The organism is Gordonia sp. KTR9, from assembly GCF_000143885.2.
In the GTDB taxonomy this organism is placed as follows: Bacteria; Actinomycetota; Actinomycetes; order Mycobacteriales; family Mycobacteriaceae; genus Gordonia.
The window spans coordinates 4704455-4816741 of record NC_018581.1 but is presented as its reverse complement, the minus strand read 5'-3'; the positions used below and the strand labels follow the sequence as shown (position 1 = coordinate 4816741).

Sequence of the window (112287 nt, the reverse complement as noted above, 5' to 3'; positions counted from 1 at the left end):
CTTGTCGGGCGTGTAGCAATGCAGGCCGACCAGTTCGAGGTCGGGATGGGATCGGATGCGTCCGATCATCTCGGTGCCCAGATTTCCGGTGGCGACTTGGAAGACCCGGATGCGTTCGGCGGCGGTCATGGGAGATCCTTTCGGCGGAGCGACTTGTCAGGGCTGCGCGGCGGCGCGCAGCGCGTCGAGCTCGGATCGGCGGATGCGGACGAACTCCTCGCCCGTCGGGGGCACTGCACCGCTCGGTGACGAGGGATCGGCACCGTCGGGTCCGCCGTCGGGGTAGAACTGACGCGCCCAGTTCCGTAGGGCGGTGAAGCCTTCGTACTCTTTGCGGGACAGAGCGGGTGGATCGGAGTAGCGCTGGTGCGCCCAGATGTCGATGTCGGCGGCGAACTGCTCGATGACGAGATCGGCCATGATGGTGCCGTAGCGGGTGATATCGCCGGTTTCCTCGCCCGGCTTGCGGCCGATCCACACGGTGAACCGGACGTCGGAGGTGTGCTCGTCGACCGGGGTGACCGCCGGCATCGTGCGATTGTCGACCATGCCCCAGCTCTTGGTGACCGAACAGCCCAGCCCGGCATTGATGGATTCGACTCCGCTCGTGGCATTCTCGAGGGTCGCACCCTCGTCGAAGGCGATGGTGAAGTCGACGTAGGACACCGGTCCGCCGAAGTCGTGCCGCGTGAACTCCGGCATGAACGGTGTCTTGTGGACGAACTTGAAATGGGCGAAGTCGACGCCGTTCTCCATGATGTATTGCGGATGGATCTCGAGTCCCGGCCGGAAGAGGGTGGCCGCCGGGACCGGCGGGTAGTAGTCGGCCGCGGTGCGGTCGTCGCCGAAGTCGCCGAAGATGTCGGGCACGTCGAAATGCGGTGGGCGTCCGTCGATGTCGTGCCAGATCCAGACGGCCTCGTTGCGTTCGACGACGGGGTAGCTGCGGATGCGACGCCCCCGGTTGGGGTGTCGTTCGTACGGGATGCACACGTTGCGACCCTCGCGATTCCACTCCCAGCCGTGGAACGGGCAGACCAGGTTCTCGCCCTCGACGTGGCCGCCGTGTCCGAGGTGGGCGCCGAGGTGCTCGCAGAAGGCGTCGAAGACGGAGACCGTGCCGGACGCGGATCGCCACGCCACCATCTCGCGCCCGAAGTACTTCATGGTGTGGACCGACCTCACCGGGATCTCCGAGCACCAGGCGACCTGGAACCAGCCAGTGGGTGTCATCGAGAGGGGCGTTCTCGCCATGCGGCAACGGTAGGTCTCGTCGCCGCAGAATGCAAGAGGGTTCTATGAAAAGTATCGCGCCTGGTCAGCTGGCGGTTTCGGTGATCTCCGGACTCGGCGACGACGTATGCATGACGCGGTGTATCTCCGCGGTGAAGTCCTCGGCGGCCTCGATGTTCGACGCATGGCCGGTGTCGAGGACGACGAGGCGGTCGAGTTGGCCGCGAACCGACAGCGCATGGGCGATGCGCTGGGTCATCGCATGTGGGAGGAGCAGGTCGTGCCGACCACCGATCACCGTCGTGGGCACCGAGATCGCTTCGGCGCCGGTGGGGCCCATCGCCAACTGCAGAAGGGCGACCGCGGCCTTGGCGCGGGAGCTCGGCGTGCACGAGCGGGTCATCGCCAGGACGAACGCGGCATGATCGGCGGTCGCCGACCGGCTGTTCAGGATGCGATGCCGGATCACACTTCTCGTGAATCGGTCGCCGGGTAGGGGGAGCGGCACCGCCAGGGCCATCTGCAGCAACCACAGCGGTGCCTTGATGGGGCCGTTGACGAACGGCAGGACACGACTCTCGGTGGCGATCCCGCCCCAGGTCGTGTTGGCGAGAACCATTGCGGCGGCGCGGTCCTCGGCCTGTTGCCGGTGCCGGTGTGCCCACGCCTGGAGCGTGATGCCGCCCATGCTGTGCCCGACGAAGACCGCCTTCGAACCGTCCGGAACCGTCTGGGAGACAACCGCGTACAGGTCGTCGGCGAGTACATCGGAATCGAACTTCCGCCGGCCCCACGTGCTGTCGCCGTGTCCGCGCTGGTCGTATGCGATGACGTGATAGCGCTCGGCGAGGGCGTTGATCTGCGGATTCCAGTATTCGATGCAGCACGACCACCCGTGGATGAGCACCAGAACAGGAGCCCCTGAAGGGCCGTGATGGTGGACCCGGAGACGTGCGCCGTCATCGGTGACCGCCCACGACGTCCTGTCCGGCTCTCTCGAGTTGAAGAGGGCGTCGACGTACTGCCGCCGGCGGAGTCGTCGACGTGCTTCTGCCGGACTCAGTCGCGACCGGGCCCGACGGGCGACGGCTGCTCCGCTCACACTCATGGTGTCCTCCTCGACCCCGTGACACGCGTCACAGCAGACGCCCAACGATACAAACCGGGTAACCCCTCGTTCGCAAACGAAACATCTCGCCGGTCACGGCCTCGGCCATCCGGCTACGATCGGCGACCATGCCCACCTCGGACTCCGGCATGCCGGCCGCCGGCCCCGCGACAGCCGTCCGGCGAGTCAATCGGCGCGGGCAGGCGACGCGCGACGCGATGCTCGACGCCGCGATCACCTCGCTGGCGTCGGGTGACCCGGCATCGGTGTCGGGCAACCGCATCGCCAAGGACATCGGCGCCACGTGGGGTGCGATCAAGTACCAGTTCGACGACATCGACGGTCTGTGGGCCGCGGTGCTGCACCGCACCGCCGAGCATCGCGGCGACCTCCCGGTGAGTGTGAAACCCGAAGCGCCACTGGACCAGCGGGTCGCGGCCATCGTCGACCTCATGTACGACGGGCTGACCGCGCCCGAATCGCGGGCGATCGAGACACTTCGGGCGGCACTGCCGCGGGATCCGGACGAGCTGCGCCGGCAGTTCCCCAAGACCGCAGCCGAGTTCGCTTCTTGGGGGCCGTCGTGGATCGACTCGTGCCAGCGAGCGTTCGCCGACCTGGACGTCGATCCCGAACGTGTGCGCGAGGTGGCGGCATTCCTCCCCGGGGCCATGCGGGGACTGGTGTCGGAGAAGCAGCTCGGCACCTTCCAGGATCAGCAACTCGCCCGCCGCGGCCTGGCCAGGGCCATCGTCGCGCTTCTCGCGGCCTGAGCGCAGGCGGGGAGCAGCGTTCAGGACCCGGTGCCGCTGTCGGCGGCTCCCTCGTCTGGTTTCGTCGCAGGCCCGTTGGGTTATCCCGCGTCCGGGATGTCACGCCTTCACAGAAGGGGACGGTGATGCTTCTGCCGACCGGGCCGAGGGCCGAATCGTTCGCGATGCGCCGGGCGTTGACGTGCGTGCTGTGCCTCCTCCTGCTCGCCGGATGCGCCCGGCAGCCCGGTGGCGTGATGGCCGAACTCTCGCACTCGTCCGGTGACGTGGTCAGCGCGGTTGCTTCCGGAGAGGAAGGGCTGCGTTCGTGGGCCGAGGGTCGTGCACCGCGACAGTACGTTCGCGTCCTCTTCGACGACCTGATCGAGCAGTCGCTGTCCGCCTATGGAGCGGTCGTCAACCTGGACATCGACGACGTCGCCGACGAGCCGATGCGGGCCGGGGTCGAGGACGCGATGGCGGAGGCCACCCGTGTGCTCGTGGCGGCGCGGTCGGTGACGCTGCTCGAACGGGCGGACCCACGGGTGTCCGACTCGCGCGGCGCGCTCACCGAGATCGGCGAACGGCTGCAGCAGATCGTCGACGATCCGCGTTCCGCGGCCGGTGCGAGGGGATGAGCCGGTGAAGAACGTCATCGGCGTCGCGCTCGGCATCCTGACCGCCATCGGCGGGTTCCTCGACATCGGTGACATCGTGACCAACGCGGTCGTCGGGTCCCGGTTCGGGTTCGGCCTGGTGTGGGTCGTGGTGGTCGGCGTCATCGGGATCTGCCTGTTCGCCGAGATGTCGGGACGGGTCGCCGCGGTGAGCGGCCGGAGCACTTTCGAGATCATCCGGGAACGGCTCGGTCCCCGCATGGGCGCCGCCAACCTGGTCGCATCGCTGTTCGTCACCGGTCTCACCCTCACCGCCGAGATCGGCGGCATCGCTCTCGCGCTTCAGCTGGCCAGTGGGGTCGCACCGTTGCTGTGGGTGCCCGTCGCCGCGTTCGGCGTCTGGATCATCGTGTGGCGCGCCAACTTCAAGATCATGGAGAACGTGACGGGCCTGTTGGGGCTGTGCCTGGCGGTGTTCGGCGTGGTCTTCTTCCTGTTGCAACCGCCCTGGGGTCAGGTCTGGGATCAGATCAGCGCGCCCGCCATCCCCTCGCAGGAATCGGTACCGACGTACTGGTACTACGCCATCGCGCTGTTCGGTGCGGCGATGACGCCGTACGAGGTGTTCTTCTTCTCCTCCGGTGGCATCGAAGAAGGCTGGCGGCGCAAGGATCTCGCCCGTGAGCGATGGAATGTGCTGATCGGTTTTCCGCTCGGGGGTCTGGGGTCGATCGCGATTGCCGGTGTCGCAGCGTTGTACCTGATGCCGGCCGACATCTCGGTGGACTCGTTGTCGCAGGTCGTGTTGCCGGTCGTCCAGGCCGGCGGGCAACTGGCACTGGCGTTCGCCATCATCGGGCTGGTCGCGGCCACGACGGGTGCGGCCTTGGAGACGGCGTTGTCGACCGGTTACACCATCGCCCAGTACGCGGGGTGGCCGTGGGGCGCGGCCAAGAAGCCGCGTCAGGCAGCCCGCTTTCACCTGGTGATCATCGTGTTCCTTCTCGGGGGTGTCCTGATCCTCCTCACCGGGGTCGACCCGATCATGGTCACCGAGTACTCGGTCGTCTTCTCCGCGGTCGCCCTGCCACTGACCTACCTGCCGATCCTCGTCGTGGCGAACGATCGGGAATACATGGGAGACAACGTGAACGGACGGGTGCTGAACTTCTTCGGAACCATCTATCTGGGCATCATCGTGGTCGCCTCGGTGGCGGCGATACCGTTGCTGATCGTGACGGGGGCCGGGCGATGAGCTCCGACGACGACCGTCGGCTGTCGCGCCGCACCACGATCGATCTCCGCCTTCATCTGCTGGACAGGCAGATCCACGACCGGGACGGTGTGCCGCTCGGCGTCGTCGACGACGTCGAGATCGACATGCCCGACGACGGACCGCCGCGGGTGTCCGCGCTGCTCACCGGACGGGCGCTCTTCTATCGACTCATCGGCGGAGGTCCGCATGTGAGCGAGCTCGACCGGATCCCGTTCGACCGCGTCCGCGACATCGACGTCCGGGTCGCGATCGACGACAAGCAGGACGATCTCGAGCTCGCGTGGCCCGAACGATGGTGCCGGGACCACATCGTCGCGCGTATCCCGGGAAATGGGCAGCGATGATCGCCAGCGACCTGTTGAGCTGTGCCGTCCACGATTCCGGCGGCGATCACCTCGGTCACGTGATCGACCTCCGCTTCGAGGTGGAGGACGACGAACTGCGGCTCGTCGGGTTGCTCGTCAACCGCCGAAACCGCGTGTCCTTCCTCGGCTACGAGCGCCAGGGCGTCTCGCGGCCCTGGGCGCTCAACCGGTTCTTCGCTTGGCTGCATCGCGGCACGGTGCTCATCCCGTGGGCGGACGTGACTTCCGTCGAGGACGGGGCGGTGTGTGTCCGGGACGGTTTCCGTCGCCTCGACGCCTCGCTGGACACCGCGCATGCCGACGGTTTGGGGCGCCCGGTCGACGGGTAGATCTGGGACGGCCGACGCCGCGGTCCGCCCGGCGTGAATACTCTGCGATGGGAGTGTTGTCGCTGATGACGCAGGGACGCGATGATGGCGTGCAGGACAGCGGCGGTGCGGTGACAACGACACCGCGCCTGGCCCGCGCGGGGCTCGGGGACACCGGGCGAGTCCTGCTCGGCGTGCTCGCCCCGGTGATCGCCGAAGGTGTTGTGGCGCGCCGGAAGACGATGGTCCGCCTCGGTGGGCGAGTCGACACCCACGGCCGGGCCGCCCGGGTACTCAACGGCCTGCGGTCCCGCCACGACGCCGACGCGCTGGCTCTGACCTTTCCGCGCTCGATGGTGCTCGCGCTGCGCCCGCCGGCGGTGACGGCAACCCTCCACGGCACGCCGGAACCCTTCAACCCGGCGTCGAAGGAGAAGGTCGCAGCACTCTCCCGGTTTCAGCCGACGGGTGTGCTGATCTCGGACAACCGGCATCGGCAGGCGAGGCGGGAGCTGAACGAACTCGCCCTGCAGACCTCGGCGGACGTGCACTCTCTCCACCGGCGGTGTGGGGAGATCATCGAATCCGAAGTCGCGGAACTGCTCCCCACCCTCCCCGAGGGCCGTCTCACCTGGGACACCTACGTGGTCGCACACTGGCGCATGGTGCGCCGCTTCGTCTTCGGGGATGCAGCGCGTGACGACGAGACGGTGACGGACCTGCTGACGGTGCTCCGACGAGACGCCAACTGGGGGTACGCCTTCCCTCGTCGATCCGCCACCTACAACAACTTCCGACGACGTCTGGACCATCTGGTGGCCGCGGCTCCCGAGGACTCGCTGGCCGCAGTGGTCCGCAACGCGGTGGGCAAGCCCGGCTCGTTGGACCCGATCGGTCAGATCCCGCACTGGCTGTTCGCGTTCGACGCCGTCGCGGTGGCCATCCATCGGGCACTCGCACTGCTCGCGTCCCACCCCGTGACCGCGGCCGCCGCCCGAACGGAGGCCGCGGTTGTGGACTCCGCGGAGCCACGGGTCCTGCCGACACTTCGGGCGACCGTCCTCGAATCCCTGCGTCTGTGGCCGACGACCCTCGCCATCCTGCGGGAGGCGACCCGGGATGTCCCGTGGGACGGCGGCGTCGTCGCCGAGGGTGCGACCACGATCGTGATCGGGGAGTTCTTCCAGCGCGACGACGATGCGATGGACTTCGCACAGCGCTTCACCCCGGACGCCTGGACAGACGGACGAGCTCAGGAACTCGCCGGCGTCGTCCCGTTCAGCGACGGGCCGGGCGAATGCCCGGGACGCAATGTGGTGCTGATGTTCGCCACGGCAGTGCTGGCGGCGATCTGTCGCGACGTCGACCTCGACGACAACGTGCTCTCGCCACGGGCGCGAGCCGGTGTCGTGGACATGCCGCACTCGCTGGACCACTTCGACCTGAGGATCGAGCTCCGAGCCGTGCCGGGGTCGACGCGAGAAATCTCCCGTCCGCACGATTGACCAAAGCGCTTGTTGGGTAAGGACACCGAACCGACGAGCGGTTCGCGAGCGGGAACGACACCGGAGTCCGAGAAGTGGGCTGGTCGTGACCGGGAGAACCGGGGTGCCCAAGGCTGGGTTCGGTGCGGCACGATAGGAGACGACCGATGGGGTCTCACTGCAAGACGACGCGCGATCACGACGAGATCCGGGAGTGGGTGACCACCCATCAGGGTGTGCCGGCGCGCGTTCGCGACGTCAGAAGCGTCGGCGGAACCGGAGTGCTCCGCATCGACTTCACCGGCCGGACCGCCGACGAGTGCCTCGAGCACATCAGCTGGGACGAGTGGTTCCGCAACTTCGAGCGTGCCGAGCTCGCTCTCGTCTATCAAGCGGAGAAGTCCGACGCCGGCAGGACTTTCGCGAAAGTCGTGCCGGCGCCGGACTTCTGAGCCGTGTGAGCTTCTCCGGTCAGACGCGCCGGGCGACGTATCGGGCGCCCTCCAGCGTCATACCGTTCACCGAGTACAGCACGTGCAGGGCGTTGGGACCGCCGACCGGAGCTCCGTCGCAGATGGTGTCACCGGGGATGCAGTAGCGAACGGTGCGGCTGCGGTACGGCGCGGCGACCTTCACCGGGGGAGCGCCGATGTCGTCGATGAACCGATCCGACGGGGCGCCGTAGAGCACGATCGCGGCGACATTGCGGGCCATGTTCGCCGGCAGCGGCGGCGGGACGAACCGGTCGTAGGTGGCGTACCGCGCCGGCAGGTCGAGTCCCGCGTGCACGGAGTATCCCGCGACTACGGCGCCCTGGGAGTAACCGCCGAGGACGACCTTGGTACCCGGGCACTTCGCCGCCAGGTACTTGATGCGGTTCTGCGTGGTGCGGACGCCGTCGGCGACCGTCTGGGCGAACTTCAGCCGATTGTCGAACTTGTCGCTCGCGGGGTAGGGGACGCCGTAGGAGCTGACGGACTTGCCCGGCAGCTGCGAGCGAACGGCCTCGACGAAGGAGATGCCGGTGAGACCCAGCGGCGGAGACGTCTCGACGGTGCCGCGCGCGAACACCACCTCGACGTCGGAGCACGATGGTGCGGCCTGCGCGGTCGGTGTTCCGACGGCCACCGCCCCCGTGATCGCAGCGATGACACAGAGGACGGAAACACTCAGGCGTTTGATCACCCGCCCCATGGTAGAGATCACAGCACGGCGGGGTAAGGGCCTCATCGTCTCAAAGAACGAGGGAGTCCACACCCATCCGCGACCGGGTGCGCAACGAAGGACCCCGATGACCAGCCCATGGATTTTGTAGGATCACGTGACGTGCCGGACTCGACCGGCCGCTCGAAGCAGAGGTGAGTGCCCGGTGGACGCAGATGTGCATTTCAAGATCGCCGAACTGGCGCGGCAGATGCATGCGGTGCCGGAGAGCATCGAAGACAGCACCGGCCGGGTCCTGGACTCCATCACCGCCGGGGCCGTCGAGCATGTCCCCGGAGCTCGGTACGCGGGTGTCCTGCTCGTCGACCAGAAGAAGAACTTCGACACACTCGCGCCGACCGACCCGCTGATGAACGAGGCCGACCGGATCCAGCGGGAAACCGGGGAGGGTCCGTGCCTGCAGGCCGCCTGGGACCATCACACCGTGCTCGTCAACGACATCCGTCGCGACGAGCGGTTCCCGGCGTTCTCCGCCCGGGTCATCGACGAGACGCCGCTGCGCTCGAGCCTGTCGTTCAAGCTGTTCACCGACAAGGGAACCATCGGTGCGCTCAACGTCTTCTCCGACGAGACCGACGTGTTCGGGGAGGAATCCCTGGAGATCGGGCTCCTGTTCGCGACCCATGCCGCACTGGCGCTGCGAGCGGCGCGCCAGCAGCAGCATTTCCAGAGCGCTCTGGCGAGCCGGGACGTGATCGGCCAGGCCAAGGGCATGATCATGTACCGCTTCCGCATCGACGCGGTCCAAGCGTTCGCGCTGCTCCGGCGGCTGTCCCAGGACACCAACACGCCGCTGGCCAAGGTCGCCGAACAGCTCATCGAGCGGGAACTCGCCGAGCCCGTCGAGGCGGGAAACGGTTCGCCGTCCTGACCCCGGTCTTCCGTCGACTGGGCGCCGTTTTACGTCGACTGTGCACCGGCTAGGTTGGGCTCATGCGCAGCCGGCATGTGAGCGTGGTCATCAACGCCGAGCCCGCGAGGGTCTACGACTTCGCGGCCGAACCCGACAATCTGCCGCGGTGGGCCGCAGGACTGGCGACGTCGGAGGTGACCCGGCGTGGTGACGAACTCCTCGTCGAGTCGCCGATGGGCACCGCCACCGTACGGTTCGTCCCGCGGAACACACTCGGCGTCGTCGACCACGAGGTCGTGCTCCCCACCGGGGACACCGTGCTCAACCCGCTGCGCGTGCTGGCGCATCCGCAGGGCGCGGAGGTGGTCTTCACCATCAGGCAGCTGGCCATGTCCGACGACGAGTTCGACCGCGACACCCAGATGGTGGAGAAGGACCTCGCCCGGCTCAAGTCGCTGCTGGAGGCGGGCGGTCCGACTGCACGGTGAGGCGATGAGAACGGCCACGCGCCGAAGTCAACCTTGATGACCCAACGCGACTTCGAGGAGATCCCATGCCCCAGCGTCGACTGTTCTTCATCCACGGTGCGGGCGGTTACGTCGAGGACGGGCCGCTCGCGGACTCGTTGTCGGCTGCCTTTGGTGCGTCTCTCGACATTCCGAGGTTCTCCGACGACGACATGTCGATCGAGGCGTGGGCTCGACCGATCCGAGAACACCTCGCCGGGTTGGGCGCCGATGATGTCGTCGTCGCGCATTCCTTCGGTGCGACGGTACTGCTGCACGTCCTCACGGCGGACGGCGTACCAGAACCGAGAAATGTTGTGCTGCTCGCGATGCCGAACTGGGGGCCGGACGGCTGGGATGTTCCCCAGTACGTACCGGCCGACCACTCGCTCCCGAGCCACGAAGGGCTGACTCTCTCCCTCCACCACTGCATCGACGACGACGTGGTGCCCGTCGAACATCTGGATCTGAACACGGCGCTCCTCCCGGCGGCAACGGTGCAGCGGCACCCGGTGGGCGGCCACCAGTTCGACGGGCTCGCCGATGTGCTTGCGCGCGGGCGAGGTGGCCCCGACCCTGGGTAGGTACGCGACCCAGGTCCGGAGGGCACACATGGACGACAACCGATGAGTGAGCACGGCTCGGCCGAGACCGGGTCCCGAGGGGTGCCGGCCGCGTCGCCGGCGGGTCGATGGTTGATCGTCGCCGCGGTCCTTGGTTCGGGCGTCGCCTTCATCGACGGGACCGTCGTCAACGTCGCACTACCGGCCATCGCGCGTGACCTCGACACGGGCTTGCGTGGTCAGCAGTGGGTGCTCGACGGGTATCTGTTGACGCTGAGCTCGCTGTTGCTCATCGGTGGCGTCGCCGGTGACCGGTACGGGCGCCGGCTGGTGTTCGCAGGTGGTCTGGGTGTGTTCGCGGTGGCGACGGTCGCGTGCGGGCTGGCACCGACCGTCGAGCTGCTCGTCGTCGCGCGGATCGTGCAGGGGATCGCCGCGGCCGCCGTGGTCCCCGGAAGTCTGGCGCTGATCAACGCCGAGATCCAGCCGTCCGACCGGGGCGCTGCCGTGGGCTTGTGGGCCGGAATGTCCGGCGCGACCACCGCGCTCGGACCATTCCTCGGCGGCTGGCTCGTCGACGCGGCGTCGTGGCGATGGACGTTCCTGCTGAGCGTGCCGCTCGCCCTGGGCGCGCTGTGGATCGCGGTCCGGCACGTGCCCGAATCGCGGGGCGCGCCGTCCGACGCCCGGCTCGACATCGCGGGCGCGATCGCGATGACCGTCGGTCTCGCCGGCGTGATCTATGCGCTGATCGAGGGGCCGTCGACCGGGTGGAGCGGCGCAACCCTCGCCGCCGGGGTGACCGGTGTCGTGTCGCTCGTGGGTTTCGTGGTGATCGAGTCACGGGTCGCGGCGCCGCTCCTGCCGCTCGGACTGTTCCGCTCGTCGCAGTTCACCGGCGCCAACCTGACGACGCTCCTCGTCTATGCGGCGCTCGGTGGTGCGCTGTTCCTGCTGGCGCTGCAACTGCAGCAGAGTCTCGGCTACTCGGCGTTGGAGGCCGGCGCGGCGATGTTCCCGAGCACGTTCATCATGCTGTTCGGGTCGCCGCTGGTCGGCAGACTCGCGCAGCGCACCGGGCCTCGGCTGCCGATGACGGTCGGCCCGCTCATCGCGGCCGGCGGGTTCGCGCTGATGTCCCGGGTCGAGCCCGGCTCGGGATACGTGGATGCCGTCCTGCCGGGAGTGTTGCTGTTCGGGCTCGGGATGACGGTGACCGTCGCGCCCCTCACCTCGGCGGCACTCGCCGCCGTCGACGACGAACTCGCCGGAACCGCGTCGGGCGTGAACAATGCGGTGGCGCGACTCGCGGGTCTGCTGGCGGTGGCCGTACTGCCGGCCGTGGCCGGGATCGATGCGGGGCACGGGGATCCGCTCGGTGACGGTTTCCGCATGGCGATGTACATCTGCGCGGTGTTCTGTGCGGTCGGCGGGCTCGTCGCGGCGTGCACGATCCGGTCGAGCACCGACGTGCGGCCCCAGGTGCGGGCGGGCATGGACACCGCCTGCCAGGATGCGGCGACCCGGGCGGGTTAGTCGCGACGTTCGCCGGTACCGGCCGCGATGGCCCAGAGCACGAGGACGGGCTGGAAGAACAGTCGCGTCAGTCGCTTCTCGTCGGTGTCGAGGCCGAAGGCGTCGATGTGCTCGACGTACTGGTTGATGTTGCCGGGGAAGATGACGACGAAGAACGCGGCCACGATCCACGACACCACCTTGCGGTGACGGGGCAGCGCGATGAGCGCGGCGCCCAGAGCGATCTCGACCCCGCCGGAAGCCAGCACCACGAAGTCCTTGCTGAACGGCACCCAGTCGGGCACCTGCGCCTGGAATTCTTCGCGCTGGACGGTGAGATGGCCGACGCCGGCGATCGCCAGTACGGCTCCCAGGGCGATCCGCGCAATGGCCCGGCCCAGCGGCTGACGAGTGGTGGTCGGCGTGACGATCGACATGCAGGCTCCTCGATGGGGGTGGGTTCGGTTCTACCGCACTTCGTGGCGGAAGAGGTTTCGGACGGCCGGCATCGGTGACTTCGCGTCGTCGCGGGTCTTGGGGATTTTCTGGCACAGAAGTACCCACCTGTGATTGCATGTTGTGACCCCGGCCACTCCGACCGGGGTTGCTCGTTGCTCGCAGAGGACCGCCCATGACACTCGACACCGCACAGCCGCACCGACTTTCCGTCCCGTGGCTGCACTCGATGTCCGACGTAGTGCGAGGTGCGGCCGGCGTCGTGGTCACCACCGCGGCGTTCCTCGTCGCCGTCGCGGTGTTGGTGATCGCCCAGATCGTCGTGGTCGCCGCCCGGGCCGCGGTCGAACTCACCTGAGGTTCGCGACCGGTCAGGAATCGAGAAGCGTCCGGGCGGCTCGACGTCTTAGCGTCGAAGCATGACGAACATCAACGCACTCACACTCGAAGTCTCCGACATTGCGGCGGCACAGACGTTCTACGACAAGGCTTTCGGACTCGGTGACCGGTTGCGCCTTCGCGCGGGAGATTCACCGACGACGGGCTTCCGCGGCTTCGTGGTCTCGCTCGTCGTCGCCGATCCGACGGTCGCCGACTCCTTCCTCCAACCGGCGATCGACGCCGGCGCCACCGTCCTCAAACCGGCCAAGAAGTCCTTCTGGGGATATGGCGGCGTGGTCCAGGCGCCCGACGGCACGATCTGGAAGGTCGCCACATCGTCGAAGAAGCCGACCGGCGCGCCGGAACGTAAGGTCGACGATCTGGTCCTGCTGCTCGGCGTCGACGACGTCGCGGCCACCAAACAGTTTTACGTGAGCCACGGATTCGCCGTGGCCAAGAGCTTCGGCCGGAAGTACGTGGAGTTCGAGAGCGGACCCGGCTCGATCAAGCTCGCGCTGTACGGACGCAAGGCCGCGGCCAAGGATGCGGGTGTTCCCGCGGGCGGTTCGGGTTCCCATCGGCTGGTGATCGGCGGCGACGCCGTGGAACTGACCGATCCGGACGGGTTCGCGTGGGTGCCCGCGCCCCGTTCGCTCCTGGCATAAATCGCTCGGGAACAAGATTCCTGCCACCTGGGTTGAGTCGGTCAGACTTAACTCTGGAGGTTTCATGTCGAAGACATATTCACTACCGGTTCTCTTCGTCGCCGACGTCGTCCTGCTGCCCGGCATGGTCGTGCCCATCCCGCTCGACGATGCGGCCCAGGCCACGGTCGACGCCGCACGGGCGAGCGAGACCGGAAAACTGCTGGTCGCGCCGCGTCTGGACGACCGGTATCCCACCTATGGTGTGATCGCCTCGATCGTCCAGGTCGGACGCATCCCGGGCGGCGGCCTCGCCGCTGTCGTCAAGGGTGAACAGCGGGCACAGATCGGCACCGGAACACCCGGCCACGGTGCCGCGCTGTGGGTCGAGGTGACCGAGGTCGACGCCGTAGACGCCACCGACGAAGACCGTGAACTCGCCGGCGAGTACAAGAAGCTCGTGCTGGCGATGCTGCAGCGCCGCGAGGCATGGCAGCTCATCGACGCCGTCAACAAGATGTCCGAGCCGTCGGATCTCGCCGACACATCGGGCTATGCGGCGTGGCTGTCCGACGAACAGAAGCGCGAGCTGCTCGAGACGCCGGTGACCGCCGAGCGGTTGCGCCGGCTCATCGAATGGACCGGCGATCACCTGGCCGAGTCCGAGGTGACCGAGAAGATCGCCGAGGACGTCCGGGCGGGCATGGACAAGCAGCAGAAGGAATTCCTGTTGCGTCAGCAGCTCGCCGCGATCCGGAAGGAACTCGGCGAGGACGAGCCCGAAGGAGCCGACGACTACCGCGGCCGCGTCGAAGAGGCCGACCTGCCGGAGAAGGTGCGCGAAGCCGCGCTCCGTGAGGTGGGCAAGCTCGAACGCGCCAGCGACCAGTCGCCGGAGACCGGATGGATCCGCACCTGGCTCGACACCGTGCTCGACCTGCCGTGGAACACCCGCACCGAGGATTCCACCGACGTCAAGGGCGCTCGCGAGATCCTCGACGCCGACCACCACGGCCTCGATGACGTGAAGGACCGCATCGTCGAGTACCTGGCGGTGCGTGCCCGTCGCGCCGAACGCGGCCTGCAGGTCGTCGGCGGACGCGGGTCCGGCGCTGTCATGGTGCTCGCCGGCCCACCCGGCGTCGGCAAGACGTCGCTCGGTGAGAGCGTCGCCCGGGCGCTCGGCCGCAAGTTCGTGCGTGTCGCCCTGGGCGGTGTGCGCGACGAGTCGGAGATCCGTGGTCACCGCCGCACCTACGTCGGCGCGCTGCCCGGCCGGATCGTGCGGGCCATCGGCGAGGCGGGATCGATGAATCCCGTTGTGCTGCTGGACGAGATCGACAAGGTGGGGTCGGACTACCGGGGCGACCCGGCCGCCGCGCTGCTCGAGGTCCTCGACCCCGCGCAGAACCACACCTTCCGGGATCACTACCTCGATCTCGATCTCGACCTGTCCGACGTCCTGTTCCTGGCGACCGCCAATGTCATCGAGAACATCCCGTCGGCCCTGCTCGACCGCATGGAACTCGTCACGCTCGACGGTTACACCGAGGACGACAAGGTCGCCATCGCCCGCGACTACCTGCTGCCCCGGCAGGCCGAGCGTGCGGCCCTGACGCCCGACGAGGTGACCGTCACGGATGCGGCGTTGCGCGAGATCGCGGCCAACTACACCCGTGAACCCGGTGTGCGACAGTTCGAACGGTTGCTGGCCAAGGCGCTCCGCAAAGCGGCGACCAACCTCGCACAGGGGACCGCGACGGCGCCCGTCACCATCGACGAGCCCGAGCTGCGTGACTACCTCGGCCGTCCGCGCTTCACGCCGGAATCGGCGGAGCGCACGGCGGTCCCCGGTGTCGCAACGGGTCTCGCGGTCACGGGAATGGGTGGCGACGTCCTGTTCATCGAGGTGAACGCCACCGAGGGTGAGCCGGGTCTGAAGCTGACCGGCCAGCTCGGAGACGTGATGAAGGAGTCCGCACAGATCGCCCTGTCGTACGTGCGGGCACACGCCGAACAACTCGGCGTCGACCCGAAGGCGCTCGACAAGACCATCCACGTGCACGTTCCGGCCGGAGCGGTGCCGAAGGACGGTCCGAGTGCCGGCGTCACCATGGTCACCGCGCTGGTGTCGATGGCCACGGGACGCCAGGTTCGCAGCGATGTCGGTATGACCGGCGAGGTCACGCTGAACGGGCGCGTCCTGCCGATCGGCGGGGTCAAGCAGAAACTGCTTGCCGCACAACGCAACGGGCTGAAGACCATCTTCATCCCGCAACGCAACGAACCCGACCTCGACGACGTGCCGGCCGAGGTGCTCGACGCCCTCGACGTCCGCCCCATGGCGGACGTGGCGGAGATCGTCGCGCAGGCATTGGAAGCCGCTTCCGACGCGCAGTGGACCGCGGCCTGACGGTGCTCGAACGATGACACCCCGGCGGGTGCGTGGATCGTCCACGCGCCCGCCGTTGTGTTGTCGTCCGTCAGAACGGCGGTGGGTCGTCGTCGTGGTTGGTCGCTCGATGGTGGGCCGCCTCCGACCGGGCATGTCGATTCGCTTCGCGCTGTGCCTGGTTGCGGGCACGTTCTTCTCGCCGCTTCGCGTGTTTCGCGGCGGTTCGTTCGGTGATCGTGCGTGGTTGTCGGCCGTGCCGGTCGGGCACGATGACCCGCGGGTTCGGTGGGGCTTTCGCGGCTTGTTCGAATCGGATGCGACGCAGGTTGGGGAAGAGGTCTTCGAGGGTTTCGGCCTCGCCGGGGATCACGAAACCTTCCGGCGTCACGAATTCGGTGACCAGCCGGCCCTGCTCGTCGCGATACTGCACGTCGGTCCAGTCACCGTGGGTTTTGTGGAGATGCCCGGCACGGCATTTCGCGTTGAGGTTCTCACTCGACGTCGCGCCGCCACGCGCTGGCCGGGCGTGGTCGTACTCGGCGACGTGATCGACATCGGCGGTGAACGCCGACCGCGTGCACCCCGGTTCGGTGCAGTAACCGTCGCGCACCCGCACGAACTCCGCACACGCTGTGGTCGGCCGATACGGATCACCCGGCAACGCACCCGGGAACACGATCACACTGGCGGCGTCCGGCCGTGGTGCGGCGGCGTTCGCGGTCCGCGTGCTCGCATCGTCTGCGGCGACGACCCGGCCGGGTGGTGTGCGTACCGGGGTGACCGGGGCCAGGGTGGCGTCGTGCCGGGCGGCGAGGTCACGCACGTGCTCGTCGCAGATCACCCCGTGTCCGTCGACCCATCCGGGCCCGGACCCACCGGCCAGCGTGTCGGCGTCGGTCACGACGTGGATCACGATCTCGGTGCCCGCCGCCGCGGCGGTCGGGTCAGGAGGTGTTGCGGTGCAGTCGGATTCCCCACACGCGCAGGCGAACACCGATCGGGTGAGCAACGCGCACATGGCATCGGACTTACGTTGACCCAGGGTGCGCCCATCCCGCTCACACACCGATGCGGCAAGCGCGCACCGACGCCTGGCAGGCCCGAACGTTCTCGGCGGCCATGACCGCGGTGATCTCGGCGGTGCCGTCGCCACGGTTCTCGGTCCACACGCCACGGTTGTCCAGCGCTTCGCGGCGCCGTTCGCGGACCGCGTCGGCATCGTGGCCGAAGACCAGACGGTCGATCATGTCGCGCAGACCCGACGTCGACCACGACCCGCCCCGACCACGTAGCAAGTCGGCGATCGATTCATCGAGCACCTCGATGATCCGGCGACTGTCGGGGTCGTCGGGATCGAGATGGTGATCGTCGGACACCAGGTGGGTTCGGGAGATGATCTCCCGGATCTGGTGCGCGGCGATGATCCCGTCGCGCAACGTCTCCAACACCCGCGGTAGCCGATCACGAAGACACAGCGCGTCGTCGACCAGCGCCGCCGCACGGTAGCGGGAGATGCCCGCTTCGCGGGCCACCCGGGCGACGATGTCGCCGAATCCATCAGAGACATAACTGGAACCGGTCGGGGTCAACAATCGGTCGCACAGCACCAGGATCGTCTGATAGCGACACCACGCCAGATACGACTCCCCAGCCCGGACAGCACCCAGGCGTTGCATGTGTGAGACCGTGTCGGCATCCGACGGGCAGGCAGCATCGACCCCGGCGAGGAACTCGCCCGGTAGATCCGTCCACGCCCCCACAGTGCCCCCCAAGACGCTGCAACCCGATCGAATCGACCGGTCCGACTGAATGCTTCCAAGGTAAACCCGACCACCGACAAGAATGCTCCGCCATCCGCTACATGAGTCCGACGGTGCGGGCGGCTTTCTCCGACAACAGGTACAGCGCATAGGCGAAGTACGCCACGATCGCGGCGGGCAGGAGCCACAATGCGGCAACGGCCGCAACGAGACTCGCCGCCCACTGTCGTCCCCACAGCGGTGCGGCGACGAAGATCATCAGCAGTGAGAGCGCGAGCGAGACCGCCGGTGACGACGTCGGCCACGGCCAGCCGAAGAGCAGTGCCCCAGTCGAACCGACAGCCGCCGAGATGCCGACAACGCTCAGCAGCAGCCAGACGATCACACTGAGGCGTCGCCATCCGCCGGCGACCCACCGCGTGCGGAGCGCCACCGCCGACCACATGATCCACCGTTTGAGCCACGGAACGCCCGACGTTCGCATCATCTCGCGGAAGAAGCGATCGGACAGCGTGTCGCTTCCGAGTGCGCCGGAGTTGACGGTGCCCGTGATGAGTTCATCGTGGATGAGTGCGGCGAGTGAGTGTCTGCCATAAGGGTTTTCGAACCAGCGCAGAAACCGGGGGATCGAGGCGAGGTCGGTCGGGTTGTCGTCGCGGGGGACGAACGTGCGGGCTGTGTCGACGGCTCGTCGTGCCTGCGGCTCAGTTGTGCCCCGATCGATCAGCTGTCCGACGAGGTACTCCTCGACAGCGGGATCGTCGAACCGGAATGCGTTGCGCACGAGAAACTGTCGTTCATCGGTCTGCGCGATCTCGACCTCTCCGCGCCCGGTCGGATCGTCGACGACGAAGCCCGATTCGGGTGCCACCCGCCATGACACCCATCGCTCGTCGCCCGATGTGTGCTCGGCCATCACCACCTCCGCGTCGAAGGGATGTATCGACGGTAGCGCTGATGTTCAGCGGGAGGGTGCGGAATGCCCGGCTCACCCGGTGGTGCGGTCGAGCAGCACCTCCACCAACTCCCGTCCGGTCTCGATCACCAGCCTCACATCCGTATGACGTTGTGCCCGGAATCCGGTCACAACGTCATACGCGTATCGAGGGCCTCCGCCGCTTGGCAACAGCACCGAGAAGGGGCGACGATACGCTGTCCCGCATGTTCTCTCGACAGCGAGCCGCCATGGCCGCAGCCACCATGCTCGCGGGGATAGTGGTGCTCGGGCTCGCTTCGTGCGGGCTGATCGGGGAGAACGGGGCTGCGACCGACGACCCGGTCGTCGAATACGGCCTGGACGGAACCGGCGTGGCGCCATGGTCGTCGCGTGCCCCGGCGACCGGGACATCTTCCGCGGCGACTCCACCGAGAGGCCCCGCCATCGGGCAACCGGGCGTACATTGCGGTTGGGTGTCCGCAACTGCCGACGAACTGCCAGTTGTTGTCCTGAGCGGACAGGTCGACTGCGTGGAGGCAATGACGGTGACTCAGAGGTACTTTGACTCGATATCCCGGGCGCATGGACAAGACCTGGCCCTGACCGTGAATGGCTGGTCGTGCCTGCGCGCGACCGTCCCAGGGTGGTCGTACGCCGATTCCTACTACATGTGTGCCGCCACCGCGAACGTGGGCACAGTACGGATTGGCTGGTGAGACGCGGTGTCGGCGGCAACCTGAGCGTGCGGAGCTGACGCGTTGCCCTGGCTGTGTACCGCCGCGATCGCGAGGCCGTACGCGGCAGCCGCCGACCTCGGCCCGTGCCGGCATCGCGGCGCAGGCGTGGGATGGTCTCGCCTCGCGCACAGAATGATTGACTGATGCCCATGGCAGATCGTGGTCGTCGCGAGGCTCTGGTGTTGTTCGCCATGCTGGCGACCGCGGTTCTGGTGTTCGGGGTCGTGACGGTGCTGAACGGCAGGGAAGAGACCGAACATCCCGCCCAGGTCCGGACCCTGGAACCGTTGCCCACCCAGCCCGGTGTTCGATGGAAGGTGGATGCGGCGTCGCTGTTCGGCAGCGAGTTCCGCGATGCGTATGTGCGTGTGACTGCAGCCGGCGAAGACGCTGTGATCGTCGTCGCCACCCCGATCGCGTTGGGCAAGAGAAGAGCTCTTCTGGCACTGGACCCCGACACCGGGCAGCCGCTGTGGAACACGCCGAGGACCGGATGGGACAGCGAATGTTCGATCAGTCGCGACGGACGGCCGGCCTGCACTCGGCAAGTCCGCGACGGGGATGCGGTCGCCACCAGGGTGTCTTTCATCGACCCGCGCACCGGTGAGGACGACACCACCGCGACCATCCGAGCCCCTGGCTGGTCGACCATCAAGCGTGCCGGTGACGGCTTCCTCGTGGAGACGGACGGAACCGAGAACATCGCCATCCCAGGGGAGATCTCCGAAAGCGAGGCACAGCATCTCGAACTTCGTTGGGAGCGAGTGACAGACCCTCCTGACCGGCAGAAGACAATCACCATGTTCGACTCGCGCGGCCGTGAGAGCTGGTCGGTCAAACCGCCCGTCAATCACGGAGAATCGGTCGTTTCCGACGCCGGCAACCTGTTCGCCGTGAATGACCGATCGCACGGCGGTTTCACTGTCTACCGGTTGGACACCGGGAAGGCTGTGTACTCCGCGCTGCGTCGCACCGACGATGAGTCCGACCCGATCCCGGACAGCATGGTCCTGCACCCGTTCGGGTTCGCGACGAGCTCGGGCTCACTCACAGCGGATTCCCGCGTCGAGTTCTTCGACGCCAGTGGTGCGAGAACCGGCGAACTGTCGGGCTGGCGCGTCGCTCGCGGGAGCCTCGATCCGGTCATGTTGGTCGACGGCGACGAACTCGCCCTGTCGTCAGGGGCCGCGGTCGGGATCGGGTCGATTGCAGATCAGACCGTGCGTTGGGAAACCGACAGGTCGCGGTCCTCGCTGCAACTTCTCGATGAGAGATACGCGGTGGCCCCAGTGGACAGCGACTTCGGAGTTGGTGCTCCGCAGGAGAACGAGACGTGGACGGTGTTGGATGCACAGACCGGTGATCGACGAGGCCAAGCGTCCATCGGGTCCAGGCAGGACCTCTTCGGCTTCGACGGAACCAGAATGCTCTTCCTGGGCGAGACGGAATCCGATCACCAGCCAGACCTGTCGAAATTGAGTGCATATGACGTCGAGACAGGCGAGCAGGTCTGGGGATTGACAGCGCCTACCGCCACCGCCTTCTGGCAGTCGCTGGGGCCGTACCTGTTTCTCGTCGACAACAGCGCCGACGCCTCTCCCAGTTCGATCGCTCGGTATTCCTCATGAGCCGTCATCGCCCGACCTGCGGATGACGAGCTTGAGCCATACCTGCTCAACTTTTTTCGACGACCCGGGAACAATCCGCCGACGAGGCCCGTTACACACTTCGAGAAACCTGAGCGATGTGGACTCAAGTAGGTTTGACTCGGACCCGCTTTTTCAGTAGGACATGAGTCGGACGCACTGAAGTCCGGTCCCGCAGAGTTTCGCCACGACATCCCCGCGGTCGCGAGACCTCGGGACAAGGACTCGGGTGCACACCCACAAACTAGGAGGAAGCCAAACATGTCTCGTGCTGTTGGAATCGACCTCGGTACCACCAACTCGGTGGTCGCCGTGCTCGAAGGCGGCGAGGCCGCCGTCATCGCCAACGCCGAAGGCGCGCGGACCACACCGTCGGTGGTCGCGTTCGCGCGTAACGGCGAGGTGCTGGTCGGTCAGCCCGCGAAGAATCAGGCGGTCACCAACGTCGACCGCACCATCCGCTCCGTCAAGCGCCACATGGGCGAAGGCGACTGGACCGTCGAGATCGACGACAAGAAGTACACCCCGCAGGAGATCAGCGCGCGCACGCTCATGAAGCTCAAGCGCGACGCCGAGTCGTACCTGGGTGAGGACGTCACCGACGCCGTCATCACGGTGCCCGCGTACTTCAACGACTCCCAGCGTCAGGCCACCAAGGAAGCCGGCCAGATCGCCGGCCTCAACGTGCTCCGCATCGTCAACGAGCCGACCGCGGCCGCCCTGGCCTACGGCCTCGACAAGGGCGAGAAGGAACAGACCATCCTGGTCTTCGACCTCGGTGGCGGTACCTTCGACGTCTCGCTGCTCGAGATCGGCGACGGCGTCGTCGAGGTCCGCGCGACCTCCGGTGACAACCACCTCGGTGGTGACGACTGGGATCAGCGCGTCGTCGACTGGCTCGTGGAGAAGTTCAAGAGCCAGAACGGCATCGACCTGACCAAGGACAAGATGGCCCTGCAGCGTCTGCGTGAGGCCGCCGAGAAGGCCAAGATCGAGCTCTCGAGCTCGCAGAGCACCTCGATCAACCTGCCCTACATCACCGTCGACGCCGACAAGAACCCGCTGTTCCTCGACGAGCAGCTCTCGCGCAGCGAGTTCCAGAAGATCACCTCTGATCTGCTGGAGCGCACCCGCGCACCGTTCCAGGCCGTCATCAAGGATGCGGGCATCTCCGTCGGCGACATCGACCATGTCGTGCTCGTCGGTGGTTCGACCCGTATGCCCGCCGTCACCGACCTGGTGAAGGAACTGACCGGTGGCCGCGAGCCCAACAAGGGCGTCAACCCGGACGAGGTCGTCGCCGTCGGCGCCGCACTGCAGGCCGGTGTGCTCCGCGGTGAGGTCAAGGACGTGCTGCTGCTCGACGTCACCCCGCTCTCCCTCGGCATCGAGACCAAGGGCGGCGTGATGCACAAGCTGATCGAGCGCAACACCACGATCCCGACCAAGCGGTCGGAGACCTACACCACGGCCGAGGACAACCAGCCGTCGGTGCAGATCCAGGTCTATCAGGGTGAGCGCGAGATCGCCTCGCACAACAAGCTGCTGGGCAGCTTCGAGCTCGGCGGCATCGCCCCGGCACCGCAGGGTGTCCCGCAGATCGAGGTGACCTTCGACATCGACGCCAACGGCATCGTGCACGTCACCGCGAAGGACAAGGGCACCGGCAAGGAGAACTCCATCCGCATCCAGGACGGTTCCGGCCTGAGCAAGGACGAGATCGACCGCATGATCAAGGACGCGGAGGCCCACGCCGACGAGGACCGCAAGCGCCGCGAGGAGGCCGAGACCCGCAACCAGGCGGAGTCGCTCGTCCACCAGACCGAGAAGTTCCTCAAGGAGAACGAGGACAAGGTCCCGGCGGAGGTCAAGGAGAAGGTCGAGGCAGCCGTCTCCAACGCGCAGGAAGCGTTGAAGGGCACCGACACCGCCGCGATCAAGACCGCGATCGAGAAGCTGTCGGAGGAGTCGCAGGCCCTCGGCCAGGCGATCTACGCCAACGCCGCGGCAGAGTCCCCCAACGGTGAGGCTGCCGGCGCCGACAGCGATCCCGACGTCGTCGACGCCGAGGTCGTCGACGACGCTGACACCAAGGAGAACAAGTGACCGCAGGATCCCATTCGACGAATGGGTCCGGCGAGGAGCCGGTGACGGTGACCGACCGTCGTCGCATCGACCCGGAAACGGGTGAGGTGCGCGACGAGCCGGCCGCCGGACCCGGCCCGGCCGACGCCGGACCGGTCGTCGACGAGTCACAGGTCGGCGAGGAGCAGGCCGACGCCGCACCCGACGAACCGGATGCACGCGTCGCCGAACTGACGGCCGACCTCCAGCGTGAACGCGCCCAGTTCGCCAACTTCCGACGGCGTGCCGCCGAGGAGAAGCAGGGCTCGGTCGCCTACGGCAAGCAGATCCTGATCGACAAGCTGCTGCCGGTCATCGACGACCTCGACCGTGCCCGCGAGCACGGCGATCTCGACAGCGGGCCGCTGCGTTCGGTCGCCGACAAGCTGGCCGGTGTGCTGGCCGCCGAAGGTCTCGTGGCCTTCGGTGCGTCGGGTGACGAGTTCGATCCCGAACTCCACGAAGCCGTGCAGCACGACGGCACCGGAGCACATCCGGTGATCGGATCGGTGTACCGATGCGGCTACCGCCTGGGCGAGAAGGTGATCCGCACCGCGATGGTGACGGTCACCGATCCCGCTCCCGCGGGTGACCAGACCGGTGCACAATAGAGCGAACACCGATCCCTGAGGTGCGAGGAGCGCAGACCGCGAACCTCGCACCTCAGGTTCTTCGCAAGACATTCATCCAGACAACAGAACTCAAAGGAGGTGACGTCTGGTGGCACCACAACGTGAGTGGTTAGAACACGACTTCTACAAGGACCTGGGCGTTGCTTCTGACGCTTCGGCTGAAGAGATCAAGAAGGCCTATCGCAAGCTCGCGCGCGAGCTGCATCCGGATGCCAATCCGGGTGACACCGCGGCCGAGGAGCGCTTCAAGCGGGTGTCCGAAGCCCACAGCGTGCTCGGCGACTCCGAGAAGCGCAAGGAATACGACGAGACACGCGCCATGTTCGCCGGCGGACGATTCCGCGGCGGCGGCAACGGCTTCCCGGGCGGATTCCCCGGCGGCGGAACCACCTACACCACCGGCGGTAACGACTTCGACCTCGGCGATCTGTTCGGCGGGGCGCAGACCGGCGGCGGCGGCGGGGGCGGTTTCGGCGACATCTTCGACGGACTGTTCAACCGCGGCGGCGGAACGCAACGTACTTCGACGGCGAGCCGTCCGCGTCGCGGCAAAGACCTCGAGACCGAGACGACGCTCTCGTTCTCCGATGCCGCGCTCGGCACGACCGTCCCCCTGCGGGTGACCAGCCCGTCCCCCTGCACCACCTGCCACGGTTCGGGCGCCAAGCCCGGAACGAGTCCGCGTGTGTGCGCGAACTGCAACGGTTCGGGCTTCGTGAGCCGCAACCAGGGCGCGTTCGGTTTCAGTGAGCCCTGCCAGGACTGCCAGGGCACCGGTTCGCGGATCGACGATCCGTGCACCGACTGCGACGGAAGCGGCGTGAAGGTCCGCGCACGCACCATCAACGTGCGGATTCCTGCCGGCGTCGAGGACGGACAACGCATCCGGCTCGCCGGACAGGGCGAGGCCGGGCGGCGTGGGGCCCCATCGGGTGACCTGTACGTCGTCGTGCACGTGACCCCGCACAAGCAGTTCACCCGCAGCGGCAACGACCTTCGGGTGCAGTTGCCGGTTCGGATCTCCGAACTCGTTCTCGGAGCGACTGTCTCGGTCCCGACGCTCGAGGGCTCGGTCGGGGTGAAGATCCCGCCGAACACCACCGACGGCCGCACCCTGCGGGTGCGTGGTCGCGGTGTGCCCAAGCGGTCCGGCGGTGCGGGCGACCTGCTCGTCACCGTGAAGGTCGCGGTGCCGAACAAACTCGACGAGGCCGCGGTCGAGGCGATGCGCGCCTACGATCAGGCCGAGCGGGCAAGCGGTTTCGACCCGCGGGCGGACTGGGGGCGATGAGTGATGGCCGGTCAGAAGAACTTCGACGCCGACGGCGCGACCTTTCTGATCTCGGTCGCCGCCGAACTCGCCGGCATGCACGCGCAGACCCTGCGGACCTATGACCGTCTGGGGCTGGTCACCCCGCAGCGGACGAGTGGCGGCGGGCGCCGCTACTCGTCCCGAGACGTCGAACTCCTGCGGGAGATCCAGCGTCTCTCGCAGGAGGAGGGCGTCAACCTCGCGGGCATCAAGCGCATCATCGACCTGAGCAATCAGGTGGAGGCTCTCCAGCACCGCGTTCGCGAGCTCACTGACGAGGTGCAGGCGTCGCGGACCCGCCGCGGTGGCGAACTCGTCCCGGTGCCGCGCACCAACGCCCTGGTCGTATGGCAGCCGCGACGTAAGCGCACCACCGACTGACTCATCACACCCCTCGCCGGGCCCGACATCCGATCGGGTCCGGCGTCGTGGCGCCCGGGCGCAGTTTTCGACGCGAGCCGGTCGACGTGCGTAACGTTGACCGCATGGCTTCTGAACCCGTCACCACCGTCGACTCCGGTCCCCACAAGGTCTCGCGTCGGGTGGTGGTGAACGCCCCGGCCGCCGATGTGTTCGCGCTCGTGTCGAACCCCCATCGCCATCCCGAACTCGACGGCTCCGGCACGGTGCGCGACACCCCCGTCAGCGGGCCCGAGACATTGACCCGCGGCGCGCGTTTCAGCGTCGGGATGAAGCAGTTCGGTGTGCCGTACAAGATCACCTCGACCGTCACCGACTTCGAACCCGACCGGGTCGTCGAGTGGCAGCATCCGATGGGCCACCGCTGGCGGTGGGAGCTCGAATCGACCTCGCCGACCACCACCGCCGTCACCGAGACGTTCGACTACTCGACACTCCGGGTGCCGAAGGTCATGGAACTCCTCGGCTACGACAAGAAGAACGGCAAGGGGATCGAGGGCACACTCCGGGCGCTGGCGGCCCGGTTCGCCTGAACCCCGGCCGCAGATGGACTCCTCCGCCGACTCGCCGGCTCAGCCCGTCGTCGTCCTCGGCATCGTCGGGGCGCCCGGCCAGGCCATCGGTCTCGCGCGCAAACTCGTCGATGACGGCCTGACCGAACACGTCCAGACGACGTTCCCGGGCGCCCGATGGCAGATCGAACTCGTCGAGGCCGGACTCGTGCAGCCGCCGGCCGGCGACGCCGAGATCGTCGATGCCACGAGAGACCTACTGCTCGAACGTGAATGGGACCTCGTGGTCCACCTGACCGACCTTCCGCTGCACGTCGGCAAACGCCCGGTCGTGGCGCATGCCAACGCCGTGCACGGCGTCGCGGTCCTCTCGGTGCCCGCGCTCGGCGCGACCGGCGTGCGACAGCGGACCCGCGCGATCATCACCGGACTCGTCGGGCAACTCCTCGGCGCCGACGCCGACGACCTTCGCGAACACCAGAAGTCGCCGGCGCGATCGGCGTTGCGTCACCGTGTCCGTCAGCTCGGGACCGACGTCGACGACGAGGGCACCGCCTTCACCGCGCGCGTCCTGACGGGCAACCTGCGCCTGCTCACCGGCATGGTGCGGGCCAACCGCCCGTGGCGTCTCGCACTCGGCCTCACCCGCGCGCTCACCGGAGCGATCGCGGCCGGGGTCTTCGCGCTGGTGACAGCCGACATCTGGCTGCTCGCAGACACTTTCGGCGGGATTCGACTCACCGGTGTCGCGCTCGGATCCATCATCGCCATCACCGCGACGCTGATCATCGGTGCCGACCTCTGGGAACGCGGCAGCTCTCGACAGACGCGAGAACAGGTGGCGCTGTTCAACATCGTCACCGTGATCACGGTGGCCCTCGGTGTCGCAGCCCTCTACGCGGCACTGTTCGTGCTGTCCGCGCTCGGCGCGATGTGCCTCGTGGTGCCGGAGGTGTTCAGTTCGACCCTCGGGCACCCGGCCGGCCTCACCGACTATCTGGAGGTCGCCTGGCTGACCTGCTCACTCGCGACCGTCGGAGGAGCCCTGGGGGCGGGCCTGGAAACCGACGAGGCGGTCCGCGTCGCCGCCTACACCCAGCATGCCGCCGAGCCGATCTGAGCAGTACACCGGACACGGTCGGGTGCCCCCCTCTACACGCCAGCCGCTAGGCTAGCGGGTCAGGACGCCGCAGCAGGCCGGCGACGGGAGGTGAACCATGTCCGAGGTACCGGGAACCGGTCCGTTGCCAGGGTTCGTGGTTCTGGGCATCTCCGTCGTCGACGACCAGATCAGCTCGGTGGTTCGTGACGCCGACGGACACATCCTGGCGAGCAACCTCGTGGACCTCCCCGACGCGTCGGCCGCCGGTGCCGAGGCCGCCATCGTCGAACTCGTCGACTCCGTCCCGGTGGAGGTCGATCGGATCGGCATCTCGGCGTCGCGTGCGGACGTCCGCGATCATCTGGCCCGGGTCTTCGCGCCGGGCGCGGCCACGGGGCCGTCCTGGAGCGACAAGGTCGTCGTCACCGGATACGCCGCGGCCCTGGCCGAGATCGCCTGCACCTACTCGACCCGCGGCGGTGTGGTCGCCGTCGTCGACCTCGATCGCAACGCGGCACCCGCGGCCGGCACGACGCTGGCGACCGTCGACACCGCGTCGGGCGCGGTCCTCGGCACCGCCGACTTCGCGCCGGGTGAGATCGCCTCGGTCACCGACCCCGACGCCGCGTCGCGGCTCGCGACGACGGTCAGCGGGCTGCCACGTGGTCGAGACGTCACCTCGGTGATCGTGGTCGGCCCGGGTGCGCAACTCCCCGGGATCGCGCCGGCGTTCGAGTACGCGGCGCAGCGCCCGGTCACGGTCGCGGACAACCCGTCTCTCGCCTCCGCGATCGGTGCCGCCGACGCCGCGGTGGTCGCGCCGGCCACGGCCGTCGCCACCCGGACGTCGACCGGTCGCCGCTGGTGGTTCGTCGGCGCCGCGATCGGTGCCGCGGTGTTCCTGGGTGCCGTCGGGATCACCCTGCTCCTGACCGCCGAGTCGAGCATCGCCGAACCCGCCGCCCCCGTCACGGTGACCGAGACGCCGGCGGCGGTCACCTCGACCGAACAGGCGACGGTCACCGAGACCGAGACGGCGACCGACGTCCGCACGACGACCGTGACGAGCACTCCACGCCCGGTCACGCGGACGGAGACGGTGACCGAGTCGGCTGCCGAGACGGAGACCGTGACCGAGACCGAGACCGTCTACTCGGCTCCGGCCGGCGGCGAACCGAGTCTCGAAGTCCCCTGAGCGGTCCTAGAACACGGGGTCGTGCTGGATACGGCTGGCCCGCACACCGGCGATGATGAGGGTGCGTCGGGTGTTCTCGATCATCTGGGGTGACCCCGCGATCAGGACCTGGCGGTCCTCCCAGTTGCCGGACCGGGCCACCACGTCGGCGAGTGTGCCGATCTCGTGGTCGACACCGAGTTCGGCGGGCGTCGCCACCGCGTTGATCCACCACGGATCGGTCTGCTCTTCGGACACGGCGGTGACGCGCAGCCACGGATTGGTCGACGCGATGCGGCGCAGCACCGTCAGGTCGTACAGCTCGCCCGGGTAGCGCATCCCGTAGAAGATGTGCGTCTCCGGCGAGTCGGCGCGTGCGGACATCTCGATCAGCAGCGCGCGCAGGGGAGCGAGTCCGGTGCCGCCCGCGACCATCAGGACCTTGCTGTCGCGGTCGACGTGCAGCGTGCCGTGCCCTTGGGCGAGGGTCCACACGTCGCCGACGCTGGTCTCGCTCACGATCGCGGTGCTCACCGTTCCCCGGGGGACCGCGCGGACGTGGAACTCCAGTTCGCCCGCAGGGTTGGGCGGGATGGCGGGGGAGAAGTTGCGCCACTGCTTCGGCCACTGCGGGGTGTGCACCTCGAGGTACTGGCCCGTGTTGAACGTCAGCGGCGCATGGGCGAGGAGCCGGACGACCGCCAGGTCGCGGGTGATCCGGTACTTCTCGACGACTTCGGCGGTCCAGCGCGCGGGATGGGTCGCGCTCTCGGCGGCGCCCCGCATCACCCCGGTCACCAGCATCATGGCCTGCGAGATGGTCTGTTCGGTCTCGGCGTCCCAGTAACCGGCCATGAGGCTGCCGAACTCGCCCATCAGGGCCGCGTACATCACGTGGTAGTGCTCGGGCTCGACCCCGAACTTGCGGTGGTCGCGTCCGAGCTGCGCGAGGAACTCCACGAGTTCGGCATGACCGGACTCGGCCGGAATCGCTTCGAGGACATGGTCGATGACGCGATGGAAGGCTATCCGCTGGGCGGCCATCGACACACCGAACAGGTCCCGCAGGTCGGGGTCGATCGCGAACATCCGGGTGTAGACGTTGGTGACGAACCGGTCGGGCTGCCGATTGACTGCCGTCCGCAGCTGATGCAGCGCATGGCGCGAATGTGTCGCCATATCGAAAAGATCACACCTCCGTCGCGGCTCGTTTCCCCACCCGGTTCAAGAGACCCACACTAGTCCTTCGGTGCGTCCGAATTCAGGATCCGGCATCGTATGTCGAGCGGTTGTGAGGTGTGGCAAGGTACCGGTATGACGTCCCTCGAAGGGGTCCTCACGGGCATCGTTGATGCCCATGTGCAGCACTGGAACCCGCGGCGCACCCCATGGGCGGCCACGCGCGCGTCGAGGCTGTACGGGTTCGTCCCCACATTGGGCGACCGGGTTTTCCCCCTCATCGTCTCCCGCGCCGACCGCGAGTACATCCTGACCCCGCGCACCGTCGCCCGGGCCTACGAGCCGCGACAGTACGCCACCGACGCGGCGCTGGTCCCGACCGTGGTGGGAGTGCCCATCGACACGGTCGTCCACGTCGAGTCGCATTGGCGTCGCGAGATCCCCGACGCCACGGGGCCCCCGGTGGACAGCACCGCGGTGGAGGAGACGCGGTACCTGGAGAGCCTGCCGTTCGGCCAGGCCGGCACCCCGCGTCTCGGCGCGATCATCTCGCACGGTGACCCGCGGACCCGGACTTTCGCGGACATGCTCGACGAGCAGTTCGCGGCGTCGTCGCGATTCCGCGGCATCCGCATCGTCGCGTCTCGGCATCCCGATCCACGTGTCCGCGACGGCGGGGACACCGACAACCTGCTGTCCTCGACGTCGTTCCTGGAGGGATTCGCCGAGCTCGCGAGCCGCGGTCTCGTCTTCGAGGCCTCGGTGTACTCACACCAGCTCTACGACGTCATCCTGCTGGCGCGGGAGTATCCGGAGACGACGATCATCCTGGACCACTTCGGCATACCGGCCGGGGTCTTCGGTCCGGTGGGTATGCGTACCGGTGCGACAGCCGCTGCGCGCGCGGACATCTGGCGGCTGTGGCGCGAACGGATGACGACCCTCGCGAACCACCGCAACGTGGTGGTCAAGCTGTCCGGTCTGGCGATGCCCATCCTCGGCTATGGCCACGAGCGGTGGGGCAACATCGGTGGTCAGGCCACCCTCGCCGAGATGATCGGTCCGTTCGTCGAGCACGTCATCACCCATTTCGGGTCCGATCGCATCATGTTCGGGACCAACTACCCGATCGACCGGCCCAACGCCGCGATCGACGTCCTCGTGGGCGCCCTCTTCGACTGCGTGTCCCAGTGGGGGTCCGAGGCGTTGCGAAAGGTGTTCCGCGACACAGCGGTTCGCGTGTACGCGATCGACGGTCCGAGGAGCTGACCGCTCAGCGGGCCCGTGGCCACCACGTCGAGCGCTTCTCCGTTTCCGGCACGGGCACGTCGCGCATGAGCCGGTTCAGGATCTCCACGAGTTCCGTGCACGAGGAGTACCGGTCCTCGGGAGACTTCGCCAGGGCCTTGGCGAAGATCGAGTTCGTCGCCGACGGCAGCCAGGGCCGGCGTCGGGTGAGTTTCGGCGGGTCGTCGTTGAGGTGCGCATAGGTGATCGCGAAGGCGGTGTTGCGTGGATACGGCGGTGTACCGGTGATGAGTTCGACGAGCGTGCAGGCAAACGCGTAGAAATCGGTTGCCGGCGTGAGTTTCTGCGCCTGCAGGAGTTCGGGCGAGGCGTAGCCGATGGAACCCTGTACGCGGCCGTTGCGAGCGAGTGGCCGCGTGTCGTCGAGGAATTGGGCGATCCCGAAGTCCGACAGGTAGGCGTCGACCGGACCGGCGCCGTCCGATCGTGGGCCGGGGGTGCGGGACAGGAGGATGTTCGCGGGTTTGACGTCGCGGTGCAGGATGTCTTGCGCGTGCGCATGGTCGAGTGCATCGGCGATCTGCGCCGCCACACGCAGGACGGTGTCCATGTCCGGCTCGTCGCCACGTTCCGGGATGAGTGCGGTCGCGGCCGGTCCGCCGATGTACTGCATGGTCAGCCACATCGACGGCAGGTGCCGCGGGCCGAGCGATCCGCGCGGTGGCTCGATCTCACCGTGCGAGAGCATGCGCACGATGTGGGGATGGTCCAGCAGCGACGCGATGCCGAATTCTCGCTCGAAGCGCTCGCGGACCCGCGCGTGGTCGGAAGCGTTCGGGTGCAGGACCTTCAGCGCGACGGACCCGTCGCGTCGGTCGTGCCGAAGGTCCGACGGGTCCCCGTCGCTGCCGGTGCGATGGACCCGGAACACATCCGCGCTCGCCCCGCCACCGAGGAATTCGTCGATGGTGAAGCCGGCCACGCTCTCGCCAACCTCGAACACGCTTCTCACAGTAGATGCGTCAACGAACCCGCGGCGGGAACCGGCGGGGTCAGCGAGCCGGTGTCAGGCGGAAGATCGGGAATCGGCGGCCCTGAGCGGTCTCGGTGTACTTCAGGAACTGCTCGGAGGCCTCGATGAACTTCTGCCACGCCGGTTCCCAGTCGTCGCCTTCGACTTCGCTCACCGCGGTGTCGAGACGCTCGATGCCGTTCTCCGACGGTGCCTCCACGGCGACCGACTCGGGGTGGGCACGGAGATTGTGCACCCAGTCCGGGGTCTTCGGCGAGCCGGCGAACGACCCGATGATCAGCCAGCTGTCGCCGTCGGGAAGCGCGAACAGAGGACTGATCCGCGGCTCGGCGGATTTGGCGCCCAGCGTGTGCAGGAGCACGAGATTCTTGCCGAAGCCGGCGGTCTCGACATGGCCGTTGTTGGATCGGAACTCGTTGATGACGGTCGCATTGAAATCGTTCACGAACTCCATTGTTCCGGTACGGGGTGAGTCCGGCCATGTTTCACAGTGCAAACCGTGGTCGTCGGCCCGGCGAATACTCTGAACAGATGAGTGCCGACCCGAGTTCGCTCGCCGATTCCCTCCCCGACGGCATGGTGGTCACCGACGCCGACATCCTGGCCGGCTACCGGCAGGACCGCGCCGCCGACCCGACGGCGGGCACTCCGCTCGCACTGGTGCGGGCGACGACCACCGAACACGTACAGATCACCGTCCGCTGGTGCGCGGCCAACGGTGTCCCGATCATCACGCGGGGTGCAGGCACCAGCCTGTCCGGGGGATCGACGGCGGTGGACGGCGCGATCATGCTCTCGACCGAGAAGATGCGCGACATCGAGGTCGACCCGGCGACACGGACCGCGGTCGTCCAACCCGGCCTGTTCAACTCGGAGGTGAAGGCCGCGGCCTCGGCTCATGGGCTCTGGTACCCGCCGGACCCCTCGTCGTTCGAGATCTGCTCGATCGGCGGGAACGTCGCCACCAACGCCGGCGGGTTGTGCTGCGTGAAGTACGGCGTCACCACCGACTACGTCCTGGGTCTGCAGGTGGTGCTCGCCGATGGACGCGCGGTCCGGGTCGGGGGCAAGCAGCTCAAGGACTCCGCAGGCCTGCCGCTGACCAAACTGTTCGTCGGAAGCGAAGGGCTCCTCGGGATCATCACCGAGGTCACCCTGCGGCTCCTGCCGCCGCAGGGTCCGGCGAGCACCGTTGTCGGAGTGTTCGGTTCGGTGCACGAGGCCAGCCGGGCCGTTCTGGCGGTGACCGCAGAGATCCGTCCGGCGATGCTCGAGTTCATGGATTCGGTCGCCATCAACGCCGTCGAGGATCTGATGCGGATGGGCCTCGACCGGGAGGCCGGCGCGCTCCTCGTCGCGCAGTCCGACGCCCCGGGTGCCGCCGGCGCGGCCGAGGTCGAGTTCATCCGGAAGGCCTTCGAGACCAACGGTGCGGGGGAGGTCTTCGCGACCGACGATCCCATCGAGGGCGAGGCATTCACCGCCGCCCGACGCGCGGCGATCCCGGCCGTGGAGAAGCTGGGATCGTTGTTGCTCGAGGACGTCGGCGTGCCTCTGCCGTCCCTGCCCGATCTCATCGACGGCGTGGCGGAGATCGCCGACGACAATCGGGTGATGATCTCGGTGATCGCCCACGCGGGCGACGGCAACACGCATCCGCTGATCGTGTTCGACCCCGCCGACCCGGCCGAGGCGCAACGCGCGCAGGTCGCGTTCGGCCAGATCATGGACCTCGCGATCCGGTTGGGCGGCACCATCACCGGCGAGCACGGGGTGGGACGCCTGAAGAAGGGCTGGCTGCCCGACCAGGTGGGATTCGACGTCATGGAACTGACGGCGCGGATCAAGCAGGCTCTCGACCCCGACGGTCTGCTGAATCCGGGGGTGCTCCTGTAGCCGGCCCGAAGGTGGGGCGGCCCGCCACCACGTAGGTGCCGCGCCCAGCGGCCTTGGCGTCGAACAGCGCGTCGTCGGCGACCTCGAACTCGTGCCGGATGAACGCGTTGGCGTCGGCGGAGGACATGTGACCCGCCGGGGTGACACCGACGGCGATGCCCAGGCTGACGGAGGCCGTCGCGCCTTTCCGGGTGGTGATGAGCTGCGTGCGGATGCGTTCAGCGAGAGCCCGCACCGAGGCCTCGTCCGCGAGCGCCGCGATCGCGAACTCGTCGCCGCCCAACCGCGCGACGATGGCCTGTCCGTCCGTCGCCCCCTGCAGGATCGCCGCGACGCGCTCGAGGACGTCGTCGCCGGTCGCGTGGCCGTGCTCGTCGTTGATGCCCTTGAACCGGTCGACATCGGCGGTGAGGAGGGCGAACGGGCGGGCGGGGCTGCGTCGGAGCATCGTCGCCGTCGCGTAGAGGAATCCGCGGCGATTCAACAAACCGGTCAGCGAATCGGTGTTCGCCATGATCAGCTGATGTTTCAGCGAGCGCTGGAAATCGGATGTGTAACTGCGATGAAGAGCCGTCGTGCCATTGGTGACGACCAATAGCGCAAGCGTCGTGAACACCACACTGAGAATCGGGGTGCCGTTCGACCACGAGAGGATTCCCAGGGCGCCGACGGCAATGCTCGAGTAGATCATGTGCGCGTACGCGACCGGGCTCCGTACGAAATGAGCCACATATGAACCGACGACCGCGAAGATCGCCGCGCAGAACTGGGCGAGGGTGATGTCGGTGATGGCGAGGAGGGCCACGGTCAGCACGGCGTCGGCCCACAGGACGAATGCGGTGTTGAATCCTCTGAGCGAGGACTGCTTGGTCCACCAGATCACCCCGAGGTGGACCCGGCTGACGGCGAAGGCCATCGGGATCGTCGTGGCCACGGCGATGCCGAGCGCGATCGAGCGCGGGGCGGAACCCTGCGTGCCGCTCGGTGTGAAGAGCGCGATGGTCCCGAGAATCCCGCAGACGGCGACCAGCACGGAGATGGTGATCCGGACGTGCCGTTCGCGCATCCGCACCTGTTTGAGGACGTGGTCGGCGTCGTCGTAGAGGTGGCGGTGTCCGGTGATCTCGCCGGTCATCGGCCCGTGCCGAAGTGCCCGGAACCGCGCTGTTCGGCGCGCGTCGGGCCCCTCGTGTTCCGGGTGGTCGATGGCCGCGTCCTCTTTCTCACTCACGACGCGCGTGTACGCGCCTGTGTGCGAGGCAGAAATCGCCGAACACACGTTACGGAGTTTAGAGGACGATTAAAGATCGTTTCATCTCGAATTCCGCGATATGACCCGACGGAGTGAAAGATGTAAGAATCAGCTGAATCGCCGTCGATCTGATGTGCGCTGAGAAGGTCATGCCAATCGGGCCCGATCGGCCGCTTCCTGCTGGGGTCCTCCCGTCCCCTCCGCGGGAGGGACCCCAGCAGGTAGTCCATGTGCGATGTGGCCGGCGCACTCGCGGCCTCGCAGGATTCAGCATATGGGCTCGATGGTCAACCTACAATCACATCAATCGGGATAACTGACAGGAGATGGTTGATGAATGGTCCCGGGGAGCCCGGACTACGCGATATCGACCTCCGACGACTGCGAATGTTCGTCGTGGTGATGGAGGCACCGAGTCTTCGTGTCGCCGCGGATGACCTGTTCATCAGTCAACAAGCGCTCTCGTCGGCCATCCGCGAACTCGAGCGCCACCTCGGTGTCGAGCTCTTCTCACGGTCACGTCGGAGCCTGACGCCGACCCCCGCCGGGGAGGCGCTCTACCGCGGGGCGGTGCCCTTGCTGGCCGGTGGTGAGCAACTCGCCACCCAGGTGCGTCGCGTCGACGCCGGGTCGCCGGCGCCGTTCGTCATCGGCCACGCCCCGGACCTGGCCTCGTCCGAGGTCTTCCGCATCATCGAGCCGGTGGTGCTCGCCGACCCGTCGGTACCGATCACGGTCCGACCGGTCTTCGCCGAACTCATCCGCGACGAGTTGTTGTCCGGGGCCATCGACATGGCCCTCGGTCGTGGTGTGGCGGCGCCACCGGACATGGCCACCACCATCGCGACACAGCACGAACTGCGCCTGGCGGTTCGTGCCGACCATCCGCTCGCCGCGCACGATCGGGTCGACATGGCCGACCTCGCGGGCTACGAGATCGTCGTCTGGGGCCCCGAGCACGAGTACGAATACACCGACATCCTGGTCGGCCTGTGCCGGCGCGCCGGGTTCGAACCGCGAATCATCTTGTCGACGTTGTTGGGTACGCCTCCGCACACCGCGGTGATCGCACACCCCGATGCGTGTGCCTTCGTCACCAACGAGCCCGGCTGGATCTACGTCAACCGCATCCGGATCGTCGAATTCACCGATCCCCCGTTCGCGCCCGTCCGCGCGATGTGGCTGCCCAACACCTCGTCGACCCTCCGGCGTCAGATCCTCGCCGCTGCCGAGAACTCGCTGTGAATGAGGTGATCGGCGTTCAGTGTCGCTCGAGGATCGCACCCAGGTCGGCGCCGGCAGGAAGGGCGCCGTATTCGAGGCTGCGGTCGGGACCCAGGCGCGCGGCGATGAACGCATCGGCGACGGCGGCGGGACTGTGCCGGACGAGAAGTGACGCCTGCAGGGCCAGGGCCGTGGCCTCGACGGTGGACCGTGCCCGCCGCTGGGCGTCGGCGGGATCCATACGGGAGAGTTCGCCGAGCTGGTCGCGCAGGTGGTCGAGATGGGCGTCGAGGGTGCGATCCGCGCCGCGCGCGAGCGAGATCTCGGCATCGAAGGCGGCGATGGACTCGGGTTCGCGAGTCATGGCCCGCAGGACATCGAGGGCGATGACGTTGCCCGAACCCTCCCACACCGCCATCACCGGCTGCTCGCGGTAGCGCATGGCGAGCGGGAAGTCCTCGGTGTAGCCGTTGCCGCCCAGGCATTCCAGGGACTCGTAGGCGTGATGGGGGCCGCGTTTGCAGATCCAGTACTTCGCTACGGCGGTGGCGAGTCGGCGGAAGGCCCGCTCCTGCGGGTCGGCGTCCTCGTCGTGCGCGCGAGCGAGTCGGATCGCGGTGGTGGTCGCAGCCTCCGATTCCAGTGCGAGATCGGCCAATACGGCGGTCATCGCGGGCTGATCGGCCAGTGTCGCGCCGAATGCGCTGCGGTGCCGCGCGTGCCAGACCGCCTCGGCCACGGCCTGGCGCATGCCCGCAGCCGAACCGAGGACGCAATCGAGTCGGGTCTGCGCGACCATCTCGATGATGGTGCGTACGCCGCGTCCGGGCTCGCCGATCATGATCGCGACTGTGCCGTCCAGTTCGATCTCGCTCGACGCGTTGGATTTGTTGCCCAGCTTGTCCTTCAGGCGCTGGATGCGGAAGACGTTGCGGGTGCCGTCGGGCAGGATGCGCGGGAGCAGGAAGCACGAGAGCCCCTCGCCACCCGCGCCCTGCGCCTGTGCGAGGACGAGGAAGGCATCCGACATCGGGGCCGAGCAGAACCACTTGTGTCCGGTCAGCAGGTATTCCGCGCCCGGACCGCCGGTGCCCGCCGGAATCGCGACCGTCGTATTGGCGCGCACGTCGGAGCCGCCCTGCTTCTCGGTCATCGACATGCCGAAGATCGCCGAGCTCTTGTCGGCGGCGAGGTCGGGGGAGTAGGTGCGCGACAGCGCTTTCGGCACCCACTGGGCGGCGACGTCGGGCTGGAGTTCCAGAGAGGGGATGACCGCATGGGTCATCGACACCGGGCACGCGTGACCGGGCTCGATCTGGCCGAAGAGCATGAACGCCGCGGCGCGTACGACGTGCGAACCCGGTTGCGGGTCCGCCCAGCACCGGGTGTGGGAACCATGGGCGATCGATGCGGAGATGATGCGGTGGTAGGCCGGGTGGTACTCGACCTCGTCGATGCGGTTGCCCCATCGGTCGAAGGTCCGCAGCACCGGGGTGACGGCGTTCGCGAGATGGGCGTCGTGCTTGAAGGATTCACTGCCGACCAGCGCCCCGATCTCGCGGAGCTCGGCGTCGCCCCACGCCGCGTCGTGGCGCGTGACCGCTTCGCGGAGCACGGTGTCGAGTTCGTACTCGTTGACGTCGACCCGCGGGGCCGACTGGTTGAACACCTCGTGGGTGAGATGCGGTTGCGGCCGAACGGAACTCGCGGACCGGGTCATCATGCCTCCTGTGCTGCGTGTGATGTCGTGTCTGTGCCGACCGGGCGGAGCGGACTGTCCAGGACCTCGTCGGGGATCTGCAGATTGGTGAAGACGACGGCGACGGCGTCGGTGAGGCGATAGCCGAAATCGACACCGGTGGCGGCCTTCTGGACCGCCAGGCCGAAGATCGCCGACCAGAAGGCCCGGGCCTCGACGTCGATCCCGGCGCGCAGTTGCCAGCCGGTGCGGACGAGCGTGGACAGCAGTGCTTCTTCGCCGCGCTCATGGAGCAGGGTGAGGGTGTCGGTGATGAGCGGACGCAGGTCGGTGCGCCGTGCGACGAGGAGCATCGCGGTGGCGAAGAGTTCCACGTCCCGTGCGCACGGACCGAGCAACGTTCCCACGAGCGTGTTGGTGTAGTCGCGGACCGTGGCGGCGCCGGCCGCCGCTTCCTCCGCGCGTCGGCCGGCACGAAGCACGCCTGCGCTCGCGACTTCGACGAACAGCTGCTCTTTGGAACCGAAGTAGTACGTGACCTGATTCGGGTAGGCGTCGGCGCGTTGACAGATCTGCGCCACGGATGCCGACTCGCCGTGCTCGGCGAACACCTCCGCGGCAGCAAGGAGCAGCGACTTGCGCGTGGCCTTGCCCGCGTCGCGGGTGGCACGTCCGGTGGTCGGCATTCGCATCCTCGTCGTCTGGCAGTGTTTGTATGACAAACAATAAAATGTCGACCTGGGTCCAGGCAAGGGTTTACCTGCCGGTGGCCGCGGCGGCGGGGGATGGCCTCAGGCGTCGCCGAGTGTGCTGACCTGCACGTACGACGCCTCCAGGATGCGGGGGTATGCGAGCGGCGAGTCCGGGGTCGCGCGGTCGGGGAAGTCGAAGATGCTCAGCATGAGCTGCATCGGGTAGCCGATGGACTGCCGGACCTCCTTGACGATGCGCCCGTCCATCGTGAACACGAGACGGCCGGGTCCCCACTCGACGACGTACTCGTGGAGGTCGGCGAGGTCGTCGGCCATCTCGAGGGTGGAGAAGTCGTCGACGATGCGCGGGTCGCGATGGGGGTGCACACCGACGCCCAGTCGCCAGGGTTCGCCCGGAACCGGCCCGAAGATCTCCGCGACGCAGATCTCGCCGGAATCCTCCGGTCGCTCCTCGGTGCCGAGCAGCCAGAAGGCGACCATCGACGCCGGATCGGGAATCGCGCGCATCCGCACCGCGAAGCGACCGTGCCGCTGTGCGAAGACGATCTCCGACGGGCGGTGGGTCACCACGGTGAGCCCGTCTCGGTGCGCGTGCTGACCGACCGTGCTCCCGACCTCACCGGCGTGGTGTCCGGTCTGCAGGCTCGAGACGCGCATCGTCGACTCCGACGGCCGCCATGCGGGTTGGTCGTCGTCGATGCACAGTCGCGAACGTCCCCCTGAAGCGGACCACCGGGCCGCTGAGTTCGCCGGTCTCGTCCAGTGCGGGAGATAGTCGGCGATCCATGTCCGGCTGTCGAAACCGTCGCCGGAGAAGTCGTCGCGCAGGGTGATCATCAGATCTCTCCCCGGTCGGCGGGAGCGTTCGTGCACTCGATCGCGTCCGAGGGGTGTCGTTCCATGGCGGTACAGTACATCGACTTTCGACGTACTCCGCGTAATGTGTGCTGGTCGGCAGGCGCGTGAGCAGAGGCGGTATGACATGGAAACAACAACTGCGGCAGACACACTCCGTCGGTGGGCGCTCGACGAAGAGCTGAAGTCCCGGGTCATGGCCGACCCCGCGCTGGCCGATCTCGCGCGGCGGATCGCCGAACGGTACACCGCGGGAGAAGATGTCGACTCGGCGATCCGCGCCGGGGAGCGCGCGGTGGAACGCGGACACCTGGTGAGCATCGAGTACACGGGTGAGAGCGTGCGCGACGCCGCCGAAGCGACCGCGGCCACGGAGGTCTTCGTCTCCGTCGCCGAACGCATCGGTCGGACCGGTCTGCCGTCGACGGTCTCCGGCGACCTGTCGCACATCGGACTTCTCGTCTCCGGAGATCTGGTGCGGGACAACGCTGCCCGTTTGGCAGAGGCGTGCGCCGCGGTCGATTCCGTCTTCATGATCTCCGCCGAGGGATCGGACCGGACCGATCGGGTTCTCGAGGTCTACGACTGGCTGTCGCATCGGTACGACAACGTGGGCATCACCCTGCAGGCCAGGCTCCATCGTTCGGACGAGGACGTGGATCGACTACTCGCCGCCGGTGGCCGGGTCAGGCTCGTCAAAGGTGCGTTCCTGGAGGCCGAATCGGAGGCCCTGCCCCGGGAGGACCCGGAGTTGCCCAAGCGGTTCGGACGACTGGCGCGCCGCATCGTCGACGGCGGCGGCTCGCTCACCCTCGCGACGCACGACGAAGCGTTGTTGACTCATGTCCTGGGGTCTGTGGGCGCCGCCGAGTCCGTCGAGGTCGAGATGCTGATGGGTCTGGGGACCGACCTGCTGGACCGGTTAGCGACGGACGGGATCGCCACGCGCGAATACTGCATCTTCGGCTCGGAATGGTGGTTGTACGTGCTGAACCGCATCGCCGAAGACCCGACGCGGGTGTTCCAGGCTCTCGTCGACCTCGGGCGCGGGCCGATCAGCCCGCAGGCCAGCGCTCGGTGATGAGCTCGACCATCTGGTCGACCCAGGCGTCGTCGAGTGCGGCGTCGCTCCGGATGAGAATGCGGAAGATCGCGGTGCCCGCGACGACCTCCGCGAGCATCGGCAACCGGTCGTCGTCCCGGCGTTCCTGGCCGAAGCGGGACTCGAAGGCGGGGAGGTCGCCGGCGAGCCGGGCGATCATCTGACTGTGCACGTCGGGTGACGCAACGGTGTCGGCGATCAGGCCGGGGAGTGCCACGCGCGCCTCGGGCCGGTTGAACATCGCGCGCACGATCTCGACGAGTGCCCGGATGTCCTGGCGGACATCTCCCGAACCTGTTGGCGGATCGAGGGTCTCGGCCGACAGCACCGCCTCGTGCACGAGCTCGGCCTTGCCCGACCAACGCCGGTAGATGGCGGCCGTCGTCGTACCCGCGCGTGCGGCGATGGCCGACAGCGACAGCGCCGGATAACCGGTCTCGAGGATCAGCTCGCGGGTGGCCGCGATGATCGCTGCGTCGATCCTCCCGTCGCGGGGCCGCCCGGGCGTCGAGGGTTTGCGCCTCTTGTCTTCCCTGTGCCCATCTGCTGTCATGAGATACATCCTAATTGCAATACAGCATGCATCGTATTTGAGGGAGAGTTCGTGAAGCTGAGTCCGCTCGACGAGTACCCGATCCATCAGACACCGGCGCCGATCACCTGGCCGGCGAGCTCCGACCGCAATGTCTACGACCGCTCGTACTTCAACGTGCTGGACCGCGAGGGCCGCTTCATGGTGCTGACCGGCATCGGGTACTACCCCCGGCTCGGGGTCAAGGACGCCTACTTCGTCGTCCGCCGCGGCGACACCCAGACCGCGGTGCACCTGAGCGACGCCATCGACGACGACCGGCTCCACCAGCACGTCAACGGCTATCGCCTCGACGTGATCGAGCCACTGCAGGAAGTCCACCTCACGCTGTCGGAGACCGAGGGCATCTCCGCCGACCTGACCTGGCGCGGACTCTTCCCCGCGGCGCTGGAGAAACCGCACGAGATGCTGACCGAACGCCGGGTCACCTTGGAGGCGTGCCGGTTCGCGCAGGTGGGCACCTGGCAGGGATGGATCGACGTCGACGGCGAGCGCCTGAGCGTCGATCACGACAGCAGTGTGGCGAGCCGGGACCGGTCCTGGGGCATCCGTCCCGTCGGTGAGCCCGAACCGGCCGGGAGGCCGGACGCCGCGTTCCGCGGAATGTGGTGGCTGTACCTGCCGCTGGCCTTCGATGACTTCCAGTTGTTCCTGATCCTGCAGGAGGATCCGGACGGGCATCGCAGCCTGTACGACTGCACGCGGCGGTGGCGGGACGGCCGCGTCGAACAACTCGACGGTGTGCGCGTGACCATCCACTACACGTCCGGGACCAGGATTCCGCGCGGTGCACACATCGACTTCCTCAACCGCGCCGGGGACCGGATAGAGCTCAACGTCGAGTCGAAGTTGTTCGCTCCCATCGCTTTCGGGTCCGGTTACGGTGGTGACTCGTCGTGGGCACACGGCACATGGAAGGAGGGCGCGTTCGCCGAACGCGTCACCTTCGACCTCACCGACGACGAGGTCATGGCCCGTGCACCCTTCAGCCTCATCGATCACGTCGGGTCGGCCGTGTGCACCGAGCCCGACGGCACCGTCCGACAGGGGGCCGGCTTGTTCGAGCACGGCGTCATCGGCCCGCACCACCCGTCGGGATTCTCCGACTGGACCGACGTGGTCGGATAGGGCACCCGATGAAGATCATGACGGCGTTGTTCAACCCGACGGATGCGGTCGATCGCGCGCGGGCGCTGCAGGAGGCCGGCGCGTCCGGTGTGTTCACCTTCGAAGGTCCGCACGACGTGTTCACCCCGCTCGTGCTGGCGTCGGCGGTGGAGGGCCTGGACATCATGTCCAATGTGGCCATCGCGTTCCCGCGCAACCCGATCCAGCTCGCGCACCAGGCGAACGACCTGCAGCTGCTCAGCGAGGGACGCTTCATCCTGGGGCTCGGCACGCAGGTGCGCGCCCAGATCGAGAAGCGCTACGGCGCCGAGTTCGACCGTCCGGTCGAGCGGATGAAGGAGATGGTCGGCGCCCTGCGGGCCATCTTCGCGACCTGGAATGACGGTGAGCGCCTGGACTTCCGGGGCGAGTACCACCGGCACACCCTGATGACCCCGACGTTCGTCCCCGGGCCGAACCCTTATGGACCCCCGCCGATCTATCTGGGCGCGTTGGGTCCTCGGCTCACGCGTGCCACCGCTGAGGTCGCCGACGGTCTGCTGGTGATGCCGTTCGGGTCGAAGCGGTTCCTGCACGGCACGACGCTGCCCGCCGTACGCGACGGTCTCGCCGCGGCCGGCCGCAGCGAGGACGACTTCGAGGTGGTGCCCGAGATCATCGTGTCCGTGGCGTCGGGCGCCGGGAGCGACGACCATGCTTCGACGCGGATGTTGTTGGCCTTCTACGGTTCCACCCCGGCGTACCGTCCCGTCCTCGATGCGCACGGATGGGGAGACCTGCAGCCGGAACTCAACACGATGTCCAAACAGGGGCGCTGGCAGGAGATGGCCGGACTCATCGACGACGAGATGCTCCACACCATCGCGGCCTGTGGCACGCCGGCCGAGATCGCCGCACACATCCGCGACCGGGTCGACGGTGTGTCGGACCGGATCTGCCTCTACCAGCCGGGCCCCATCGGTGTCGAACCGCTCGCCGAGATCGTCGACTCCCTGACCGGTGGCGCGAGATGAGTTCGGCAACGGTCGAATTCGAGGACATCACCGACGACCGGTACGGCGGCAAGGCGGCCGGTCTCGCGCGCTTGCGACGTCTGGGACTGCCGGTGCCCGCAGGCTATGTCATCACCTGTGTGTCCTCCGGGGCGCGCGACGTCGACACAACACGATTCGACGAGATGGTCGCCGCCGGGTCGACACCGGTCGCGGTTCGGTCCTCGGCGGTCGGGGAGGACGGGGCGGACCAGTCCTTCGCCGGCCAGTACGACACCGTACTGGGGGTCGATTCCGTCGACGCGCTCGTCGCCGCGGTCCGCGCCTGCGCCGACTCGGTGCACTCGCGACGCGCGTCGTCGTACAGCGGGAATTCCGCGGCCACCATGAACGTGGTGGTCCAGCGGATGGTCGATGCCCGCGCCGCCGGCGTGGTGTTCACCGCGGACCCGGCGTCCGGGCGCCGGGATCTGATGGTCATCGACGCCGTCGTCGGACTCGGCGAGTCGCTCGTCGACGGGACAGCGGCTCCCGATCACTTCGTGCTCGATGTCGGCGGTGCCGTCATGGTGCAGGAAACTGTTGCGGCGCCGGTCTTGTCGGCTGCGGAGATCGGCGACATCCGTGCCGGTGCCCGCCGGGCGGAGCAGGAGTGGGGCCGGCCGATGGACCTCGAGTGGGCCATCGACGAATCCGGGGAACTCTGGTGGCTGCAGGCACGGCCGATCACGACGCTGCCCGGGGACCTCAACGAGATGGACTCGCCGGGGGCCGGGGCCGACCACGTCTACACGCGATGCAACATCGGCGAGATGATGCCGGGCGCGTTCTGCCCCCTGACCGCATCGGTCTCCGGGTTCGCGATCGACTACGCGATGCAGATGGTGCAGGTGGTTGCCCGCGCGCAGCAGAGTTACGAGAGACCATGGCTCCAGGTGGGTTACTTCTACGGGCACATGTTCCTCAACCTGACCGAGGGCACGGCGTTGAGTTCGGGCATCCTCGGCAACTCGCTGGAGCAGTTCTCGACGTCGATCTGCGGGCGGGTCATCGACGAATTGACACCGAAGCCGCCGCAGCCATTCCGACGCAAACTCGGCAACACGATCCGGCTCACCGCGCATGCGCTGTCGGTGGGGCCGGCCATGCGTCGGCTGCCGGCCGAGATCGCCGCATTCGCGGTGCCGACGAGCCGCGACCCGCGAGTCGTGCTGCGGGAGATGGAGTCCGGTGTCGACCAGTACCGTGAGGTCACCCTCGTCCACGTGCGGTCGTCCTCACGCGCTGCGGTCGCGGCGAACGTCCTCGAGAGCGTCCTGGTCCGGCAGGCGGTGAAGGACGGGCGCACGGAGGATGACGGCAAGGCCGAGGCGGCCCGGCTCATGGCCGGCGCCGCGGAGGTCGAGAGCGCCCTGATGCTCGCCGAACTCGACGCGGTGGTGCGCACCATCGCCGCCGACCCCACGGTCGCCGACGAATTCCTCTCCGCGGCACCGGATGACGCGGTCACCACGCTGCGGGCGACATCCGGCCACCCCGGCCGTGCGCTTCGTGGGTTCCTCGAACGTCACGGTCACCGGGGATACCGCGAACTGTGCATGCGCGATCCGTCCTGGGCCGACGATCCCGGCGGTCTGGGCGCGATGATGCAGGTGATGGTGCGGTCGGTGGCGACGCGGTCGGACCCGCCACCCGTCCGCGCGGCCGCTGACGTGCGCCCCGCTGACCTGCACCCCGCTGACGTACACCCTTCTGGGTCGATCCGACTCCTGGCACGCCTGGCGCAAGGCGGTGCGCGAGGCCGCGAAGAGACCAAGTCGCGGATGGCGCTGATGGCCCACCGGCTCAAACGGGGCTACCGGCACCTCGGTGAGGTCCTGGCCGAGTGCGGGCGGTTACCCGACGCCGACCTCGTGTACTTCTTCGACCGCGCGGAGCTGCACCGGGTCGTCGAGTCCGACGACACCGGGGACCTCGTGCTGAGCGCGCTGAAACGTCGAGAAGCGTTGTCGTATCAGGATCGCCTCGAGTTCGACGACGTCTCGGTCGGCCGCCCGTCCCCACGCGTCGTCGCGCCCGTGACCCATGCCGGCGACGGCCGGATCGTGGGCCGTCCGGCGGGCCGGGGAACCGTCGAAGGTGTGGTGCGCGTGGCGAAGTCGGTCGTCCAGGCGCGGGACGTCCAACCCGGCGAGATCCTCGTCGCGCCCGTCACCGATGTCGGCTGGACGCCGTACTTCACCGTCATCGGCGCGCTCGTCACCGACATCGGTAGCTCGGTGTCGCACGGTGCGGTGGTCGCCCGCGAGTACGGGCTGCCGTGCGTCGTCAACACCCTGGTGGGCACCCAGGTGCTGCGGACCGGCGACCGGGTGCGGGTCGACGGCGATCGCGGGATCGTCGAGCTGATCGAGAGTAATTGACCGCCAAGGGCACGCGGGAGATCGCGACCCGCCGGACGGTTCAGTCGGCGACGGCCGGATAGGCGTCGAGCATCAGCCCGGCGACGGCGCCGAGTGCTTCGGTCCAGGCCGCGGTCATCTCGTCGGTCCAGTCTCCGCCGCCGCGCTCGGCCATCGTCGTGACGAGCGCGCCGGCCACCCATCCGTACATCTCGGGCGTGACCCCGAGGTCGGCGTGCCGGCGTCCCAGCGCGCCGAGCGTGCGGCCGAGCCACTCGGCGTCGTCGAGGTGGTCGAGAACGGCCGCTATGGCCTGCTGGAGCATCGTGGCTTGTGGTCGCAGGTCGGCGCCGAACAGTGGCCGGACTTCGGGGTGTTCGTCGAACAGGCGGTCGTAGAAGGCGAGCATCAGCTTGTGCTCGTCGTCGATCACCAGGGACAGGCTGTCCTGCAATACTTCTCGGTTCAACATGGTGGGGCTGCACCTCGTCGGTCTCGTGATGTATCAATGACACAATGGCTGTATCTCTGTAACATCTAGCACGACGCGCGGCCTCGTACAGCGGAATGGCCGGACCGGGTGGGTCAGGCTGACGCGACTCAGGAGCCGGCGACCTCGCTGGCGGCGTAGGAGGCCAGGAGCTGTAGCCGCTCGGCGCTCGGGGAGCCGGGTTCGGCGGTGTAGATCATCAGGATCGGAACTGGAAGCGCGCCAGGTTCGGGGTTCGGCCGCCGTCGCCGATGACCGGAGAATAGAACGCGCGGCCGAGCGCATCGGTGGCCAGCAGATCCTGCCGTCTGACCACGGTCGGTACCCCCACCACAAACGAAAGGTGTTCACTATGAAGATCACTCGCAGTTCCATCGACACCGTCAAGGGACCCGGCGACTGGTTCACCGGCGATGTCTACATCGACGCGGCGGCCGCGTCGCCACCGCCCTCGCGGGTGTCGGCGAGCCTCGTCCACTTCATGCCGGGTGCGCGGACGCACTGGCACCGGCACCCCCTGAGCCAGACGGTCTTCGTCACCGAGGGCGTCGGCCTGTGCCAGCGGCGCGGCGGGCCCATCGAGGTCATCCGACCCGGTGACCGCGTGCTCTTCGAAGCAGACGAGGAGCATTGGCACGGCGCCGCCCCGACGCGCCTGATGGTCCACCTCGCGATCAACGAGGGCGACGACGACCACGAGGTCGCGCAGTGGCTGCAGCCGGTCACCGACGAGGAGTACGCGCAGGCGCCACACGAGGTATGAGCGCCTGCTCGCCCGCTCGAGGTCAGTTGTGGGTGATGACGACCTTGCCGGCGCGTACTTTCCCGGCGTCGACGTGGGAGATCGCGTCGACGGTCTGGGCGAAGGGGAAGGTGGTGTCGATCACCGGCCGTAGATGTCCCTTTTCGTAGAGTCCGGCCAGGTTGCGCAGCTGCGGTCCGTCGGCTCGCATGAAGAAGAACGAGTAATCGACGCCGTGCTTCTTAGCCTGTTTGCGTACTTTTCGCTGAGCAGCGACAGTACGAACTCGAACGGTAGGGGAGCGCCGAGCTGCTTGGCGAAACCCGCATCAGGTGGACCGGTGACCCCGAGAGCCAGTCCACCGGGCTTCAGTACGGTCAGCGTCTTCATGAGGTTGTCGCCGCCGACGGCGTCGATGGCCAGGTCGTAGCCGGAGAGGACGTCGGTGAAATCGGCCTGACGGTAGTCGACGACGACGTCGGCGCCCAGCGTCGAGACGAGCTCCGCCGAGTTCGTCCCGGCCGTGGTGGCGACGTGCGCGCCGAGGTACTTGGCGAGCTGGATGACCGTCGAACCGAGTCCGCCGGCGCCGGCGTGGACGAGGACCTTCGATCCGGCGCCGATGCTCGCGCGCTCGACCAGCATCTGCCAGGCGGCCAGAGCCACCAGCGGGACCGCGGCGGCCTCCTCAAAGGTCAGGTTCGCCGGTTTGCGGGCGACGTCGGCGTGGTCGATGGCGATGTGGTCGGCGAAGGTGCCGATGCGCAGATCGCGCGGCCGGGAGTAGATCTCGTCACCGACTTCGAAATCGGTGACTTCGCTGCCGACTTCGGTCACCACGCCGGCGACGTCGTGGCCCAGGATCAGCGGGAACCGGTACTTCAGCAGTGGTGCGAACTCGCCGTTGCGAACCAGCTTGTCGAGCGGGTTGACGCTGGCGGCAACGACTTCGACCAACACGTCGCGAGGCCCGACCTCAGGCATCGGGACTTCGGTTTCGTGGACGGGTCCCTTGTACTTGTCGATGACGAATGCCTTCATCGGATCCTCTTCACGGTTGTCGATCGGTCGGTTCGGGGTTTGCGGTTCACGGTGCGCCGAGGAATTCGAGCACCTCGGGAACGAACTCTCGGTGGTATTGGAAGATGCCGCCGTGGCCGGAACGGGGGTAGATGATGACCCGGGCGTCGGGGATGCGGTCGGCCAGTTCGACCGAGTGCTCACTGGCGACCATGACGTCGTTGTCACCGTTGGCGACCAGGGCGGGTTGGGTGATCACCGACAGGTCGTCGGGTGCGGCTCTGCCGCCGGCCACGATGGCCCGCAACTGTGCCAGACGTGCCTGCAGCGAGATCTTCCGGTCGCGATCGACGCGACGTTCGGCCAGGCGGTCGAAGTAGTCGGCGGCCGCCTGCTTGCCCTCTGGTGTGCGGGGGAAGAACAAGAAGTTCCGTGCGTCTTGCCGGGTCAGCGCCGCTTTGAGGTAGGCGCCGCCGACGATGCCGGCCATCTTGTCGATGCCCCCGCCGCCGCGCGGCCCGGTACCGGTCAGCACGATTCGTCGGATGAGTTCAGGGGCTCGCAGCGTGACCACCTGGGCCACTGCACCGCCGAGTGAGAAGCCGAACAGATCGACCTTCGTCAGGCCCAGCGCCCGGATGAACGCGATCGCATCGGCGGCCATCTGGTCGATGTCAGTGGGGACTTTCGAGCCGGTGCCGCCGACGCCGCGGTTGTCGAAGGCGATGACGTGGTGGGCCGAGGCGACCCCGTCGGCACCGACGCTCTTGGTGCGGGTGTCTGTCCACGTCGTGGTCACGACGGTGCTCCGGCGTTGCTCGTGCGCAGGCCCGGATACATGTCCTCGATCGATCCGCTGAGCCCGGCTTTGACGGTTGCGGTGAGGTCGTCGCCGATCACCTCGAATCCGTCGGCGGCAACGGTGTCGTAGATGTCGGCGACCAGCTCGGCCGGTGCCAGCTTCGGGCCCGGTGCGTGGGTGGCCATGGCGGTGTCCACGTACCCCATGTGCACGCCGACCACATGCACGCCTTTCGGCGTGAGCTCGAGACGCAGCGCGTTGGTCGCCGACCACAGCGCTGCCTTCGACGTGCTGTAGGCGCCACCGAGGGCGACCCAGCTGAGCACGGAGTGGATGTCGATGAGCACCGCGTCACGGGCGGCGATCAGGGCCGGGGCGAACGCTTGCGCCACCAGGACCGGCCCGAAGAAGTTGGTCTCCATGTTGGCGCGGAGGTCGGCTTCGGGCAGGTCGACGAGGCCGGCCGACGGGGGCGCCGCGCCCGCGTTGTTGACGAGCACCGAGACATCCGGTGCGGCCGCGACTGCGGCAGCGATGGACTCACCGTCGGTGACGTCCAGACGCAACGGCACGATGCGCTCGTCGTCCCATCGGCGCGGAGAACGCGCCGCGGCGTACACCTTTGCCGCGCCACGCTCGAGCGCCTGGGTGACGAGTTCTTGTCCGATGCCGCCGTTGGCGCCGGTGACGAGCACGACTGAGTCGTGGAGAGAAGGCATGAGGTGGTGACCCCTTCCTTGTTTGGTTAGCGCGAAGCGCCGACGGAGTGGCTGCGCCAGGGATGGAAACTGATCGGTGTACCGCCACGATAGGTGGGATCGCCACGTTTGTAAACCGATCGGTGTATCTTGGCGGGGGAACACAGAACGGACCGACAGATCGGCTGGCGGAATGACGACGACAGAGAAGAGCGCCCAACCACCGCGTGGGTCGGGCCGCCCGAGTCCCAGAGACCGGATCCTCTCGGCGGCGGCTGGGCTCTTCTACGTAGAGGGCATCAACGCCACGGGTGTCGAGCTGATCGCGTCTGAGGCGGGAGTGTCGAAAAGGACGCTGTACAAGTACTTTCCGAGCAAAGTGACCTTGGTGGAGCAGTACCTGGCATACCTGCGTGAAATGGTTGTCGACCCTCGGGGAGGGCAGGCCGACGGGCCGCGCGAACGTTTGATGCGACTGTTCACGATTCCGGAACCCGGCGACGGCCGGCTGCGCGGATGCCCGTTCCACAACGCGGCCGTGGAAGCAGCCTCGGCGATGCCCGAGGTCACCGAGTTCGTCCACACGCAGAAACGGGCCTTCGCCACCGCGATCGTCGACCTGTGCCGGGACTACGGAGCATCCGATCCGTCCCTGCTGGGCCACCAGATCGCGCTGCTCTACGAGGGCGCGGCGGCGCTGTCGACATCACTCGACGACGTCGAACCGTGGGCGTACGCCCGCACCACCGTAGAGATGCTGCTCGACCACGCGCGACCGGACGCCAGGGCCACGGCTTCCGCCGCTGCAAGAGCATGATCGTTGACCACACCGACTGCACGGATAGGAACAGCTCATGAACAGCCCACGGCCGATCGCTCCGGACGGGCTCTGGCTCGATGACATCGCCGAAGGCGCCACCTTCGTCACCGACACCCATACCGTCGACACCGCGGAGATTCTCGAGTTCGCACGGCGCTATGACCCACAGGTCTTCCACACCGATCCCGACGGCGCTTCGGGAACGTTCTTCGATGGGCTCGCGGCCAGCGGCTGGCATGTCGCTGCGATCACCATGTCGTTGGTCGTGACCAGTGGCCTTCCGGTGGCGACCGGCATCGTGGGGGGCGGAGCCGAGCTCACCTGGCCCAGCGCCACTCGTCCCGGCGATGTCCTGCGTGTGACCGCCACGATCGATTCGATCAAAAGGTCCACGTCGCAACCGGCACGTGCGTGGGTGAGCCTGACACAGCACACCGTCAACCAGCGCGACGAAGTACGTCAGATCGCACGACCACGGATTCTGATGTGGGACCGGCCGAGCGCCTGACCGATGTGGCGTGGCGACCCCGCCGCCGGGGTCCGAATCCGCGGTTTCGATCACCCTCCGACGCGCCGTACTCGCGCGTAGCGATTTGACTCGTAAGAATCACACCGTCTGACCACCTCGCGCGTCCCGGATCTCCACTGAGCTGGGTCGCCGCGCTGTACCGTACCTGCGGACCTTCAACCGCACGACGACGATGTGAATGGAGTCGGTGTTGTTTTCTCGTATCGCCATCGTGAACCGAGGTGAGGCCGCGATGCGGCTCATCCACGCCGTTCGGGGCCTGTCGGAGGAGACCCGGCAGCCCATCGAGGTCATCGCACTGCACACCGACGTGGATCGCAACGCCACGTTCGTGCGCGAGGCGGACGTCGCCTACGACCTGGGACCCGCCGCGTCGCGCCCGTACCTGAACATGAAGGTGCTGGAGCACGCGCTGTTGGAGACCGGTGCCGACGCGGCGTGGGTCGGCTGGGGATTCGTGGCCGAGGACCCGCTGTTCGCCGAACTGTGCGATCGGATCGGCGTCACCTTCGTCGGGCCGTCGGCCGAGGCGATGCGCAAACTCGGCGACAAGATCGGCGCGAAGCTGATCGCCGAGGAGGTCGGCGTGCCCGTGGCGGCGTGGAGCCGCGGCGGGGTGGACACCCTGGACGAGGCGGTGGCCGCGGCCGGCCAGATCGGTTACCCGTTGATGCTGAAGGCGACCGCCGGCGGCGGTGGCCGCGGCATCCGCAAGGTCACCAACGACGCCGACCTGCGCGACGCCTACACCCGCACCCGCGAGGAGGCCGAGCGCGCCTTCGGCAGCGGTGTGGTGTTCCTGGAACGGCTCGTGACCGGCGCGCGGCACGTCGAGGTCCAGGTCATCGCCGACGGTCAGGGCACCGCCTGGGCGCTGGGCGTGCGTGACTGCTCGGTCCAGCGACGCAACCAGAAGATCATCGAGGAATCGGCGTCGCCGGTTCTGCCCGCCGACCGGGTCGCCGAGCTCAAGGCCTCGGCGGAGCGGCTCGCCATCGCCGTCGGTTACCGCGGCGCGGCCACCGTCGAGTTCCTCTACCACCCGGGCGAGAACCTGCTGGCGTTCCTCGAGGTCAACACCCGTCTGCAGGTGGAGCACCCGATCACCGAGGCGACCACCGGCTTCGACCTGGTGCGTGCGCAGCTGCACGTGGCGTCCGGTGGGCGCCTCGAAGGCGAGCCGCCGAGCGAGCGCGGCCACGCCATCGAGGCCCGCCTCAACGCCGAGGATCCCGACCGCGACTTCGCCCCCGCCCCGGGCCGCATCGACCTGCTCGAGCTGCCCGCCGGACCGGGCATCCGCGTCGACACCGGCGTCAGCGAGGGTGACACCATCCCCGCAGACTTCGACTCGATGATCGCCAAGATCATCGCCTACGGCCGCGACCGCGACGAGGCGCTCGGCCGACTGCGTCGGGCCATCCGCGAGACCCGCGTGATCATCGCCGGCGGCGCGACCAACAAGAGTTTCGTGCTCGAACTGCTCGACCAGCCCGAGGTGATCGACGGCAGCGCGGACACCGGCTGGATCGACCGCGTGCGCGCCGACGGTGGACTGGTCGCCAACCGGCACTCCGCGATCGCGCTGGTCGCCGCGGCGATCGACGCCTACGAGGAGGAAGAACTCGTCGAGCGGCAGCGCCTGATGTCGACCGCCTCGGGTGGTCGTCCGCAGGTTCAGCACGAGAGCGGTCGACCCCTGGACCTGAAGCTCCGCGGCGTCGCCTACCGCGTCCGGGTCGCCGCCATCGGGGCACACCGGTTCCGTGTCACCGTCGAGGCGCCGGGGGAGACCCGCACCGTCGATGTCGACCTCGAGCGCTTCGACGACCACGCCGCGCAGCTCATCGTGAACCGGGTCCGCTACCGCCTGGTCACCGACACCCACGGGCCCGTCCACCTCGTCGACGTCGACGGCGTCACCCATCGCGTCAGCCGTGACGAGGGCGGCGTGGTGCGGTCGCCCGCGCCCGCACTGGTCGTCGCCACGCCACTGCAGGCCGGTGACGAGGTCGAGGCCGGCGCCCCGATCCTGGTCCTGGAGAGCATGAAGATGGAAACGGTGCTGCGCGCACCGGTGCGCTCGCGGGTCAAGGAATGTGCGGTGTCGGTCGGCACCCAGGTCGAGACCGGGGCCACCCTGATGCGGCTCGAGCCGCTCGCCGACGACGAGGACGAGGTCGTCGAAGAGGTGGGTACCAGCATCGACCTCGAGTTGCCGGAGGATCCCCAGCTCGATCCCACCGAACGCACCACGCGCAGCCAGGAGGACCTCCGTAGTCAGCTCCTCGGTTTCGACGTCGACCCCAACGACCGGACGCGCCTGCTCGACGAATATCTCTCCGTGCGACGGGCGGCGATCGACAGCGGCCGCCGTCCGCTGGCCGACGAGCTCGAACTGGTCACCGTGTTCGCCGACCTCGCCGAACTGAGCCAGAACCGGCCATCGAGTCAGGAGGTCGGCGTCGAGCACGTACACAGCGCACGCGAGAACTTCCACACCTACCTGCAGAGCCTCGACGTGGAGCGGGACGGACTCCCGGCGGCGTTCCACGACCAGCTGGGCCGCGCGCTCGGTCACTACGGCGTCACCGATCTCGACCGCACCCCCGAACTCGAAGCCGGGGTGTTCCGCATCTTCCTCGCGCTGCAGAACCCCAACGACTCGGCCTCGATGATCAGCGCGCTGCTGCTCGAGTGGCTCGACGAGCCGACGCCCCGCGACGAACTGCGCGAGGCGGTGGGCACCGCCCTCGACCGCCTCGTCGCCGCCACCCAGGTTCGCTTCCCGGCGGTCGCCGACCTCGCGCGCGGTGTCATCTACGCCTGGTACGGCCAGCCGCTCCTGCTGCGCGACCGCGCACGCGTCTACAGCAACGTGCGCAAGCAGCTGAAGTACCTCGACGAGAACCCCGATGCCGCCGACCGCACGAGCCGTATCGACGACATGGTGCGCAGCACCGAGCCGCTCGTCCGGCTGCTCGGCCAGCGCATCGAACGGCACGCCGACAACACGGTCATGCTCGAGGTGCTGACCCGGCGTTACTACGGCAACCGGGGTCTCGCCGACATCCGGATCCGCCAGGCCGGTGGCGCGACCTTCGTCGTCGCCGAGCGCGACGCCGGGAACGTCGCGTCGGCCGCGGTGGGCTTCGACGCCCTGCCCGCGACCATCGGTGGACTCGGCGAACTCGCCCGCGACACCGCCGCCGTCGATGCCGACATCTATCTCGCGTGGGAGCAGCAACCCGACGACTTCGATGTCCTCGCCGGGACGCTGCACGACATCGTCGCCACCAGTTCGCTTCCGCCGCAGGTGCATCGGGTCACCATCACGGTCGCCGGCAGCGCCGACGCGCGAATGCATCACCACGTCACGTTCCGGCCGTCGGCGACCGGTATGGCCGAGGAGCGCCTGATCCGTGGTCTGCACCCCTACATCGCGCAGCGCATGCAGATGGAACGCCTGCGCAAGTTCGACCTCACCAGGTTGCCGTCGTCGGACGACGAGGAGGTCTACCTCTTCCGTTGTGTCGCAAGGGAGAACCCGTCGGACCGCCGGCTCGTCGCCTTCGCCCAGGTCCGCGACCTGACCGCGTTGCGCGAGCAGGACGGCCGGTTGCTCACGCTGCCGACCGCCGAAGCCGCGCTCGCGTCGTGCGTCGACTCGATCCGGCGTGCGCAGCGCGGTTCGACCAACCTGTCGAGCGCCAACCGGATCATCATGTACGTGTGGCCGCCGATCGACGTCGACGCCGACATCCTCGACCTGATCGCCGATCACATCCGCGGCACGACACAGGGAGTCGGCCTCGAAGAGGTCCAGCTCATCGCGCGTCGCCGTGACCGCGACACCGGCGAGCTCAGCAAGGTCTCGGTCCACTTCTCCGTCAACCCCACCGGTGGATTCGACGTCCGGGTCCTCGACCCGACCGACGAGCCGATCGAACCGGTCGACGAGTACCGCCAGAAGGTCCTGCGCGCGGCGAAGCGCAACACCGTCTACCCGTACGAACTGGCCGCGATCCTCGGCGATTTCACCGAGTACGACCTCGACGCCGAGCAGCGTCTCGTGCAGGTCGACCGTCCCAAGGGCCGCAACTCGGCCGCGATCGTCGCCGGTGTGGTCACCACGCCCACCGAGAAGTACCCGCGGGGCGTGACCCGCGTGGTCCTGCTCGGCGACCCGACGAAATCGCTGGGCGCGCTTGCGGAACCGGAGTGCAGTCGGCTGGTCGCCGCGCTCGACCTCGCCGAACAGATGCAGGTCCCGCTCGAGTGGTACGCACTGTCCTCGGGCGCGCGGATCTCCATGGATTCCGGTACGGAGAACATGGACTGGATCGCCCGCGCGCTGAAGCGGATCGTCGAGTTCACCCAGTCGGGTGGCGAGATCAACATCGTCGTGGCCGGCATCAACGTCGGCGGACAGCCGTACTGGAACGCCGAGGCGACGATGCTCATGCACACCAAGGGTGTTCTGGTGATGACACCGGAATCGGCGATGGTGCTCACCGGCAAGCAGTCGCTCGACTTCTCCGGCGGTGTGTCGGCCGAGGACAACTTCGGCATCGGCGGCTACGACCGCGTGATGGGACCCAACGGGCAGGCGCAGTACTGGGCGCCGAACCTCGGCGCCGCCCGCGATCTCCTGATGGCCCACTACGATCACACGTACGTGGCGCCGGGCGAGCAGACGCCGCGTCGGGCGATCACGAGCGACCCCGTCGACCGCGACATCTCCGACTACCCACACGTCTTGGCGGGCAGTGATTTCACCACGGTCGGGCAGATCTTCTCGACGGCCTACAACCCGGACCGCAAGAAGCCGTTCGACATCCGCACGGTCATCCGGGCCGTCGCCGACCAGGATCATCCGGTCCTGGAGCGCTGGGCGGGTATGGCCGACGCGGAGACCGCGGTCGTCTGCGACCTGCACATGGGCGGAATCCCGGTGTGCCTGTTGGGCATCGAGTCACGCGAGGTGCAGCGCCGCGGTTACACGCCGACCGACGGCCCCGACACCTACACGGCCGGCACGCTGTTCCCGCAGTCGTCGAAGAAGGCGGCGCGCGCGATCAACGTGGCGAGCGGCAACCGACCGCTCGTGGTGCTCGCGAACCTCTCCGGGTTCGACGGGTCGCCGGAGTCGCTGCGCAAGCTCCAGCTGGAGTACGGCGCGGAGATCGGTCGCGCCATCGTCAACTTCGAGGGCCCCATCGTGTTCTGCGTGATCTCGCGGTATCACGGCGGAGCGTTCGTGGTGTTCTCGAAGGCGTTGAACCCCAACATGACCGTGCTCGCGATCGACGGTTCGTTCGCGTCGGTGCTCGGCGGTGCCCCCGCGGCCGCGGTGGTCTTCGCCGGCGACGTGGCCAAGAGGGTCGGCGCCGACGCGCGGGTGCGTGAACTGGAGGCCGAGACCGCGCAGGCCACCGGCCCCGAGCGCTCGCGGCTCAACGCCGAACTGGCCGACCTGCGCCAGTCGGTGCGCGCGGAGAAGATCAGCGAGATCGCCGCGGAGTTCGACTCGGTGCACAGCATCCGTCGCGCCGTCGAGGTCGGTTCGGTCGATGCGGTCATCCAGGCCGAGGAACTCCGGCCCCAGATCATCGGCGCCATCGAGAAGTCGCCGGCGTGGGGGAAGCAGGATTCCGAGGTGGTCAGCTCCTAGCGTCCGGCTTCCTGGGGTGCGCGGACCCGAGCACCCCAGGACGCACCGGGCATCACCCGCGCTCGGCGATCTCCTTGATCGCGGCGAGGGTGACCGGGATGCCCGACAGCGCGGCGTCGCGACGCTGCTCGAGTTGGGTGTCCGCATCGTCGCCGTACCGCTGCGCGAACAGCTCGAAGCCGCCGGGTTGCACGGCCCACGACTCGGTCAGCGTCGTCCCGTCGCCGTCGGGTGTGATCGTGTACGACCAGCGCACCGCGTTCTCGTTCACCATCCACGCGAACTCGCGGGGTTCCTCCGCGACGAGGACCAGCGATCGCGTCTCCCACACGTGCTCGGGGGTCTCGTTGCGGCCGTGGAAGTAGGCGCCGACCTCGGGCCCGGTCGCCGGTTCCGCCCACCAGCACGCCTTGCAGATCGGGCTCCACTCGCCGGTGCGACCGATGTCGGTCACCAGATCCCACACCTGCTGCGGCGTGGCGTCGATGCGAATGGACTCGGCGTGGGTGAATCGAGCGGTGCGGTCGTCGTGGCTGGTCGTCATGGGCCCTTCCTGAGATTCGCGTGTGCATCGATCCTATGCAGGGGTCACGGGACCAAATCCGAGCGTCGTGGTGTTGTGCACGGTGACGCCTCCGATGCACCGTCGATCGACGGAGCCGGAGCGCGTCGGCAGGAGGAGAACGTGAGCAACACCTACCGCAAGACCCCCGCGGCGTTGAGCCGCCTCACCGACGTCCAGTACCGCGTCACCCAGCGTGACGGCACCGAGCGCGCCTTCGACAACGAGTACTGGGACAACCACGAGCCCGGCATCTACGTCGACGTCGTGTCGGGACAGCCCCTGTTCTCGTCGACCGACAAGTTCGACAGCGGGACCGGATGGCCGAGCTTCACCCGGCCCATCGATCCGGACGCCGTGGCGACGAAGGTCGATCGGAGCCTGTTCATGCGGCGTGTCGAAGTGCGGTCCGCGGGAGCCGACAGCCACCTGGGACACCTCTTCGACGACGGGCCCCGCGACGCGGGAGGCCAGCGATTCTGCATGAACTCGGCCTCGCTGCGGTTCATCCCGGCCGCCGAGCTCGAGGCCGAGGGGTACGGCGAGTACGCCGTCCTGTTCACCGGCGCGAACAGCGCCGATTCCCGCACCACCGACACTCACGAGGAGAACGCATGACGACCGACACCGGCCAGATCACCGTCCGTCCCGGCACCGAGACCGCGGTCCTCGCGGGCGGATGCTTCTGGGGCATGGAAGACCTGATCCGCAAGCAGCCCGGAGTTCTGGGCACCCGGGTCGGTTACACGGGCGGGCAGAACGACCACGCCACCTACCGCAACCACCCCGGGCATGCCGAAGCCGTGGAGATCGTGTTCGACCCGACGCAGACGACGTATCGCGATATCCTCGCGTTCTTCTTCCAGATCCACGACCCGTCGACGCGCAACCGGCAGGGAAACGATGTCGGCACGAGCTACCGCTCGGCGATCTTCCCGGTGACACCGGAGCAGGAGCGGGTCGCCCGGGACACCATCGCCGACGTCGACGCGTCGGGACTGTGGCCCGGCAAGGCGGTCACGACGATCGAGGAGCTGGGCCCGTTCTGGGAGGCCGAGCCCGAGCACCAGGACTACCTGCTCAACTTCCCGAACGGCTACACCTGCCACTTCCCGCGTCCGGGATGGGTGTTGCCGAAGCGGGATGCGGCGTCGACGCGGTGACGCGCAAGACCGGCTGAGAGCACCGGCGCCCGTCGGCGGTCGTCCGACAACGACCGTCGACGGGTTCGTCGGCGTATGCTGATGCGATGTAGCACTCTGCTACACATGCGCGGGAGGTCTGCAATGAGCACGGGTACGGACAAGGTGACCCGGCTGTCTGCCGCATTGGTGACCGATGCCGCCCGGGAGGGCGCGCGCGAGCAGCGGTCAGCGCGGCAGCAACTCGAACACTGGGCCCGTCTCGGCCGCAGCGTCTCGCAGCGCACCACCGCGTCGCGTCGGCGGGTCGAGGCCGCGCTGGCGGGCGACTTGCCGGGAGAGGTGTTGACCGCCGAGGAAGCCGTCGTCTACGACGCCGAGATCGACGCGCACCTCGAAGCGCGACTCGCCACCGACGACCACGTGGTTCGTCGTGCATCGGACGGGTTCTCCTCGGTCGTCGTCGATGACGACGGACGGCTAGTCGAACACCGTCCCGACGGGACGACGGTCATCCTCGGCCGGTGACACCGCGGCTCGACCTGGTCGTCGGGTGTGATGGCGCGGGGAAGTCGACGCTGGTCGAGCATCATCTGCAGCCCTTGCTGCACACGCCCTTCGTGAACGCCGACCTGATCGCCCGGCAGAAGTGGCCCGACGCCGCGGAAGCGCATTCCTACGACGCCGCCCGACTGGCGGCGGCCACCCGCGACAAACTGATCGGGACAGGCGCCTCGTTCATCGCCGAGACGGTCTTTTCGCATCCATCCAAACTGGAACTCATCGAACGTGCGCACGCCGCCGGCTACCGAGTGGTGCTCCACGTCGTGATGATCCCCGAGGATCTCGCGGTCCATCGCGTCCGGTTGCGCGTCGACAGCGGTGGGCACGCGGTCCCGGAGGTCAAGATCCGCGAGCGGTTCCGGCGCCTGTGGCCGCTCGTCCGCACGGCCATCCTCCGTAGCGAGCAGGCAACCGTGTACGCCAACGAGCGACCGACCACGCGCATCGTCGCGCGGTACGTCGACGGTATGGTCGCGGGCATGCCCGACTGGCCGGACTGGACGCCGGATGCGCCGACGCGTTCGGAGCCACGATGACTTCCCACGATCGAGCGACCGGGCTTCTCGTCGTCGGCGCCGTCAACGTCGATCTCGTCGTGGAGACCGACCGCTTGCCGGGTCCCGGTGAGACGGTCGTCGGTCCGACGGTGACTCGGCACGGCGGCGGGAAGGGCGCGAACGCCGCCGTTGCCGCTGCGCGTGCGGGTGCCGAGGTGCGTTACTGCGGCGCAGTGGGTTCCGACGACATGGGTGCGGGCGCACTCGACGAACTACGGGACGAGGGCGTCGACGTCACCGACGTGGCCGCGCTCGAGAATGTGTCCACCGGTATGGCGCTCATCGTCGTCGACCCTCGCGGAGAGAACCAGATCGCGGTGGGCGCCGGCGCGAATGGCCTGCTGACCGCTGACGTCGTCCGTACTGCGGTTCGCCGGGCGGGCGGCTGGGCCGGGTGTGTGCTCGTCAGCACCGAGATCCCGGCCGACGCCGTCGCCGCGGCCGTCACGACGGCGGCCGAGCGGGGTCTCCGATGCGTCGTCAATCCTGCCCCGGTGCCGGCGTCGATGGTCGACCTCATGGGGTCGGCGCCGGTGTTCACGCCCAACTCGTCGGAACTTCGTGACCTGCACGCGTTGATCGACGACGGTCGGGACGCCCCGGAGGTGCCGGCGGCCGAGCGGGCAGTGGCGGTGGCCTCACGTACGGGTGCACCCGTTCTCGTGACCCTCGGTGCCGAGGGTGTGCTGATCGCGAATCCGTCCGGCGACGTGCTCACCCTCCCCGCCGGGCACGTCGACGAGGTCGTCGACACGACCGGAGCGGGTGACACCTTCAACGGCGTGTTCGCGGCGTCGCTCGCCGCCGGTTCGACGGTCCTCGAGGCGGCGAAGCGGGGTGTCGCGGCGGCGTCGCTGTCGGTCGGCGCCGTCGGCGCCCGGACCGGGATGCCGGGCGATGCGGAGATCCGCCGCGCGGTGTGAGGCACACCCGTCGACCGGGTGGTCAGCGCGTGGCGGGTCTCGGTCGCTTCATGAATCGGTGATGGTCGTCGCTGGGCAGGAAGTAGTCGCCCTGCCCGCCGGCTCGCAGGAGGGGTCGTGCCCCGGCCGTGTCGAAGGTCTGGTCCTCGCGCAGCAGGCCGGTTGCGATGTGGATCTTGACGACCTCGCCCAGGACCATCCAGGTGTCGACGAGTTCGTCTGCGGCCGTGCGCAACTGGAATGACTGGGTGACGCGGCACTCGAAACCGACCGGGCTCTCGGCAACCCGCGGCGCGGCCACGAGGTCGGAGGCCAGCGGGGTGAGCCCCGCGGCCTCGAACTCGTCCTCACCGGCAGGGATCGCCGCCGAGGTGGCGTTCATCTGTTCGCCGAGATCGTCGGTGGCGAGGTTCCACACGAACTCTCCGGACTCCCGCGCGTTGGCGACGGTGTCCTTGTAACCGACGCTGGCGAAGCCGACGATCGGCGGGGTGTAGTTGAACAGGTTGAAGAAACTGTAGGGCGCGAGGTTGCGCACCCCGTCGGCGGTCACGGTGGAGATCCAGCCGATGGGTCGCGGCGCGACGATCGCGTTGACCGGGTCGTGCGACAGCCGATGGCCCTGCGACGGTTCGTAGGAGTGGTAGATCGTCACCGTCGCAACGGTACGTCAGCGGCCCGACGTGCCGCCGCCTGCGTAAGGTGAGGTGCGATCGACCACTGCGCACTTCGACGATCGGGAAAGCTGTGACTCTCTCCTCCGGCCCTGACCTGCGGACTTTCGCCAACATCCGGGATCTGGGCGGCATGCGGGTCGCCGGCGGCGGCATCACGGCCGCCAACGTGCTGATCCGCAGCGACGCCCCCTATCCCGACGACGAGGACCCGGTGGGCATGCCGTGGCCGCCGGCGACCGTCGTCGACCTGCGCGACCCCACGGAGCTGGGCCGGATGGCCGTCACGTGGCCGGCGAATGTGCGGGTGGTGCATCGTCCGGTGTCGTCGGGCGCCCGCGTCGACCGGCTCGCCGACACCGCTCTCGTCGACATCTACACCGCCATGATGCGGACGGGCGGCCACCGGCTGACCGCCGCGCTGAACGAGTTCGACCTCGACGGGGCGACTCTGGTGCACTGCGCGGCCGGCAAGGATCGCACCGGCGTGATCATCGCGATCGCGCTGCTCCTGGCGGGTGTCGACGAAGAAGCCGTGATCGCCGACTACCACCTGACCGAGGCCGGTATCGCGGGCGTGTTCGCGCGCCTGCGGTCCCGCAAGCGGATCCCGGCGGGCACCACCCTGGAGGCCCCCATCCTGCGCACGCCGCGGGAGGCCATCGAACTGGTCGTCGCCGACGTGACCGGCGCCCGCGGTGGCGCCTGGGGATGGTTCGAGGCGCAGGGCGGCGACGTCGAACACTTCCGGCGGTGGGTCGAGATGTTCGTACGCGCCGAGGCAGGGGAGGCTGCGCGTGGCTGACGAGAACATCTCGGAGACGGCGCAATTCGCCCCGGACGTCGTGGCGGCCGTGCTGGCACACATGAACGACGACCACGCCGACGACTCACTGCTGATCTGCCGCACCCTCGGCGGCCGCCCGGACGCGACCGCCGCCGTGATGACCGGGTTCGACCACGAGGCAGCGACTTTCGACGTCTCCGTCCCCGACGGGGTCGCCGGTGTGCGACTCGCCTGGGATCGACCGGTCCGCGATCGCGCCGACGTTCGCGTCGCGGTGGTCGCGATGTTCCGTGCGGCGCAGGAGCGTTCGGGCGCCCCGTCCTAGGCAGGCGTCGGGGCGCGTCACGTACTCCCGCGAGCGATCAATTCCACCGGCAAGCGGCGGGATTCGACGTCGCGTCCGATGGTGAGGTCGAGGAGACCGCGCACCGCGGTCTCGCCGATCTCCCGTGCCGGCGACCGGACCGTCGTCAGCGGGACGGGAAGCTGGGCGGCCACCGGGATGTCGTTGTAACCGATCAGGGCGAGGTCATCGGGGATGCGCAGGCCGAGGTCGCGTGCCACGCCGAGGACTCCCACCGCGATCGTGTCCGACACCGCGAAGATCGCCCGTGGGCGGTCGGGACGGTCGAGCAGTGCCGCGCCGGCCGCGGTGCCGCCGTCGACCTCGAAGTTCGACGCGACGATGCGGTCGTCGGGGAGCGTGATCCCGGCGTCGTGCAGCTCGGCGGTGAATCCGCGGAGGCGGTCGGTCGCCGTGGTCGCGTGACCGGGACCGGCGATGACGGCGAGGTCGGTGTGTCCCCGATCCAGGAGATGGCGGGCGGCGATGCGCCCGCCGCGCTCGTCGTCGCCGCCGACGAAGGGGAGTCCGGCATCGGCGTGCCGGGTGAGCGTGAGCAACGGCAGGTCGGCGATCCGCAGGGACTCGACGAAGTCGCGACCCGGCCGGTGCAGTCCGCTCAACAGCAGGCCGTCGACCTGCCGGCCGACGAGGAGTTCGATGGCGCGCCGCTGGGCGGCCTCGTCGTCGGGCGGGCTCGACAACAGCACCGAGTACCCCGCGCGGGTGGCGGCCTGCTCGATTCCCTGATACGTCGTGGCGACCACGCCATCGGTCAGCCGCGTCATCACGACCCCGATCGTGGTCGTCTTTCGGGTTCGCAGACTGGCCGCCCACACGTTCCGCTGATAACCGAGCTGGTCGGCGACCTCCCGTACCCTCAGCGCCGACGCCGACCAGCCGTCGGCGGGCTCGGGCTGACGGAGCACCCGCGACGCCGTGGACACGTGCACGCCGGCGCGCCGCGCGATCTCTTTCAGCGTGGGCGCGCGCTGACCATCGACCACGCCGTTCCTCCCTCTGTCCGGTGCCCTCTGTCCGGTGCCGCGGCCCGGGTTCGTGCATTGACCGACGACCGCAGAACACCTACCTTAGGCGATGCAAACGTTCGTGCAAACGTTCTCGCGGCGGCGTGGGTCCGCCCGGTCGCCCGACTCTCGACGGAGGTCTTCGATGTCCCGCCCCAGTACGTTGCCCCAGCTCTTCGCCCTGGACTCGTTGCTCGACGCCGACGAGATCGCCATCCGCGAGAACGTGCGGGACTTCGCCGCGTCGAAGTTGCGCCCGCACATCGCCGACTGGTTCTCCGAAGCCCAGCTGCCCGTCCGCGAGATCGCCCGCGAACTCGGTGAGCTCGGCGCGCTGGGCATGCACCTGGACGGTTACGGCTGTCCCGGGATGAGCGCGATGTCGTACGGGCTGGCCTGCCTGGAACTCGAGGCCGTCGACTCCGGAATCCGGAGCCTGGTGTCGGTGCAGGGGTCGCTCGCGATGTTCTCCATCCACCACTGGGGGTCGGAGGAGCAGAAGAACGAGTGGCTGCCGCGGATGGCGGCGGGCGAGGCGATCGGCTGTTTCGGCCTGACCGAGCCCGACTTCGGCTCGAACCCGTCAGGCATGCGCACCCACGCCAAGCGCGACGGCGAGGACTGGGTGCTCAACGGGACGAAGATGTGGATCACCAACGGTTCGATCGCCGACGTCGCCGTGGTGTGGGCGCAGACCGATCTCGCCGACAGTCCCGGCGGCATCCGCGGATTCGTGGTCCCCACCGACACGCCGGGCTTCTCGGCGCCGGAGATCACCAAGAAGATGTCGTTGCGCGCCTCGGTCACCTCGGAGCTCGTCTTCGACGATGTCCGGCTCCCCGCGTCGGCGATGCTGCCCGGCGCGGAAGGCCTGCGCGGTCCGCTGACCGCGCTCGGCGAGGCGCGATTCGGCATCATCTTCGGGGCGATCGGCGCCGCCCGCGACTGCCTGGAGGTCGCCATCGATTACGCGCAGTCGCGCGAGGTGTTCGACAAGCCGCTGGCCGGATACCAGATAACCCAGACCAAGATCGCCGACATGGCGCTCGAGGTGGGCAAGGGACACCTGCTGGCTTATCACCTCGGCCGGTTGAAGGACCGCGGCGAACTCACCCCCGAGCAGGTCAGCGTCGGCAAACTGAACAGCACCAGGGAGGCGATCGCGATCGCTCGCGAGTGCCGAACGATCCTGGGGGCGAACGGCATCACCCTCGAGTACCCGGTGATCCGGCACGCCAACAACCTGGAGTCGGTGCTCACCTACGAGGGGACCTCCGAGGTCCACCAGCTCACCATCGGCCGCGCGTTGACGGGTTCTTCGGCGTTCCGCTGAGTCGCCCCGAGCGCAGCTGAGCAGGACAAGCGGATTGCCCGCTTGCACACGCGGGATGGCGCAGTGGGCTACGTTGGGTGAGCACGCTTGTCAAAGCGCGTCCGTAGTAATTCGCTCACGTCGGGCGTCGAGAGGAGCCCGATCATGACTGATCCGTCGAACGAGGACGTCCACCGCAAGATAGCCGAACTCGCGAGGGAACTGCACAGCGACGACTCCGACGAGCAGGTCGCCAAGACGATCGTCGAGAACGCGCTGGTCGACATACCCGGCGTCGAGTACGCCGGACTCACCGTTGCCATCAATCGGAAGTCGATCGAATCGTTCGGGTCGACGCACGACGTCGCCGCAGTGCACGATGCCATTCAGGCGGAACTCGTTGAGGGGCCGTGTATTTCGGCGGCGTTCACCGATCGCGTCGTCCGTGTCGACGACCTGGAGAACGAGTGGCGATGGCCTGAGTATCGTCAGCGGGCTCTCGCCGAGACCCCGATCCGGTCGGTGCTGTCCTTCCAGCTCTTCGCCGACACGACGACCATCGGTGCGCTGAATCTCTTCGCCGACGAGCCGCACGCCTTCGATCTGCACACCGAGGACATCGGCATCGTCTTCGCGACCCACGCCGCGCTCGCGTGGAACAAGGTCAAGAAGGACAAGCAATTCCACAGCGCCCTGGCCAACCGCGACGTCATCGGCCAGGCGAAGGGCATCCTGATGGAACGCTTCGGGATCGACGCCGTGGCCGCCTTCGACCTGCTGAAGCGGTTGTCGCAGGATTCGAACACCAAGCTCGTCGACGTCGCACGACAGGTCACGGACAAGCGGTGACCTGTCTGCCCTTCGATATTGGTTCTGTTGGGCCGCCTCACCGCCGACGAAGGACTCGAGCCGCGCGCGAGCAACGACCTCAGCCGGCTCGTTCGACTGGAGTGCGCCTGTTCCTCTTGCGACCGATCGATCTCGACTCGACTGGTGGACTTCAATCGAAATCCACCAGTCGGGTTACTCTGCGACGGTGAATTCCATTGTGCTCGGCCCGATCTGATCGTGGGTCAGGGCGCGCCCGGCATCTTCGACCGTCTCGAACGTCTTCACGTACGGTGTCATTCCGCACAATTCAAGGGGCCGCGTCACCGTGCGGCCGCCGACGACCACCACCGGAATGAAACGCCGACCGGCGTCGTCGATGAACGATCGGAGTAGAACCAGGCCGACGGTCCCGAAGAAGTTCAGGCCCGAGAAGTCGAGGACGATGCCGTCGACCGGGCCGGTGATCACCCGATCGAGCGCGGCAGCGAAGTTGGCGGCCGAATCGCGGTCGACGCTGCCCGAAAATCCTTGCACGCAATATGATTTGGGCGAGACCAGCTGGTGCTGATGTTGCTTCGGCGCGGGCTCCGTTGCGGGATCGAAAGCGGAGCGAAAAGTGGTTGAGGAAGTGAGACCCATGATGTTCTCGTTTCAATGAGTGCGTCGTATGGCCCGACCATCACCTCTGGATCGGTAGCCGTGCTGCTCCGACTGAATCAGTGAGGAGTAGCCCAAGTTCGCGCTCGTCCTCTAAGGGAGCTGACCACGATGTTCGGAAGCGAAAAGGCCCTGGGCGCCTGACGCTTAGAACGCAGCTGCTACCTGAACCGCATCTCTCTACCCTACGTGCCGGTGGGTCTGCATTCAAGGTTGTGCCAACCTTCGGCAGTTTCTGTGCGATGTCCTGGCGGCCGTGGTGCTTGACCAGCCCGCCACCGGTGCAGCTGGACGCAGCCCTCGGACCATGGTTGGCTGGACTCGGATATGCGTCGAAACCGGTGCGCACATCAATGTTCCTGTTCTGCATGTGGCACGGATGCTGCGCATCCGATTCTCGAGTGTCCTCGAAGTCTGGTGGTGAGAATGGCGTCGGGTGACCGGGGCGATCACGACGACTACAGCGATGTCCTACCGTCTCTCCGCGCGATGCGCGACGAGGTGGACGATGATCGCCGAACCCGGCTGCGGGAAGATGTCATCGCGAGGTGTCTGCCACTGGCAGACCATGTCGCCAGGCGCTTTTCCGAACGCGGCGAGCCCATCGACGATCTGCGTCAGGTGGCGCGGATCGGTCTCATGCACGCTGTCGACCGTTTCGACGTCGAGCGCGGCAACAACTTCCTCGCCTTCGCGGTGCCGACCGTCATGGGCGAGGTGAAGCGGTACTTCCGCGACAGCACCTGGTCCATCCGGGTGCCTCGCCGGGCGCAGGAGGCTTCTCTCAACATCGCCAAGGCGAGTGAGGAGTTGTTGCAGTCGCTCGGACGGTCTCCGCGCCCGAGTGAGATCGCCAAACACCTCGACCTACCGGTCAGTGAGGTGATCGAGGGGATGGTCGCGCGGTCGGCCTACACCGCCAGCTCGATCGATGCCGAAGCAGGCTCCTCGACCGATGGCTGGACTCTCGCGGACACTCTGGGTGACGAGGACGCGCGATTGGAACTCGTCGAGGAGTTCGTCACGCTACAGCCGGCACTCGAGCGGCTTACCGACCGTGAGCGCAAGATTCTCACCCTCCGATTCTTCAAGTCGATGTCGCAAAGCGAAATCGCTCGTGAGGTGGGGATCTCCCAGATGCATGTGTCGCGATTGCTGACGCGCATCATCGAGACCTTGCGCGCAGAGGTCGTCGTCGAGGGTCCGGACGGCGACGACGCGCAGGCCGATGTCGGGCGTGCCGCCACCAAGGTCCGCGGCACGCCTCCGGGCGTCACGGCTTGAGGATCACCTTGACCATGCCGTCCTTCTTCTGCTGGAAGGTCTCGTAGGCCTGCGGGGCCTCCTCGAGCGGTAGTTCGTGGGTGGCGAAGGTGTCGACGCCCAGCGGATCGTCGTCGGTGAGCAGCGGCATGATGTCGTCGACCCACCTCTTGACGTTCGCCTGACCCATGTGGAGCCGAATCTGCTTGTCGAACATGGTCAGCATCGGGAGCGGGTCGGCCGCGCCGCCGTAGACCCCGGAGAGCGAGATCGTCCCGCCGCGCTTGACGATGTCGATCGCGGAGTACAGCGCACCCAGCCGGTCGGTGCCCATCTCCGACATCGCCTTGCGGGCCACCGCATCCGGTAGCAGTCCGACCACGCTCTGGAGCGCCTTGTTGATCGGTGATCCGTGAGCCTCCATGCCGACGGCGTCGATGACGGAATCGGTGCCCAGGCCGCCGGTCAGGTCGCGGATGGCATCGCCGACGTTGTCGACCGCGTCGAAGTTCACCGTCTCGATGCCGCGGGCCTCGGCCCGTGCCAGCCGCTCGGGCACGCGATCGACGCCGATCACCCGCGCGCCCTGGTGGGCGGCGATACGGGCGGCCATGTCGCCGATGGGGCCGAGACCCAGCACGGTGACGGTTCCGCCCCGCGGGATCTCGGCGTAGGCCACGGCCTGCCAGGCCGTCGGCAGCACGTCCGACAGGTACACATAGCGCGAGTCGGGCTTCTCCAGCGGAACCTTGATGTGCGTGAACTGGGCCTGGGGCACGCGGAGATACTCGGCTTGCCCGCCGGGCACCGACCCGTAGAGCTGTGAGTACCCGAACAGTGCCGCGCCCGTCCCCTGGTCGGTGACGCGGGTCGTCTCGCACTGCGTCATGAGGCCGTCATGACAGAAAAGGCATGTGCCACAGGAGATCTGGAATGGAATCACCACCCGGTCGCCGACGCGGAGATCGCCGGTGTCCTTGCCGACCTCTTCGACGATCCCCATCGGCTCGTGTCCGAGGATGTCACCGGCCTGCATGAACGGGCCGAGCACTTCGTACAGGTGCAGGTCGGAACCGCAGATGTTGGTCGAGGTGATCTTGATGATGGCGTCGGTGGGCTCGATGATCTTCGGGTCGGGCACGGTGTCGACCGACACCTGTCGTTTGCCCTGCCAGGTCACTGCACGCATGCTCAGGCCTTTCCATCGTTGTGTCGACGACCGTCGTCCTGCATCTCTTCCAGGCGGTCGTCGCGTCCTCGCTCCCGCTTGCCGGCGTGTTCCACCGGGAAGTCGTGGAATCGCTCCTCGTACCGTTCGGCTTCCTCGGCGGTCGTCTCCGGCTGGATCGGGTCCTGATGGGCCCGATCGCCGTCCCTGGCCGCGCGACGTCGAAGCAGGACGCGGCTGCTGATGAGCAGGCCGATCGCCAACAGCCCGACCAGGACGGCGCCGATCGCCAGCCACACGGTCGCATCGCGGTCGCCTGCTCCGGCGGCGATCGCGAGGCCTGCGAGCACCAGCATGAGTCCGAGGCAGACGAAGCCGAGGAGGCCGATGGCCTTCAGTCCTCGTGACTTTCGTGCCGGGCGGCGGGCGATGGCCTCTCGTGAGGCGACTTCTCGTTCGGGTGTCAGATCTGGCATGGTGCACTCCCTGCGCTGTCTGGTGGTGGTTCGGTGGCCGGCGGCTGGGCAACCGACCTCGGTGCGCTCGGTGTACCGCCACAGGCCGGAGATGAAACGTCGACGTGCCGACACCTTCGTCGGAAATGGGACGTACCGAGACGTGCATCTCATCGAATCCGACCGCCGGCCGGAGCTCTGCTACCGTGTCGAGACGTGTTGGGGGCACTGACGGGCGCGGCCACTCCATTCGAGCCGCGGTTTGGAACACGGAATCACGGGGCACTCATGACCAGACCAGCCGAGATCGGCACCACCAATCAACGGGCGAAGAAGACTCATTTGATGACCGATTCCGATGCGACCTCCCAGCTATCGATCGCCGGCGGTACGCCGACGGTGCTTCGGGTGCCGGCCGCCACCGATCGTCTCGCACTCGTGCGCGCCCTGGTCGAGACCGCTCTCTACGTCGATGACTGGGCGCTCGACGACGTGATCGACGCGAAGGTGGCCGTGGACGAGATCTGCTCGCAGATCATCTCCGCCGCCGCCGACGGATCGTCGATCGAGCTCACGCTGTACCTGTCGTCGCAGGGCGTGATCGGCGAGATCCGTGGCGAACTCCTCGGGGACGTGACCCTCAAGCAGTCGACGTTCGGATGGCGGATCGTGCAGACCGTCACCGACACCCACACGATCACCTACGACGAACCGGGCCCGGACGCCGCGTCCCGAGGCGTCGTCATCGCGTTCTCGAAATTCCGCCGCTGACCGGTCGCCAGTCATCGCCGGCGGCGTCGTAGGCGGCCAGGCCGCGTTCGGCGAAGGCCCGCAACCATCCCTCCATGGGCCACGTGCCCCAGCGCCGGTGGAAGACCCGGGCGTTGCGGAGGATGTCCTCGAGATGCTCGACGGGCGGCTTCGAGACCGGGTGGTGCTGGTGATAAGCGTGCGCTCCGCCGACCCAGGCGATCCGGAATCCGTTGTTGCGCGCGCACATCGCGAAGTCCGTGTCTTCACCCCCGTAACCGCGGTAACCGGTGTGGAATCCGCCGAGGGCGAGCCAGTCGCAGGTCCGCACGGCGAACGACAACGACCAGAACAGCATCAGTTCCGACGACAGCTGGGTCTGTCCGCATCCCGGTGACGGGCGTGCCGGATGTGGATCGGTGAACCGGGGGAGTTCGCGGGCGTCGAAGGTCGGCTGGTCACACGGCAGATAGGTGACCGGACCGCAGTAGAGGAGAGTCAGGTCCGGCGTGGCCGCGCAGGACCGCAGGTAGCGTTCGAGCATGTCCGGGCCGGGTATGCAGTCGACGTCGAGGAACACCAGGATCGACGCTCCCGCCGCGATCGCGGCCGCCGCCCCCGCGTTGCGCGCGTCGGCGAGTTGCAGAGTGCTCGGGTCGTCGTTGCGGAAGTGGATGACACGCACCGGATGCCCCGCGACGACCGTGGCGATCACCGGATCGTCCATCGCCACGATGAGGTGTATGTCGGGCCGGTGGGTCGAATGGGCGAATGCATCGAGCTGGCGTCGCAGGTGGAGGTGTCGCCCCGACACGATCGTGATGACCGCGACCACCTCGGGGGAGCCGGTCATCGGTGCGCGACCGCTTCGATGGCCCGCGCGGCCCGCTCGGCGGCACCCTCGGTCTGCCAGCGCGACCACGCCGGCGCCGAGTCCCCGACGGTGTCGAGGATCGACCGCCAGCTCTCGGCGTCCGGCCACGACGACGTGACGAGTGCGAGTTCGGAGCGTGCGAGCGTGTAGCCGGTTGCCCGCTGTTCGGCGAACGGGCGGTCCTCGGGGATCACCACCGCTGGCCGGCCGGCTGCGGCGGCATCGGCGACGCTCCCCTGACCGGCGCCGATGACGGTGACCCGGGCGCTGCACAGGAACGGCCACGGGTCGTCGACCCAGGTTCCGAAGGCCGGACCGAGCCCGACGACGGTGCGGCCCGGAAGCTCGTCGGCGAGGGTGGTCGCCGGGTGCGGTCCACCGCGTTCCCCGCCGGCACCGGTCAGGACGAGGACGTCGGTGGCGAACGTGGGGTGCGAGACGGGGAGTCGCCCGTCGAAGCGGGAGATGCCGCCGGTGAAGACCGTCTTCGGCAGATGCTCTCGAAGCCAGTCCGGCTGGTAGAGCTCTGCGGGCCAGGGCGCGATGATCGCATCGGCAGCCCGGTAGGCGAGCTGATGCGGTAGGTCGTCACGAATGCCGGGCTGCGCCGTCACGATCACCGGTACGCCGAGCAGCCGGAGGAACAGGGTCACCTCCACCGACACGTCGACGACGACGGCCGCCGGGGTGCGTTCCGCGACGAACTCGGCCAGTTGCGCCATACGCGTCCGCAGACCGCCGTCGTGTCGTGGCGCCCAGTGCAACAGACCGCCCGCGTCGACGTCGCGCGGCTCCGGCTCGGCGTCGTCGCGCTCGAGGGTGATCACCTCGCTGAACGCCGGATCGGACAGCGGGGCGCTGGTCAGCGCGACGACATCGGTGCCGATGCGGCCGGCGATGGCGGTGGCACGCGAACAGTGGCCGCGTCCCTGATGATGTACGTAGTAGCCGATCACACCGGTACCTCCCGAGCGAGCGGCTCGGTGCCGGTGAGCGGACGTCCGGCGACCAGATCGGCGTAGATGTCGGTGTACCGGTTGATCATCGCGGTGTCGGAGCAATGATCCTCGGCGCGGCGTCGCACGAGATCCCGGTCGATGGTGAGCGCCTCCTGCGCGGCGAGGGCCATCGCGTCGACGTCGCCCGGCGGCACCAGGACGCCCGCGTCGTCGCCGACGATCTCCGGGATGCCGCCGCGGGCGAAGCACGCCACCGGGGTTCCGCAGGCGAGCGATTCCGCGACCACGAGGCCGTACGGCTCGTCCCAGACCGGGGTGACCAGCGTCGCGCCGCACGAACCGACCAGGCGGGCCAGGTCGTGCTGGTGGAGGTGACCCTCGTAGTGGACGAGCTCGCCGAGCGATGGCGCGATGTGCTGCTCGAAGTAACGCGCATCGCTGATCGGGCCGGCCAGCCGGAGCCGGCGACCGGCACGGTGCGCGGCCTCGATGGCGAGGTGAGCGCCCTTCTCCGGGACGAAGCGACCGAACCAGACCAGGTCGTCCCCACCTGGACCGGCAGGCCAGCGATCCAGCTGAACTCCGTTGTGCACCACCGGTATCTCGCCGAGCACATGCGACCACGACCGCGCTGTGTGCCTGCTGACCGCCACGCAGCGGGTGTCGGGCGCGAGGGCCAGTGCCGACTCGAGCCACGGCGTGGGCGGGGTGTGCAGCGTCGTGACCATCGGCGTCCGTACGGCCGGACCCATGGCAACCGGGAGATAGTGCAGGCTGTGGTTGTGGATCACGTCGTATTCACCCGGGTTGCGAGCGAACGAGAGCATCAGCGACAGATACGAGTGATGATCCTGCAGCGCTTCGAGCTGGGGCATCGACACGTCCGAGCGCGCGGCCGCGGAAGGTTCGAACAGCTCCGCGCGCAGGCGATCCGAGTCGACCGGCAGGTCGCTGCCCGCGCCCGCGAACAGCGTGACCTCGTGGCCGGCGAGTGTCAGGGCGCGCGTGAGATGCCAGACATGGGCCTCGAGTCCGCCGGCGAAGGGCTGTGCGATCGGATAGCGGCTCGACGCGACGATGGCGATCTTCAGGGTGTCACGCATCCATGATCCGGGTGTAGAGGGCGGCGTGGTCGTCGGCGAGAGACCGGCGCTGTGCGCGCCGCTCCGGCCACAGGGCGGCCGACGGCCGGGCCGTATAGGCCTGTGCCAGAGCCGAAACCAGCGAATCCGGATCGAAACGGTCCTCGGTGAACTCGTACGACAGGCAGTCCTGTTGCTGGTGGTAGTAGCCGCAACTCGGTGCGATGACGGTGGTGCCGAGATCGTGGCAGGCCTCGAGCCAGCCCGAGTGGGTGCCGAACCGGTACGGAAGTACCGATACCGACAGGCCACGCAGGTAGTCCCACAGCTCGTCGTCGGTGAAGTAGTCGTGGACCCGCACGCGCGCATACGGATGCCGGGACAGCGCCAGCGCGGTCGTGCCGAAGTCGGGGTTGTAGGCGTGTGTGCCCGGGACGAACACTTCCTCGTGCAGGTTGATCGCGACGGTCATGTCCGGGTAGTCGGCGGCCGCTTCGAGCAGGGTCATGATCACCGGCAACGGGTCCATGTTGGCGCGGATGCTCTTGGCATGGACGCCCACGACGAACTCGTCGGTGTGCGGTCTGCGCGCGGCGAACCGTCCCGGCGGGACGACATGGGGATGGGGGAGCACGGTCGCCTCGCGCTGCCAGCGGCGTGCGATCTCATCGGCCGCGCCGGGGGTCAGCGTGATGACCTCGTCGGCTGCGGGCACCAGGATGTCCAGGACCGCCTCGTGATGTCCCGGCTCGGGGTGGTGTGGATTGCGCAGATCGTGCAGCGTGTACACGAGCGGTTTGCCGTGTGTGCGCAGTTCGTCGACCACCGCGGTCATCACCGCCGGCTCGATGGCGTCGAACCCGAAATGGAGGTGGAAGACGTCGAACTCGTCGTGGTGCCGCGCGATCCAGGCGGGATCGAGCATCAGCGGAGGCCACCAGCCGCCCGGAACCGTCGCGCCGTCGGCGGGTTCCGGATCGGGCAGGCGCACCACCGAGACCGGCCCGGTCTCGAGGTTGCTGACCGTTCCGTTGAGCGGGGACAGGTGGCGGACGTACACATGGGACTGCGGGACCGACGCGACGCGCACACGTGCGACGCCGGTGCCCGTCCGCGCGCGCAGACCGGTCGACATCGCCGACCGGCCTCGTGTCGTGCTCGCCCCCGCCGTCTCGAGGGTTGCTGTTCCGCTGGGCTGCCCACTGCTCACTGCCACATCCGTTCACTCGGGTCGCAACGGCTGTCTACTCAACCGGGCCTACGCGATCGCGGCTTCGCGAGCCGCAGGGACAACCGCCGATCTCCGGCGAGTCGTCATGCGGGCTCTGATACCCCAGATCGCCTGCGACGAAACCGCCGCGGGGCGATGAACGAACGGTGTGGTGATCAGTGTGAGTTCGAGTGCGGAGAGCTCTGGTTGTCCGTCTGGTGGGCGTTGAGCAGCAGGTGGTCGAAGGACTGCCGGACCGGGTCCGGCAACACCACGTACTTGTGGACGCCGGTGACGATCGACCGAGCGAGCTCGTTCACCTTGACGTTCGCCGTCTGGGACCGCCACCGCATGACCTCGAATGCACGATCGGCGCTCACGCCGTAGGCCAGCGAGATCATGCCCTTGGCCTGTTCGATGACTCCCTGATGCTCCCGGAACCGTGCGACGTGCTCGTCGACGCGGTCCTTGACGGCCTTCTCCTCGATCGCCGTCAGGTCGAGGTAGAAGCCCTCCGCGCCGATGACCGTGCCGGACTCGTCGGTGAGTTGCTGCGAGACGACAGCGACGTGACGGACCTGACCCTCGGTGTCGACGATGCGATGCCGGCTCGAGAACGGAATCCGCCGGTCGAGCATGGTCGCGAGCAGTTCCTCGAACGACTGCCTGTCGTCCGGGTGCTTGTGCCCGGCGATCAACTCCGTCGTCGGAGTCACCTCACCGGGCCGATAGCCGTGCATCTCGGCGACCTCGTCGGACCACTCCCACTCCTGGGTGTCGAACAAGAACCGGAAGCTGCCGACGTGACTGATGCGGGACTCGCCGGCGGTGTGATCGTTGGCGTCTGTCACCCTCACCCCTACAAACCACAAATCAACAAGGAAGCCAGCGGTCTCGGGCGAAAAATGAGCTTACCTGGCCGTCGCGCCGGGCGGGAATCGACCTGGTCGTGTCACCGATGCCGGACTCGCGGAGATCGTTTCGGGCCGGTGTCACCCGGGTATCTGCGAAAGCTCGGGCCGGCGGCATCGAGGCGCCGACCGCAACGGGCACCGATCCCGGTTACGACGAGGAGGACGAGAATGAGCACCGAGAACGCGGGTGACAGCGCGACGGCGGCAACCGAGGGCATCAACCCCGATCTGACGTCGACGGCCGGTTTCGAAGACCTCGACGAGGACCGACTCGGGCAGGACCCGCTCGAGGAGGGCATGGATCCGCCGGAGGACTGGTCGGCCAGTGACCGGACCGGCACGACGGCGCGGGAGCAGCGCGAGGGGGAATCCCTCGACGAGAAGCTCGACCAGGAGATTCCGGACGAGCACCCCTGACGCTCACCGACCCGGGGCAAGTGGCGATGTTTCCGCGCGCGTCGGCGCGGGCAATCGTCGGACATGAGTGACGAGAACCCCGAGCACGTGGCGAAGACGATCCCGTACCCCGGTGAGACCGATGAGATGGGTGACCGACCGCGGGACGAGATGCGCGAGTACCGCGGTCGCGATCTGCTGGCGGGCAAGACCGCGCTCATCACGGGTGGTGACTCGGGTATCGGACGGGCGGTCGCGGTCGCCTTCGCGAAGGAGGGCGCCGACGTCGCCATCGCCTATCTGGAAGAGGACAACGACGCCCGGTACACCGTCGAACTCATCGAGGCGCAGGGACGGCAGGCCCGTGCCTACCGCGGCGACCTCGCCGATCCGGCACATTGTGCCGACGTCGTGAAGCGGACCGTCGACGAGCTCGGGGCGTTGGACATCCTGGTGAACAACGTCGCCTATCAGGAGATCGTCGACGACTTCATGGAGTTGACGCCGGAGCAGTGGCGGCGGACGTTCGACGTCAATATCGATAGCTTCTTCCACACCACCCGCGCGGCGGTCCCGCATCTGACCGGCGGCGGCGCCATCATCAACACGTCGTCGATCAACGGCTTGCGCGGCAACGACAGCCTCATCGACTATTCGGCGACCAAGGGGGCTGTTCTCGCGCTGACCTATTCGCTGGCGCAGGCACTGATGAAGCGGAAGATCCGGGTGAACTGCGTGGCCCCGGGTCCGGTGTGGACACCGCTCATCCCGGCCACGATGCCCGCCGACGCGGTCAAGGACTTCGGCACGCAGGCGCCGATGGGACGCGCCGCCCAACCCGACGAGATCGCGCCGTCGTATGTGTTCTTCGCGGCCGAACAGCTGTCGTCGTACTACACCGGCGAGGTGTTGGCCCCGATCGGCGGTGAGACGCTCCCGGGGTGATCCCCGAGGTCAGGGCACCGGAAGCGGTGCCAGGCTGTTCCCGCGTGGCAGCGAACCGCAGTTGCTGTGCGTCGGAGTGCCCGCGAACCTCTCCGTGAGGTACTGCAGGGCGAGGGGCTCGAACGGCAGGAACGCCTCCTGATGCGTCAGGCCGTTGAGCTGTCGATAGGTGATGTCGACGCCGCGCGAGCAGTATTCGTCCGCCAGGCCGATGACATCGCCGGTGATCATGAGGGTGTCGCCGATCGCGTTGTAATGACCGACCGCGAGGAGCATCTTCGTCGACGGAGTGCCCGAACGGCCCATGATGTTGTCGTTGATCGCCCGCACCACCTGCGGAACGTCGAGCAAACCGGTGTACGGCGGCTTGACCATGTCCGCGCTCGTGAGGCCCGCATACTTCGACGCGAACTCGGAGATGCACTCGTCGCTGACGTCCTGGGCGACCTGCCGGCCCCGCGCCGACAGGAAGGTCGAGGTGTCGAGACGGTACGTGCGCTGATAGGCGACCACCAGCGCGGGGATGACGCCCGCCCACTTCGCGCTGCCGTTGATGTAGGGCAGGTTGTGCGCGAGGTCGACGGGGAGACCGCCCGCGGCGGCACCCACGATGTTGAGTTCGGGGGCGTACCGCGGCGCGACCTCGGCTCCGAACTGCGTGGGGATCGACCCGCCGGAGTAACCGACCAGGCCGACCGGGGTCGATCGCGGCAGCCGCAGGAACGATTGGGCGGCGCGGACGCCGTCGAGAGCGGCGTATCCCGACTGCCGGCCGATGGTCCACTGCAGCTTCTCGCCCTCGTAGTCGGGGACCACGACGGTGTAGCCGGCAGCGAGATAGCCTGCGATGACGCCCTGTTCGGCGGTCGCGGTGCCGTTGGTGTACCCGCCGCTGAGGGTGTACGACGGGTCGCACTGGGACCCGAGCGCGTCGTACGCCATGTGGTAGGAGACCAGGCGGGTGGGACCCGGGGTCAGCGGCCGGAGCACGGTCGCCACCGTCACCACGCTCGCGCCGAACTGGTCGGTGGTGCGGTAGAGCACCTGCGAGCCGGTGATCGGTGTGGACATCGTGGGTGTCCGGAACTGCATGGGACGGCTGCGGAGCACCGCGCCGGGTGCCACCCCGGCCAGCGAGGCGTCGTAGGAGTAGAACGGATCGGCCGACGGCAACGGTGAACCCGGGCCGGGTGCCGCCTGCGCGGGAGGCGCGCTCGCGAGCACTCCGGCGATCACGCCGACGACAAGACCGATGACACCCACGCGCAGCCAACTCGTGCGCAGCCCGAACGACATGGCTCATCTAAACATCGAACGGGCCGGCGTGGGGCGACTTGACCTCTGGGCCGCGGACCGGGTCCCGTCTACCCGGCGACGCTCACGAGGCGATCTTGGCCAATGCGGGCTCGAGGGCGTCGACAGCCCACGGAACCGAGTAGACCGTCGGCGTCCCGAATGCCGAGGCGGTGTCGTTGGTCAGGAACACCGTCGCGCCGGATCGGACCGCGGGCAACGAGTCCCATCCCGGGATGGTTTCGAAGACCTCGGGTCCGCCGACCAGTGGCCAGAAGATCAGCAGATCAGAGCCGAGCAGATCCACTCGTTCACTCGATACGACGACGCGCTGACCGTTGTCCGACAGGCCGGTGACGGCGGGGTCCAGCCGGAGGCCGACCTCCGCGAGCAGCTTGGCGGAGGGATCGTTGTCGGAGGTGACCACACCGAACTGCCGCTCCGGGGTCAGCTGACCGAAGGTTGCCGTCTTGTCCTGTGCCGCAGGGTATTTCTTCTTGATCGCGTCGATCTTCTCCTCGACCTCCGTCTGCGCCTGCGACGCCTGGTCCTCCTTGTCGAAGATCTTGCCCGCGGTGCTCAACACCTGCTGCCAGGTGTCGTTGACCGTCTCGGTGCTCATCACCGGGATGGTCGGCGCCACCTTCGCCAGGACGTCGTACGCCGCTCGATCGGGCAGGTATCCCGCGAGGATCAGATCCGGCTCGAATTTCGCGACCTCGGCGACGCCCGGCGAGGCGCCGACATCGACCGGGATGACGGTGGACTCGTGCGGCGGGGTCCATGCGAACCGGTTGTCCGGACCCGAATATCCGGCGGAGACGAACTCGGCGGTGATCGGGACGTCGAGCTTGATCAACGAGTCGGTCCAGGCGGTCGCACCGGTGAGGGTGACCACCCGCTTCGGGACACCGTCGATCACTGTCGATCCGTACTGGTGGTCGACGGTGGTCGTCGCCGTGGCCTCCGCGGAGTCCGTGCCGGAGTTCCCGTCGTCCCCGGACGAACATCCCAGGGCGAACACGAGTACGGCGATGAGCATGAACGGGACGGCGAGATACCGCTTCGGTTGCATGATGGTTAGGTTAGGGTAACCAACCATTTCGGATCAACCGTGGGCATCTGCCGTGGGTTGGGCAGACGCCGCCGAGATCGCGACTGCGGTACAGGGTTTCCTGAATACAGGAAAATCTGTACTGTCATGTCCCATGGAATCGGCGGCGGTGGCTCAGCGTGACGCATTGACGAGGTTCGGGTACGCGTTGTCGGACTCCACGCGTACCCAGGTGCTGCTCCGGCTGCGCTCGGGTGGGGCCTTCCCGTCCGAGCTCGCGGACACCATCGGGGTCTCGCGTCAGGTGTTGTCCAATCACCTGGCGTGCTTGCGCGGATGTGGCCTCGTCGTCGCGGTGCCGGAGGGTCGTCGAACCCGATACGAGCTGGCGGACAGCAAGATCGGGCATGCATTGGATGATCTCCTCGGGTTGGTCCTGGCGGTCGATCCGGCATGCTGTCCCGCATCAGGCGAGGAAGGGTGCTGCTAATGGCCGCCGAACCGGGCTCCCTGTCGGTGCGGCGGCCCGGCCCGGGCGCCGCGCGACGGACGTTGTTGCAGCGCCGTATTCGCTGGTTCGTCGCGGCGACCATCGCCTACAACGTGATCGAGGCCGTGATCGCGATCAGCGAGGGGATGCGTGTGTCCTCGGGTGCCCTGATCGGGTTCGGTCTGGACTCCGTCATCGAGGTGTCCTCCGCGGCTGCGGTTGCGTGGCAGTTCGCCGGTTCCGACCCGGAGCGGCGGGAGAAGGTGGCGCTGCGGATCATCGCGATCTCGTTCTTCGCCCTGGCGGCATACGTCGGCGTCGACTCGGTCCGTTCGCTGGTCGGTCTCGGCGACGAGGCGCGGCACTCGTCGATCGGCATCGCGCTGGCCGCGGTGAGTCTGCTCGTCATGCCGCTGCTGTCGTGGGCCGAACGTCGAACCGGCCGCGAGCTCGGCTCGCTGAGCGCTGTCGCCGACTCCAAGCAGACGCTGCTCTGCACCTATCTGTCGGCGGTGCTGCTGGTCGGGTTGGCCCTCAACGGATTGCTCGGCTGGTCGTGGGCAGATCCGGTTGCTGCCCTGGTCATCTCGGTGATAGCGGTCCGGGAGGGGATCAACGCGTGGCGCGGCGACGCGTGCTGCGTCCCCGCGATCGGTGTCGACGGCGGCCGTCCGGCGGCCTGCGACTGCTGTTCCGCTGAGAGTTCCGGTCGGGTCACCGAACCCGGTGCCCGCGCGTCTGGCTGCTGACGCCGCGGTCGCAGGGGGGCCGGGACGCCACGGTCGGACGGGGCCAAACATGGGATGTTAGGTTGTTTCGGTGTCCGGACAGATCACCCCACCGCGCAGGACCAGCGAGCTCGTCGTGCAACGGATGCAGGAGCTGATCACCGACGGCACCTGGCCGCTCGGCGAGCGGATTCCTGCCGAGCCCGAACTCGTGGCGCAGTTCGGCGTGGGCCGGAACACGATTCGGGAGGCCGCCCGGGCGCTCGAACACGCCGGCATGCTGGAGCCGCGGCGCGGCGACGGAACCTATGTGCGTGGTCGGAGCCCGCTCGCCGGTGCCATCGCCCGACGCTCTGCGCCGTCGGAGCTCCGGGATCTGCTCGAAGTGCGTCGCGCGCTCGAGAGCGAGGCGGCGGCCGGTGCGGCCGGTCGGGCTGACGCCGCCGACGTGGAACGGCTGCGCATGCTGCTGGCGCGTACCGAGGCTGCGCTGGCCGACGGCGACCTCGATCGATACACCGAGGCGGACATCGCCTTTCACGCCGAGATCGTCGTCGCCTCGCGCAACGCGCTGCTCATCGAGATGTATGACGGAATCGCCGAGGTGATCGCCCGAACACACCCGTCGGTGGTGCGAGGTCCGCTGGCCGAACAGACGCACCCGCGTGGCCATCGCGACGTCGTCGACGCCATCGAGCGCGGCGACGCCGGTGCGGCCCGCGCGGCCGTGTACGCCTACGTCGACTTCACCGAGGTGCCCGAGTGAGCGGACAGGCCCTGTCCGCCCACGAGAAGACCGGCGTCGGGGTGATCGTCACCGCGGTCGGGGTGATGCTCGTCGCCGCCAATCTGCGGCCGGCCGTCGTGGCCGTCGGGCCCCTCATCGGCACGATCTCCGATGATGCCGGATTCAGCAGTGCGGTCGCCGGTCTGCTCACCGCTCTGCCGGTGCTCTTCTTCGGGATCTCCGCGCCGGTCGCGCCGCGCCTCGCCAACCGCTTCGGCATCGAGCGGGTCATCTTCGGCGCCTTGCTCGTGCTGATCGTCGGCATCCTCGTGCGCCTGATCCCGTCCGCGGCGGCCCTCTTCGCCGGCTCGGCCGTCATCGGAGCAGCCATCGGGACCTGCAACGTCGTGCTGCCGGCGTTGATCAAGCGAGACTTCGCCCATCGCTCCGGGCTGATGACGGGCCTCTACTCGATGACGCTGTCCGGCGGGGCCGCGGTGGCGTCGGGGGTGAGTGTTCCCATCAACGACGAGCTGGGCGGGAACTGGCGCCTCGCTCTCGCGACGTGGGCGCTCCTCGCCCTGGTCGCCGTGGTCGTCTGGATTCCACAGCTGCCGATGGTTCATCGGGTGACCTCGGCCGGGCAGGCGACGTCGTTGCTGAAGAACCCGATCGCGTGGGCGATCACGGTGTTCATGGGAACGCAGTCGTTGATCTTCTACACGTTCGTGGCCTGGTTGCCGCAGTACCTCGTCGAGACCGGGATGTCGCCGCTGCGGGCGGGCGCCGTGCTGGCGTCGGCGCAGGTGGTCGCCCTGATCATGTCGCTGCTCGCGCCGATCGTCGCCGGTCGCTTCGCCGATCAGCGTGCCGTGACCCTGTCGGTGATCACCGTCTGCGCCGTCGGTTTCGTGGGTCTGCTGAGCACCGACGTGTGGCCGGGGTTCTGGGCGGCCTGCGTGATGGTCGGGCCGGGCTCGTCGATCAGCCTGGCCCTCCTCTTCATGGTGTTGCGCAGCTCGGGGTCCGAGCAGACGGGCCAGGTGTCCGGGATGGCGCAGTCCGTCGGCTATCTGGCGGCGGCGGCCGGTCCGATCGTCATCGGCGCGATCCATGACGTCACCGGCTCGTGGACCCTGGCGATGGCGGTCCTCGGCCTCGTCCTGGTGCCGCAGGCCCTGTCCGTCCTCGGCGCCGCCAAGGACGTCAAGATGACCGGGTGAGCGCCCGGCCGTCGTCGGAGGAGATGGGAAACAGCGCATTCCCGGTACCGGTCAGCACTGACCGCTAATCTGTGGCGCATGCATTGCGTGGTCGTGGGCGGGGGACTCGCCGGTCTTGCGTCGGCGGTGTGGCTCGCCGAAGCAGGTCAACGCGTCACCGTCCTCGAACGACGCGGTTCTCTCGGTGGTCGCACCATCTCGATGCCGCTGCACGTCGTCGACGATGTCCCCGACAACGGCCAGCATGTGTTCGCCAGCGGGTACGAGCACCTCATGCGTTACCTGGACAGCGTCGGCACTCGCGAGCATGTCGCCTTTCCAGGACACATGACCGTCCGGATGCCCGGCGGAGCGACCCGCAGGTCGGGCTTTGCGGGCCTGTCCGGGCTCCGGGCGGCGCTCGGCGATCTGCCGGGAGTGACCGGTCTCGACCGGTTGCGGACCGTGCGTGCCCAGATCACGCTGATACGCCAGGCTTTTCGGCAGCCCGACTGGCTCGACGACGTCACCGCCGACGAGTGGTTCCGCCGTATCGGGATGCCGCAGTCGGCACGGGATGCGCTGTGGGACGGCATCGTCATCGGCCTGACCGGTGACAAAGCCGGACATCTCCTCGGCCAAGGTCCCGGCGGATCTGCTGGTGACGGGGGCCCGGCGGGCGCGGGAGACGCGGACGCCGATCTCCATCGGTTACCCCACCGTCGACCTCGACACCTTGTTCATCCACGGTGCCGAGAAGCGCTTCGCCGATGCCGGTGTGGAGGTCCGCCACCGCGCGGTGGTGTCGTCGATAGACGTGACCGACGGGACCGTGACCGGTGTGACCCTCGCCGGCGGCGAGAAGGTCGCCGCCGACGCCGTCATCTGCGCGGTGCCGGTGTGGAATGTGAAGGGACTCCTCGATCAGGTCCCGGGACACGACCGGATCTACCGCGCCGTCGAGAACCTGACCCCGGTGCCCATCGTGAGTGTGAACCTCTATCTCGACCGCTCGATCGGGATGGCCGACTGGGGCGAGATCCTGTACGGCGGTGAGGGTGTGCTGGAACAGGTGTGGGACCGCCAGCGCATGCACGGGCGCGAACCGCGCGACAATCACTTCTATTCGACGACGGTGTCGGCGTCGTATGACCTGATCTCGAAGACGAACGCCGAGATCACCGAGATCCAGATGGACATGTTGCGTCGGTACTTTCCTCAGGCGGCCGACGCCGAGGTCGTCCACAGCCACGTGGTCCGGATGCCGAAATCGACTTTCGCACAACGACCCGGAACCGCGGGCCTGCGCCCAGACCAGCGCACCGAGGTCGGCGGACTCGCGCTCGCCGGAGACTGGACCCGTACCGACTGGACCACGACGATGGAGGGTGCGTGCCAGAGTGCTGCCCGGGCCGTCGAGGTGATCCTGGAGTACGCCCGGCGCGGCTGAGTCGACGACGGTGTCCGCCCCGCATACCAGCATGGTTGCGGGGCATCGTTGTTGCTGGCAGGGTGCAGATATACGGACGAACCCGGCACGCGTGAAGACCGATCGCGCCGCCGACGCCGTACGAGATCGCGACGCGTGGTCGTCCGACGATCGCACAACACAATCACCTTGCCTGCCGCCGAGGCACATCCTGCTTCGAGAGCGGCCTGCCGGATGAGGGAAAGGATCGAACAGATCGTGGGAACTCACACAGCAACACGAACTCCAGAGGCCGGGCATTCCGCGAACACGAGTGTCGACGTCTACCGCACCCGGCTCGCCCGGCGGAGTCAGATCGAGCCGCGCCCGCACAACACGGTGTGGGGCAGCATGGGCAACCCCGGGCCCCTGTCGGCGCCCGAGCTCCGACGCTACGCCGACCGCGGATACCACACGGAGACAAACATTCTCGCCGACGCCGACATCGCTGCCTGTCTCCACGAGGTGGAGTCGATCACCGAGCGACTGGGCGACGACGAGCGGGTGATCCGCGAATCGTCCAACGGTGACGTCCGATCGCTCTTCGCGGTGCATCGGCTCAGCGACGTCATCGCCGAGATCTGTTCGCGAGAAGCCATTGTCGGGGTTGCCCGGCAGATCCTCGACGACGACGTGACGATCCATCAGAGCCGGATCAACTTGAAGCCGGGTTTCGCCGGCGGACCGTTCTACTGGCACTCGGACTTCGAGACATGGCACGCCGAGGACGGCATGCCCGCGCCGCGCGCACTGAGCGTATCGCTGGCACTGACCCCGAACTACTCGACCAACGGTCCACTGATGATCATTCCCGGTTCCCACCGCCGGTTCGTCAGTTGTGTGGGCTCGACACCCGGTGACTACCATCGTGAATCGCTCACCTCGTACCGGCCGCCCGTCGGGACGCCGGAGGAAGAGGACGTCGCGAGCCTCGCCGACGAGCTCGGCATCGACACGATCACCGGACCGGCCGGGTCCGCGCTCTACTTCGACTCCAATTGCCTGCACGCGTCCGGCGGGAACATCACGCCCTACCCGCGCAGCAACCTGTTCGTGGTCTTCAACGCGAAGTCGAACGCGCTGCAGGAACCGTACGGTGGGACGCCACCACGGCCTGACCATCTGGCGCACAGGTGATATGGCGTGCCTCTGAGGAGCGAACTCACCAAACCCTTCGTGGCTCGTCGCTAGCGCTCCTCGCACCTCAGGGAGCAGAAGGGCCGTGTATTGCTCTGTTTCCCTGAGGAGCGAGCTTGCGGGTATTGCTCTGTTCCCTGAGGAGCGAGCTTGCGGGTATGCTCTGTTCCCTGAGGAGCGGAGGGGCCGGGTGTTGCTCTGTTTCCCTGAGGAGCGAGCTTGCGGGTGTTGCTCTGCTCCCTGAGGAGCGAGCTTGCGAGCGTCTCGAAGGGTCAGAACCCGGTCGACGAACCCAGGTCGGGGGCCGGCCCGGCGAAGAGGTGCTCACCGTCGAACCTCGCGGGCAACCCCGCTGCCAGGTAGGTTCCGATCCCAGGCTGGTCCAGCTCGGCGAACAGCGGATTACGGTGCAGAGCACCTGATTCGACGACCTCGCCGAAGGTGCGGTACCGCTCCCAGAGGACGGACGAGTTGGCCAGCTCGGCCTCGACCTCGGCGGTGGTGTGCCGCGCGAACCACGCGGCGAACAGCGGTGTGAGCACACCGCGGTGGAGGAACCGGTCGTCTTCTCTGCCGAAGTCCGCGTCGAGTGCCCGTTCGACGGCCGCGACGGCGTCACCGGTGCCGGTCATCTCGACGAGGCCGCGGAAGTGACGGGGTGTGAGGGCGACGAGCATGAACCGGCCACCGTCGGCGGCCACGAAATCGGTGCCGTACGTGCCGTAGACGTCGTTCCCGGTGCCCGGTCGGCTGCCGCCACCCAGCTGGGGCTCGGTGAGGTATCCGAGCGTCCCGGCGATGGCGAGGGCGGTGTCCTCGAGTGGCAGGGTGATCTGTGCCCCGGCACCGGTCTGGTCCCGGCGCCGGACGGCGGCCGTGATAGCCAGTGCGGCATAGAGACCGCACGCGATGTCCCATGCCGGCAACGCGTGGTTGACGACGCCGGCGTAATCGGTGGGTCCGGTGATCGCCGGGAATCCCAGCCCCGCGTTGACCGTGTAGTCGACGCCCGGCGTGCCGTCGGTGCGGCCGAGCAGTTCCAGGGTGATGACGTCGGAGCGTCGGGCGGACAGCGTCTCGTGGCTCATCCACGACCGCCCGCCCGCATTGGTGACGAGGATTCCGCCGCCCGGTCCGCTGTCGGTGACTAGGTCCTGGATGGTTCTCTGGCCCTGGGGATCACGGAAGTCGACGGTGACGGACTTCTTGCCGCGATTGAGCCCGGTCCAATAGATCGAGGTGCCCTCGCCGGTAACCGGCCACCGATTGACGTCGGCGGCGCCGCCGACCGGGTCGACGCGGATCACCTCGGCACCGAGCTGGGAGAGGGTCAGGCCACACAGCGGTGAGGCGACGAAGCTCGACACCTCCACGATGCGGAGGCCTTCGAGCGGGCGGGTGGTGGGGCTCATGTGAAGTGACTCCTCGGGGAGAAACGGCTGTGCGCGCCAGGGTGTCAGGCCATCAGGACGCGGTAACGCCAGTCGAGGACGTCGCGGTCCTCGTCGTCACCGTGCGCGACGACCTTGGAGTGCAGGTGGAGGATGCCGCCACCGGCGGCGAGCGGAGTGGCTTCTGCGACAGTGATCTCGGAGCTGAGGGTGTCGCCTTCGTGGACCGGACCGGTGTGGTCGCACGAGTCCCAGCCCAGAACGGTCACCAGATTCGGAAGCGCCCGATTGGCCTGGGAGAGAGCGAGTCCGATGGTGTGCCCGCCGTAGACCAGACGACCACCGGCGGCTGCACCGGCCACCCGCTCATCGTGGTGTGTGGCCGCGATGTTCAGTGAGAGCCGGGCGAGTTCGGGTGCGCTGGAAACCACGTCGGCACTGGAGGTGAAGACTCGGCCCGCCAGCTCAGGTGAAAAGTGCTCTCCGCGCACGGACGTCCGGTAGGTCTCGAGGTCCCACTCGGGGATGGACGGTGTCGCGTCGGTCCCCGGTCCGATGGTGCTCAGGTCGTCTGCGTGCACCGTCCGCTCGGGGTCGGCATCGGGGGACAACGGCAGCATCGCGCAGCGGTGGAAGTCGAGAACGGTGGCGCCGTGCTGATCGGTCGTCACCATGTGCAACGCGGCCAGACCGGTGGGTGGACGGCCGGGTCTGGGTGTGTTCTCCCGCAATCCGACCACCTCGGTGACGGTCGTCAGCGTGTCGCCGATCCGAGGGTGGCTCAGGAACCGCAGGCCGCGGTAGAAGAGGTTTGCCTTGACATGATGTGTGGCCAAGGTGGATTGACCGATCGCGATGTCGGTGACCAGTCCGGGATGTGCGAGAGTGCCGCCGCCGATCACCCGTGTGGACAACTGCGCGTCGAGTGCGAGGCGTAGACGATCGCCGAGGATCATCTGATGTGACGCGGCGAGGCCGTCGGTCAGCGTGAGCGACGGGGCGTCGTCGAAAATCTGGCCGTGTGCGAGGTCGTCGAAGTGTGGGCCGCCCACGGCGATCGGTTCAGACATCGCTTCCGCCCTTCGCCAGAACGCGTCGCGCGGCGACGGCGAGCGCCTCGTCGAGCATCCGGCCGTCGAGCTCGGCAGCGCCCGCTCCCGCGGCGGCCGCCTTCTCGAGCGCGTCGAGCACGCGTCGCGCGTCCTCGATGGCCGCGTCGTCGGGTGTGAAGATCTCGATGGCACTGGCGAGCTGGGCCGGGTGGATCACCCAGGTGCCGTCGAAGCCGAGGTCGCGGACCCAGCGTTTGGCATCTCGGAAGGCCTCGTCGTCGGCGATGGTCAGGTGCGGTCCGTCGATGACGTCCACGCCGGCCGCGCGCGCGGCGAGTAGCACCGAATCCTGGACGACGTGCCAGGTGTGCATCGCCAGGCCGGGGGCGCGTCCGAGTGCGGCGCCGAGGTCGGCGTATCCGATCAGGACGGCGTCGAGCCGGTTCGTCGCCGCGCAGATCGCACCCGCGTCACGGATGCCGCGAGGTGACTCGAGCAGCGCTTGCAGACGGACCGGCGCTCGGCCGAGCTGTTCGTCGGCGGACCGGAGATCGGCGGGCGAGTCGGCCTTCGGCAGTACCACCGACGTAAGGTTCGGCATCTGGGCGCACGCGGCGAGGTCGGCGGCAGCCCATTGTGTGTCGATGGCGTTGATGCGCAACGAGATCGCACGATCGGCGCCGAACTCGGCGACCAGGTCGGCGGCCGCCGCGCGAGCCGAGTTCTTGTTCTCCGGAGTCACCGCGTCTTCGAGGTCGAGGACCACCTCGTCGGCGATCGAGGCCAGCGCCTTGCGGGCCTTGCGGTCGTCGGAGGCCGGTGCCACCAGAACGGCTCGTCGTCTCTGCACTGTTGCTCCAGGGGGTCGGATTCAAATGTGCGGCCAAATCATGCCCTCACGGTTCTATCAGACTTCAGTGGCCGTTGTGAACCTTGACAGCGATCCGCGGTGGCCACAAAATGGCCGTACAAATCTAGTCCCCACGCAGATCGCAGGTGAACCCCCTCATGAGCACACTCTCCGCCGAAGAGTCCTTCCTCGTCGAGACCGTCCGGTCGTTCGTCGACCGTGAGGTCAAGCCGTCCGTGCAGGAGGTGGAGCACGCCAACGAGTACCCGGAGAAGTGGATCGAGCAGATGAAACAGATCGGAATCTACGGGCTCGCCGTGCCCGAGGAGTTCGGCGGCTCGCCGGTGTCGATGCCGTGCTACGCACGGGTCACTCAGGAACTCGCGCGGGGATGGATGAGTCTGGCGGGCGCGATGGGGGGGCACACCGTCGTCGCGAAACTGCTGACGTTGTTCGGTACCGAGGAGCAGAAGCGGACCTATCTGCCCCGGATGGCCACCGGTGAGATGCGGGCGACCATGGCGCTCACGGAGCCGGGCGGTGGCTCGGATCTGCAGGCGATGTCGACGGTCGCCAAAGAAGACGGTGACGAGCTGGTCATCAGCGGCTCCAAGACGTGGATCAGCAATGCCCGACGTTCGGGGCTCATCGCGCTGATGTGCAAGACCGATCCCTCGGCGACCCCGCGACACAAGGGCATCTCGATCGTGCTGGTGGAACACGGCCCGGGACTGACCGTCTCGCGCGACCTGCCCAAGCTGGGCTACAAGGGTGTCGAGAGCTGCGAGCTGTCCTTCGACGGGTACCGCGCACCGAAATCGGCGATCCTCGGTGACGTCCCCGGCAAGGGCTTCGGTCAGATGATGAAAGGCCTCGAAACGGGTCGAATCCAGGTGGCATGTCGCGCACTGGGTGTCGCGACGGCGGCGCTGGAGGACTCACTGGCCTACGCGCAGCAGCGCGAGTCCTTCGGGCAACCGATCTGGAAGCATCAGTCGATCGGCAACTATCTCGCCGACATGGCAACCAAACTCACCGCTGCTCGTCAGTTGACGTGGCACGCCGCCGAACAGTTCGACAGGGGTGAGCGCTGTGACATGGAAGCCGGCATGGCGAAGCTCTATGCCTCGGAGGTGGCGATGGAGATCGCCCTGAACGCCGTCCGTATCCACGGGGGTTACGGTTACTCGACGGAGTTCGACGTCGAGCGGTACTTCCGCGACGCGCCGCTGATGATCGTCGGTGAAGGCACCAACGAGATCCAGCGCAATGTGATCGCGGCGCAACTGGTCTCGCGCGGGGGTATCTGACGCGGACGACGCCGTGTGAGTCGATCGGAGCGGAGGCGGTGGGATGAGTGGGTGACGCGGGCCAGTCCGAGCCGGCGTACAAGACGCTGGCAAACGAACTGCGATCGCAGATCGTCGCGGGCAAGTACGCCGGCGGCGTGCGGCTGCCGACCGAAGTCGAACTGTCCCAGGAGTACGCGCTCAGCCGGCAGACCGTCCGTCGGGCCTTCCTGGAACTGGTGACCGAGGGGGCGGTGTACCGCGTACCCGGTCGCGGGACGTTCGCGACCGAGAACGCGGGCCAGTACCTGCGCCAACTGGGTTCGATCGAGGACCTGATGAACCTGTCCACCGACACCGAGATGCAGGTGCTCGAATCGCCCGCGCGTCGTGTCGATCTCGAGGCCGCGGGCCGGTTGCGGCTGGACACCGACGTGGTGTACCGCATCGTCTTCCAGCGCTTTCACGACGGTGTCCCGTTCGTCGTGACGACGGTGTCGTGGCCGGAGCCGGTGGCACGTCTGGTGATCGACGCACCCGAGGTCGAGCAGGGCGCGATCAGCGACCACACGATGATCGGTCTGCTCGAACCGCACCTCGCCGATCCGATCGAGGAATGCGCGCAATCGATCACGGCCACGACGGCCGACGCCACGACCGCGGACCGGCTCGGCTGTCCGGTGGGACACACCGTCTTGCGGGTCGACCGGTTGTACACCGATTCCCGCGGGCGGGCAGTCGAACTCGCGGTCAGCCACTTCCTGCCCGAGCACTACACCTACCGGGTGACGCTGCGGCGCAGTGGGATCTGAGAGCTCGCTTCGCTCGCACCTCAGGGAACAGGGTCCCGTCAGTGCCGAGCCGGAAGCGGCTGTTCCTCGGGGACGTTCGACGATCCACGGCGCGCCGGGATGGTGAGTGTGATGGCCATGCCGACGAACGCCGCCGCGGCCGCCACCAGGAAGCACCACGTGAACGTCGATTCGTCCGGCACCTCGGTGCCGCCGAGTGAGATCGTGGCACTGGCCAGGATCAGGGCCATGACAGCCGATGCGATCGTGGTACCGAGCGAACGCATGAGGCCGTTGAGTCCCACGGCCGCACCGGCCTCGGTCGCCGGCACCGACCCCATGATCAGGGTCGGCATCGCCGCGTAGCCGACACCCACGCCGATCGCGCACACGATCGAGGCCAGCATCAGTTTCCAGGCGGCGTCCATGAGGAAGAACGCGAGCAGGTAACCGCATCCCAGGATGGCGGCGCCGATGGCAAGCGTGATCTTGGCGCCGATCCGGTTGATGAGGATGCCCGAGACGGGTGCGAAGATCATCATCATCAGACCGCCCGGTGCCATCCACAGGCCCGCGGCCAGGAGGGACTGTCCCAGACCGTATCCGGTGGCCTCCGGTAGGCGGAGGAGCATCGGCAGGACGATGGACTGCGCCATCATTCCGAAGCCGATGGCCGCGGCGGCGATGTTCGTCAGCAGGACCGCGGGACGTGCGGTGGTCCGCAGATCGACCAGCGGATCCCGTTGGCGGAGTTCGAAGACACCCCACACGAGTAGCACGGCGATGCCGCCCAGTCCGAGTCCGAGGGTGCGTCCCGAGGTCCAGCCCCAGTCGTTGGCCTTCGACACCGCGATGAGGAACGCCGAGAGTCCCACGGCCAGGCCGATGGCGCCCGGGACGTCGATGCGCCCGCCCACAGCGTCGTTCACGCGAGGTACCAGCACGAGAACCGCCACGCTGATGAGCACGCCCAGACCGGTCGCCACGTAGAACAGGGCGTGCCAGTCCCAGGTCTGCACGATCCAGGCCGCCAGCGGCAGGCCGATCGCGCCGCCGACGCCGAGGGTCGCGCTCATGGCGGCCACGGCCATCGAGGTGATCCGGGGTGGGGTGATCTCGCGGATCAGGCTCATGCCGACGGGGATGAACCCCATCGCCAGGCCCTGTACGCCGCGGCCGATGATGAGCGGAACCAGGGTGTCGCCGAGTGCGCAGATCAACGACCCGAGCGTGAGCAGGACCGCGCTGACGAACAGCACGCGCTGCTTGCCGAACATGTCGCCCAGTCGCCCGGCGATCGGCATGGCGACGGCCGCGGCGAGCAGGGTGGCGGTGATGATCCACGACGCGTTGCCGATCGATGTCCCGAGCAGCCGGGGCAGGTCCGGCTGGATCGGGATGATGAGTGTCTGCATCAGCGACGCGACGAGGCCGCCGAAACAGAGCACAACCACACTGCCGACGGCGCCGGCAGGGGCCTTGTCGACGGCTTCGGCGGCGTCACGGGTGAGTCCCGGCGTGGCACCTCGTACTCGGCTCATGGGAGACCTCCTTCGAGGTATGCAGCATACATATGTAACGTACACATGCAAATCGGACAGTAGATTGTGTCCGTCGAGGGATGGAGGACGAATGTCGGAGGATCATGCGCCGTGGCAGTCGGCGGTGCATCGTGATCTGGCGCAAGAGCTGCTGCGGATGTCAGGGCGTCGCAGCCTCGTCCATCCGGCCGCCGGACTGGAACGATCGGCGTTCGCCATCCTGTGGGTGCTCTCCGATGGCAGGCCTCGCACTCTGAGAGAGCTCACCGCCGAGCTCGGCCTCGAGCAGTCGACCGTCAACCGCCAGGTCAACGCGGCCATCAAACACGGTTACGTCGAGCGCTTCGAGGTCGAGAACTCGCTGTCGAAGCTGATCCGCCCCACCGAGGAGGGCAGCAAGGCCTTCCGGCGGGACGGGCTGCTGCGCGCCCAACGGCTCGAGCAGGTCTTCGCCGACCTCGATCCGGGCACGCCGCAGGCTCTCCTGCACGAACTACGGGCCTTCAACGACGCCTACGAACGCACCCAGCACCGGCACGGCACCACCGACAGCGTCGACCCCTACAAGAAGGGTCTGGGGTGACCGTGGGCGGGACATACGCGGTGACCGGATCGGCGTCGGGCATGGGGGCGGCGGTGGCGCGGTCGCTGCGGGCCGAGGGTCACACGGTCATCGGGGTCGACCGGCGCGACGCGGATGTCGTCGCCGACCTGTCGACGCCGGAGGGTCGCCACACGGCGGCGGCAGAGGTCATGACCAGGGCGGGCGGCACGCTCGACGGTGCGGTCCTGGCCGCTGGGATGGGCCCGGCCAAGGGGCGCGAGCGGACTATCGTCGAAGTCAACGTCCTCGGTGTCACGGAGCTGCTGACTGCGTGGCGCCCGGCACTCGCCGCCGTCGACAACGCGAAAGTCGTTGTCTTCGGCTCGAATTCGACGACGGTCACGCCGCTGGTGCCGGGTGGTGCGGTGCGCAGGCTGGTCGACGGTGACGCCGAGGGGGCCACCCGCGTGATCCGCCGCCGACGGGGTGTCACCGGGCCGGTCGCCTACGCGTCGTCGAAGATCGCGGTGACCCACTGGTGCCGACTGCACGGAACCGCACCCGAGTGGGCGGGAGAGGGAATCCGGATCAACGTCATCGCACTCGGACCGGTGATGACCCCACTGCTGCAAGCCCAGCTCGACGGCCCGCAGGCCGACAGCGTGAGATCCTTCCCGGTCCCGGTGCGCGAGTTCGGGACGCCGGAGCAGCTCGCCGCGTGGGTGATGCTCATGCTGTCGCCCGCGGCCGACTTCATGGCGGGCGCGGTCATCACCGTCGACGGCGGCACCGAGGCCCTGATGCGGGCCCGGTCCTGGCCGAGGCCGCTTCCGGTCCAGGGGATCCCGAAGCTGCTGTGGGCGATGTATCGCGCCCCCAAGAAGGGCCAGATCGCCCGGTACCGGGAAGCCGCCGCGGACGACGGGCGTCCGGCGGCGTCCTCGGATGGAGTCGTCTACTGAGGCCGGTGGAAGAGCGCGAGTTGCGCCCCGGCCGCGGTCAGCCCGACTCCGGCCGCCACCGCAGCCGCTTGTCCCGACGTCAGTTTGGTGTCGATGCCGAGTGCACGATCCACACTGAAACGTCCCGGACCGATGGCCGCGAGGGCGATGGCCGCAACCGACAGGTTGGCGACGTATTCCCACCCCTCCGACGTGATGAAGAATCCGTTGGGCTGGTGCACCGAGCGGGCGGCGACCGCCATCGTGCCGACGATGGCGGCCGAGGCGAGGGGAGTGCCCGCACCCGCGACGACGGCGGCACCCGAACCGATCTCGACGACGGCCGAGGCCTGGGCCTGCAGTTTGGGCTGCTTGAACCCGATCGAACCGAACCATCCGGCGGTTCCGGCCAGGCTGCGAGCGTGTTTGACCCCGTGGGCGATCATCGTCCCGCCGATTGCAGCGCGCAGGAGCAGCTGTGCGGCAGTGTGATTCGAGGTCGGTCGCGGGGTTGTGAACAGGCGCGCCACTTCGGGATCCTTCCGGCGATGGGTAAGCCACCGGCGGCAGCTTCGGCGAGAACTACAAGCAATTATCTAACTATATACCTCAGCCGCGCCGGACGGCTCGTCCGGTCTCACAGTCCCGCCCGTTCGAGCGCTTCGTCGAATTCCTCTGAGGCCTGCTTCTCGCTCTTGCCGTCGGCGAGCGCCTCGCGGTAGACGGCGAACAGTTCGGCGCCGTGTTCGGCGTAGGCCCGCGTCCAGCGTTCGGCGTCGACACGCCAGTAGCCGATGACGTCGTAGGACCGGCGGTCCCAGCGAAGGTCCCCGCGTAGGTGCTTGCGCACCGCGCGCGACTCCGCGGCCTCACCGGCGAACCAGCAGTAGGCGCCTGAGGTCGGCAGGTCGAGGCCGCAGACGGTGTCGGCGAGCCGGCTCGGGGTGCGGGAGTTCCCGCCCGCGAGGGTGATCAGCTCGACGTCGCGCTCGGGCAGGTACGACAGTTCGGTCGGAGCGGGCACCTCGACCACGGCGGTGACCCCGTCGGTCGAGGGCAGTTCGTCGAGGATCCGGGCCAGGGCGGGGAGTCCGGCGAGGTCGGCGGCGAGGACCAGGCGCTCGACGCCGGCGGGTGGTGCGTACCAGCTCCGGGCGTGCGTCATCACCACGTCGTGCCCTGCTTCGGCGCGCTGCGCCCACAGCGTCGCGGGTCCGGCGGCGTGGATGACGAAGTCGACGACCATCGTGCCGGCGGAGTGGTCGACCGAACGGATCGAGTAGTTCCGGCCATCGGGGGCCGGCTCGATGTCGTAGTAGGCCCACGTGCCGTCGCGACATTCCATATCCGGTGTGACACGCTCGGGTTCGTGTGGGAAGTAGATGCCCACGGCTTCGTCGGCGCCGCCCGGCAGGCCGAGTCCTGGCAGATCGGTCACGTCGAAGACGATGCGACGCAGATTGGGCGTCAGGTCGGCGACGTCGACAACGCGTGCTCTGGAATAGCCCATGAGGTAACCCTAACCTGACTGTGGCCGAACCTGACTTGGGGCTGGACCCGGGTTACTAGGATATGCAACCATCTGAGGAGCCTGTCGGTGTGGAGAGGAGTTCGTCCGTGTCGGAACCATCGGTCTTGACGGAGAAGAACGGGTCGGCGCGGTCGCTGGTCCTGAACCGTCCGAAGTCCATCAACGCGATCGATCACGAGATGGTCGGCTCGATGGCCGAGCACCTCGAGGCCTGGGCGGCCGATGACGCGGTCGAGGCCGTCGTGCTCTCGGGAGCCGGCGAGCGTGGGCTCTGCGCCGGTGGTGACATCGTCGCCATCCATCGCGATGCGGCCGCGCTGAGCGGGAATCCGGCGTCGACCGACACCGAGGCCGAGCAGTCGCCGTCGGCGAAGTTCTGGTTCGACGAGTACCGGCTGAATGCGCTGATCTCGGGCTATCCCAAGACGTACGTCGCCATCATGGACGGCATCGTGATGGGCGGCGGTGTCGGGGTGTCCGCGCACGGCGACGTCCGCGTCGTCACCGAGCGCACGAAGCTCGCGATGCCCGAGGTGGGCATCGGGTTCGTGCCCGATGTCGGTGGCACACATCTTCTCTCACGCGTTCCGGACGGACTCGGAACCTATGCCGGTCTCACCGCCGGCCACCTGCGCGGCGCCGATGCCCTCGCGATGGGTCTGGCCGATCATTTCGTGCCATCGGAGTCGCTGCCGGCGTTCCTCGCCGCGATCGGCGAGTCGGGAGTCGAGGCGGCGCTGTCCGCGCACGCCGTCGACGCGCCGGCCTCCGAACTCGCCGAACACCGTGAGTGGATCGCGGAAGCGTTTGCGGCCGACTCTGTCCCGGAGATCATCGAACGATGCCGCGCGGTGGGTTCGCCGTTCGCCGACAAGACCGCCGACGCGATCGCCGCGAAGAGCCCGACCGCGCTGGCGGTCACGCTGCGGTCGCTGCGCGAGGCGGCCGGTGATGCGACCCTCGAGGACTCGCTCGTGCGCGAATTCCGCGTCTCGGTGCGCTGCCTGCTGCATCCTGACATGGCCGAGGGGATCCGAGCTCAGGTCATCGACAAGGACCGCAACCCGAAGTGGGCTGCGTTCTCCGAGGACGCCGTGGACGCGTTCTTCGCGCCGCTGCCGGGCGACCTCACGTTCCCGACCGTCTGACCGAGACCTTCCCCGGGTGGGGGTCAGCCCGTAACATCCCGCCCGTCATCGAACCGAAAGAGGACTCACCGTGACCGAACACCAGACCATCGTCGTCGAGACCAGCGGCCGGGTGGGCATCATCACCCTCAACCGCCCGAAAGCGCTGAACGCGCTCAACACCGAGTTGATGAACGAAGTGGTCGGCGCCGTCAAGGAGTTCGACGTCGACCAGGGGATCGGCGCCATCGTGATCACCGGTTCGGAGAAGGCGTTCGCCGCGGGCGCCGACATCAAGGAGATGTCATCGAAGTCCTACGCGGATGTGGTGAACGAGCAGTTCTTCGGCGCCTGGGATGAGCTGTCGCGGGCGCGTACGCCGATCATCGCCGCGGTGACCGGCTACGCCCTCGGCGGCGGCTGCGAACTCGCGATGCTGTGCGACACCATCATCGCCGGCGACAACGCCGTCTTCGGTCAGCCCGAGATCAACCTCGGCGTCATCCCCGGCATCGGTGGTTCGCAGCGCCTCACCCGCGCCGTCGGCAAGGCCAAGGCGATGGACATGGTGCTCACCGGCCGGCAGATGAAGGTCGACGAGGCCGAGCGTCTGGGCCTGGTCTCGCGGGTGGTGCCCAAGGAGGATTGCCGCGCCGCCGCGATCGAGGTCGCCGAGGTCATCGCCTCGAAGTCGCTGATCGCCGCCGCGGCCGCCAAGGACGCGGTCAACCGTGCCTTCGAGTCGAGCCTGGTGGAGGGTGTCCGCGCCGAGCGCGCGCTGTTCTACTCGACGTTCGCGACCGACGACCAGACCGAGGGTATGGCCGCCTTCGTCGAGAAGCGGGACCCGAACTTCACCCACCGCTGATCCGAAACATTCGCAAACCCACCCTTTTTCGGTATTTCCACCCCCTATGTGGTGGGTGGAAATACCGAAAAGGGGTGGGTTTGCGGCGTTCAGGAGAGGGTGCGCAACACCGCCAGGGCCCGGTCGACGAGCGGGGTTCGGCGCCCGTCCGGGAATGCCACGGCCAGTTCGACCTCCTCGGGGGCGTCGAGCGGCCGGTACACGACGCCGGGTACGCCGAGCGCCGAGGTGGGTTCGGGGACCAGGGCCACCCCCACCCCGGCGGCGACCAGTGTCAGGAGCGTCGACGTCTCCTCGACCTCGTGCCGGATGTGCGGGACGAAACCCGCGCGTCCGGCGGCCGCCGACAGGACGCCGTGCATGAGCGACTTCCCGCCGCCCGCATGCACGACGAAGTCGTCACCGGCCAGCAGTGCGAAGTCCACGGTCGCATCCGGTGCGCCGTGGGCGAGCCGATGATCGTGAGGCAGTGCCACGATGAGGCGGTCGCGGCGGATCGATTCGACCTGCAGGCCGGTCGTGTCCATCGGTACGCGCAACAACGCGAGGTCGATGTCCCCGGACGCCAGCGCGGCGATCTGGGCGGGTGCCAGCATCTCGCCGCGCACGCTGACGTCCACGTCGGGTAGTTCGACGCTCAGGGCGCGCACCAGCGCGGGCAGCAGCGAATAGGTCGCCGAACCCACGCACCCGATCGCGAGGTTGCCCTGGCGTCCGTCGGCGATCCGTTGTGCCTGCCGTGTGGCGGCGTCGACCGAGTCCAGGATCGCTTCCACTCGCTGCAGGTAGTCCGCACCCGCGGGGGTCAGTTCGACGCGCCGCGTCGACCGGACCAGCAGCGCGACCCCGAGCTCGTCCTCGAGTTGGCGGATCTGCTGCGACAGCGGTGGTTGGGCCATGTGGAGTCGCTGCGCGGCCCGGCCGAAGTGCAATTCCTCGGCGACGGCGCGAAAGTACCGCAGATGGCGGAGCTCCATGCCGCCAGTGTAGACATTTGATATCTGTTGCATATCAAACGCTGCGATACGAGTACTTCTCCATATCGACGACAGTTCCTAGGGTGGAGCGCATGGCTCCTCTCACCATGGACGCGGGTTCCGATGTCGTCATCTGTTCGCCGCTGCGTACCCCGGTCGGGCGCATGGGTGGTGCGCTGGCATCGGTTCCCGTCACCCGGCTGGCGACCGACCTGCTTCGCGTACTCGCGGAACGCACCGGGCTCGGCGAGGGCGATGTCGATGACGTGATCCTCGGGCAGGGTTACGCCAACGGAGAGTCACCGGCGCTCGGCCGGATCGCGGCCCTGGATGCCGGCCTCGGTGTCGGAGTACCCGGAATGCAGGTCGATCGTCGCTGTGGTTCCGGCCTGCAGGCGATCCTGACCGGCGCGGCAGCCGTGGCGACCGGGGGTGCCCGCCTCGTCGTCGCCGGCGGTGCCGAGTCGATGTCGACCGTCGAGCACTATGCGCTCGGCCTCCGGTCGGGGATCAAACAGGGCGGCGTCGAACTCCGCGACCGTCTCGATCGCGGGCGTCTGACGGCCGGCGGCGAGTCGCACCCGGTTCCGGGCGGGATGATCGAGACCGCCGAGAACCTGCGTGCGAGATACGGCATCTCGCGGACCGAGCAGGACGCACTGGCGGCCCGTTCGCACGAACGGGCGATCGCGGCTCACGACAGCGGACATTTCACCGACGAACTGGTACCGGTCACCATCCCCGGACGGCGGGGCCGGCCGGACACCGTCGTCGATCGCGACGAGCACCCGCGGGCCGACGCGACCGCAGAATCACTCGCCGCCCTGCGTCCGATCCGAGTCGGCATCGACCCCGACTCGACGGTCACGGCCGGCAACGCCTCCGGCCAGAACGACGGCGCGGCCATGTGCGTGGTCACCACGCGCGCAGAGGCAGAGCGCCGCGGGCTCGAACCCCTTCTGGCGCTGCGCTCCTGGGCGGTCACCGGGTGTGAGCCCGCGACGATGGGCATCGGTCCGGTCGGGGCCACCGCCGCCGCACTCGAACGCGCCGGCCTCGCGCTCGACGAGATCGACCTCATCGAACTCAACGAGGCATTCGCCGCCCAGGTGCTCGCCTGCCTCGCCGAGTGGAAGATCGACCCGACCGACGAACGGCTCAACCCCAACGGATCCGGCATCTCCCTCGGTCATCCCATCGGTGCCACCGGTGCGCGCATCCTCGCCACCGCGGCCTACGAAGCCCGCCGCCGCGACTCCCGGTACGTCCTGGAGACGATGTGCATCGGTGGCGGACAGGGTCTCGCGGCGATCTTCGAGGCGATCCGATGAGCGTGCAGGTCCATGCCGTCGTCACCGGGCGACCCGACGGGCCGGCGGTCGTGCTGTCCAATTCACTGGGGTCGACGCACCGGATGTGGGACGCCCAGATCGCCGCGCTCGAAGAGCGGTTCCGGGTCGTACGCTACGACACCCGAGGGCACGGCGATTCGCCTGTGCTACAGGGCCCGTACTCGATCGACGAGCTGGCCGACGACGTGATCGCCCTGCTGGACCGCCTCGACATCGAACGCGCACACCTCGTCGGCCTCTCGCTCGGCGGGATGACCATGATGCGCGTCGCCGCGCGTGATCCCGAACGCGTGGACCGCCTGGCCCTGCTGTGCACCGCGGCGTACCTGCCGCCCGCACAGGGCTGGACCGACCGTGCCGCGCTCGTGCGCGCCGACGGCACCTCGGCGGTCGCCGCGGCCGTGGTCCAGCGGTGGTTCACCCCCGGATACCTCGCCGCGAACACCGAAGCGCGACAGGGGTACGAGGCCATGGTCGCCGCCACTCCCGCCGAGGGATACGCGGCCTGTTGCGAGGCGATCGCCGTGATGGATCAGCGGCCCGATCTGTCGTCGATCACCGCGCCCACGCTGGCGATCGCCGGCGCCGACGACCCGGCCACCCCGCCGGATCTGTTGCGCGAGATAGCCGATGCCGTGCCGAACGGCCGCCTGCTGGTGGTCCCGGATTCGGCCCACCTCGCCACTGCGCAGCAACCCGACATCATCACTCCCGCACTGATCGAACACCTGGAGCAGCAATGAGCACTCTCGACAGCTCCGCCACGACGACGGTCGTCGACCGTCCCGGCGGCCCGACCAAACTCGCGGCGTCGGCGGCACAGGCGGTGGCCGACATCCCCGACGGCGCGAGCATCGCGGTGGGCGGCTTCGGGCTGGCCGGCATCCCCGGCTTCCTCATCGACGCGCTCCTCGAGCAGGGTGCGGCGAACCTGACCATCGTCTCCAACAACTGCGGAACCGACGGCGCTGGCCTGGGATTGCTGCTGGAGGCCCGTCGTATCGACCGGGTCGTCGCGTCCTACATCGGGGAGAACAAGGAGTTCGGGCGCCAATTCCTGTCCGGTGAGGTGACCGTCGAACTGACCCCGCAGGGCACGCTTGCCGAACGCATGCGCGCCGGCGGAAGCGGGATCGGGGCGTTCTTCACCCCCACCGGGGTCGGCACGCTCGTCGCCGAGGGTGGGCTGCCCTGGCGCTACCACTCCGACGGCACCATCGCGGAGGCGTCGCCGCCCAAGGAGGTCCGGACCTTCCACGGTCGGGAGATGGTCCTCGAGGAGTCGATCGTCACCGACTACGCACTCATCCGGGCCGCGGTGGTGGACACCGACGGAAACTGTCGATTCCACGCTGCCGCACGGAATTTCAACCCGCCTGCAGCTATGGCCGGGCGCATCACGATCGTCGAGGCGGAGAAGGTGGTCGAGGTCGGCGAACTCGGACCCGACGAGATCCATCTGCCGGGCATCTTCGTGCAGCGGATCGTCGAACTCGCCCCGGACCAAGTTGCGCGCAAGGGGATCGAGAAGCGCACCGTCCGTGAACGTCCCACCGCATCGCCGTCAGCCTAGGAGTGTCGACATGACCTGGACCCGTACCGAGATGGCCGCCCGCGCCGCCCGTGAACTCACCCCCGGCGACTACGTCAACCTGGGAATCGGGCTGCCCACCATGATTCCCGACCTCATGCCCGACAACTCCGGTGTCCACCTGCACGCCGAGAACGGCATCCTCGGCGTCGGACCGTTTCCCTACGACGACGAGGTCGACCCCGACCTCATCAACGCCGGCAAGCAGACCGTCTCCGTTCTACCCGGAGCGTCTTTTTTCGACTCTGCCACGAGCTTCGCGATGATCCGCGGCGGCCACGTCGACGTCGCGGTCCTCGGTGGCATGCAGGTCGCGATGAACGGCGACCTCGCCAACTGGATGGTGCCCGGTGCGCTCGTCAAGGGCATCGGCGGCGCCATGGACCTCGTCAACGGCGCCGGCCGGGTCATCGTGCTGATGGACCATGTCACCAAGAAGGGCGAACCCAAGCTGCTCGAGAGCTGCGCGCTCCCGCTGACCGGGCGCGGTGTGGTGAGCCGGGTGATCACCGACCTCGGTGTCTTCGACATTGCCGGAACGGGATTCGACGTCGTGGAGTTCGCCCCGGGCGTCGACCTGGGGATCGTCGAGGCCAAGACCGGTGCACCCGTCACCGACCGGACGGCGGGTTACGCAGCGGCCGGGGTGTAGATCGACGGTTGCACAGTCGATCCGATCGGACGCACGGTCGACGGGATACGACGCACAGTCGACGGGATCGGACGCACAGTCGACGTCACCGGCGGGTGGCCGCCAATTCGGCGCGGGACCGGACGCCGAGTTTCGCGTAAATCCGTGTCAGGTGGTACTGCACCGTCTTCGGTGAGATGTAGAGTTCGGCCGCGACTTCCCTTGTTCGACAGGCCGCGCGCGACAAGCGCGGTGACCGCCTCCTCCTGGGGAGTGAGTTCGGCGCCATCCCTTGCTGCGGTGTGGTGCTCGCCGCGCGAGGTCGCCAGACCGCCGGCCTTCAGTTCACGTTCGCAGCGTTCGACGTAGGTGGTGGCGCCGAGCGACAGGTACAGGTCGCGGGCGGTCCCGATGACGGCGTCGGCGGCGCGGCGCTTGCCCGCACGTCGCAACGTCTGGCCGTAGGCGAAATTCACCCGCGCCTGGTCGTAGCGCAGCCCGAGACCGTCGAGGAGTTCGATGCCCTCATCGAAGGTGCGGCGTGCCCCATGGATGTCACCGGTCGCGCCGAGGTGGCGGCCGCGTGCGTACTTCATCCGGGCTGCCGACGACCGGTGGCCCCGCTCGGCCGACCGGATCTCGTAGCGTCGCAGCAGATCGTCGGCGGCCTCGTGCCGTCCCTCGAGGACCAGTGCGTTGGCGAGAACATCGACCCACGGCCACAAGCCCGGCTCGGACAGTGCCGGGACGGACTCGGCCAGCGCAACGAGCGGCGTCAGTATCCGCCGGACCCGACCATAGTCGGCCGCGGCCTCCGCCAGCTGGGCCCGGGCCAGCAGGTCGGGTATCCGCATGATCTCGTAGTCGCCGACGGAGGTGCTGCTCTGCGTGACACTCTCACGCGCGTCCTCCCAGTTCCCGCGTAGCGAATGAATCTGGCTCGCAGTCCAGTTGAGCAGGGGCGTCGTGAGCGCGATGCCACTGCTGCGGGCGAGCGCGCGGCCGGCCTCGACGCCACGCAGGGCATCGTCCCAGTCGCCGGTGAGGAACTGGACCCGGGCGAGCCAGGCCAACGCCCACAACGTGATCCGCGTGGAGCCACCGAGCTGCGCCATGGACACGGCGGTCTCGAGATCGGTACGCGCCGCGTCGATCTCGTCGAGGCCGAGCTCGAGCCAACCGCGGCCCATGATCGCGCGCTGGGCCTGCGCGCCGTACCGAACCCGTTCGGAGACGGTCTCGTACTCGGCGCGTGCGGCATCCGGGTGTCCCGACCACGCCAGTCCCAGCCCGCGGATGACGGCGGCCTCCACCCGGGCGGCCGACCCGGCGTCGGCCATCGCGTTCGCGCGATCGGCCCAGTCGACCAGTTCGGTGCCCTGGCATCGGACCAGATTGTGCAGGACGAAACGCTGCGCGATCAGGGCGGCGACATCGGGCTCGCGCTCGACGTTGACGATGGCCCACGCCCGGTCGAGACGCAGCTGTGCCTCTACCGACCGGCCCCGCAGGATGGCGAGGTACGCCAGGATCGCATTGCGCAGCGGTGTCTCGCGCAGGCTCTCCACGGTCGGCACCAAGGCGCCCGCGCCGGTGCAGTCGCCCGCGGCGAGAAGCGAATCGACCGCGAGCGTCACCCGTGTGTCGCGCTGCAGCGGATCGGGGGTGAGCCGGCCCGCCTGACGGTACAGCCCGGCGGCCTCGGCCCACGCGCCGTCGGCGCCGCGGGCGCGTGCCAGGTCGGCGAGGTCGTCGGCGAGGGCGGCGTCGACCGTCGAGGTGGCCGCGACGCGGTGATGGAGCTGTCGGGCGGGGTCGTCGACCAGGTCCGCGGCCCGACGGTGGGCGTCGCCCACGGTCTTCATGCCGAGGACCTCGAGGACGGCGGCCCGCACCAGGGGGCCGGCGAGGCGCGGTTGCGCCTCCGCGGGTGTCAGCGCCCCGTCGGCAGTCACCAAACCGGTTGCCTGTGCGGTGTCGATCGCGCTGAGTGGGTCCGCGATCCCGGCCAGGGCGATCGCGGTCGCGAGGGGCTCCGCGGGGTCGAGGATGGCGAGCGCTTCGATGAGTGCGCGGGCCGGTGTACCGTTGTCCGGCAACTGTTCCCGGACCATGCCGACGACGTGGGCCGGTGCGGGCAGCCCCACGCCGGTGCGGGACCAGGTGCCCGCCGGGACCTCGTCGAGCAGGGCTACGATGTCGCGCGGATTCCCGCCGGTGTGCCGCGCCAGTTCCTCGCGCATCGCCGGATGCAGCACGATGCCGCGCTGCGCGGCGATGTCCGCCGTGCCCTGTGCGTCCAGGCCGTCGAGTCGCAACTCGTCGACTGCGTTGCCCGCGAGCCGTGCTCCCCGTCGAGACATGGTGACGACGACCAGGATTCGACGATCGCGGTGTTCGCGGGTGAGAGAGACCAACGCCTGCAGGGACTCCTCGTCGGCGAGGTCGGCGTCGTCGACGGCGATGAGTATGGCTGTGTCACCGGGTGTTTCGGTCGATGCCTCCGCGGGAGCGGTGACCGCCGTGAGCAGGGCGTCGAGCAGGCCGTCCGGGGCCTCGTTATCCGTCGCGGGTATAGCTCCGGGCCGGTCCTGTACCAGCTGCCGGATGAGTGCGCCGGGCGTGCGCGCTCGCCATGGTGACACCGCGGCCCACAACGTGGGGCCGATTGTCGGAGCGGACAGTCGCCATCGGACCAGGTGCCTCAGCAGCGTCGATTTGCCGATGCCGGGATCTCCCGTGACGGCCAGAAAACCCGACTCCGACACGGCATCGAGCCGCGAGGACAGCAACTCGATCTCGCGGTCTCGGCCGACGCACCCGCCGGTGACCATCATCGGTCCATACTAGGGGCTCGCGGGGCGGCTCAACCCTGGTCACCGCCGGCGACGGGCAGCACGGTCCCGGTGATGTACGACGCCTCGTCCGAGGCGAGGAAGCAGATGGCCGCTGCCTGCTCGTCGAGCGTTCCGTACCGGTGCATCGTCGACGACGACAGGGTCTGGTCGATGTGCGCCTGGTACCACCGCGCTTCGGTGTCGCTGCGCGGTTCCGGGGTGCCGCGTGAGATGCGGCGCGGAGGTGCGTCGGTTCCGCCCGGAGCCGTGGCGACGACCCGGATGCCCTCGTCGGCGTACTCCAACGCCAGGGACGCGGTCAGCGCGTTGACCGCACCCTTGGCCGCGGAATAGGGAATCCGGTGGATTCCCCGGGTCGCGGCGGACGAGACGTTGACGATCACGCCGCGTCCTGATCGCACCATCGACGGCAGTGCCGCGCGGCAGGTGAAGAGTGTGGTCATCAGCGAGCGGTCGATCTCGGCGCGGATCTGTTCGTCGGTGAATTCGGTGAACGGTTTGAAGTTGATCGCACCGCCCACGTTGTTGATGAGGACGTCGACGCGGCCGAAGGAGTCGATCGCACGCCGGACGACGGCCTCGGCGCCGCCGAAGGTCTCGAGGTCGGCGACGGCCGGCACCGCACCGGTGCCGGTTCCGGCGAGCTCGCGGGCGACGTCGTCGACCAGTTCGGAACGGTCGGCCAGCACGACCTGCCCGCCCTCGGCGCTGATCCGCCGGGCGGTCTGTTCCCCGATACCCTGCGCGGCGCCGGTGATCACCACGACCTTGCCGGTGAACCGGCCCGGGGTGACGAAACGCGGCCGCCGCGAGCCGATCTCGTCGGACATCGCCCGTCGCATGGTCTGCTTGGAACGGTCGGCGTGGGCGACGATCAACTCACGGGCGGCGTCGTGGTCGCCGGAGGTGAACGCGGTCACGATGTCGACGTGATCCTGGGCGCACAGCGGGTGACACCACGTCGCGTTCCGCAACACCTCGCTCATGCGGCCCTTCACACCGAGGGCCTTGTAGGCCTCGAGCAGGTGATCGTTGCCGGTGAGCAGGAACAGATAGTCGTGGAACGCGGCGTTGGTCTCGGTGTATTCGGCGGAATCGACGAACCGGTCGCCGTCGACGTAGGGCACCGTGGCGTCGGCGAGCAACCGGTAGCCCGCCAGCTGCTGGGTGGACAATCGGCCGAAAGTCAGTTCGAGTGCACCCAATTCGAGTGCGGCCCGTGCCTCGAAGAGCGCGTCGGACTCGGTGATCTCCGGATGCTCTTCACCGATCTGGTATCCGTGTGACCCGATGACTGTCGGTGCGGGGGACGCGTCGCGGTCGGGAGTCTCCGGCGGGGTGGGCGTCGGTGCGGGATGGGTGGTCAGCGCGGTGATGTCCGATGCGGCGAACATCTCCTGTCCGGCTATGGAGCGGGCGGTTGCGCCGGGCTGTGACACGGTGGCCTGGATCGTCTCGGCGTCCACATCGACGGTCGGGGCACCCGAGCCGTGGGGCCAGATGAGTTGACCGGCTATGCGGGCGCGGGAGTCCTCGGTCGCGGCGGGGCGGGTGCCCGACCACGCGTCGAGTTCCGTGGACGGGAGTGTTTCCTGCCCCGCGATCGCCCGCGCGTCCGGCACGAGCAGGAGGGCGGCGGTGCGATCCGGCACGCCGGTGTCATCCGCCAGAGCGGTCATCGCCGGGTCGTCTTCGGGCGCCTCGTCGCGAACGACCTCCGTGTCGATCACGCTGCCCGCGTCCGAGCCGACGTCGACATCAGCAGCCGGTTGCGCAGCGAGTGCGAACTTCTCGTAGTAGAAACCGGTCGGCTCGATTCCGGCCTCTGCCACATGCTGTCGTACCGACTCCACCATCGGCGGAGGACCGCAGAGGTAGATCGCCACGTCGCCGTCGTTGAGGTGGTCCGGGCCGATCAGGCTCATCACGTACCCCTTGTTGGGTGCCGAACTCGCCGGATCGGAGACACAGTGGTCCCACGTGAACCCGGGTAGCCGGCCGGCGAGCCACTCGATCTCGTCGACAACCACCAGGTCGACGTCGCTGGACACGCCATAGACGAGGTGGACCGAGCGTCGGCTGTTGTCCGAGTCCAACTTCCGCAGCATGGACAGGATCGGGGCCAACCCGGTCCCGCCGGCGAGCAACAGCACCGGCCGGTCGGCCTCGCGGAGAAAGAAGGAACCGTGCGGACCGGTGAACGCGATCGGCTCGCCCCGGGTTGCACGTTCGGTGAGATAGGTCGACATGGCCCCGCCGGGGGTCAGCTTGATCAGGAAGATCAGTCGATCCTCGTGCGGTCCGTTGGCGAACGAGTACGACCGGGTGACCGGGTTGCCGTGTCCGTCATCGATGCCGGGGATCTCGAGGTTCACGTACTGACCCGGCAGGAACGCCAGTTGTCCGCGATTCTCGATGCGGATACCCAGCCGGATGGTGGATTCCGACAGCCGGTCGAGCTCGACGACGGTGCCGGTGAACCTGGCCGCCTGCGTCTTGGCGATGTCCGACGTCGCCGGGATCTGCAGAACCAGATCAGATCTCGGCTTCATGCAGCACGGCAGCGCAAAACCCTGCTCCGACTCGTCGTCGCTGAGGGCGTCCTCGATGTACGTGCCGCCGTCGTAGTCGCCGGACTCGCAGAACGACTTACACGTGCCGCATGCGCCGTCGCGGCAGTCGAGCGGGATGTTGATCCGCTGACGATACGACGCGTCGGCGACGGTCTGGTCCTCCCGGCACGTGATGAATCGGGTGACCCCGTCCTCGAAGGACAGTGCCACCTGGTGGGTGGTCGCGGTGTCGTCGGTGCCGGCGACATCCGACTCGGTGGTGACGGTCATGGACAGGTCCTCGTGTCAGAAGTGGTACACGTCGACGACGTGATGGATGTAGTCGTTCTTCAGCACGATCGTCTTGCGCCGGATCAGCGGATGCTCGCCGGAGAAGTCGATCGTGTAGAACGAGGTGCCGTAATACGGGTCGACGGTGTTGTATCGGAAATACATGGTGTGCCAGTTGAATCGGACGTCGACGAGGTCACCGCGCCGGTCGATGACCTCCACGTTGGTGATGTTGTGACTCGTCCGTGGCTCCGGCAGTGACGTCGCCGATGACCGTTCGGTGCGGATCCGGAACACCCGGTCCTCGAGGCCGCCCTTGTTGCCGTAGTAGATGAGGGAGATCTCGCGGTGCGGGTCCTCGGTGAGGCGGTCCCGGTCGTCCCACGACGGCATCCAGTAGACGACGTCGTCGGCGTAACAGTCGAGCCACTTCTCGAACTCGCGGTCGTCGAGGTGACGCGCCTCCCGATAGAGGAACTGCTCGATCATGTTCTGGGTGATGAGTTTCCCGGTCGCGTCGGTGCCGCCTCGGGGGGACGCCGGTGCAGGGGAATCGGTGTGGGCGTTCGTCATGGCCATCCCTTTCAGTGCTCGGTGGCGGAGATGCGTTGTTCGGCGGCAGCTGCGGCACGCATCGTCTCGAGCCAGTAGCCGTGCTGGACGGGGTAGAGGCCCTCGTCCTCGTTCTTGACGCCGGCCGAGATCACCCCGGTCATACCCAGCGATTCGGCGACGGGGTCGGGCCCGGTGAGCCAGTGCTCGGCGCCTCGGCTCATGTCGTTCCACGGCGCGGCCTGCGCCCGGAACGTGAGCTGGCACGAGCGGAACTCCTCGAGGTCGTCGGGCGTGGCCATGCCGGAGGCGTTGAAGAAGTCCTCGTACTGACGGATGCGGTGCGCCCGTGCGGAGTCGCTCTCCCCCTTGGGGGCGATGCAGTAGATGGTGACCTCGGTCTTGTCCGGGGCGATCGGGCGGAAGTGGCGGATCTGCGTCGAGAACTGGTCCATCAGATAGACATTCGGGTACAGGCACAGGTTGCGCGAACCCTTCACCATGAACTCGCCCTTGGCGTCGCCGTGGATCTCCTTGAGATGCTCCAGCGAATCCCACAGCGGACGGTCCTGCGGATTGGCCGCCCAGGTCCACAGGCACAGGTGACCGTTGGGATAGGACCAGTAACCGCCGCCGGACTTCCCCCAACCGCCGGCGTCGAGTGCCTTGGTGTCGTTCTTCGACTCGCCGGTGCCGCGACGAGACGTGGTGGCCGCGTAATTCCAGTGGGTGGCGGTGACGTGGTAACCGTCGGCGCCGTTCTCCGCCTGCACCTTCCAGTTCCCGTCGAAGGTGTAGGTGGATGCGCCGCGCAGGACCTCGAGTCCGTCGGGGGACTGGTCGACGAGCATGTCGATGACCATGCGCGTGTCGCCGAGATGGTCGGCGAGCGAACTGACGTCGTCGTTCAGGCTGCCGAACAGGAAGCCGCGGTAGCTCTCGAACCGGGCGACCTTGGTCAGGTTGTGCGAACCGTCGACGTCGAAGGTGTCCGGGTAACCGGCGCCGTCGGGGTCCTTGACCTTGAGCAGCGTGCCGTCGTTGCGGAAGGTCCACCCGTGGAACGGACAGGTGAGGGTCATCCGGTTGTCGGTCTTGCGCCGGCAGATCATCGCACCGCGGTGCGCGCAGGCGTTGATCAGGCAGTGCAGTTCACCGTTCTTGTCGCGGGTGATGACCACGGGCTGCCGACCGATGTAGGTGGTGAAGTAGTCGCCGGGCTCGGGGACCTGACTCTCGTGTGCGAGGTAGATCCAGTTGCCCTCGAAGATGTGTTTTATCTCCAGCTCGAAGATGTCCTCATCGGTGAAGATCCGTCGATTGGCGCGATAGACGCCGGCGTCACGGTCGTCGACGACCGCGTCGCCGAGGACCGAGTTCACATGGTTCAGGTGTTCCGATACTGACGCGGTCATGGTCGTATACCTCCAGAAAATGGGCTGCTCTCTGCACTGTGGCAGTACGTGGTGGCGATCACACCGGGGTAATTGCCAGTCCTGGCCCAGTAGTCAATTGATCGATGTGATTGATCAATCGACGTAATTCATGTCTTTGTCATGTATGGATCGACGCTCTACCGTGAGACGTGTCCGCGGTCACAACCGCGGTGTCGATCACTACGAGACGAGGCGGGTCATGGAGCTACGGCACCTGCGGTACTTCGCCGCCGTGGCCGACACCTGTCATTTCGGGCAGGCGGCGGAGTCGTTGCACGTGGCACAGCCCGCGCTGTCGTACGCCATCCGCCAGCTCGAGGCCGAGCTCGACGTCACCCTGTTCACGCGCACCACCCGCCAGGTGTCGCTCACCCCGGCCGGGCAGTACCTCCGGGTCCAGGCCGAACGGATCCTCGCCGGCGTGGACGAAGCCGTGGACGGCGTGCGTCGGATCGCCGCCGGCCGCAGCGGCCTCGTCCGGGTCGGTATCACCGGTATCGCCGCCTTCTCCCACCTTCCGCGTATCGCACGAGTCGTCAAGCGCGAGTTGCCCGACGTGGATCTCCGTATCCGGTCCGACATGCTCACGCCGGGGCAGTGCGATGCCCTGCGGGCAGGCAGCCTCGACCTCGGGGTGCTCCGCCCGCCGGCGATCGGTGAGGGCATCGCGACGAAGGTGATCGATGTCGAGCCGATGGTGCTCGCGGTGTCGGTCGATCACCGCCTCGCCGTCGAACCCGTGGTCTCGGTCGCCGACCTTCGCAACGAGCCGTTCGTGCTCTACGACAGCCGGGACTCGGCGGTCAACGATGCCGCGGTGCGTGCCTGTCGCGCAGCGGGTTTCGTTCCGCATCGGGCTCACCAGGCGCCGGGTACCGCCGTGCTGCTGGCGCTGGTCGCCGCCGGCCTGGGTGTCTCCCTGCTGCCTGCCTCGGTGCGTTCACTGCCTCTCGACGGCCTCGTGGTGCGCGACCTCGCCGACGCCGACACCGTCGAGGTCGCACTCGCGTGGAGGTCGGGCGCCGACGACCCGGTCGTCGCCGCGGTCGCCGAGGTCATCGCCGGCGCCTTCGCCCCCGATCCCGGCGAGACCCCGCTCGCCGACCATCGTTCCGTGAGCGCCCGTCCGGGTGCGCGATCTGGAGAGACATCGTGAAAATCACTGCTGTGGAGGCGATACCGTTCGCCATCCCCTACGTGAAGCCGCTGCGGTTCGCCTCCGGTGAGGTGCACGCCGCGACCCACGTGCTGGTCCGGGTGCACACCGACGCCGGGGTGGTCGGCGTCGCCGAGGCGCCGCCCCGGCCCTTCACCTACGGGGAGACCCAGGACGGCATCATCGCCGTGATCGAGGGCATCTTCGCGCCAGCCGTCGTCGGTCTGACCCTGCTCGAGCGTGAGGTCGTCGCCGCCCGGATGGCCCGGACGATCGGCAATCCGGCCGCGAAATCGGCTGTGGACATGGCGATCTGGGACGCCCTGGGCAAGGTTCTCGGACTCCCGGTCGGCGACATGCTCGGTGGTTACACCGACCGGATGCGGGTCAGCCACATGCTCGGTTTCGCCGAGCCGGCCGCGATGGTCGCCGAAGCCGAGAAAATGGTCGACACCTACGGGATCCGCACGTTCAAGGTGAAGGTCGGGCGTCACCCCGCCTCCCTCGACATCGCGGTCGTCCGCGCGCTCCGCGAGCGGTTCGGCGGCGACGTCGAACTGTACGTCGACGGCAACCGGGGCTGGACGGCCGCCGAGTCCGCGCGAGCCATGCGGGAGATGGCCGACCTCGATCTGTTGTTCGCCGAAGAGCTCTGTGACGCAGCAGATGTGCTAGGCCGGCGCTGGCTCGTCGAACAGCTGGCGGTGCCGTTCATCGCCGACGAATCGGTGCCCACCCCCGCCGACGTCACCCGCGAGATCCTCGGCCGGTCGGCGACCGCCATCAGCATCAAGACCGCACGCTCGGGGTTCACCACGTCGCGCCGCATCCACCACCTCGCCGAGGGCCTGGGCGTGCCGGTCGTCATGGGCAACCAGATCGACGGCCAGGTCGGGACGGCCTGTGCGCTCGCGTTCGGCAGCGCCTTCGATCTGACCTCGCGCTACGCCGGTGAGCTGTCGAACTTCCTCGACATGAGTGACGACCTGCTGGCCGAACCGCTGCAGATCCGTGACGGCCACCTGCACCGCTCGACCGCGCCGGGCATCGGTTTCGAGATCGATCCGGACAAGCTCGAGCAGTACCGCACCGACAACTGAAAGCACCGCCCCCCAACACCTCTCGTGGCAGCCCCACGAACCCGGAGCAACAAGGAGAAGGACATGACCACCACCGAGCATCCCCAGGAAGTCGCCACCGCCGCCGCGTCCGGCGCCTCGGCGACCGAGCGGTTCCACGCGGACAAGTCGCCGTTCGAGGCCGTCAAGGACACTCCGCCCGAGCGTGTCTCCACCCTCATCAACGAGGTCCTCGCCGGCGTGCACGAGACCATCCGCAAGCACAAGGTCACCTACGACGAGTACAACGCCCTGAAGGCGTGGCTCATCAACGTCGGTGAGGACGGGGAGTGGCCGCTGTTCCTCGACGTGTGGGTCGAGCACGTCGTCGAGGACGTCGCGACCGAGCACCGGCAGGGCAACAAGGGCAGCATCGAGGGCCCGTACTACGTCCCGGACGCACCGGAACTCGGCGCCAAGGGCACCCTCCCGATGCGCGACGACGAATCCGGCGATCCACTCCTGTGGACCGGTCAGGTCCGGTCGTGTGATGGCACCGCACTGGCCGGCGCCACGGTCGAACTCTGGCACGCCGACGACGACGGCTTCTACTCCCAGTTCGCCCCGGGGATCCCGGAGTGGAACCTCCGCGGCACCTTCACCGTCGACGACGACGGCCGGTTCGAGATCACCACCATTCGGCCCGCGCCGTACATGATCCCGACCGACGGCTCGTGCGGGAAGATGATCTCGGCTGCCGGGTGGCACCCGTGGCGTCCGGCGCACCTGCACCTCAAGGTGACGGCGCCCGGCCACGAGCAGCTCACCGCGCAGCTGTACTTCCCGGGCGACCCGCACAACGACGACGACGTCGCCAGCGCCGTCAAGCCCGAACTCGTGCTCGATCCGCAGGCCGACGGCAAGGGTGGCTACACGGTCTCCTACGACTTCGTGCTCGACCCGGAGAAGTGATGCTGTTCCACGTACGGATGGACGTCTCCATTCCCGACGATCTCGACCCCGACGTGCGGGCCGACACCGTCGCGAGGGAGAAGGCGTACTCCCAGGATCTGCAGCGGGCGGGCAAGTGGCCGCACATCTGGCGGATCGTCGGCGAGTACTCCAACTTCTCGATCTTCGACGTCGAGTCGAACGACGAACTGCACGCGCTGCTGTCGGGCCTGCCGCTGTTCCCGTATATGCAGATCAAGGTCACCCCGCTGGCGACCCATCCGTCGGACATCAACGGCCCCGCTGCTCCCTGAGCGAGCACTCAGGGCGCGGCAGATCGCAGGGTGAGCATCGTGATCTCCGGCGGGGCGAGGACCCGTACCGGGGGACCCCACGCCCCGGCGCCGCGGGTGGTGTACACGGCGGTGTCACCGACCTCGTCCAGGCCGGTGACGGTCGGCTGCTGGGCGCGTACCAGATAGCGGATGGGCCACATCTGCCCGCCATGGGTGTGGCCCGACAGCTGCAGGTCGACACCGAGATCGGAGGCCTCGAAGGCCTGCCGCGGCTGGTGGGCGAGCAACAGGACGAAGTCCTCGGCTGACAAACCCGACAGGGCGGCAGGCAGATCCGGTTCATACGGTTCCGGGGCGGTGTAGTCGTGGACCCCGGCCAGCTGGATCGTCGCGCCGTCGACCTCGAGGGGCACCCGGGCGTTGCGCAGCGTCCGCACGCCGAATTCTTCCCAGACGTCGAGCCACCGACCGCCGTCGTCGGCGTAGTACTCGTGGTTTCCGCTGACACCGAAGACGCCCAGCGGAGCCCGGAGATCGGCGAGCGGTTCGAGGGTGTCGCGGACGTACGGGATGGTCCCGTCGGTGAGGTCGCCGACGAGGACGACGAGGTCGGGCTCTTCCGCATTGACCTGATCGACGACGCGTTGCGTGAACGATGCGTCGCGGGCCGGACCCACGTGCAGATCCGACACCACGGCGATGCGCGTGCCATCGAACTGCGCGGGCAGTCCCGGCAGGGTGGCGTCGACGTCGACGACCTGCGGCCGGGATGCCTCGAACACCCCGTAACCGGTGATGGCGAGAGCGAGGACCACCACCGTCGCGGTGGCACCGCGGAGTCGGCCGAGCCGGCGGGCCGCGAGCGCGGGGGTGTCCTGTACACCCGACCGGCGTCGGCGGATCGACCGGACGACGTGCGCCGCGAACGAGACGAGGCCGATCACCGTGAGGCCCAGGAACAGATAGAGGACCGCCGCCATCCACACGAGGCCGACGAAGGCGAACGGCCGTGACCACGACGGGTCCACCGAGCGTCCGGC

At 68.0% G+C, this 112287-nt stretch carries 107 protein-coding genes and 5 pseudogenes (2 of these 112 only partly in view); 67 read left to right on the top strand and 45 right to left on the bottom strand.

The window, feature by feature from the left end:
• The 3 genes from KTR9_RS22265 to KTR9_RS22255 all read right to left on the bottom strand — a co-directional run.
• Window positions 1–129, bottom strand: the 5' end (the start) of a protein-coding gene (locus KTR9_RS22265; RefSeq protein ID WP_014928241.1) for an NAD(P)H-dependent amine dehydrogenase family protein. Its footprint begins 957 nt before the window's first position; only the first 129 of its 1086 coding nucleotides appear in the window; the start codon lies at window positions 127–129; its stop codon lies off the left edge, out of view.
• Between the two features lie 27 nt (window positions 130–156).
• Window positions 157–1254 carry a Rieske 2Fe-2S domain-containing protein gene (locus tag KTR9_RS22260; protein WP_014928240.1) on the bottom strand — a complete coding sequence of 366 codons (1098 nt, stop codon included), beginning with the start codon at window positions 1252–1254 and terminating at the stop codon, window positions 157–159.
• 64 nt (window positions 1255–1318) lie between these two features.
• Window positions 1319–2341 carry an alpha/beta fold hydrolase gene (locus KTR9_RS22255; protein ID WP_014928239.1) on the bottom strand — a complete coding sequence of 341 codons (1023 nt, stop codon included), beginning with the start codon at window positions 2339–2341 and terminating at the stop codon, window positions 1319–1321.
• A gap of 128 nt (window positions 2342–2469) precedes the next feature.
• On the opposite strand from KTR9_RS22255, the gene KTR9_RS22250 reads away from it, so the two are divergent.
• The 7 genes from KTR9_RS22250 (at window position 2470) to KTR9_RS22220 (ending at window position 7595) form a co-directional block, all read left to right on the top strand.
• Complete coding sequence (locus KTR9_RS22250) at window positions 2470–3114, top strand: TetR/AcrR family transcriptional regulator (RefSeq protein ID WP_044507287.1); 645 nt, start codon at window positions 2470–2472, stop codon at window positions 3112–3114.
• 125 nt (window positions 3115–3239) lie between these two features.
• Window positions 3240–3731 carry a hypothetical protein gene (locus KTR9_RS22245; RefSeq protein WP_044507285.1) on the top strand — a complete coding sequence of 164 codons (492 nt, stop codon included), beginning with the start codon at window positions 3240–3242 and terminating at the stop codon, window positions 3729–3731.
• Between the two features lie 4 nt (window positions 3732–3735).
• The gene (locus KTR9_RS22240; protein WP_014928237.1) at window positions 3736–4965 is read left to right on the top strand and encodes an Nramp family divalent metal transporter; all 1230 of its coding nucleotides are present in this window, start codon (window positions 3736–3738) and stop codon (window positions 4963–4965) included.
• Window positions 4962–5330 (top strand): PRC-barrel domain-containing protein, encoded by a 369-nt coding sequence (locus tag KTR9_RS22235; RefSeq protein WP_014928236.1) that lies wholly within the window; start codon window positions 4962–4964, stop codon window positions 5328–5330. Before KTR9_RS22240 ends, KTR9_RS22235 begins: the two co-directional genes overlap by 4 nt.
• On the top strand, window positions 5327–5680 hold the full coding sequence (locus KTR9_RS22230) for a PRC-barrel domain-containing protein (protein ID WP_014928235.1): 354 nt from the start codon (window positions 5327–5329) through the stop codon (window positions 5678–5680). Before KTR9_RS22235 ends, KTR9_RS22230 begins: the two co-directional genes overlap by 4 nt.
• 65 nt (window positions 5681–5745) lie before the next feature.
• Window positions 5746–7164, top strand: a complete 1419-nt coding sequence (locus KTR9_RS22225; RefSeq protein WP_014928234.1) for a cytochrome P450 — start codon at window positions 5746–5748, stop codon at window positions 7162–7164.
• 146 nt (window positions 7165–7310) lie between these two features.
• Window positions 7311–7595, top strand: a complete 285-nt coding sequence (locus KTR9_RS22220) for a hypothetical protein (protein WP_014928233.1) — start codon at window positions 7311–7313, stop codon at window positions 7593–7595.
• Window positions 7596–7614: 19 nt separating this feature from the next.
• Here KTR9_RS22220 and KTR9_RS22215 read toward each other — a convergent pair whose 3' ends face one another.
• Window positions 7615–8337 (bottom strand): cutinase family protein, encoded by a 723-nt coding sequence (locus KTR9_RS22215; RefSeq protein ID WP_010843699.1) that lies wholly within the window; start codon window positions 8335–8337, stop codon window positions 7615–7617.
• A gap of 175 nt (window positions 8338–8512) precedes the next feature.
• On the opposite strand from KTR9_RS22215, the gene KTR9_RS22210 reads away from it, so the two are divergent.
• From KTR9_RS22210 to KTR9_RS22195, 4 genes are all read left to right on the top strand, one after another.
• Complete coding sequence (locus KTR9_RS22210) at window positions 8513–9238, top strand: GAF and ANTAR domain-containing protein (protein ID WP_014928231.1); 726 nt, start codon at window positions 8513–8515, stop codon at window positions 9236–9238.
• Between the two features lie 62 nt (window positions 9239–9300).
• The gene (locus tag KTR9_RS22205) at window positions 9301–9708 is read left to right on the top strand and encodes an SRPBCC family protein (RefSeq protein WP_014928230.1); all 408 of its coding nucleotides are present in this window, start codon (window positions 9301–9303) and stop codon (window positions 9706–9708) included.
• Window positions 9709–9773: 65 nt separating this feature from the next.
• Window positions 9774–10310: an alpha/beta fold hydrolase gene (locus KTR9_RS22200; RefSeq protein WP_014928229.1), complete on the top strand. Its 537-nt coding sequence runs from the start codon at window positions 9774–9776 to the stop codon at window positions 10308–10310.
• Window positions 10311–10352: 42 nt separating this feature from the next.
• Window positions 10353–11825 carry a DHA2 family efflux MFS transporter permease subunit gene (locus KTR9_RS22195; RefSeq protein ID WP_014928228.1) on the top strand — a complete coding sequence of 491 codons (1473 nt, stop codon included), beginning with the start codon at window positions 10353–10355 and terminating at the stop codon, window positions 11823–11825.
• Here KTR9_RS22195 and KTR9_RS22190 read toward each other — a convergent pair.
• Window positions 11822–12241 carry a DoxX family protein gene (locus KTR9_RS22190; RefSeq protein WP_010843692.1) on the bottom strand — a complete coding sequence of 140 codons (420 nt, stop codon included), beginning with the start codon at window positions 12239–12241 and terminating at the stop codon, window positions 11822–11824. The genes KTR9_RS22195 and KTR9_RS22190 overlap by 4 nt on opposite strands.
• A gap of 194 nt (window positions 12242–12435) precedes the next feature.
• On the opposite strand from KTR9_RS22190, the gene KTR9_RS22185 reads away from it, so the two are divergent.
• From KTR9_RS22185 to lon, 3 genes are all read left to right on the top strand, one after another.
• Window positions 12436–12618, top strand: a complete 183-nt coding sequence (locus KTR9_RS22185) for a hypothetical protein (RefSeq protein WP_044507281.1) — start codon at window positions 12436–12438, stop codon at window positions 12616–12618.
• Between the two features lie 61 nt (window positions 12619–12679).
• A complete protein-coding gene (locus KTR9_RS22180) occupies window positions 12680–13306 on the top strand; it encodes a glyoxalase (RefSeq protein WP_014928227.1) in 627 nt (208 codons plus the stop codon).
• A gap of 64 nt (window positions 13307–13370) precedes the next feature.
• A complete protein-coding gene (gene lon, locus KTR9_RS22175) occupies window positions 13371–15698 on the top strand; it encodes an endopeptidase La (RefSeq protein WP_014928226.1) in 2328 nt (775 codons plus the stop codon).
• A gap of 70 nt (window positions 15699–15768) precedes the next feature.
• On the opposite strand, the pseudogene KTR9_RS22170 reads toward lon, so the two are convergent.
• Both KTR9_RS22170 and KTR9_RS22165 read right to left on the bottom strand, forming a co-directional pair.
• Window positions 15769–17440 (bottom strand): annotated as a pseudogene (locus KTR9_RS22170) (DUF222 domain-containing protein).
• 97 nt (window positions 17441–17537) lie between these two features.
• Entirely contained in the window at window positions 17538–18356 is an 819-nt protein-coding gene (locus KTR9_RS22165; RefSeq protein WP_014928222.1) for a DUF1353 domain-containing protein, read from the bottom strand.
• A gap of 269 nt (window positions 18357–18625) precedes the next feature.
• On the opposite strand from KTR9_RS22165, the gene KTR9_RS27640 reads away from it, so the two are divergent.
• From KTR9_RS27640 to KTR9_RS22120, 9 genes are all read left to right on the top strand, one after another.
• Complete coding sequence (locus tag KTR9_RS27640; protein ID WP_049942612.1) at window positions 18626–19093, top strand: hypothetical protein; 468 nt, start codon at window positions 18626–18628, stop codon at window positions 19091–19093.
• Between the two features lie 170 nt (window positions 19094–19263).
• The gene (locus tag KTR9_RS22155) at window positions 19264–20742 is read left to right on the top strand and encodes a PQQ-binding-like beta-propeller repeat protein (RefSeq protein ID WP_238553974.1); all 1479 of its coding nucleotides are present in this window, start codon (window positions 19264–19266) and stop codon (window positions 20740–20742) included.
• A gap of 279 nt (window positions 20743–21021) precedes the next feature.
• The gene (dnaK, locus tag KTR9_RS22150) at window positions 21022–22866 is read left to right on the top strand and encodes a molecular chaperone DnaK (protein ID WP_010842653.1); all 1845 of its coding nucleotides are present in this window, start codon (window positions 21022–21024) and stop codon (window positions 22864–22866) included.
• Window positions 22863–23495 carry a nucleotide exchange factor GrpE gene (gene grpE, locus KTR9_RS22145; RefSeq protein ID WP_010842654.1) on the top strand — a complete coding sequence of 211 codons (633 nt, stop codon included), beginning with the start codon at window positions 22863–22865 and terminating at the stop codon, window positions 23493–23495. Before dnaK ends, grpE begins: the two co-directional genes overlap by 4 nt.
• Window positions 23496–23604: 109 nt before the next feature.
• Window positions 23605–24807 (top strand): molecular chaperone DnaJ, encoded by a 1203-nt coding sequence (gene dnaJ, locus KTR9_RS22140; RefSeq protein WP_014928219.1) that lies wholly within the window; start codon window positions 23605–23607, stop codon window positions 24805–24807.
• A 3-nt stretch (window positions 24808–24810) separates the two neighbouring features.
• Complete coding sequence (locus KTR9_RS22135) at window positions 24811–25209, top strand: heat shock protein transcriptional repressor HspR (protein WP_010842656.1); 399 nt, start codon at window positions 24811–24813, stop codon at window positions 25207–25209.
• Window positions 25210–25313: 104 nt separating this feature from the next.
• A complete protein-coding gene (locus KTR9_RS22130) occupies window positions 25314–25781 on the top strand; it encodes an SRPBCC family protein (RefSeq protein ID WP_044507277.1) in 468 nt (155 codons plus the stop codon).
• 13 nt (window positions 25782–25794) lie between these two features.
• On the top strand, window positions 25795–26880 hold the full coding sequence (locus tag KTR9_RS22125; protein WP_014928217.1) for a hypothetical protein: 1086 nt from the start codon (window positions 25795–25797) through the stop codon (window positions 26878–26880).
• 97 nt (window positions 26881–26977) lie between these two features.
• A complete protein-coding gene (locus KTR9_RS22120) occupies window positions 26978–28057 on the top strand; it encodes a hypothetical protein (RefSeq protein ID WP_014928216.1) in 1080 nt (359 codons plus the stop codon).
• Between the two features lie 6 nt (window positions 28058–28063).
• Here the strand turns inward: KTR9_RS22120 and KTR9_RS22115 are convergent.
• A pseudogene (locus tag KTR9_RS22115) lies at window positions 28064–29224 on the bottom strand (FAD-binding oxidoreductase); the annotation flags it as partial.
• Window positions 29225–29350: 126 nt separating this feature from the next.
• On the opposite strand from KTR9_RS22115, the gene KTR9_RS22110 reads away from it, so the two are divergent.
• Window positions 29351–30484: an amidohydrolase family protein gene (locus KTR9_RS22110; protein WP_014928214.1), complete on the top strand. Its 1134-nt coding sequence runs from the start codon at window positions 29351–29353 to the stop codon at window positions 30482–30484.
• Between the two features lie 4 nt (window positions 30485–30488).
• Here the strand turns inward: KTR9_RS22110 and KTR9_RS22105 are convergent, their stop codons facing one another.
• Both KTR9_RS22105 and KTR9_RS22100 read right to left on the bottom strand, forming a co-directional pair.
• Complete coding sequence (locus tag KTR9_RS22105; protein WP_014928213.1) at window positions 30489–31466, bottom strand: serine/threonine-protein kinase; 978 nt, start codon at window positions 31464–31466, stop codon at window positions 30489–30491.
• Window positions 31467–31515: 49 nt separating this feature from the next.
• Window positions 31516–31941 (bottom strand): nitroreductase/quinone reductase family protein, encoded by a 426-nt coding sequence (locus tag KTR9_RS22100; protein WP_014928212.1) that lies wholly within the window; start codon window positions 31939–31941, stop codon window positions 31516–31518.
• A gap of 86 nt (window positions 31942–32027) precedes the next feature.
• Here KTR9_RS22100 and KTR9_RS22095 point away from each other — a divergent pair, with 86 nt between their 5' ends.
• Window positions 32028–33392 (top strand): FAD-binding oxidoreductase, encoded by a 1365-nt coding sequence (locus KTR9_RS22095; protein ID WP_014928211.1) that lies wholly within the window; start codon window positions 32028–32030, stop codon window positions 33390–33392.
• Here the strand turns inward: KTR9_RS22095 and KTR9_RS22090 are convergent.
• Window positions 33340–34527, bottom strand: coding sequence for a GGDEF domain-containing protein (locus tag KTR9_RS22090; protein WP_014928210.1), 1188 nt, complete (start codon window positions 34525–34527; stop codon window positions 33340–33342). The two genes, KTR9_RS22095 and KTR9_RS22090, sit on opposite strands and share 53 nt — an antisense overlap.
• Before the next feature lie 450 nt (window positions 34528–34977).
• On the opposite strand from KTR9_RS22090, the gene KTR9_RS22085 reads away from it, so the two are divergent.
• Window positions 34978–35889: a LysR family transcriptional regulator gene (locus KTR9_RS22085; RefSeq protein WP_014928209.1), complete on the top strand. Its 912-nt coding sequence runs from the start codon at window positions 34978–34980 to the stop codon at window positions 35887–35889.
• Between the two features lie 16 nt (window positions 35890–35905).
• On the opposite strand, the gene KTR9_RS22080 is transcribed toward KTR9_RS22085, so the two are convergent.
• The 3 genes from KTR9_RS22080 to KTR9_RS22070 all read right to left on the bottom strand — a co-directional run bounded on the left by KTR9_RS22080 (window position 35906) and on the right by KTR9_RS22070 (window position 39117).
• The gene (locus KTR9_RS22080; protein ID WP_014928208.1) at window positions 35906–37588 is read right to left on the bottom strand and encodes an acyl-CoA dehydrogenase family protein; all 1683 of its coding nucleotides are present in this window, start codon (window positions 37586–37588) and stop codon (window positions 35906–35908) included.
• On the bottom strand, window positions 37588–38253 hold the full coding sequence (locus KTR9_RS22075) for a TetR/AcrR family transcriptional regulator C-terminal domain-containing protein (protein ID WP_014928207.1): 666 nt from the start codon (window positions 38251–38253) through the stop codon (window positions 37588–37590). Before KTR9_RS22075 ends, KTR9_RS22080 begins: the two co-directional genes overlap by 1 nt.
• Before the next feature lie 105 nt (window positions 38254–38358).
• Entirely contained in the window at window positions 38359–39117 is a 759-nt protein-coding gene (locus KTR9_RS22070) for a glycoside hydrolase family 16 protein (RefSeq protein ID WP_014928206.1), read from the bottom strand.
• A 145-nt stretch (window positions 39118–39262) separates the two neighbouring features.
• On the opposite strand from KTR9_RS22070, the gene KTR9_RS22065 reads away from it, so the two are divergent.
• Window positions 39263–40216, top strand: a complete 954-nt coding sequence (locus tag KTR9_RS22065; RefSeq protein WP_014928205.1) for a proline dehydrogenase family protein — start codon at window positions 39263–39265, stop codon at window positions 40214–40216.
• Here the strand turns inward: KTR9_RS22065 and KTR9_RS22060 are convergent.
• On the bottom strand, window positions 40191–40790 hold the full coding sequence (locus KTR9_RS22060) for a TetR-like C-terminal domain-containing protein (protein WP_014928204.1): 600 nt from the start codon (window positions 40788–40790) through the stop codon (window positions 40191–40193). The genes KTR9_RS22065 and KTR9_RS22060 overlap by 26 nt on opposite strands.
• A gap of 51 nt (window positions 40791–40841) precedes the next feature.
• Here KTR9_RS22060 and KTR9_RS22055 point away from each other — a divergent pair, with 51 nt between their 5' ends.
• Genes KTR9_RS22055 through KTR9_RS22045 form a run of 3 tightly spaced genes read left to right on the top strand, consistent with a single transcriptional unit; the run spans window position 40842 to window position 45372 of the window.
• Window positions 40842–41957 (top strand): hypothetical protein, encoded by a 1116-nt coding sequence (locus KTR9_RS22055; RefSeq protein ID WP_014928203.1) that lies wholly within the window; start codon window positions 40842–40844, stop codon window positions 41955–41957.
• An 8-nt stretch (window positions 41958–41965) separates the two neighbouring features.
• Window positions 41966–42970 (top strand): TIGR03617 family F420-dependent LLM class oxidoreductase, encoded by a 1005-nt coding sequence (locus KTR9_RS22050; RefSeq protein WP_014928202.1) that lies wholly within the window; start codon window positions 41966–41968, stop codon window positions 42968–42970.
• On the top strand, window positions 42967–45372 hold the full coding sequence (locus tag KTR9_RS22045; protein ID WP_014928201.1) for a PEP/pyruvate-binding domain-containing protein: 2406 nt from the start codon (window positions 42967–42969) through the stop codon (window positions 45370–45372). Before KTR9_RS22050 ends, KTR9_RS22045 begins: the two co-directional genes overlap by 4 nt.
• A 40-nt stretch (window positions 45373–45412) precedes the next feature.
• On the opposite strand, the gene KTR9_RS22040 is transcribed toward KTR9_RS22045, so the two are convergent.
• Window positions 45413–45823 carry a globin domain-containing protein gene (locus tag KTR9_RS22040; protein WP_083889001.1) on the bottom strand — a complete coding sequence of 137 codons (411 nt, stop codon included), beginning with the start codon at window positions 45821–45823 and terminating at the stop codon, window positions 45413–45415.
• A gap of 370 nt (window positions 45824–46193) precedes the next feature.
• Here KTR9_RS22040 and KTR9_RS22035 point away from each other — a divergent pair, with 370 nt between their 5' ends.
• A complete protein-coding gene (locus KTR9_RS22035; protein ID WP_014928198.1) occupies window positions 46194–46604 on the top strand; it encodes a (R)-mandelonitrile lyase in 411 nt (136 codons plus the stop codon).
• Between the two features lie 22 nt (window positions 46605–46626).
• Here KTR9_RS22035 and KTR9_RS28160 read toward each other — a convergent pair.
• The 4 genes and pseudogenes from KTR9_RS28160 to KTR9_RS22020 form a co-directional block, all read right to left on the bottom strand.
• A pseudogene (locus KTR9_RS28160) lies at window positions 46627–46797 on the bottom strand (zinc-binding dehydrogenase); the annotation flags it as partial.
• Window positions 46725–47624, bottom strand: a complete 900-nt coding sequence (locus tag KTR9_RS22030) for an NADP-dependent oxidoreductase (RefSeq protein ID WP_014928196.1) — start codon at window positions 47622–47624, stop codon at window positions 46725–46727. The gene KTR9_RS22030 and the pseudogene KTR9_RS28160, both read right to left, overlap by 73 nt.
• Window positions 47625–47670: 46 nt before the next feature.
• Window positions 47671–48402 (bottom strand): alpha/beta fold hydrolase, encoded by a 732-nt coding sequence (locus KTR9_RS22025; protein ID WP_083889000.1) that lies wholly within the window; start codon window positions 48400–48402, stop codon window positions 47671–47673.
• Window positions 48399–49124, bottom strand: a complete 726-nt coding sequence (locus tag KTR9_RS22020) for an SDR family oxidoreductase (RefSeq protein ID WP_014928194.1) — start codon at window positions 49122–49124, stop codon at window positions 48399–48401. Before KTR9_RS22020 ends, KTR9_RS22025 begins: the two co-directional genes overlap by 4 nt.
• Window positions 49125–49296: 172 nt before the next feature.
• Between KTR9_RS22020 and KTR9_RS22015 the strand changes: the two genes are divergently transcribed.
• From KTR9_RS22015 to KTR9_RS22005, 3 genes are all read left to right on the top strand, one after another.
• The gene (locus KTR9_RS22015; protein WP_014928193.1) at window positions 49297–49920 is read left to right on the top strand and encodes a TetR/AcrR family transcriptional regulator; all 624 of its coding nucleotides are present in this window, start codon (window positions 49297–49299) and stop codon (window positions 49918–49920) included.
• A gap of 37 nt (window positions 49921–49957) precedes the next feature.
• Entirely contained in the window at window positions 49958–50431 is a 474-nt protein-coding gene (locus KTR9_RS22010; RefSeq protein WP_010842689.1) for a MaoC/PaaZ C-terminal domain-containing protein, read from the top strand.
• A 199-nt stretch (window positions 50432–50630) separates the two neighbouring features.
• Window positions 50631–56126 (top strand): ATP-binding protein, encoded by a 5496-nt coding sequence (locus KTR9_RS22005; protein ID WP_044507274.1) that lies wholly within the window; start codon window positions 50631–50633, stop codon window positions 56124–56126.
• Between the two features lie 52 nt (window positions 56127–56178).
• On the opposite strand, the gene KTR9_RS22000 is transcribed toward KTR9_RS22005, so the two are convergent.
• On the bottom strand, window positions 56179–56670 hold the full coding sequence (locus KTR9_RS22000) for an SRPBCC family protein (protein WP_010842691.1): 492 nt from the start codon (window positions 56668–56670) through the stop codon (window positions 56179–56181).
• Window positions 56671–56811: 141 nt separating this feature from the next.
• Here KTR9_RS22000 and msrB point away from each other — a divergent pair, with 141 nt between their 5' ends.
• From msrB to KTR9_RS21975, 5 genes are all read left to right on the top strand, one after another.
• Window positions 56812–57306, top strand: a complete 495-nt coding sequence (gene msrB / locus KTR9_RS21995; RefSeq protein ID WP_044508193.1) for a peptide-methionine (R)-S-oxide reductase MsrB — start codon at window positions 56812–56814, stop codon at window positions 57304–57306.
• A complete protein-coding gene (gene msrA / locus KTR9_RS21990) occupies window positions 57303–57851 on the top strand; it encodes a peptide-methionine (S)-S-oxide reductase MsrA (RefSeq protein ID WP_014928190.1) in 549 nt (182 codons plus the stop codon). Before msrB ends, msrA begins: the two co-directional genes overlap by 4 nt.
• 123 nt (window positions 57852–57974) lie before the next feature.
• Complete coding sequence (locus tag KTR9_RS21985) at window positions 57975–58358, top strand: TA system antitoxin ParD family protein (protein ID WP_014928189.1); 384 nt, start codon at window positions 57975–57977, stop codon at window positions 58356–58358.
• The gene (locus KTR9_RS21980; RefSeq protein WP_014928188.1) at window positions 58355–58930 is read left to right on the top strand and encodes a zeta toxin family protein; all 576 of its coding nucleotides are present in this window, start codon (window positions 58355–58357) and stop codon (window positions 58928–58930) included. Before KTR9_RS21985 ends, KTR9_RS21980 begins: the two co-directional genes overlap by 4 nt.
• The gene (locus tag KTR9_RS21975; protein WP_014928187.1) at window positions 58927–59874 is read left to right on the top strand and encodes a PfkB family carbohydrate kinase; all 948 of its coding nucleotides are present in this window, start codon (window positions 58927–58929) and stop codon (window positions 59872–59874) included. Before KTR9_RS21980 ends, KTR9_RS21975 begins: the two co-directional genes overlap by 4 nt.
• 22 nt (window positions 59875–59896) lie before the next feature.
• Here the strand turns inward: KTR9_RS21975 and KTR9_RS21970 are convergent, their stop codons facing one another.
• Window positions 59897–60529 carry a flavin reductase family protein gene (locus KTR9_RS21970; RefSeq protein ID WP_010842697.1) on the bottom strand — a complete coding sequence of 211 codons (633 nt, stop codon included), beginning with the start codon at window positions 60527–60529 and terminating at the stop codon, window positions 59897–59899.
• Between the two features lie 92 nt (window positions 60530–60621).
• Here KTR9_RS21970 and KTR9_RS21965 point away from each other — a divergent pair, with 92 nt between their 5' ends.
• Both KTR9_RS21965 and KTR9_RS21960 read left to right on the top strand, forming a co-directional pair.
• Window positions 60622–61353 carry a tyrosine-protein phosphatase gene (locus tag KTR9_RS21965; RefSeq protein ID WP_014928186.1) on the top strand — a complete coding sequence of 244 codons (732 nt, stop codon included), beginning with the start codon at window positions 60622–60624 and terminating at the stop codon, window positions 61351–61353.
• Complete coding sequence (locus KTR9_RS21960) at window positions 61346–61660, top strand: DUF2470 domain-containing protein (protein ID WP_014928185.1); 315 nt, start codon at window positions 61346–61348, stop codon at window positions 61658–61660. The genes KTR9_RS21965 and KTR9_RS21960 overlap by 8 nt, the downstream gene beginning before the upstream one ends.
• Before the next feature lie 17 nt (window positions 61661–61677).
• On the opposite strand, the gene KTR9_RS21955 is transcribed toward KTR9_RS21960, so the two are convergent.
• A complete protein-coding gene (locus tag KTR9_RS21955; RefSeq protein ID WP_014928184.1) occupies window positions 61678–62685 on the bottom strand; it encodes a LacI family DNA-binding transcriptional regulator in 1008 nt (335 codons plus the stop codon).
• 166 nt (window positions 62686–62851) lie between these two features.
• Here KTR9_RS21955 and KTR9_RS21950 point away from each other — a divergent pair, with 166 nt between their 5' ends.
• Both KTR9_RS21950 and KTR9_RS21945 read left to right on the top strand, forming a co-directional pair.
• Window positions 62852–64039: an acyl-CoA dehydrogenase family protein gene (locus KTR9_RS21950; protein WP_014928183.1), complete on the top strand. Its 1188-nt coding sequence runs from the start codon at window positions 62852–62854 to the stop codon at window positions 64037–64039.
• 144 nt (window positions 64040–64183) lie between these two features.
• Window positions 64184–64867 (top strand): GAF and ANTAR domain-containing protein, encoded by a 684-nt coding sequence (locus KTR9_RS21945; protein ID WP_014928182.1) that lies wholly within the window; start codon window positions 64184–64186, stop codon window positions 64865–64867.
• Window positions 64868–65041: 174 nt separating this feature from the next.
• Here KTR9_RS21945 and KTR9_RS21940 read toward each other — a convergent pair whose 3' ends face one another.
• A complete protein-coding gene (locus KTR9_RS21940; RefSeq protein ID WP_044507272.1) occupies window positions 65042–65488 on the bottom strand; it encodes an STAS domain-containing protein in 447 nt (148 codons plus the stop codon).
• Window positions 65489–65932: 444 nt separating this feature from the next.
• Here KTR9_RS21940 and KTR9_RS21935 point away from each other — a divergent pair, with 444 nt between their 5' ends.
• The gene (locus tag KTR9_RS21935) at window positions 65933–66790 is read left to right on the top strand and encodes a SigB/SigF/SigG family RNA polymerase sigma factor (RefSeq protein ID WP_014928179.1); all 858 of its coding nucleotides are present in this window, start codon (window positions 65933–65935) and stop codon (window positions 66788–66790) included.
• Here the strand turns inward: KTR9_RS21935 and KTR9_RS21930 are convergent.
• Window positions 66780–67958 carry a zinc-dependent alcohol dehydrogenase gene (locus KTR9_RS21930; RefSeq protein ID WP_014928178.1) on the bottom strand — a complete coding sequence of 393 codons (1179 nt, stop codon included), beginning with the start codon at window positions 67956–67958 and terminating at the stop codon, window positions 66780–66782. The genes KTR9_RS21935 and KTR9_RS21930 overlap by 11 nt on opposite strands.
• A 2-nt stretch (window positions 67959–67960) precedes the next feature.
• Window positions 67961–68413 (bottom strand): hypothetical protein, encoded by a 453-nt coding sequence (locus tag KTR9_RS21925; protein ID WP_014928177.1) that lies wholly within the window; start codon window positions 68411–68413, stop codon window positions 67961–67963.
• Window positions 68414–68737: 324 nt separating this feature from the next.
• Here KTR9_RS21925 and KTR9_RS21915 point away from each other — a divergent pair, with 324 nt between their 5' ends.
• Window positions 68738–69163 carry an anti-sigma factor gene (locus KTR9_RS21915; RefSeq protein WP_014928176.1) on the top strand — a complete coding sequence of 142 codons (426 nt, stop codon included), beginning with the start codon at window positions 68738–68740 and terminating at the stop codon, window positions 69161–69163.
• Here KTR9_RS21915 and KTR9_RS21910 read toward each other — a convergent pair.
• The 5 genes from KTR9_RS21910 to KTR9_RS21890 form a co-directional block, all read right to left on the bottom strand.
• Window positions 69135–69995, bottom strand: coding sequence for a glycosyltransferase family 2 protein (locus tag KTR9_RS21910; protein ID WP_014928175.1), 861 nt, complete (start codon window positions 69993–69995; stop codon window positions 69135–69137). The two genes, KTR9_RS21915 and KTR9_RS21910, sit on opposite strands and share 29 nt — an antisense overlap.
• The gene (locus tag KTR9_RS21905; RefSeq protein ID WP_014928174.1) at window positions 69992–70972 is read right to left on the bottom strand and encodes a hypothetical protein; all 981 of its coding nucleotides are present in this window, start codon (window positions 70970–70972) and stop codon (window positions 69992–69994) included. The genes KTR9_RS21910 and KTR9_RS21905 overlap by 4 nt, the downstream gene beginning before the upstream one ends.
• A complete protein-coding gene (locus KTR9_RS21900) occupies window positions 70969–72078 on the bottom strand; it encodes a glycosyltransferase family 4 protein (RefSeq protein ID WP_014928173.1) in 1110 nt (369 codons plus the stop codon). The genes KTR9_RS21905 and KTR9_RS21900 overlap by 4 nt, the downstream gene beginning before the upstream one ends.
• The gene (locus KTR9_RS21895; RefSeq protein ID WP_014928172.1) at window positions 72071–73192 is read right to left on the bottom strand and encodes a glycosyltransferase; all 1122 of its coding nucleotides are present in this window, start codon (window positions 73190–73192) and stop codon (window positions 72071–72073) included. Before KTR9_RS21895 ends, KTR9_RS21900 begins: the two co-directional genes overlap by 8 nt.
• A 251-nt stretch (window positions 73193–73443) precedes the next feature.
• Window positions 73444–74118, bottom strand: coding sequence for a PAS and ANTAR domain-containing protein (locus tag KTR9_RS21890; protein ID WP_014928171.1), 675 nt, complete (start codon window positions 74116–74118; stop codon window positions 73444–73446).
• Window positions 74119–74349: 231 nt separating this feature from the next.
• Here KTR9_RS21890 and KTR9_RS21885 point away from each other — a divergent pair, with 231 nt between their 5' ends.
• Both KTR9_RS21885 and KTR9_RS21880 read left to right on the top strand, forming a co-directional pair.
• Window positions 74350–74598 carry a hypothetical protein gene (locus KTR9_RS21885; protein WP_014928170.1) on the top strand — a complete coding sequence of 83 codons (249 nt, stop codon included), beginning with the start codon at window positions 74350–74352 and terminating at the stop codon, window positions 74596–74598.
• 63 nt (window positions 74599–74661) lie between these two features.
• A complete protein-coding gene (locus tag KTR9_RS21880; protein ID WP_014928169.1) occupies window positions 74662–75522 on the top strand; it encodes a glucose 1-dehydrogenase in 861 nt (286 codons plus the stop codon).
• Between the two features lie 9 nt (window positions 75523–75531).
• Here the strand turns inward: KTR9_RS21880 and KTR9_RS21875 are convergent, their stop codons facing one another.
• A complete protein-coding gene (locus KTR9_RS21875) occupies window positions 75532–76818 on the bottom strand; it encodes a lipase family protein (protein ID WP_014928168.1) in 1287 nt (428 codons plus the stop codon).
• An 82-nt stretch (window positions 76819–76900) separates the two neighbouring features.
• Window positions 76901–77890, bottom strand: coding sequence for an ABC transporter substrate-binding protein (locus KTR9_RS21870; protein ID WP_014928167.1), 990 nt, complete (start codon window positions 77888–77890; stop codon window positions 76901–76903).
• 133 nt (window positions 77891–78023) lie between these two features.
• Here KTR9_RS21870 and KTR9_RS21865 point away from each other — a divergent pair, with 133 nt between their 5' ends.
• The 6 genes and pseudogenes from KTR9_RS21865 (at window position 78024) to thpD (ending at window position 83621) form a co-directional block, all read left to right on the top strand.
• Window positions 78024–78359, top strand: a complete 336-nt coding sequence (locus KTR9_RS21865) for an ArsR/SmtB family transcription factor (RefSeq protein ID WP_014928166.1) — start codon at window positions 78024–78026, stop codon at window positions 78357–78359.
• A complete protein-coding gene (locus tag KTR9_RS21860; RefSeq protein WP_014928165.1) occupies window positions 78359–79108 on the top strand; it encodes a cation transporter in 750 nt (249 codons plus the stop codon). Before KTR9_RS21865 ends, KTR9_RS21860 begins: the two co-directional genes overlap by 1 nt.
• A 70-nt stretch (window positions 79109–79178) precedes the next feature.
• Complete coding sequence (locus tag KTR9_RS21855) at window positions 79179–79853, top strand: FadR/GntR family transcriptional regulator (RefSeq protein ID WP_014928164.1); 675 nt, start codon at window positions 79179–79181, stop codon at window positions 79851–79853.
• The gene (locus tag KTR9_RS21850) at window positions 79850–81037 is read left to right on the top strand and encodes a CynX/NimT family MFS transporter (protein ID WP_044507268.1); all 1188 of its coding nucleotides are present in this window, start codon (window positions 79850–79852) and stop codon (window positions 81035–81037) included. Before KTR9_RS21855 ends, KTR9_RS21850 begins: the two co-directional genes overlap by 4 nt.
• Window positions 81038–81115: 78 nt before the next feature.
• Window positions 81116–82466: pseudogene (gene hpnE, locus KTR9_RS21845) on the top strand (hydroxysqualene dehydroxylase HpnE).
• A 237-nt stretch (window positions 82467–82703) separates the two neighbouring features.
• Window positions 82704–83621: an ectoine hydroxylase gene (thpD, locus tag KTR9_RS21840; protein ID WP_014928162.1), complete on the top strand. Its 918-nt coding sequence runs from the start codon at window positions 82704–82706 to the stop codon at window positions 83619–83621.
• 272 nt (window positions 83622–83893) lie between these two features.
• Here thpD and KTR9_RS21835 read toward each other — a convergent pair whose 3' ends face one another.
• The 3 genes from KTR9_RS21835 to KTR9_RS21825 are packed head-to-tail and all read right to left on the bottom strand — an operon-like array spanning window position 83894 to window position 86890.
• Complete coding sequence (locus KTR9_RS21835; protein ID WP_014928161.1) at window positions 83894–85033, bottom strand: CoA transferase; 1140 nt, start codon at window positions 85031–85033, stop codon at window positions 83894–83896.
• Between the two features lie 44 nt (window positions 85034–85077).
• Window positions 85078–86082, bottom strand: a complete 1005-nt coding sequence (locus tag KTR9_RS21830) for a MaoC family dehydratase (RefSeq protein ID WP_014928160.1) — start codon at window positions 86080–86082, stop codon at window positions 85078–85080.
• On the bottom strand, window positions 86075–86890 hold the full coding sequence (locus KTR9_RS21825; RefSeq protein ID WP_014928159.1) for an HpcH/HpaI aldolase/citrate lyase family protein: 816 nt from the start codon (window positions 86888–86890) through the stop codon (window positions 86075–86077). The genes KTR9_RS21830 and KTR9_RS21825 overlap by 8 nt, the downstream gene beginning before the upstream one ends.
• 182 nt (window positions 86891–87072) lie before the next feature.
• Here KTR9_RS21825 and KTR9_RS21820 point away from each other — a divergent pair, with 182 nt between their 5' ends.
• Window positions 87073–88224 carry an acyl-CoA dehydrogenase family protein gene (locus KTR9_RS21820; protein ID WP_014928158.1) on the top strand — a complete coding sequence of 384 codons (1152 nt, stop codon included), beginning with the start codon at window positions 87073–87075 and terminating at the stop codon, window positions 88222–88224.
• A 47-nt stretch (window positions 88225–88271) separates the two neighbouring features.
• Window positions 88272–89015 carry a GntR family transcriptional regulator gene (locus tag KTR9_RS21815; RefSeq protein WP_014928157.1) on the top strand — a complete coding sequence of 248 codons (744 nt, stop codon included), beginning with the start codon at window positions 88272–88274 and terminating at the stop codon, window positions 89013–89015.
• A 38-nt stretch (window positions 89016–89053) separates the two neighbouring features.
• Here the strand turns inward: KTR9_RS21815 and KTR9_RS21810 are convergent, their stop codons facing one another.
• Window positions 89054–90535 carry an MFS transporter gene (locus tag KTR9_RS21810; RefSeq protein WP_014928156.1) on the bottom strand — a complete coding sequence of 494 codons (1482 nt, stop codon included), beginning with the start codon at window positions 90533–90535 and terminating at the stop codon, window positions 89054–89056.
• A gap of 91 nt (window positions 90536–90626) precedes the next feature.
• Between KTR9_RS21810 and KTR9_RS21805 the strand changes: the two genes are divergently transcribed.
• Together KTR9_RS21805 and KTR9_RS21800 are read left to right on the top strand one after the other, a co-directional pair.
• Window positions 90627–91118 (top strand): MarR family winged helix-turn-helix transcriptional regulator, encoded by a 492-nt coding sequence (locus KTR9_RS21805; RefSeq protein ID WP_014928155.1) that lies wholly within the window; start codon window positions 90627–90629, stop codon window positions 91116–91118.
• Entirely contained in the window at window positions 91115–92041 is a 927-nt protein-coding gene (locus KTR9_RS21800; protein WP_014928154.1) for an SDR family oxidoreductase, read from the top strand. The genes KTR9_RS21805 and KTR9_RS21800 overlap by 4 nt, the downstream gene beginning before the upstream one ends.
• Here the strand turns inward: KTR9_RS21800 and KTR9_RS21795 are convergent.
• Window positions 92035–92550 carry a DoxX family protein gene (locus tag KTR9_RS21795; RefSeq protein ID WP_010842731.1) on the bottom strand — a complete coding sequence of 172 codons (516 nt, stop codon included), beginning with the start codon at window positions 92548–92550 and terminating at the stop codon, window positions 92035–92037. The genes KTR9_RS21800 and KTR9_RS21795 overlap by 7 nt on opposite strands.
• 107 nt (window positions 92551–92657) lie before the next feature.
• The gene (locus tag KTR9_RS21790; protein ID WP_014928153.1) at window positions 92658–93530 is read right to left on the bottom strand and encodes a siderophore-interacting protein; all 873 of its coding nucleotides are present in this window, start codon (window positions 93528–93530) and stop codon (window positions 92658–92660) included.
• Window positions 93531–93592: 62 nt separating this feature from the next.
• On the opposite strand from KTR9_RS21790, the gene KTR9_RS21785 reads away from it, so the two are divergent.
• Both KTR9_RS21785 and KTR9_RS21780 read left to right on the top strand, forming a co-directional pair.
• A complete protein-coding gene (locus tag KTR9_RS21785; protein WP_044507265.1) occupies window positions 93593–94699 on the top strand; it encodes an enoyl-CoA hydratase/isomerase family protein in 1107 nt (368 codons plus the stop codon).
• A gap of 70 nt (window positions 94700–94769) precedes the next feature.
• Window positions 94770–95546, top strand: a complete 777-nt coding sequence (locus KTR9_RS21780; protein ID WP_014928151.1) for an enoyl-CoA hydratase — start codon at window positions 94770–94772, stop codon at window positions 95544–95546.
• 89 nt (window positions 95547–95635) lie between these two features.
• On the opposite strand, the gene KTR9_RS21775 is transcribed toward KTR9_RS21780, so the two are convergent.
• Window positions 95636–96523: a LysR substrate-binding domain-containing protein gene (locus KTR9_RS21775; RefSeq protein WP_044507263.1), complete on the bottom strand. Its 888-nt coding sequence runs from the start codon at window positions 96521–96523 to the stop codon at window positions 95636–95638.
• A 92-nt stretch (window positions 96524–96615) separates the two neighbouring features.
• Here KTR9_RS21775 and KTR9_RS21770 point away from each other — a divergent pair, with 92 nt between their 5' ends.
• Genes KTR9_RS21770 through KTR9_RS21755 form a run of 4 tightly spaced genes read left to right on the top strand, consistent with a single transcriptional unit; the run spans window position 96616 to window position 100118 of the window.
• On the top strand, window positions 96616–97854 hold the full coding sequence (locus KTR9_RS21770; RefSeq protein WP_014928149.1) for an acetyl-CoA C-acetyltransferase: 1239 nt from the start codon (window positions 96616–96618) through the stop codon (window positions 97852–97854).
• On the top strand, window positions 97851–98618 hold the full coding sequence (gene pcaD, locus KTR9_RS21765; protein WP_014928148.1) for a 3-oxoadipate enol-lactonase: 768 nt from the start codon (window positions 97851–97853) through the stop codon (window positions 98616–98618). The genes KTR9_RS21770 and pcaD overlap by 4 nt, the downstream gene beginning before the upstream one ends.
• The gene (locus KTR9_RS21760) at window positions 98615–99448 is read left to right on the top strand and encodes a CoA transferase subunit A (protein WP_010842738.1); all 834 of its coding nucleotides are present in this window, start codon (window positions 98615–98617) and stop codon (window positions 99446–99448) included. The genes pcaD and KTR9_RS21760 overlap by 4 nt, the downstream gene beginning before the upstream one ends.
• A gap of 10 nt (window positions 99449–99458) precedes the next feature.
• Window positions 99459–100118: a 3-oxoacid CoA-transferase subunit B gene (locus tag KTR9_RS21755; RefSeq protein WP_014928147.1), complete on the top strand. Its 660-nt coding sequence runs from the start codon at window positions 99459–99461 to the stop codon at window positions 100116–100118.
• Between the two features lie 85 nt (window positions 100119–100203).
• On the opposite strand, the pseudogene KTR9_RS21750 reads toward KTR9_RS21755, so the two are convergent.
• The 4 genes and pseudogenes from KTR9_RS21750 to benA all read right to left on the bottom strand — a co-directional run bounded on the left by KTR9_RS21750 (window position 100204) and on the right by benA (window position 107765).
• Window positions 100204–102934 (bottom strand): annotated as a pseudogene (locus tag KTR9_RS21750) (AAA family ATPase).
• A 29-nt stretch (window positions 102935–102963) separates the two neighbouring features.
• The gene (gene benC / locus KTR9_RS21745) at window positions 102964–105798 is read right to left on the bottom strand and encodes a benzoate 1,2-dioxygenase electron transfer component BenC (RefSeq protein WP_014928145.1); all 2835 of its coding nucleotides are present in this window, start codon (window positions 105796–105798) and stop codon (window positions 102964–102966) included.
• A gap of 15 nt (window positions 105799–105813) precedes the next feature.
• A complete protein-coding gene (benB, locus tag KTR9_RS21740; protein ID WP_014928144.1) occupies window positions 105814–106371 on the bottom strand; it encodes a benzoate 1,2-dioxygenase small subunit in 558 nt (185 codons plus the stop codon).
• An 11-nt stretch (window positions 106372–106382) separates the two neighbouring features.
• The gene (gene benA, locus KTR9_RS21735) at window positions 106383–107765 is read right to left on the bottom strand and encodes a benzoate 1,2-dioxygenase large subunit (protein ID WP_014928143.1); all 1383 of its coding nucleotides are present in this window, start codon (window positions 107763–107765) and stop codon (window positions 106383–106385) included.
• Window positions 107766–107985: 220 nt separating this feature from the next.
• Between benA and KTR9_RS21730 the strand changes: the two genes are divergently transcribed.
• The 4 genes from KTR9_RS21730 to catC all read left to right on the top strand — a co-directional run bounded on the left by KTR9_RS21730 (window position 107986) and on the right by catC (window position 111265).
• The gene (locus tag KTR9_RS21730) at window positions 107986–108942 is read left to right on the top strand and encodes a LysR family transcriptional regulator (protein ID WP_014928142.1); all 957 of its coding nucleotides are present in this window, start codon (window positions 107986–107988) and stop codon (window positions 108940–108942) included.
• Window positions 108939–110042 carry a mandelate racemase/muconate lactonizing enzyme family protein gene (locus KTR9_RS21725; protein ID WP_014928141.1) on the top strand — a complete coding sequence of 368 codons (1104 nt, stop codon included), beginning with the start codon at window positions 108939–108941 and terminating at the stop codon, window positions 110040–110042. Before KTR9_RS21730 ends, KTR9_RS21725 begins: the two co-directional genes overlap by 4 nt.
• Window positions 110043–110105: 63 nt before the next feature.
• On the top strand, window positions 110106–110972 hold the full coding sequence (gene catA / locus KTR9_RS21720) for a catechol 1,2-dioxygenase (protein ID WP_014928140.1): 867 nt from the start codon (window positions 110106–110108) through the stop codon (window positions 110970–110972).
• Window positions 110972–111265: a muconolactone Delta-isomerase gene (gene catC, locus KTR9_RS21715; RefSeq protein WP_014928139.1), complete on the top strand. Its 294-nt coding sequence runs from the start codon at window positions 110972–110974 to the stop codon at window positions 111263–111265. The genes catA and catC overlap by 1 nt, the downstream gene beginning before the upstream one ends.
• 8 nt (window positions 111266–111273) lie before the next feature.
• Here the strand turns inward: catC and KTR9_RS21710 are convergent, their stop codons facing one another.
• Window positions 111274–112287 carry the 3' portion of a metallophosphoesterase gene (locus tag KTR9_RS21710; RefSeq protein WP_014928138.1) on the bottom strand. It continues 150 nt past the right edge of the window, so the window shows 1014 of its 1164 coding nt (coding positions 151–1164); its start codon lies beyond the right edge, outside the window; the stop codon is at window positions 111274–111276.

What these genes read in the sequence shown, in the direction of transcription:
- KTR9_RS22260 (WP_014928240.1), bottom strand. Translation starts at nt 1,254, where the DNA reads ATGGCGAGAACGCCCCTCTCGATGACACCCACTGGCTGGTTCCAGGTC.
- KTR9_RS22255 (WP_014928239.1), bottom strand. Translation starts at nt 2,341, where the DNA reads ATGAGTGTGAGCGGAGCAGCCGTCGCCCGTCGGGCCCGGTCGCGACTG.
- KTR9_RS22250 (WP_044507287.1), top strand. Translation starts at nt 2,470, where the DNA reads ATGCCCACCTCGGACTCCGGCATGCCGGCCGCCGGCCCCGCGACAGCC.
- KTR9_RS22245 (WP_044507285.1), top strand. Translation starts at nt 3,240, where the DNA reads ATGCTTCTGCCGACCGGGCCGAGGGCCGAATCGTTCGCGATGCGCCGG.
- KTR9_RS22235 (WP_014928236.1), top strand. Translation starts at nt 4,962, where the DNA reads ATGAGCTCCGACGACGACCGTCGGCTGTCGCGCCGCACCACGATCGAT.
- KTR9_RS22230 (WP_014928235.1), top strand. Translation starts at nt 5,327, where the DNA reads ATGATCGCCAGCGACCTGTTGAGCTGTGCCGTCCACGATTCCGGCGGC.
- KTR9_RS22225 (WP_014928234.1), top strand. Translation starts at nt 5,746, where the DNA reads ATGACGCAGGGACGCGATGATGGCGTGCAGGACAGCGGCGGTGCGGTG.
- KTR9_RS22220 (WP_014928233.1), top strand. Translation starts at nt 7,311, where the DNA reads ATGGGGTCTCACTGCAAGACGACGCGCGATCACGACGAGATCCGGGAG.
- KTR9_RS22215 (WP_010843699.1), bottom strand. Translation starts at nt 8,337, where the DNA reads ATGGGGCGGGTGATCAAACGCCTGAGTGTTTCCGTCCTCTGTGTCATC.
- KTR9_RS22205 (WP_014928230.1), top strand. Translation starts at nt 9,301, where the DNA reads ATGCGCAGCCGGCATGTGAGCGTGGTCATCAACGCCGAGCCCGCGAGG.
- KTR9_RS22200 (WP_014928229.1), top strand. Translation starts at nt 9,774, where the DNA reads ATGCCCCAGCGTCGACTGTTCTTCATCCACGGTGCGGGCGGTTACGTC.
- KTR9_RS22195 (WP_014928228.1), top strand. Translation starts at nt 10,353, where the DNA reads ATGAGTGAGCACGGCTCGGCCGAGACCGGGTCCCGAGGGGTGCCGGCC.
- KTR9_RS22190 (WP_010843692.1), bottom strand. Translation starts at nt 12,241, where the DNA reads ATGTCGATCGTCACGCCGACCACCACTCGTCAGCCGCTGGGCCGGGCC.
- KTR9_RS22185 (WP_044507281.1), top strand. Translation starts at nt 12,436, where the DNA reads ATGACACTCGACACCGCACAGCCGCACCGACTTTCCGTCCCGTGGCTG.
- KTR9_RS22180 (WP_014928227.1), top strand. Translation starts at nt 12,680, where the DNA reads ATGACGAACATCAACGCACTCACACTCGAAGTCTCCGACATTGCGGCG.
- lon (WP_014928226.1), top strand. Translation starts at nt 13,371, where the DNA reads ATGTCGAAGACATATTCACTACCGGTTCTCTTCGTCGCCGACGTCGTC.
- KTR9_RS22165 (WP_014928222.1), bottom strand. Translation starts at nt 18,356, where the DNA reads ATGGCCGAGCACACATCGGGCGACGAGCGATGGGTGTCATGGCGGGTG.
- KTR9_RS27640 (WP_049942612.1), top strand. Translation starts at nt 18,626, where the DNA reads ATGGCCGCAGCCACCATGCTCGCGGGGATAGTGGTGCTCGGGCTCGCT.
- KTR9_RS22155 (WP_238553974.1), top strand. Translation starts at nt 19,264, where the DNA reads ATGGCAGATCGTGGTCGTCGCGAGGCTCTGGTGTTGTTCGCCATGCTG.
- dnaK (WP_010842653.1), top strand. Translation starts at nt 21,022, where the DNA reads ATGTCTCGTGCTGTTGGAATCGACCTCGGTACCACCAACTCGGTGGTC.
- KTR9_RS22135 (WP_010842656.1), top strand. Translation starts at nt 24,811, where the DNA reads ATGGCCGGTCAGAAGAACTTCGACGCCGACGGCGCGACCTTTCTGATC.
- KTR9_RS22130 (WP_044507277.1), top strand. Translation starts at nt 25,314, where the DNA reads ATGGCTTCTGAACCCGTCACCACCGTCGACTCCGGTCCCCACAAGGTC.
- KTR9_RS22125 (WP_014928217.1), top strand. Translation starts at nt 25,795, where the DNA reads ATGGACTCCTCCGCCGACTCGCCGGCTCAGCCCGTCGTCGTCCTCGGC.
- KTR9_RS22120 (WP_014928216.1), top strand. Translation starts at nt 26,978, where the DNA reads ATGTCCGAGGTACCGGGAACCGGTCCGTTGCCAGGGTTCGTGGTTCTG.
- KTR9_RS22110 (WP_014928214.1), top strand. Translation starts at nt 29,351, where the DNA reads ATGACGTCCCTCGAAGGGGTCCTCACGGGCATCGTTGATGCCCATGTG.
- KTR9_RS22095 (WP_014928211.1), top strand. Translation starts at nt 32,028, where the DNA reads ATGAGTGCCGACCCGAGTTCGCTCGCCGATTCCCTCCCCGACGGCATG.
- KTR9_RS22090 (WP_014928210.1), bottom strand. Translation starts at nt 34,527, where the DNA reads ATGACCGGCGAGATCACCGGACACCGCCACCTCTACGACGACGCCGAC.
- KTR9_RS22085 (WP_014928209.1), top strand. Translation starts at nt 34,978, where the DNA reads ATGAATGGTCCCGGGGAGCCCGGACTACGCGATATCGACCTCCGACGA.
- KTR9_RS22080 (WP_014928208.1), bottom strand. Translation starts at nt 37,588, where the DNA reads ATGACCCGGTCCGCGAGTTCCGTTCGGCCGCAACCGCATCTCACCCAC.
- KTR9_RS22075 (WP_014928207.1), bottom strand. Translation starts at nt 38,253, where the DNA reads ATGCCGACCACCGGACGTGCCACCCGCGACGCGGGCAAGGCCACGCGC.
- KTR9_RS22070 (WP_014928206.1), bottom strand. Translation starts at nt 39,117, where the DNA reads ATGATCACCCTGCGCGACGACTTCTCCGGCGACGGTTTCGACAGCCGG.
- KTR9_RS22065 (WP_014928205.1), top strand. Translation starts at nt 39,263, where the DNA reads ATGGAAACAACAACTGCGGCAGACACACTCCGTCGGTGGGCGCTCGAC.
- KTR9_RS22060 (WP_014928204.1), bottom strand. Translation starts at nt 40,790, where the DNA reads ATGACAGCAGATGGGCACAGGGAAGACAAGAGGCGCAAACCCTCGACG.
- KTR9_RS22050 (WP_014928202.1), top strand. Translation starts at nt 41,966, where the DNA reads ATGAAGATCATGACGGCGTTGTTCAACCCGACGGATGCGGTCGATCGC.
- KTR9_RS22045 (WP_014928201.1), top strand. Translation starts at nt 42,967, where the DNA reads ATGAGTTCGGCAACGGTCGAATTCGAGGACATCACCGACGACCGGTAC.
- KTR9_RS22040 (WP_083889001.1), bottom strand. Translation starts at nt 45,823, where the DNA reads ATGTTGAACCGAGAAGTATTGCAGGACAGCCTGTCCCTGGTGATCGAC.
- KTR9_RS22035 (WP_014928198.1), top strand. Translation starts at nt 46,194, where the DNA reads ATGAAGATCACTCGCAGTTCCATCGACACCGTCAAGGGACCCGGCGAC.
- KTR9_RS22030 (WP_014928196.1), bottom strand. Translation starts at nt 47,624, where the DNA reads ATGAAGGCATTCGTCATCGACAAGTACAAGGGACCCGTCCACGAAACC.
- KTR9_RS22020 (WP_014928194.1), bottom strand. Translation starts at nt 49,124, where the DNA reads ATGCCTTCTCTCCACGACTCAGTCGTGCTCGTCACCGGCGCCAACGGC.
- KTR9_RS22015 (WP_014928193.1), top strand. Translation starts at nt 49,297, where the DNA reads ATGACGACGACAGAGAAGAGCGCCCAACCACCGCGTGGGTCGGGCCGC.
- KTR9_RS22010 (WP_010842689.1), top strand. Translation starts at nt 49,958, where the DNA reads ATGAACAGCCCACGGCCGATCGCTCCGGACGGGCTCTGGCTCGATGAC.
- KTR9_RS22005 (WP_044507274.1), top strand. Translation starts at nt 50,631, where the DNA reads ATGGAGTCGGTGTTGTTTTCTCGTATCGCCATCGTGAACCGAGGTGAG.
- KTR9_RS22000 (WP_010842691.1), bottom strand. Translation starts at nt 56,670, where the DNA reads ATGACGACCAGCCACGACGACCGCACCGCTCGATTCACCCACGCCGAG.
- msrA (WP_014928190.1), top strand. Translation starts at nt 57,303, where the DNA reads ATGACGACCGACACCGGCCAGATCACCGTCCGTCCCGGCACCGAGACC.
- KTR9_RS21985 (WP_014928189.1), top strand. Translation starts at nt 57,975, where the DNA reads ATGAGCACGGGTACGGACAAGGTGACCCGGCTGTCTGCCGCATTGGTG.
- KTR9_RS21975 (WP_014928187.1), top strand. Translation starts at nt 58,927, where the DNA reads ATGACTTCCCACGATCGAGCGACCGGGCTTCTCGTCGTCGGCGCCGTC.
- KTR9_RS21950 (WP_014928183.1), top strand. Translation starts at nt 62,852, where the DNA reads ATGTCCCGCCCCAGTACGTTGCCCCAGCTCTTCGCCCTGGACTCGTTG.
- KTR9_RS21945 (WP_014928182.1), top strand. Translation starts at nt 64,184, where the DNA reads ATGACTGATCCGTCGAACGAGGACGTCCACCGCAAGATAGCCGAACTC.
- KTR9_RS21940 (WP_044507272.1), bottom strand. Translation starts at nt 65,488, where the DNA reads ATGGGTCTCACTTCCTCAACCACTTTTCGCTCCGCTTTCGATCCCGCA.
- KTR9_RS21935 (WP_014928179.1), top strand. Translation starts at nt 65,933, where the DNA reads ATGGCGTCGGGTGACCGGGGCGATCACGACGACTACAGCGATGTCCTA.
- KTR9_RS21930 (WP_014928178.1), bottom strand. Translation starts at nt 67,958, where the DNA reads ATGCGTGCAGTGACCTGGCAGGGCAAACGACAGGTGTCGGTCGACACC.
- KTR9_RS21925 (WP_014928177.1), bottom strand. Translation starts at nt 68,413, where the DNA reads ATGCCAGATCTGACACCCGAACGAGAAGTCGCCTCACGAGAGGCCATC.
- KTR9_RS21915 (WP_014928176.1), top strand. Translation starts at nt 68,738, where the DNA reads ATGACCGATTCCGATGCGACCTCCCAGCTATCGATCGCCGGCGGTACG.
- KTR9_RS21910 (WP_014928175.1), bottom strand. Translation starts at nt 69,995, where the DNA reads ATGACCGGCTCCCCCGAGGTGGTCGCGGTCATCACGATCGTGTCGGGG.
- KTR9_RS21900 (WP_014928173.1), bottom strand. Translation starts at nt 72,078, where the DNA reads ATGCGTGACACCCTGAAGATCGCCATCGTCGCGTCGAGCCGCTATCCG.
- KTR9_RS21895 (WP_014928172.1), bottom strand. Translation starts at nt 73,192, where the DNA reads ATGTCGACCGGTCTGCGCGCGCGGACGGGCACCGGCGTCGCACGTGTG.
- KTR9_RS21885 (WP_014928170.1), top strand. Translation starts at nt 74,350, where the DNA reads ATGAGCACCGAGAACGCGGGTGACAGCGCGACGGCGGCAACCGAGGGC.
- KTR9_RS21880 (WP_014928169.1), top strand. Translation starts at nt 74,662, where the DNA reads ATGAGTGACGAGAACCCCGAGCACGTGGCGAAGACGATCCCGTACCCC.
- KTR9_RS21875 (WP_014928168.1), bottom strand. Translation starts at nt 76,818, where the DNA reads ATGTCGTTCGGGCTGCGCACGAGTTGGCTGCGCGTGGGTGTCATCGGT.
- KTR9_RS21870 (WP_014928167.1), bottom strand. Translation starts at nt 77,890, where the DNA reads ATGCAACCGAAGCGGTATCTCGCCGTCCCGTTCATGCTCATCGCCGTA.
- KTR9_RS21865 (WP_014928166.1), top strand. Translation starts at nt 78,024, where the DNA reads ATGGAATCGGCGGCGGTGGCTCAGCGTGACGCATTGACGAGGTTCGGG.
- KTR9_RS21860 (WP_014928165.1), top strand. Translation starts at nt 78,359, where the DNA reads ATGGCCGCCGAACCGGGCTCCCTGTCGGTGCGGCGGCCCGGCCCGGGC.
- KTR9_RS21835 (WP_014928161.1), bottom strand. Translation starts at nt 85,033, where the DNA reads ATGAGCCCCACCACCCGCCCGCTCGAAGGCCTCCGCATCGTGGAGGTG.
- KTR9_RS21830 (WP_014928160.1), bottom strand. Translation starts at nt 86,082, where the DNA reads ATGTCTGAACCGATCGCCGTGGGCGGCCCACACTTCGACGACCTCGCA.
- KTR9_RS21820 (WP_014928158.1), top strand. Translation starts at nt 87,073, where the DNA reads ATGAGCACACTCTCCGCCGAAGAGTCCTTCCTCGTCGAGACCGTCCGG.
- KTR9_RS21810 (WP_014928156.1), bottom strand. Translation starts at nt 90,535, where the DNA reads ATGAGCCGAGTACGAGGTGCCACGCCGGGACTCACCCGTGACGCCGCC.
- KTR9_RS21805 (WP_014928155.1), top strand. Translation starts at nt 90,627, where the DNA reads ATGTCGGAGGATCATGCGCCGTGGCAGTCGGCGGTGCATCGTGATCTG.
- KTR9_RS21790 (WP_014928153.1), bottom strand. Translation starts at nt 93,530, where the DNA reads ATGGGCTATTCCAGAGCACGCGTTGTCGACGTCGCCGACCTGACGCCC.
- KTR9_RS21785 (WP_044507265.1), top strand. Translation starts at nt 93,593, where the DNA reads ATGCAACCATCTGAGGAGCCTGTCGGTGTGGAGAGGAGTTCGTCCGTG.
- KTR9_RS21775 (WP_044507263.1), bottom strand. Translation starts at nt 96,523, where the DNA reads ATGGAGCTCCGCCATCTGCGGTACTTTCGCGCCGTCGCCGAGGAATTG.
- KTR9_RS21770 (WP_014928149.1), top strand. Translation starts at nt 96,616, where the DNA reads ATGGCTCCTCTCACCATGGACGCGGGTTCCGATGTCGTCATCTGTTCG.
- pcaD (WP_014928148.1), top strand. Translation starts at nt 97,851, where the DNA reads ATGAGCGTGCAGGTCCATGCCGTCGTCACCGGGCGACCCGACGGGCCG.
- KTR9_RS21760 (WP_010842738.1), top strand. Translation starts at nt 98,615, where the DNA reads ATGAGCACTCTCGACAGCTCCGCCACGACGACGGTCGTCGACCGTCCC.
- KTR9_RS21755 (WP_014928147.1), top strand. Translation starts at nt 99,459, where the DNA reads ATGACCTGGACCCGTACCGAGATGGCCGCCCGCGCCGCCCGTGAACTC.
- benC (WP_014928145.1), bottom strand. Translation starts at nt 105,798, where the DNA reads ATGACCGTCACCACCGAGTCGGATGTCGCCGGCACCGACGACACCGCG.
- benB (WP_014928144.1), bottom strand. Translation starts at nt 106,371, where the DNA reads ATGACGAACGCCCACACCGATTCCCCTGCACCGGCGTCCCCCCGAGGC.
- benA (WP_014928143.1), bottom strand. Translation starts at nt 107,765, where the DNA reads ATGACCGCGTCAGTATCGGAACACCTGAACCATGTGAACTCGGTCCTC.
- KTR9_RS21730 (WP_014928142.1), top strand. Translation starts at nt 107,986, where the DNA reads ATGGAGCTACGGCACCTGCGGTACTTCGCCGCCGTGGCCGACACCTGT.
- catA (WP_014928140.1), top strand. Translation starts at nt 110,106, where the DNA reads ATGACCACCACCGAGCATCCCCAGGAAGTCGCCACCGCCGCCGCGTCC.
- catC (WP_014928139.1), top strand. Translation starts at nt 110,972, where the DNA reads ATGCTGTTCCACGTACGGATGGACGTCTCCATTCCCGACGATCTCGAC.